This is a genomic window from Saccharicrinis sp. 156, assembly GCF_050589685.1.
GTDB lineage: Bacteria > Bacteroidota > Bacteroidia > Bacteroidales > Marinilabiliaceae > Saccharicrinis.
In genome coordinates this window covers 1-115,343 of sequence record NZ_JBNGOS010000005.1, presented here as the reverse complement: position 1 = coordinate 115,343, position 115,343 = coordinate 1, and the positions used below count along the sequence as shown (strand labels likewise).

Annotated in this window: 88 protein-coding genes and 1 tRNA gene (1 of these 89 running past the window's edge); 39 read left to right on the top strand and 50 right to left on the bottom strand. The window is 39.5% G+C overall.

All coding sequences use genetic code 11. The features are described from left to right. Positions 1 to 1,865 carry the 3' portion of a hypothetical protein gene (locus ACRD64_RS04180; protein WP_430931953.1) on the top strand. It extends 340 nt beyond the left edge of the window, so 1,865 of the gene's 2,205 nt are visible here — the last part of the coding sequence; its start codon lies off the left edge, out of view; its stop codon occupies positions 1,863 to 1,865. 59 nt (positions 1,866 to 1,924) lie between these two features. Here the strand turns inward: ACRD64_RS04180 and ACRD64_RS04175 are convergent, their stop codons facing one another. Continuing rightward, the gene (locus ACRD64_RS04175; protein WP_430931952.1) at positions 1,925 to 3,142 is read right to left on the bottom strand and encodes a uracil-xanthine permease family protein; all 1,218 of its coding nucleotides are present in this window, start codon (positions 3,140 to 3,142) and stop codon (positions 1,925 to 1,927) included. 384 nt (positions 3,143 to 3,526) lie between these two features. Between ACRD64_RS04175 and ACRD64_RS04170 the strand changes: the two genes are divergently transcribed. The 10 genes from ACRD64_RS04170 (at position 3,527) to ACRD64_RS04125 (ending at position 20,111) form a co-directional block, all read left to right on the top strand. Beyond that, positions 3,527 to 5,749 (top strand): amino acid permease, encoded by a 2,223-nt coding sequence (locus tag ACRD64_RS04170; protein ID WP_430931951.1) that lies wholly within the window; start codon positions 3,527 to 3,529, stop codon positions 5,747 to 5,749. Between the two features lie 20 nt (positions 5,750 to 5,769). Next, complete coding sequence (locus ACRD64_RS04165; RefSeq protein WP_430931950.1) at positions 5,770 to 7,449, top strand: hypothetical protein; 1,680 nt, start codon at positions 5,770 to 5,772, stop codon at positions 7,447 to 7,449. Then, positions 7,421 to 8,854 carry a glycosyltransferase gene (locus tag ACRD64_RS04160; RefSeq protein ID WP_430931949.1) on the top strand — a complete coding sequence of 478 codons (1,434 nt, stop codon included), beginning with the start codon at positions 7,421 to 7,423 and terminating at the stop codon, positions 8,852 to 8,854. The genes ACRD64_RS04165 and ACRD64_RS04160 overlap by 29 nt, the downstream gene beginning before the upstream one ends. 205 nt (positions 8,855 to 9,059) lie before the next feature. After that, positions 9,060 to 9,536, top strand: coding sequence for a pantetheine-phosphate adenylyltransferase (gene coaD / locus ACRD64_RS04155; RefSeq protein ID WP_430931948.1), 477 nt, complete (start codon positions 9,060 to 9,062; stop codon positions 9,534 to 9,536). A 3-nt stretch (positions 9,537 to 9,539) separates the two neighbouring features. Next, positions 9,540 to 10,997, top strand: coding sequence for a TlpA family protein disulfide reductase (locus tag ACRD64_RS04150; protein WP_430931947.1), 1,458 nt, complete (start codon positions 9,540 to 9,542; stop codon positions 10,995 to 10,997). 322 nt (positions 10,998 to 11,319) lie between these two features. Beyond that, on the top strand, positions 11,320 to 13,575 hold the full coding sequence (locus ACRD64_RS04145) for a gliding motility-associated C-terminal domain-containing protein (protein ID WP_430931946.1): 2,256 nt from the start codon (positions 11,320 to 11,322) through the stop codon (positions 13,573 to 13,575). A 21-nt stretch (positions 13,576 to 13,596) separates the two neighbouring features. After that, a complete protein-coding gene (locus tag ACRD64_RS04140) occupies positions 13,597 to 14,508 on the top strand; it encodes a PorP/SprF family type IX secretion system membrane protein (RefSeq protein ID WP_430931944.1) in 912 nt (303 codons plus the stop codon). 3 nt (positions 14,509 to 14,511) lie between these two features. Then, positions 14,512 to 15,924, top strand: a complete 1,413-nt coding sequence (locus ACRD64_RS04135; RefSeq protein WP_430931943.1) for a PKD domain-containing protein — start codon at positions 14,512 to 14,514, stop codon at positions 15,922 to 15,924. A 9-nt stretch (positions 15,925 to 15,933) separates the two neighbouring features. Beyond that, positions 15,934 to 16,911, top strand: a complete 978-nt coding sequence (locus ACRD64_RS04130) for a hypothetical protein (protein ID WP_430931942.1) — start codon at positions 15,934 to 15,936, stop codon at positions 16,909 to 16,911. Between the two features lie 5 nt (positions 16,912 to 16,916). After that, positions 16,917 to 20,111 carry a two-component regulator propeller domain-containing protein gene (locus tag ACRD64_RS04125; RefSeq protein ID WP_430931941.1) on the top strand — a complete coding sequence of 1,065 codons (3,195 nt, stop codon included), beginning with the start codon at positions 16,917 to 16,919 and terminating at the stop codon, positions 20,109 to 20,111. A gap of 364 nt (positions 20,112 to 20,475) precedes the next feature. Here ACRD64_RS04125 and ACRD64_RS04120 read toward each other — a convergent pair whose 3' ends face one another. From ACRD64_RS04120 to rsfS, 5 genes are all read right to left on the bottom strand, one after another. Then, positions 20,476 to 21,048, bottom strand: coding sequence for a hypothetical protein (locus ACRD64_RS04120; protein ID WP_430931940.1), 573 nt, complete (start codon positions 21,046 to 21,048; stop codon positions 20,476 to 20,478). A gap of 124 nt (positions 21,049 to 21,172) precedes the next feature. Further along, positions 21,173 to 21,985, bottom strand: a complete 813-nt coding sequence (locus ACRD64_RS04115; RefSeq protein ID WP_430931939.1) for a phosphatidate cytidylyltransferase — start codon at positions 21,983 to 21,985, stop codon at positions 21,173 to 21,175. A 47-nt stretch (positions 21,986 to 22,032) separates the two neighbouring features. Beyond that, positions 22,033 to 22,671 carry a LutC/YkgG family protein gene (locus ACRD64_RS04110; RefSeq protein ID WP_430931938.1) on the bottom strand — a complete coding sequence of 213 codons (639 nt, stop codon included), beginning with the start codon at positions 22,669 to 22,671 and terminating at the stop codon, positions 22,033 to 22,035. A 2-nt stretch (positions 22,672 to 22,673) separates the two neighbouring features. Further along, a complete protein-coding gene (gene ftsH, locus ACRD64_RS04105; RefSeq protein ID WP_430931937.1) occupies positions 22,674 to 24,719 on the bottom strand; it encodes an ATP-dependent zinc metalloprotease FtsH in 2,046 nt (681 codons plus the stop codon). A gap of 22 nt (positions 24,720 to 24,741) precedes the next feature. Further along, entirely contained in the window at positions 24,742 to 25,116 is a 375-nt protein-coding gene (gene rsfS, locus ACRD64_RS04100; protein ID WP_430931936.1) for a ribosome silencing factor, read from the bottom strand. 163 nt (positions 25,117 to 25,279) lie between these two features. On the opposite strand from rsfS, the gene ACRD64_RS04095 reads away from it, so the two are divergent. Continuing rightward, the gene (locus tag ACRD64_RS04095; RefSeq protein ID WP_430931935.1) at positions 25,280 to 26,029 is read left to right on the top strand and encodes a biotin--[acetyl-CoA-carboxylase] ligase; all 750 of its coding nucleotides are present in this window, start codon (positions 25,280 to 25,282) and stop codon (positions 26,027 to 26,029) included. A 137-nt stretch (positions 26,030 to 26,166) separates the two neighbouring features. On the opposite strand, the gene ACRD64_RS04090 is transcribed toward ACRD64_RS04095, so the two are convergent. Both ACRD64_RS04090 and pyrE read right to left on the bottom strand, forming a co-directional pair. Continuing rightward, positions 26,167 to 26,574 carry an SRPBCC family protein gene (locus ACRD64_RS04090; protein ID WP_430931934.1) on the bottom strand — a complete coding sequence of 136 codons (408 nt, stop codon included), beginning with the start codon at positions 26,572 to 26,574 and terminating at the stop codon, positions 26,167 to 26,169. 332 nt (positions 26,575 to 26,906) lie between these two features. After that, a complete protein-coding gene (gene pyrE, locus ACRD64_RS04085) occupies positions 26,907 to 27,539 on the bottom strand; it encodes an orotate phosphoribosyltransferase (protein WP_430931933.1) in 633 nt (210 codons plus the stop codon). A 7-nt stretch (positions 27,540 to 27,546) separates the two neighbouring features. On the opposite strand from pyrE, the gene ACRD64_RS04080 reads away from it, so the two are divergent. Beyond that, positions 27,547 to 28,158 carry an NUDIX hydrolase gene (locus tag ACRD64_RS04080; RefSeq protein WP_430931932.1) on the top strand — a complete coding sequence of 204 codons (612 nt, stop codon included), beginning with the start codon at positions 27,547 to 27,549 and terminating at the stop codon, positions 28,156 to 28,158. Positions 28,159 to 28,268: 110 nt separating this feature from the next. After that, on the top strand, positions 28,269 to 28,946 hold the full coding sequence (locus ACRD64_RS04075; protein ID WP_430931931.1) for a hypothetical protein: 678 nt from the start codon (positions 28,269 to 28,271) through the stop codon (positions 28,944 to 28,946). Positions 28,947 to 29,102: 156 nt separating this feature from the next. On the opposite strand, the gene ACRD64_RS04070 is transcribed toward ACRD64_RS04075, so the two are convergent. The 7 genes from ACRD64_RS04070 to ACRD64_RS04040 all read right to left on the bottom strand — a co-directional run bounded on the left by ACRD64_RS04070 (position 29,103) and on the right by ACRD64_RS04040 (position 38,394). After that, complete coding sequence (locus tag ACRD64_RS04070; protein ID WP_430931930.1) at positions 29,103 to 29,675, bottom strand: c-type cytochrome; 573 nt, start codon at positions 29,673 to 29,675, stop codon at positions 29,103 to 29,105. Further along, positions 29,659 to 30,834, bottom strand: coding sequence for a hypothetical protein (locus tag ACRD64_RS04065; RefSeq protein WP_430931929.1), 1,176 nt, complete (start codon positions 30,832 to 30,834; stop codon positions 29,659 to 29,661). The genes ACRD64_RS04070 and ACRD64_RS04065 overlap by 17 nt, the downstream gene beginning before the upstream one ends. Next, positions 30,824 to 31,363 (bottom strand): DUF3341 domain-containing protein, encoded by a 540-nt coding sequence (locus ACRD64_RS04060; RefSeq protein ID WP_430931927.1) that lies wholly within the window; start codon positions 31,361 to 31,363, stop codon positions 30,824 to 30,826. Before ACRD64_RS04060 ends, ACRD64_RS04065 begins: the two co-directional genes overlap by 11 nt. Beyond that, the gene (nrfD, locus tag ACRD64_RS04055) at positions 31,353 to 32,732 is read right to left on the bottom strand and encodes an NrfD/PsrC family molybdoenzyme membrane anchor subunit (protein WP_430931925.1); all 1,380 of its coding nucleotides are present in this window, start codon (positions 32,730 to 32,732) and stop codon (positions 31,353 to 31,355) included. The genes ACRD64_RS04060 and nrfD overlap by 11 nt, the downstream gene beginning before the upstream one ends. Before the next feature lie 103 nt (positions 32,733 to 32,835). Further along, a complete protein-coding gene (locus ACRD64_RS04050) occupies positions 32,836 to 35,823 on the bottom strand; it encodes a Fe-S-cluster-containing hydrogenase (RefSeq protein ID WP_430931923.1) in 2,988 nt (995 codons plus the stop codon). Positions 35,824 to 35,963: 140 nt separating this feature from the next. Next, on the bottom strand, positions 35,964 to 37,103 hold the full coding sequence (locus tag ACRD64_RS04045) for a cytochrome c3 family protein (RefSeq protein ID WP_430931921.1): 1,140 nt from the start codon (positions 37,101 to 37,103) through the stop codon (positions 35,964 to 35,966). A 172-nt stretch (positions 37,104 to 37,275) separates the two neighbouring features. Next, the gene (locus ACRD64_RS04040; RefSeq protein ID WP_430931919.1) at positions 37,276 to 38,394 is read right to left on the bottom strand and encodes an AI-2E family transporter; all 1,119 of its coding nucleotides are present in this window, start codon (positions 38,392 to 38,394) and stop codon (positions 37,276 to 37,278) included. Between the two features lie 616 nt (positions 38,395 to 39,010). Between ACRD64_RS04040 and ACRD64_RS04035 the strand changes: the two genes are divergently transcribed. Next, on the top strand, positions 39,011 to 39,817 hold the full coding sequence (locus tag ACRD64_RS04035; protein ID WP_430931917.1) for an ADP-ribosylglycohydrolase family protein: 807 nt from the start codon (positions 39,011 to 39,013) through the stop codon (positions 39,815 to 39,817). A gap of 168 nt (positions 39,818 to 39,985) precedes the next feature. On the opposite strand, the gene lon is transcribed toward ACRD64_RS04035, so the two are convergent. The 5 genes from lon to ACRD64_RS04010 form a co-directional block, all read right to left on the bottom strand. Beyond that, positions 39,986 to 42,409: an endopeptidase La gene (lon, locus tag ACRD64_RS04030; RefSeq protein WP_430931915.1), complete on the bottom strand. Its 2,424-nt coding sequence runs from the start codon at positions 42,407 to 42,409 to the stop codon at positions 39,986 to 39,988. A gap of 262 nt (positions 42,410 to 42,671) precedes the next feature. Then, on the bottom strand, positions 42,672 to 42,935 hold the full coding sequence (locus ACRD64_RS04025) for a type B 50S ribosomal protein L31 (RefSeq protein ID WP_430931913.1): 264 nt from the start codon (positions 42,933 to 42,935) through the stop codon (positions 42,672 to 42,674). A 131-nt stretch (positions 42,936 to 43,066) separates the two neighbouring features. Next, complete coding sequence (locus tag ACRD64_RS04020) at positions 43,067 to 44,266, bottom strand: GNAT family N-acetyltransferase (RefSeq protein ID WP_430931911.1); 1,200 nt, start codon at positions 44,264 to 44,266, stop codon at positions 43,067 to 43,069. Positions 44,267 to 44,464: 198 nt separating this feature from the next. Further along, positions 44,465 to 45,934, bottom strand: coding sequence for an aminotransferase class V-fold PLP-dependent enzyme (locus tag ACRD64_RS04015; RefSeq protein ID WP_430931909.1), 1,470 nt, complete (start codon positions 45,932 to 45,934; stop codon positions 44,465 to 44,467). A 93-nt stretch (positions 45,935 to 46,027) separates the two neighbouring features. Further along, positions 46,028 to 46,720, bottom strand: a complete 693-nt coding sequence (locus ACRD64_RS04010) for a DNA alkylation repair protein (RefSeq protein ID WP_430931907.1) — start codon at positions 46,718 to 46,720, stop codon at positions 46,028 to 46,030. A gap of 134 nt (positions 46,721 to 46,854) precedes the next feature. On the opposite strand from ACRD64_RS04010, the gene ACRD64_RS04005 reads away from it, so the two are divergent. The 4 genes from ACRD64_RS04005 (at position 46,855) to arsC (ending at position 50,458) form a co-directional block, all read left to right on the top strand. Then, a tRNA-His gene (locus tag ACRD64_RS04005) sits at positions 46,855 to 46,930 on the top strand. Positions 46,931 to 47,373: 443 nt separating this feature from the next. Next, positions 47,374 to 48,759 (top strand): tetratricopeptide repeat protein, encoded by a 1,386-nt coding sequence (locus ACRD64_RS04000; protein WP_430931905.1) that lies wholly within the window; start codon positions 47,374 to 47,376, stop codon positions 48,757 to 48,759. A gap of 54 nt (positions 48,760 to 48,813) precedes the next feature. After that, positions 48,814 to 49,912, top strand: a protein-coding gene (prfB, locus tag ACRD64_RS03995; RefSeq protein WP_430931903.1) for a peptide chain release factor 2 whose coding sequence is annotated in 2 segments (ribosomal slippage) — positions 48,814 to 48,876 and positions 48,878 to 49,912 — 1,098 coding nt in all. Because the reading frame shifts where the segments join, the coding sequence is not laid out codon by codon here. A gap of 204 nt (positions 49,913 to 50,116) precedes the next feature. Beyond that, positions 50,117 to 50,458: an arsenate reductase (glutaredoxin) gene (gene arsC / locus ACRD64_RS03990; protein ID WP_430931901.1), complete on the top strand. Its 342-nt coding sequence runs from the start codon at positions 50,117 to 50,119 to the stop codon at positions 50,456 to 50,458. Positions 50,459 to 50,800: 342 nt separating this feature from the next. On the opposite strand, the gene ACRD64_RS03985 is transcribed toward arsC, so the two are convergent. Together ACRD64_RS03985 and ACRD64_RS03980 are read right to left on the bottom strand one after the other, a co-directional pair. Continuing rightward, positions 50,801 to 51,814 carry a glycosyltransferase family protein gene (locus ACRD64_RS03985; RefSeq protein ID WP_430931899.1) on the bottom strand — a complete coding sequence of 338 codons (1,014 nt, stop codon included), beginning with the start codon at positions 51,812 to 51,814 and terminating at the stop codon, positions 50,801 to 50,803. A gap of 21 nt (positions 51,815 to 51,835) precedes the next feature. After that, the gene (locus tag ACRD64_RS03980) at positions 51,836 to 52,708 is read right to left on the bottom strand and encodes a UDP-2,3-diacylglucosamine diphosphatase (RefSeq protein ID WP_430931897.1); all 873 of its coding nucleotides are present in this window, start codon (positions 52,706 to 52,708) and stop codon (positions 51,836 to 51,838) included. A gap of 247 nt (positions 52,709 to 52,955) precedes the next feature. Between ACRD64_RS03980 and ACRD64_RS03975 the strand changes: the two genes are divergently transcribed. Beyond that, positions 52,956 to 53,399, top strand: a complete 444-nt coding sequence (locus ACRD64_RS03975) for a DMT family transporter (RefSeq protein WP_430931895.1) — start codon at positions 52,956 to 52,958, stop codon at positions 53,397 to 53,399. Between the two features lie 83 nt (positions 53,400 to 53,482). Here ACRD64_RS03975 and ACRD64_RS03970 read toward each other — a convergent pair whose 3' ends face one another. From ACRD64_RS03970 to ACRD64_RS03910, 13 genes are all read right to left on the bottom strand, one after another. After that, positions 53,483 to 54,199, bottom strand: a complete 717-nt coding sequence (locus tag ACRD64_RS03970) for a LytR/AlgR family response regulator transcription factor (protein WP_430931893.1) — start codon at positions 54,197 to 54,199, stop codon at positions 53,483 to 53,485. After that, on the bottom strand, positions 54,196 to 55,326 hold the full coding sequence (locus tag ACRD64_RS03965; protein WP_430931891.1) for a sensor histidine kinase: 1,131 nt from the start codon (positions 55,324 to 55,326) through the stop codon (positions 54,196 to 54,198). The genes ACRD64_RS03970 and ACRD64_RS03965 overlap by 4 nt, the downstream gene beginning before the upstream one ends. 61 nt (positions 55,327 to 55,387) lie before the next feature. Further along, positions 55,388 to 57,166 (bottom strand): FAD-binding protein, encoded by a 1,779-nt coding sequence (locus ACRD64_RS03960; protein WP_430931889.1) that lies wholly within the window; start codon positions 57,164 to 57,166, stop codon positions 55,388 to 55,390. After that, positions 57,159 to 57,884: a ferric reductase-like transmembrane domain-containing protein gene (locus ACRD64_RS03955; protein WP_430931887.1), complete on the bottom strand. Its 726-nt coding sequence runs from the start codon at positions 57,882 to 57,884 to the stop codon at positions 57,159 to 57,161. Before ACRD64_RS03955 ends, ACRD64_RS03960 begins: the two co-directional genes overlap by 8 nt. Beyond that, positions 57,806 to 58,021, bottom strand: coding sequence for a 4Fe-4S dicluster domain-containing protein (locus ACRD64_RS03950; protein ID WP_430931885.1), 216 nt, complete (start codon positions 58,019 to 58,021; stop codon positions 57,806 to 57,808). Before ACRD64_RS03950 ends, ACRD64_RS03955 begins: the two co-directional genes overlap by 79 nt. 495 nt (positions 58,022 to 58,516) lie before the next feature. Next, positions 58,517 to 60,304, bottom strand: a complete 1,788-nt coding sequence (locus ACRD64_RS03945; RefSeq protein WP_430931883.1) for a carbohydrate-binding domain-containing protein — start codon at positions 60,302 to 60,304, stop codon at positions 58,517 to 58,519. A 33-nt stretch (positions 60,305 to 60,337) separates the two neighbouring features. Next, on the bottom strand, positions 60,338 to 61,750 hold the full coding sequence (locus tag ACRD64_RS03940; protein ID WP_430931881.1) for a CotH kinase family protein: 1,413 nt from the start codon (positions 61,748 to 61,750) through the stop codon (positions 60,338 to 60,340). 53 nt (positions 61,751 to 61,803) lie between these two features. Next, positions 61,804 to 62,463, bottom strand: coding sequence for a DUF2490 domain-containing protein (locus ACRD64_RS03935; protein ID WP_430931879.1), 660 nt, complete (start codon positions 62,461 to 62,463; stop codon positions 61,804 to 61,806). A gap of 72 nt (positions 62,464 to 62,535) precedes the next feature. After that, positions 62,536 to 63,249: a DUF4956 domain-containing protein gene (locus ACRD64_RS03930; protein WP_430931877.1), complete on the bottom strand. Its 714-nt coding sequence runs from the start codon at positions 63,247 to 63,249 to the stop codon at positions 62,536 to 62,538. Positions 63,250 to 63,260: 11 nt separating this feature from the next. After that, positions 63,261 to 64,025, bottom strand: a complete 765-nt coding sequence (locus ACRD64_RS03925; RefSeq protein ID WP_430931875.1) for a polyphosphate polymerase domain-containing protein — start codon at positions 64,023 to 64,025, stop codon at positions 63,261 to 63,263. Between the two features lie 621 nt (positions 64,026 to 64,646). Beyond that, complete coding sequence (locus ACRD64_RS03920; RefSeq protein WP_430931874.1) at positions 64,647 to 64,988, bottom strand: hypothetical protein; 342 nt, start codon at positions 64,986 to 64,988, stop codon at positions 64,647 to 64,649. Between the two features lie 173 nt (positions 64,989 to 65,161). Continuing rightward, positions 65,162 to 65,530, bottom strand: coding sequence for a hypothetical protein (locus tag ACRD64_RS03915; protein ID WP_430931872.1), 369 nt, complete (start codon positions 65,528 to 65,530; stop codon positions 65,162 to 65,164). Positions 65,531 to 66,225: 695 nt separating this feature from the next. Further along, positions 66,226 to 66,627, bottom strand: a complete 402-nt coding sequence (locus tag ACRD64_RS03910) for a hypothetical protein (protein WP_430931870.1) — start codon at positions 66,625 to 66,627, stop codon at positions 66,226 to 66,228. 701 nt (positions 66,628 to 67,328) lie between these two features. Here ACRD64_RS03910 and mutA point away from each other — a divergent pair. The 3 genes from mutA (at position 67,329) to scpA (ending at position 71,837) form a co-directional block, all read left to right on the top strand. Then, positions 67,329 to 69,194, top strand: a complete 1,866-nt coding sequence (gene mutA, locus ACRD64_RS03905; RefSeq protein ID WP_430931868.1) for a methylmalonyl-CoA mutase small subunit — start codon at positions 67,329 to 67,331, stop codon at positions 69,192 to 69,194. A 46-nt stretch (positions 69,195 to 69,240) separates the two neighbouring features. Next, positions 69,241 to 69,543 carry a GxxExxY protein gene (locus tag ACRD64_RS03900; protein WP_430931866.1) on the top strand — a complete coding sequence of 101 codons (303 nt, stop codon included), beginning with the start codon at positions 69,241 to 69,243 and terminating at the stop codon, positions 69,541 to 69,543. 134 nt (positions 69,544 to 69,677) lie between these two features. Beyond that, positions 69,678 to 71,837 (top strand): methylmalonyl-CoA mutase, encoded by a 2,160-nt coding sequence (scpA, locus tag ACRD64_RS03895; RefSeq protein WP_430931864.1) that lies wholly within the window; start codon positions 69,678 to 69,680, stop codon positions 71,835 to 71,837. Positions 71,838 to 71,923: 86 nt separating this feature from the next. Here scpA and ACRD64_RS03890 read toward each other — a convergent pair whose 3' ends face one another. The 4 genes from ACRD64_RS03890 to ACRD64_RS03875 all read right to left on the bottom strand — a co-directional run bounded on the left by ACRD64_RS03890 (position 71,924) and on the right by ACRD64_RS03875 (position 80,557). Further along, positions 71,924 to 72,682 (bottom strand): hypothetical protein, encoded by a 759-nt coding sequence (locus ACRD64_RS03890; RefSeq protein WP_430931862.1) that lies wholly within the window; start codon positions 72,680 to 72,682, stop codon positions 71,924 to 71,926. Positions 72,683 to 72,890: 208 nt separating this feature from the next. Next, positions 72,891 to 76,364: an ABC transporter substrate binding protein gene (locus ACRD64_RS03885; protein WP_430931861.1), complete on the bottom strand. Its 3,474-nt coding sequence runs from the start codon at positions 76,362 to 76,364 to the stop codon at positions 72,891 to 72,893. Between the two features lie 6 nt (positions 76,365 to 76,370). Next, complete coding sequence (locus tag ACRD64_RS03880; RefSeq protein ID WP_430931859.1) at positions 76,371 to 77,540, bottom strand: hybrid sensor histidine kinase/response regulator; 1,170 nt, start codon at positions 77,538 to 77,540, stop codon at positions 76,371 to 76,373. Positions 77,541 to 77,578: 38 nt separating this feature from the next. After that, positions 77,579 to 80,557, bottom strand: a complete 2,979-nt coding sequence (locus ACRD64_RS03875) for a PAS domain-containing protein (RefSeq protein WP_430931857.1) — start codon at positions 80,555 to 80,557, stop codon at positions 77,579 to 77,581. A 439-nt stretch (positions 80,558 to 80,996) separates the two neighbouring features. Here ACRD64_RS03875 and ACRD64_RS03870 point away from each other — a divergent pair, with 439 nt between their 5' ends. The 9 genes from ACRD64_RS03870 (at position 80,997) to ACRD64_RS03830 (ending at position 91,366) form a co-directional block, all read left to right on the top strand. Then, positions 80,997 to 81,377 (top strand): hypothetical protein, encoded by a 381-nt coding sequence (locus ACRD64_RS03870; protein WP_430931855.1) that lies wholly within the window; start codon positions 80,997 to 80,999, stop codon positions 81,375 to 81,377. A gap of 143 nt (positions 81,378 to 81,520) precedes the next feature. Beyond that, positions 81,521 to 84,385: a prolyl oligopeptidase family serine peptidase gene (locus ACRD64_RS03865; RefSeq protein ID WP_430931853.1), complete on the top strand. Its 2,865-nt coding sequence runs from the start codon at positions 81,521 to 81,523 to the stop codon at positions 84,383 to 84,385. Positions 84,386 to 84,544: 159 nt separating this feature from the next. Then, the gene (locus ACRD64_RS03860) at positions 84,545 to 84,865 is read left to right on the top strand and encodes a hypothetical protein (protein ID WP_430931851.1); all 321 of its coding nucleotides are present in this window, start codon (positions 84,545 to 84,547) and stop codon (positions 84,863 to 84,865) included. 96 nt (positions 84,866 to 84,961) lie between these two features. Beyond that, complete coding sequence (gene mutL / locus ACRD64_RS03855) at positions 84,962 to 86,884, top strand: DNA mismatch repair endonuclease MutL (RefSeq protein ID WP_430931849.1); 1,923 nt, start codon at positions 84,962 to 84,964, stop codon at positions 86,882 to 86,884. Between the two features lie 303 nt (positions 86,885 to 87,187). Then, positions 87,188 to 87,952 (top strand): rhomboid family intramembrane serine protease, encoded by a 765-nt coding sequence (locus ACRD64_RS03850; protein ID WP_430931847.1) that lies wholly within the window; start codon positions 87,188 to 87,190, stop codon positions 87,950 to 87,952. 46 nt (positions 87,953 to 87,998) lie between these two features. Then, a complete protein-coding gene (locus tag ACRD64_RS03845) occupies positions 87,999 to 88,892 on the top strand; it encodes a rhomboid family intramembrane serine protease (RefSeq protein WP_430931845.1) in 894 nt (297 codons plus the stop codon). Continuing rightward, positions 88,892 to 90,007: an endonuclease/exonuclease/phosphatase family protein gene (locus ACRD64_RS03840; RefSeq protein WP_430931844.1), complete on the top strand. Its 1,116-nt coding sequence runs from the start codon at positions 88,892 to 88,894 to the stop codon at positions 90,005 to 90,007. The genes ACRD64_RS03845 and ACRD64_RS03840 overlap by 1 nt, the downstream gene beginning before the upstream one ends. Before the next feature lie 330 nt (positions 90,008 to 90,337). Then, positions 90,338 to 90,655, top strand: a complete 318-nt coding sequence (gene trxA / locus ACRD64_RS03835; RefSeq protein WP_430931843.1) for a thioredoxin — start codon at positions 90,338 to 90,340, stop codon at positions 90,653 to 90,655. Positions 90,656 to 90,775: 120 nt separating this feature from the next. Continuing rightward, the gene (locus ACRD64_RS03830; RefSeq protein WP_430931842.1) at positions 90,776 to 91,366 is read left to right on the top strand and encodes a DUF2179 domain-containing protein; all 591 of its coding nucleotides are present in this window, start codon (positions 90,776 to 90,778) and stop codon (positions 91,364 to 91,366) included. A 65-nt stretch (positions 91,367 to 91,431) separates the two neighbouring features. On the opposite strand, the gene ACRD64_RS03825 is transcribed toward ACRD64_RS03830, so the two are convergent. The 5 genes from ACRD64_RS03825 to ispG form a co-directional block, all read right to left on the bottom strand. Further along, positions 91,432 to 92,037, bottom strand: a complete 606-nt coding sequence (locus tag ACRD64_RS03825; RefSeq protein WP_430931841.1) for a PAP2 family protein — start codon at positions 92,035 to 92,037, stop codon at positions 91,432 to 91,434. Between the two features lie 20 nt (positions 92,038 to 92,057). After that, positions 92,058 to 93,506 (bottom strand): RNA polymerase factor sigma-54, encoded by a 1,449-nt coding sequence (gene rpoN, locus ACRD64_RS03820; protein WP_430931840.1) that lies wholly within the window; start codon positions 93,504 to 93,506, stop codon positions 92,058 to 92,060. Positions 93,507 to 93,748: 242 nt separating this feature from the next. Further along, complete coding sequence (asnS, locus tag ACRD64_RS03815) at positions 93,749 to 95,197, bottom strand: asparagine--tRNA ligase (protein ID WP_430931839.1); 1,449 nt, start codon at positions 95,195 to 95,197, stop codon at positions 93,749 to 93,751. Between the two features lie 138 nt (positions 95,198 to 95,335). Then, entirely contained in the window at positions 95,336 to 96,121 is a 786-nt protein-coding gene (locus ACRD64_RS03810) for a hypothetical protein (RefSeq protein WP_430931838.1), read from the bottom strand. Between the two features lie 168 nt (positions 96,122 to 96,289). Then, positions 96,290 to 98,131 carry a (E)-4-hydroxy-3-methylbut-2-enyl-diphosphate synthase gene (gene ispG, locus ACRD64_RS03805; protein ID WP_430931837.1) on the bottom strand — a complete coding sequence of 614 codons (1,842 nt, stop codon included), beginning with the start codon at positions 98,129 to 98,131 and terminating at the stop codon, positions 96,290 to 96,292. A 903-nt stretch (positions 98,132 to 99,034) separates the two neighbouring features. Between ispG and ACRD64_RS03800 the strand changes: the two genes are divergently transcribed. The 7 genes from ACRD64_RS03800 (at position 99,035) to gldA (ending at position 108,294) form a co-directional block, all read left to right on the top strand. Then, positions 99,035 to 100,015 carry an MBL fold metallo-hydrolase gene (locus tag ACRD64_RS03800; protein ID WP_430931836.1) on the top strand — a complete coding sequence of 327 codons (981 nt, stop codon included), beginning with the start codon at positions 99,035 to 99,037 and terminating at the stop codon, positions 100,013 to 100,015. A gap of 38 nt (positions 100,016 to 100,053) precedes the next feature. Next, positions 100,054 to 101,271 (top strand): DUF1566 domain-containing protein, encoded by a 1,218-nt coding sequence (locus tag ACRD64_RS03795; RefSeq protein ID WP_430931835.1) that lies wholly within the window; start codon positions 100,054 to 100,056, stop codon positions 101,269 to 101,271. 3 nt (positions 101,272 to 101,274) lie between these two features. Then, positions 101,275 to 102,324: a sensor histidine kinase gene (locus ACRD64_RS03790; protein WP_430931834.1), complete on the top strand. Its 1,050-nt coding sequence runs from the start codon at positions 101,275 to 101,277 to the stop codon at positions 102,322 to 102,324. Further along, entirely contained in the window at positions 102,317 to 103,030 is a 714-nt protein-coding gene (locus tag ACRD64_RS03785; RefSeq protein ID WP_430931833.1) for a LytR/AlgR family response regulator transcription factor, read from the top strand. Before ACRD64_RS03790 ends, ACRD64_RS03785 begins: the two co-directional genes overlap by 8 nt. Before the next feature lie 149 nt (positions 103,031 to 103,179). After that, positions 103,180 to 104,535 carry a hypothetical protein gene (locus ACRD64_RS03780; RefSeq protein WP_430931832.1) on the top strand — a complete coding sequence of 452 codons (1,356 nt, stop codon included), beginning with the start codon at positions 103,180 to 103,182 and terminating at the stop codon, positions 104,533 to 104,535. Between the two features lie 72 nt (positions 104,536 to 104,607). Beyond that, positions 104,608 to 107,322 (top strand): sulfatase-like hydrolase/transferase, encoded by a 2,715-nt coding sequence (locus ACRD64_RS03775; RefSeq protein WP_430931831.1) that lies wholly within the window; start codon positions 104,608 to 104,610, stop codon positions 107,320 to 107,322. Between the two features lie 60 nt (positions 107,323 to 107,382). Then, a complete protein-coding gene (gldA, locus tag ACRD64_RS03770) occupies positions 107,383 to 108,294 on the top strand; it encodes a gliding motility-associated ABC transporter ATP-binding subunit GldA (RefSeq protein ID WP_430931830.1) in 912 nt (303 codons plus the stop codon). A gap of 88 nt (positions 108,295 to 108,382) precedes the next feature. On the opposite strand, the gene pdxH is transcribed toward gldA, so the two are convergent. The 6 genes from pdxH to ACRD64_RS03740 form a co-directional block, all read right to left on the bottom strand. After that, a complete protein-coding gene (gene pdxH / locus ACRD64_RS03765; protein ID WP_430931829.1) occupies positions 108,383 to 109,015 on the bottom strand; it encodes a pyridoxamine 5'-phosphate oxidase in 633 nt (210 codons plus the stop codon). A 48-nt stretch (positions 109,016 to 109,063) separates the two neighbouring features. Continuing rightward, the gene (locus tag ACRD64_RS03760) at positions 109,064 to 111,337 is read right to left on the bottom strand and encodes a patatin-like phospholipase family protein (RefSeq protein WP_430931828.1); all 2,274 of its coding nucleotides are present in this window, start codon (positions 111,335 to 111,337) and stop codon (positions 109,064 to 109,066) included. A 10-nt stretch (positions 111,338 to 111,347) separates the two neighbouring features. Then, positions 111,348 to 112,085: a TylF/MycF/NovP-related O-methyltransferase gene (locus ACRD64_RS03755; RefSeq protein ID WP_430931827.1), complete on the bottom strand. Its 738-nt coding sequence runs from the start codon at positions 112,083 to 112,085 to the stop codon at positions 111,348 to 111,350. 232 nt (positions 112,086 to 112,317) lie between these two features. After that, a complete protein-coding gene (locus ACRD64_RS03750; protein ID WP_430931826.1) occupies positions 112,318 to 113,598 on the bottom strand; it encodes a hypothetical protein in 1,281 nt (426 codons plus the stop codon). After that, positions 113,582 to 114,148, bottom strand: coding sequence for an RNA polymerase sigma factor (locus ACRD64_RS03745; protein WP_430931825.1), 567 nt, complete (start codon positions 114,146 to 114,148; stop codon positions 113,582 to 113,584). Before ACRD64_RS03745 ends, ACRD64_RS03750 begins: the two co-directional genes overlap by 17 nt. Positions 114,149 to 114,168: 20 nt before the next feature. Next, positions 114,169 to 114,966: a hypothetical protein gene (locus ACRD64_RS03740; protein ID WP_430931824.1), complete on the bottom strand. Its 798-nt coding sequence runs from the start codon at positions 114,964 to 114,966 to the stop codon at positions 114,169 to 114,171. Positions 114,967 to 115,343 lie beyond the last annotated feature (377 nt).

Sequence of the window (115,343 nt, the reverse complement as noted above, 5' to 3'; positions counted from 1 at the left end):
GGCTTTCATTAGGAAAAGCATACCAGGTATTGCTAAAACCGTTACAAGCAGTTTCGATTTACGAAGAACTAATTGAAAACATCGACCCAAAAGACAGCGCTTTTATCGAAGAAGTAGAAAGAGAGATTCAAATATGTCATCACGCCGATTTCTTTATTAAAAATCCAATTCAGCTTACCGTTAAAAACATGGGCAGCAATGTAAACTCCATGTACGACGATCACAGTCCGCTAATAACGGTTAGCGAAAGCCTATTGTTTTTTACTTCCCGTAGAAACTGGATTAAGCAGAGCCTCCTTTCCGACGGCCAGTATGCCGAAAAAATTTACACCGTTCCACTGGCCTCTAACAACTGGGAATCAGCCCGTCTGCTCAAGACATTCTTTAAACAAAACGAACACGAAGCTGCGGCATCACTATCCCCGGATGGCAATCAGATGGTTTTATTCAGAAACGATCAACACGGAAAAAGCCTTTACATCAGTAACTACAATGGAAAAGACTGGTCGGTACCAGAGAAGCTGCCCTTCCCTATCAACAGTTATTCCGAAGAAACACACGGCTCCATTTCCGCGGATAAAAGCACTTTCTTTTTTACAAGCGACAGAGAAGGTGGCTTTGGTGGATTGGACATATATATGGTAAAAAAGCTACCAAATGGAAATTGGGGCACACCAAGAAATTTAGGCCCTGATATTAATACCGAGTTTGATGAGGAAACCCCGATGATTCACTACGATGGAAAAACCCTGTACTTTTCGTCCGAAGGACATAACACCATGGGCAGGTTAGATGTGTTTTACAGTCAGATGAATGAAGATTCGACCTGGGTATTACCTGTAAATATGGGCTATCCAATTAACACTCCTGACGACGACTTCTTTTTTGTTCCAACCATCAATAAAAGCCATGCGTATTACGCCTCTTCAAAATTTGCCGATAACTACGGAGGTTCAGACATTTACCGCGTTGAATTCGATGCCGCTTCGGACGCTGAACTTGCTGTCATCGAAGGCGAGGTCGATAGCATATTGGGGAAAGAATATTCGAGAATGCGCGTATTGGTGACCAGAACAACAGATAATCAACTGGTGGGGGATTACAGACCGGGCCCCGGCAATGGCAAATATATGATGTTCCTTGAGAATGGCCATGAATATCAGGTAAAGCAACTAAACATAGAAGACAAGGAAAAAGTTTCCTATATAAATGTAACCAGCAACATGAACTATGTGAAAACAAAAATGCCTGTCAGTTTTACGGATATTGCCATGGACGCCCCACTGATTAAGACCATAAAAACAGTTCTTGACAATGCACGAAACGCTATAGATCAAAAACTAGAAAAAGATAGCGAATTAACAGCTTCAAACAGCAATGTACCTGCCAGTACCAACGCCACAATTACCGGGCAAGAAACAGGGCCAAAGCCTGTTAAGAAAACCGCTTTGGCAACAACCGACAAAGTTGATAAACAAAGCCCTAACAAAAAAGGTGTATCTTCTCACCCCGAAAACATTAAAGCCGATAAAGAACATGTTTACGGCAACGCAAACCATGCTAAAAATTCAATCCGGATTAAACGCTATACCCTGCAGCTCATGGCGCTTAAAAGAGGACCTCTCCCCGATCTTAACTATTTTAAGAAAAGAAGTATTGAAAACGTGAAAGTATATTATTGCAATGATGGATTTACCAGATACACATTTGGTGAATTCAACAGCTACAAGGCCTGTCTGGAGTTGAAAAACGAGATGTTAAAATATAATCAAATTGATGATATTTGGATAAGGCCAACCAAGGATTTTGAAACACTAACAGATAAAAACAACCCCCTCTTTACTACACAAAAGAAGGGGCTATAGGCTATAATATTAATCCAAGCGTGATTATCTGGAAAGGCAGACTTCTACCATTATATCATTTAGTTTTCCTCTCCCTGCAAATGAACCCCTCTGGATTTTCCCGGCAATATCAAATTAAGCAACACCCCCACAACCGATGCCAATCCAATACCGGCCAGCGAAAACCCGCCAAAATCAATGGTTGCACCACCAATTCCTACTGTAAGTATTACCGAAACAATTACCATATTACGCGTCTTATGGAAATCCGCTTTTGATTCGATCAAGGTTTTAACACCTACACTCGCGATCATACCAAACAACAACAGCATAATACCACCCAACACCTCCGAGGGGATGGACTTTAAGATTCCACTCACCTTACCTACCAACGAAAACACGATGGCGGTTACAGCTGATATCCGCAGAACCCGCGGATCCGTGACTTTAGTAAGCTCAATCGCCCCTGTAACCTCTGAGTAAGTTGTATTTGGAACACTCCCGATTAAACCTGCAAAACCTGTAGCAATGCCATCACCTAACATAGTTCTATTTAGGCCCGGATCGTCCATAAAGTCTTTTTCCGCTACTGCCCCAATGGCATAGATATCGCCAACATGCTCAATTAAGGGGGCAATGGCAACAGGAATCATATACAAAACAGCTTCCCAACTGAAAGAAGGCAAGGTAAAATTAGGTAGCGAGAACCAAGCCGATTCCTGGATGGGCGTAAAATCTACTTTCCCCATCGCCAGTGACAACAAGTACCCAACAACAATTCCTATAAAAACCGGAATAAGCTTAATAATTCCTTTAAAATAAACTACTGCAATAATTGCCGACAACAGTGACACGCCCGCGATTATCCAGTTTCCCTTAGACATGTTGACACCCACCGGAGCTAACGACAGGCCGATAACCATAATAACCGGCCCTACCACAACCGACGGGAATATTTTTTTAATAAAATTAACCCCTCTAATTTTTACCAGAACGGAAACCACTGAATAAACAACACCTACCGCAACTATCCCAGATAGCGTACCTGCCCAACCAAATTTCTCGGTAGCAGCGGTAATTGGGGCTATAAAAGCAAAGCTACTTCCCAAAAACACAGGCACCTTGCCTTTCGTTATTAAATGAAAAATTAAAGTTCCCACACCAGCCGAAAAAAGAGCAATGGATGGATTTATTCCTACTAACAACGGAACCAAAACAGTTGCGCCAAAGGCAACAAAAAGAAATTGCACACCCAACAATATTTGCTTAGGTTGCGATAAGTGATTTTGTGAATGCATAAATTACAATTTGGAAATTTGTGCGAAAGTATAAAAAAATAATAAACGCTCGCGACCATGGAAAGTTAATAGTTTTATTTTTACCCCATTAAAAAAGCCGGAAAGACACCCCTGACTTTCCGGCTTCCTCAAAGATTTCTGTGTAATCTAAACCTATTTAGAGTGCCCCTAAGATAATAATTTTAAGGCTCGTTGTCAATTATAAAGACCGAAAAAAATATGACTTTTAACCATAATTTATTCTCAAATCAGTTACATTCAGACCAACAAAATCCAATACCCATAAATATTCAGCTCATCGCCACAACTAAATTTTAATTATTTTAGAATAACGGCTTCATTATATATTTTTTCCTATTTTTGAGAATATCAAACTAAACATATATGCAAAAAACTTTGACAAACCCCAATGCATCGTTTGGATCCATGCCTGTTTTTATGACAGCTATTTCAACTATACTTGGGGCCATCCTATTTTTACGTTTTGGTTGGGCCGTCGGCAACGTTGGTTTTCTTGGCGTAATTACCATAGTAATTGTTGGCCATCTGGTTACCATACCCACAGCACTGGCGGTGGCTGAAATTGCCACCAATCAAAAGGTACAGGGTGGAGGTGCCTATTATATCATATCCCGATCGTTCGGTCTTAATATTGGAGGAGCCATAGGCATCGCACTTTATTTGTCGCAGGCTATTAGCGTTGCTTTTTATATCATTGCTTTTGGCGAAGCATTTGACGCAGTTTTACCTTACATTTCCATCAACATGGCTCCGGAAGTGTTCAAAAAGATGGTGACGCTTCTTATGATGGCCATATTAAGTGTGGTGGTTTTGATTAGGGGTGCTAACATAGGCATGAAAGCCCTATATGTAGTTGTTGGCATGCTATTTCTTTCCATCATTTTCTTTTTCATGGGTTCACCCACCAACGAAAACCACACCTTCCTTATTAACACCACCGCAACCGATGCAAAACCGTTCTTTTACGTTTTCACAATTATTTTTCCGGCATTTACCGGTATTGCGGCAGGCTTGGGCTTATCCGGCGATCTTAAAGATCCCAAAACCTCTATCCCCAGAGGTACATTATGGGCTACTTTAATTGGAATGATCATCTACATCGCTATTGCTTACAAACTGACTATCTCTGCTACTCCTGAAGAGCTGGCTGCGGATCAACTTATTATGCAACGCATTGCCATCTGGGGACCGATTATCCCTATTGGATTAGCAGCTGCGACTTTATCATCGGCTATTGGCTCTATACTGGTCGCACCCCGCACGTTGCAGGCCATCGGTTTCGACGATATCCTGCCTTACCCACACCTAAACAAATGGTTGGCAAAAGGGAAGGAAAAAGACAATGACCCGGTAAACGGTACCATAGTCACCATCATTATTGCATTTTTCTTTGTTGGCATTGGCGATGTTAACTTCGTGGCACAAATTATCTCCATGTTTTTTATGGTAACCTATGGTGTTATTTGCCTCATCAGTTTTCTGGAACATTTTGCCGCAGACCCTTCCTATCGACCAACTTTTAAGCACAATAGATGGTATTATTCCCTGGCAGGTGCCCTATTTTCGTTTTGGTTAATGTTTCAGATGGAGTGGACGTATTCTTTATTCTCGCTTAGTATCATGGTCGTTATCTATTTGATAATAAGCAAATACCGCCCAGAACGACGTGGTTTGGAAAAATTATTCAAAGGGGTAGCCTTTCAATTAAGCCGGCAAATTCAAATCTTTGTTCAGCAGGCCAACAAAGATGAGCAGGAATATAATTGGAGGCCTTTCGCCGTATGTGTCAGTGCCGATTCTTTCGCAAGACAATCCGCTTTTGACCTCCTGGGTTGGATATCGCATAAATATGGTTTTGGAACGTATATTCATTACATCCAGGGATTGCTTAATTACCAGACTAACCTTGAATCGAAAAAAACCCTGGAACGACTTATCACGAGGGCTAAGGGCAGTAATACGAGAGTGTACATCGATACGATTATCAGTCCTTCCTATACCAGCGCCATTGCCCAGGTAATACAGCTTTCCGGCATTTCTGGCAAAGGAAGCAACCTCATTCTTTTCGAGTTCCCGAGCGACAACCCGGAACCGCTTAAAAACGCCCTGAACAATTACGCTTTGTTCAACTCCTGTAATATGGACGTTTGCTTTCTGAACACATCGTTAAAAGGATTTGGTTATAAAAAGGAAATACATGTATGGATAGGCAGGCACGACTTCTACAATGCCAACCTAATGATTCTACTGGCCTATATTATTCTCGGGCATCCAGAATGGAACAAAGGTTTTATTAAGATATATTCCCTGGCTCCATCCAAAGATTTCGATGGTGAAAAGAAAAAATGGCTCGACCTCATCAAATCAGGAAGGCTTCCTATAGCACCAGGCAACGTTCAGATGATACCTTTTAACGAAGGGGCAAACAAAGAGAACATCGTGCGAAAACAAAGTCACGATGCCGACCTTACCATCATAGGGTTCTCGCCGGAAGACATTCAAAATGGAACCGAGAGATTTACACAGTATGATGGTATGGGTAATATCTTATTTGTGAATGCTTATCGTAAAAGAGAATTAGAATAACCAGTCACTCTTTATTATCTATGCAAGAAAAACATAGCACATTCGCGCTTAAAACCGAGAACTGGCTGAGCAGCAAATCCAATCTCCTTTTTTATGTATTGTTGGGTGCGTATACTCTTTTCAGCTTATTGTACTTCAATGTCAAACCCAGCATTGCCGGAGATGACTCATCCTATATCATACGGGCCATCAACTTTATTGAAACAAATAAATTTCCGACCTACCAAGGCCCGGCCTACCCGCTGTTTCTATCCTTAATAATTTGGATAGCCGGCATGAACCTGATTATTCTAAAGCTAACATCAACAGCTTTTATGATCGGTTTCATTTTTATCTTTTACAGAAGTTTTAGAGGCAAGGTATCTTATATATCTTTGTTTTATACAATGGCCATTCTGAGCACAAGCCATCACTTCTTGTTTTTTGCGAGCCAGACCTATTCCGAAGCCTTCTTTATAGTGCTTCAGGCCATCCTTTTCTATTTTGTGTTTAAGGGAATGTCGAGCCGTCCCAATATCTGGATTCCTGACAAAATAGAAATAACTTTTTTGGTTTGCATCTCGCTACTCTGCGTAGCTTTATTTTTAACCAGAACCGTAGGGTTTGGGGCAATAGTTGCCATTGTTGTTTTTTATCTGCTTCAAAAACAATTTGCCAGAGTTTTGTATTTAAGTATTTTTTTTGCCGGGATACTCTTTCTTTTTTACAACGGCAGATACGCGGGTTGGGGTATCCCTGTGAAATCGGGTGAACAATCCTCGCAACTGCTGCAAAAAAACCCTTATGATAAAACGGAAGGCAGAGAAGATTTCAAAGGGTTTTTAACACGGTATAAGGACAACTCGAACTTATACCTCTCGAAGCATTTAATGCGTATTGCCGGGTTTAGATCCGAAGGCAATAGAAACATTTCGCCTATTCTTACCATAACCCTATATCTTATTTTTTTAATTGGCCTTGTCTATTTTGCCCGAAAAAATAAAGCATTGTTTTTCACATCCATTTACCTGGCTATTATGCTGGGGATTACATTTTTCTCTTTGCAAAAAACATGGGATCAATATCGATTGATAATCCCTTTTGTGCCCCTTGCATTGCTGGTTCTTTCTGAAAGTTTGATTTCACCCGGCAAAGACAAAAAACTGTTTTTTATCGACAATTTAGTTTTGGCGGCATTCCTTGTTTCGGCAGGGCTTACCTTTAACAACGGCACTAAAACAATTGATATTACAACGTTGTCTAAAAACTTAAATGGCGACAAGCTATATGGCTATACTCCTGACTGGGTCAATTATTTAAAGATGGCCGAATACTGCCACAATGAGCTTGATGAAAAAATGTTTGTGGCGTGCAGAAAGCCCAACATGGCCCGCATTTATGGCAAAGGAAAGAAGTTCCACGGCATTTACCGCATCCCTTCAAAAAATGCCGACGAACTGGTTCAATACCTTAAAGAACGAGACATTAGTCATGTGATGATGGCAAGCCTGAGGAAAAATCCGCAAAGATACACCGGGCAATCCATTAATACCATTCAGCGATTCTTGGCAGTCATCGTTAATCAATACCCTAATTCTCTAGAGGTCGTTAAGAAATTTGGCAGCCAAGAGCCTACCTATCTATTTAAAATAAATTATGCGGCCACCGAGCCCGACAAAACCATCATAAAAAATGACACCATACAGCAATCGGGAAATTAAAGAATATTGGGACAACTTTTCGGAAAAGTGGATCAAATACCGCCGAAGAAGGTCATATTACTGGAACTCCATTTCAAAATACTGTAGTTATTTCATTCATCCCGATTGTTCCATATTAGAGGTAGGGTGCGGCCAAGGCGATCTTTTGGATTCCATAAATGGGAAAGAAAAGACAGGCATCGATTTTTCGCCTAAAATGATTGAAATAGCTCGTAGGAGGTTTCCTCACATCCATTTTCATGAGATGGCTGCCGAGGACATTAAACTGCATAAAAAATACGACGTTATTATCCTTTCAAATATTATCGGGGTGCTGCCCGATGTAGAATCGGTATTTTTGCAACTGGCTAAAGTATCGCACGAAAAAACCCGAATAATCGTAACCTATTACAACCGGATGTGGGAACCATTTATCCGTTTTGCCGAAACCATTGGCGTTAAGCGAAAATCCCCGCGACAGAACTGGCTCTCTTCCTCTGATATACAAAACCTGCTTTACCTTTCGGGTTTTGAAACTTACAAAGAAAACAGGAGCATGTTTCTACCGTACCATATTCCTGTTCTGTCTCCTTTCTTCAACCGTTTTCTCAGTCGTTTGCCCTTACTCAACCGAATGGGTCTAAACCAATTCGTTTTTGCACGGCCAACTCCCCCATCAATCTCCCTTAATGAATTAGATAACAGATATAGTACAACAGTGGTTATTCCTGCCAGAAATGAAACACGGAACATTGAAGATGCCATCGTACGAATACCCATGTTCGGAAAGGAAGTTGAAATTATTTTTGTGGAGGGTAACTCCACCGACGACACATGGCACGCCATCCAAAAGGCGCATGAGAAATATAAATCATCCCACAACATCAAGATAATGCAGCAGGATGGGAAAGGTAAAGGGGATGCTGTTCGGAAAGGCTTTGCCGCTGCTACCGGAGATATCCTGATGATATTGGATGCCGACCTAACCGTACCACCTGAAGATTTGCCCAAGTTTTACAACGCTATCACCTCCGGTAAAGGAGAGTTTATTAATGGGGTCCGTCTGGTTTACCCCATGGAAAAAAATGCCATGCGCCCGTTAAACACCATCGGCAATCATTTCTTTAGCAAATTCTTTTCCTATATTTTGGAACGGCCTATTAAAGATACGCTGTGCGGGACTAAAGTAATGTTTAGGTCCGATTATGAAAAGCTGGCGGCCAACAGGAAATTTTTTGGGGAATTTGATCCCTTCGGAGATTTCGACCTTTTATTCGGAGCTTATAAACTGAATCTGAAAATAATAGATCTGCCCATAAGGTATCGCGAAAGAAAATACGGCGATACCAACATTAGCCGTTTTAAACACGGGGTTATCCTGTTGCGGATGGCTGCTTTTGCCACATTTAAAATTAAGTTTTGGTAATAGTTCTTTGTGGAGTAAAGGTATTTTTACAACTTTACGCTCGTTGAAAGATGGCATAGCTATTGAATTCCCTCGGTTAAAACGAGTAAAAGTAAACGAACCTATTGAACTCAAAGATCAACGGAACCGTTGTTTCTTTGCACTATACTGGTGAGTTACCCCAATGTTATAGAGGTAAGGAAATGGAATATTATAATTTATACCCATGAAACGCATAGCAATTTTCCCAGGTTCGTTTGATCCCTTTACAATTGGTCACGAAAATATTGTACAAAGGGCCGTTGACCTTTTTGATGAAATAATTATTGGCCTTGGCTATAACGCCCAAAAACGGGATTTTTATCCTGTGGATACCCGTATTGAGTGGGTGAAATACCTGTTTAACGACTTGCCTAATGTTAAAGTATCCAAGTATCAGGGACTTACCGTGGATTTTGCTAAAACCGTTAATGCCGGTTATATCCTTAGAGGGATACGTACCGCTGCCGACTTTGAATACGAAAGAGCGATTGCGCAAGTCAACAAAGCGATGACCGGAATAGAGTCCGTATTTTTATTAACAACACCGGAACACACACCGGTCAACTCATCTATCGTCAGGGACATTATAAGCCACAACGGGGATGCCAGCCAGTTTATTCCCGAGAAGATTAGACAAAAAATGGCCGAATACAACAGATAAACGATGCGAGGGATTTGGATAGTCATATTATTTGTCAGTTGGGGAATTACCAACGCGCAAAGCGACCAGGTCACTTTGCGAGGCAATGCACCCGGCTATTCCAATATGCGATTGACTATTGAACGACAAAGCAATTACATAACCCGCAGTTTTGAAGACTTAAAAACCTTTTCCGTTGATCCCCAAGGAAACTTTAGCACCACTTTTCCCGTTGACGAAATAACCAAGATATATATTAATTTAGGTGTATTAAGGAGCCACCTATATGTAGAACCTGGCAGAACATACGTCGTAACCCTACCCTTATACAGGCCAATAAAACCGGAAGACAAACTAAATCCTTTTTTCAATCCGGAATCTGTAGTTTTGGGGGTGCAAAATTCTTCACCCGACGAAATAAACCGCAGAACTGCTACATTTGAAGAAAAATACAACTCCCTGTTTAACAAAAACATCAAACGCATTGTTTTAACGGGAAATAAAAAAGAATTGTTTAAAATAAAAAACGAAACCGATGTTGAATTTCCTGCAGAAAATGGAAGTTGGTTTTATTATTACAAACATTTTAAATACCAAAACCTGTACGAATATGTTTATTCCAGTAAACCCCGAAGTGCCATTTATAAAGGATTTTCTACAATACCTGTTTTATATTATTTAGATACGTATTGGGCATCCTTTAACCGTCAGTTTAATAATTTTTTCCATTATTACCTTTCCTCGAAAGAAGGTCTAAGTTTTAAAAATACATGGAACAAATCCGAATCCTTTAAATTAATTACGCTATCGCTTTCCGAGGACACGCTTTTCAAAAACAGGGAACTGGCCGAATTGATCGTGCTAAAAAACTTATATACAGGTTACTATTCCAATGCCTATTCCAAACTTAAAATCACCAACATTGTGAAGAGTGCAAAAGACAGTTGTGCCAATGATCAAAACAACAAAATTGCATCCGATATATTAGACAAAATCACCAAATTAAATGTTGGCAAGGCTCCTCCCGAGTTTGAACTTCAAAATCTATCAGGATCAAAGACCATGGTGCTTCAGGACTACGAAGGGAAATTTGTCTACCTTAATTTTGCCAACACCAAAAACTATGCCTGCAAGAAAGATTTTCAGGTATTGGAGATGATGGCACAGACCTATAAGAAGGATATGGAAATAGTGACCATACTAACCGACGAAGATCCTGATGAGGCTATGGCCTATGTTAAGAATAACAAGTTCAGTTGGCAATTCCTTCATTTTGGACAAAACGCCAAGGTACTCCTGGATTATAATATCAAAGTGTTACCTACCTATTACTTAATAAATCCGGAAGGTAATATGGTGCTTTCTCCCGCCCCTGCTCCGGAAGAGAATTTTGCGCAAGTTTTTTCCGAAATCTACAATAACTTTCGCAGGAAACAGCTACGTAAAAACAAACCCCAAAAGAGGACTATCTACGACCTATAATTTGGTGTTAGGATAAATTCATAAGCACCCTCGCTGCTGTCCCACAGCCAGAATGGGTCGAAATTTTGACGAAAGCTCCATATCGATGGATTAACAAACCTATCCGTGAGAGAATCACTGTTATTCCCTCCAGAAAATTAACTATTTTTGTTTGCGTTGAAAACAAGCTATAAGCCCTTTATATACTACGTTTTGTCTTCTTAAGCACAATTCTTTAACAGAGTAATTTTGCAGATAAGTAAAACCATTTACCTAAAACCTTAGTATAAAGAAGTTATGAAACAAAATCAGACAAGTAACCATTGAATCCAACATTGAACAAATGAAGTATTTTCTAATCATATTTGTATTTACTATACTAACACTGCCTAACACCACCTTAGCACAAGAAAAGCCTACGGCAACTATTGTAAGTGAGGATTTATCTTTTTGCGAATCCGGGGATGTAATTCTCAAAGTGAAATTTACAGGAGAACCTCCTTTTTCCTTTCATTACAAACGAGGAAGTGCAACAAGCACTTCTCCTTCCACATCCGAATATGAATTTGATTTTCCATTTGCCGGCATCTCCAATAGCACGTCATTTGAACTGGTAAAAGTTTTTGACGCTAATTATCCACCTTCAGGTGAAGGTTCAACGCAAGTGTCTGGCGCAGTAAATGTAACCATTGATAACAGCCCCATTGTTGAAGCAGGTGTTGATGCTGCGGTGTGCGGGTATGAACACACGATGAATGGATCTATAACGGGTTCTACTACAAAAATATGGTGGAGCGACCCGGGTGCATCTACGACTTTTGAGGATGATGCCTCGCCCACTTCAAAGTTTACAGGCGATGTTGCGGACACTTATTCTCTAAGGTTGAATGCCGAAAACGGTGCCTGTAAAGACCTTTATGACGAAGTGGAAATTACCCTATACGGAAGGCCGAAAGGAACTATAAAAGACATCAGCGATTGGAAGTACTGTTCAACCGATGCACCAACACATACCATACCATTAGAATTAAATTTTGAGGGTAACAGTGATTTCAGTTATATCCTAAAAAATGATGCAGGCACAGCCAAAGGTTCATTTGTTGCCACTGAAGCTGACGAAGACATCTCCATTTCCATTCCGGTTTCCGATACCGAAACCATATCATTTCAATCCATCGAAGATGGTAACGGATGTACTGCCGAGTCTGCTGACATGATTGGACAAAGAACCGCTGTGGATGTTAAACCGGATGCAAGGGCCGGAGAAGATAGAATCGGAGAGAACCCTATCTGCGGAGCTGATTTTACTTTAGAGGCTGAAGCCAGCCCGGGTACAACAGGAAAATGGACAGCCTTGGTTACGGGAATCAATTTTTCAGACGATACACAAGCCAACGCCACAGCGACAGCTTCTTTTGCAGCTGACGAATATTACAGAACGGTGCCATTAAGATGGACCGAAACAACCACCGACGGATTGCAATGTGCCGATTTTGATGAGGTAGCCATTAAATTCATTAAGTCACCTACTCTTGCAATAACTTCCGTTACCGACGACGAAATATGCGAAGATAAATCGACCACTCTAGTGCTGGATCCAACAGGTAATGCCCCTTTTGAAATAGTTTATAATTTGGGCGGGTCTGCCATCACCGAATCCTTAAGCACTTCGGATCCGGAGCTGGATTTGATGTACCCCGAACTGGCCCTTGGAAATAATACCGTAAACATCACAAGGATAACAGATAGTCATGATTGTGTTTCAGACCTGAGTTTGTCGCAGGATATCTGGGTAGATGAGATGCCGGTAGCCAATGCCGGACCACCCATTGATACTTGTGGGGTAGAAGTTGATCTTTTGGCAGTGCAACAATACGATGACAGTGAATGGTTGCTAAGCGAAGGGCTTTTTGATGATGTGTACGACCCTACCAGCAAATTCACTGCCAACAACACAGGAACGTTAAATCTAGTGTGGAGGGAGACCAATGGACGATGCACGGACACAGATACAGTTATAGTTAGCTTTTATGACACACCGCGACCCGTTAAAGAAATTACCGACACTGTAATTTACGCGGCCAACTTCATCATACTGCCGGCAGATAGTTTAACCGTTGGTACGGGGCAATGGAGCATCATCGAGCCTACGGTAACCGGGGCTACATTTGAAGATGACACTTCGTTCAAATCAAAGTTCTCTAATTTTTCCGCCGATGAAACCTATCATTTGCAATGGAAAGCCACCTTGGCTTCGGCTCCCGAAACATGTCGCGAGAGAGTTCACAACGTATATATCGAAACCCATCCTCTGTTTGCCCCAACCGGCATATCGCCCAATAATGATGGCAACAATGATGTACTAAAAATTAAGGGAGCCGAAAACATCACCAACAATAAATTATCGGTCTTCGACAAACATGGCAAACAAGTTATTTCAATCAATAATTATGGAGAATGGGATCACCTAAAGGGAAAATACAAAAGGTGGCCTGATGAGGAATTCGGTTATGAAATTCCGGATCCGGGAATATATTTATATGTATTTGAGGGAGAAGGAATCTCCACGGTAAAAAATTACATAACAGTCAAATACTAGTATTACACACATCACAATATAATGAAACAGATTAGCCTTATAATAATTCTTCTCATTACGCTTTTGTCCCCTGCCCTGGGGCAACGAGAGCTTATTATGAGTCAGTATATGTATAACAGGTACACCGTTAATCCGGCGTTTGGTGGTTCTCACGAAACCTTATCGGCTTATGCATCCTATCGCAAGAAATATGCGAGTTTCGAAAATTCTCCTGCGGGAGCTTTCTTTTCCATCAACAGCCCTTTAAAAAATGAAAAAGTGGCTTTGGGAGCCCAGTTTTTTAACGATAAATTTGCCACGTCTCAAAACACCGGCTTTAATGTTTCTTACACGTACAGGCTGCAACTCAATCAGGAAACCAGACTGGCACTTGGTATCACAGCGGGTATGGTGAACTACAAATCCGATTGGGACGATGTTGTTTTGGCAGATGGTAACGATAGTGAGTTTATTGATGGAGAGCAAACCATGGCCCCATGGGTTGGTTTTGGAGCCGCTATTTATCACAACAGATATTTTGCCGGACTGTCGGTACCCTCTTTACTGTATCATGATAGATTTGGAACCGGAGAAAGCACCTTAGAGTTTACAAAAATAGATTACTTATTGACGGCAGGCTATCTCTATAAAATAAGCGATAATTTTTCGATACAACCATCTGCATTGGTCAGAGTTAATTTGGACGATGAAACATTTGCCGACCTAAGTGCAACAACATTTATAATGAATTCCGTAATTCTGGGAGCCTCTTATCGCACCACCAACCAAGTTATTGGTGTTGCCGGTTTTCAAATATCACCACAACTCCGTTTTACCTACAGTTACGACTACGACATTGACCCGATTGGCTCATATAACGGAGGTACGCATGAGGTAGCCTTACAGTTTGACTTTGGTTTTAAAATCGACTCACCGGATCCAAAATTCTTTTAAAAAATGATCACACATAACTTAAAACATATATTCACATTTATTTTGTTGGCCCTATTCAGCCTTTCGGTTTATGCCCAAGACATTAAAATTGTGAACCTGAAGACAAACAGTCCTTCTAAAAACGATTTTGCCCCATACGTGGTCGATTCTGTATTGTATTTCACCTCAAACAGAAAACATGAGCTGCTAAAATCGTACCTGAACCAGGACAACGAATGGGTGTACCGTTTGTACAAGTCAAGCATTTTACCAAACGACGGTATGGGTAAAGAAACGGCCCTTCAAAACCCGCAGCTTTCTAAATTAAACACTGCATCCATCTGCTGGTCCGCCGACACTTCTACCATTGTAATTACCCAAAATCAGTACAGTACCATAAAACGAAGCAAAGGTAGAAAGAACCTATTGGGTATATTTTTCATTCCCAATATAAACGGTAAATGGGGCAGACCTTCAGCATTCAAGCACAACTCAAGAAGAGATTTCTCCAACGTTCACCCCACCATTACACCAGACGGACAAACTATTTATTTTGTCTCGGACAGACCCGATGGATTTGGCAAAGCCGATATATACGAATCTACTGTCGTAAATGGGGAATGGACAGAACCGGTAAATTTGGGTAAAACGGTCAACACAGAAGGAAATGAGGTTTTTCCATACTATCATCCTTCCGGTAAATTATACTTTTCGTCGGAAGGCCACAACAGCACCGGTAAACTGGATATATTCTACACCTCTAAAAACAATGGCCGGTGGAGCGCACCCGTAAAGATGGAATATCCTATCAATACCGAAAGCAACGACTTTTCGTGCTTTATTTACGATTCTCAAACAGAAGGGTATTTTGCATCCGACCGAACGGGGAGTGCCAATATTTTTAAATTCAATAACCCCCACCCTACCTTTCCGGATGCTAAACCGCAGGTTGATGATACTTTTTGCTTTACCTTGTTTGAAAACGGCCCTTATGTTTCAGATACCTTGCCCTATAAATACAAATGGTATTTTGGCGATGGGGAAACCGCTACCGGGCTAGAAGTGGATCATTGTTTTCCGGGGCCGGGAAACTATAAGGTGGAGCTAAATGTGGTTGATACCCTGGCTAACGAAGATTTATATACGGTGGCCAGTTACGATGTAAACCTCGAACTCACCCAACAAATTTATATTTCGGCTCCCGACACCGTTAAAGCGGGCACTTCCTTTAGCCTTTCTACGGAGAAATCAATACTAAGAGATTTCATACCAAAACAATATTTTTGGGATTTTGGAGACGGGAATAAAGCAAAAGGTGTAACCATTCATCATATTTTTCGAAAAAAGGGTATATACACAATTACGTGTGGGGCCATTTCAAAATTTGATCCTACCGATAAACTAAGTTCAACACGACAGATTGTTGTCACAGAATAATCAATACACATGCATAAAACAACGGTACTATTATTATTTATAGCAATTGCGTTTAGCGCTATTGCCCAGCCCGTTCCGGCCATAGACGAAAACATACCACATCTGGTAACATTCGGAAACAAAGGTGAAACGGCTTGGGGGGATGACGATTATTGTCAGGTCATATTTTACTCTGTGCCTAAAGATCATACAGAACCTATCTTTATCAGGGTTTATGATCCGGATACCGGCGGCGAGATAGACGAACAGAAAGGAGAATGGGAAACCCGCATGAAATATAGTATTTATGGAGGTAATGGTGCATGCTCTGACAAAGATGCCAAACATATAAATTTAAAAGGCAACTATAAAAGTGGGACTTTGCTTGGCACAAAGTCCTTTACCGCAAATCCCAGATACGATAAAAGTTGGTATACTTTTGGACCTATTAACCCTACTGAAGGCGAGTTTTTGCCCGATGAATATGGCGGATACGTTTTTAAAGTAGTTGTGGAAGGTATTTCGGGAGATGACGGCAACTTATATAACCTGTTTCTAAGTAGCAGGTCTACCGAAAACCAAGCCGTTGAAGGTGCGTTCGCATTTTATTATAAATATAAATTTAGGTTACACGATAACTCAAATGAAGTTTCGCACATTTATCCTTTTATCGACGAAAAAGTTCAATCGGTTAAACAAGCCAACTTCGACTGGGACAACGATGGCATCATCAGAATTATTTCGGTTGCCAAAAACGGGGAATTCATGAAAACATCAGGTGATGACAATTGGGGTAATAGTCAGCATATGGTTCATCCTACCGAAAAAAACAAGTCATACGATATTCAAATGATAAAAAAGAAAGGTGCCAATATCAAAAACAACAATGTAGTCATTTATCTCAAAAACCAATATGGTGAATTAATCGAGTTCTACAGTGTTCCGATTGGAGGTATTCCAAAATATAAATATAGCATTGGTATGAAACCGAAAATAATACGAAACTAGGGGGCATGACATATATTTATAAAAGATTAACACAACTGCTTTTTACCATCTTGCTATTTGCAACAACCTGTGAAGTTCCGGCTCAATCCTTTGATTTTAAAAATTTTGATTCGGACATGGGATTGCCACAAAACTTTGTATATTGCCTGGTTCAAGACCATAATGGTTACCTATGGATAGGAACCGGTGAAGGTTTGGTGCGCTACGATGGTATTCATTTCAGAACTTATACACAAAAAGATTCGTTGGCATCCGACTTTGTATATTCGCTTTTTGTGGATATTGATGGCATCCTGTGGGTTGGACATAACAATGGTGCGTTATCGTATTTTAAAAACGGATCTTTCCACAAAATAATTCCTGCCGAAAGGGCAACAAGCCCTATTAATGATATTTGTCAGGATAACATGGGTAATATTTGGGCAACCGTGCAAAACAATGGTTTACTAAAAATAAACAAACAAAAACAGATAACTGCCTATTTCCAACACGATATTTTTAAAGACAAGTTATATTATTCCATATCATCCGTAGACCCTTTCAATTTTTTGCTGGGAACTTCAGAAGGGCTTTTACATCTGAAACTGAACCAGGATGGCAATGCTGAAAGGGTAGAGGAGATAATGGACATTCCTCCCACAAAAATAAATACGATTGTAAAACGCAAAGCTATTGAAGGAGAATACTGGATAGCGACAGAAGATGAAGGCTTTTACATGTTCCAGTACGATGAAAACACCGCAAAGCACTATGCCAATAACAAATTATGTGTCAAGTTTAATATCGAATATGAAAACATACTGGATATTTACGAGGAAAAAGATGGCAATCTGTTACTTGCCACCTGGGGTAATGGGGTGATTAAATTGTTTCTGGATGCAGCCACTCAAACTTTTATAGAATCTTTTAAATTCGATACAGAAAACGGTTTGAACCATGATTTTATCAGAGCGATTTTAGGTGACCGCGAAGATAATTATTGGTTCGCAACCTATGGTGGCGGTGTTTCGGTGTTGCTGAATGACTATTTTATCCATTACGACCTGGATAATATCGGTTTTAAACAACACAAGGCCAAGTCGGTAATAGCCACCCATTCCAACCTATGGATAGGGTTGGACAACGGAATATTACGTACCGACCCATTTTGTTTTTCCGACCATGAGTACTACGATACAGCACAGGGTATTCCCAACGATGAAATTACAGGTTTTGAATATGATGCCGACAGTACTTTTTGGGTGGCATCATTCGAATCGGGCTTGTATTTCAGAGAAAACGGGAATTTAGGTTTTAAAAAATTCAATTACACAAAAGGAGTAAGCGAGCCGAAGATTAATGACCTGGCCATTGTGGATGACCAGATTTACCTGGCGACCACATCCGGTTTCTACCTCGTGAACCGGAAAACCAAGGCAACAAGGTTATTAACAACGGAAAATCAATTGCCCCACAACAACATTCGCTTTGTGTTTATTGACGATCGTAATCAAGTGTGGATCGGACCTAAATCTAGCGGGATATGTTTGCTTGACAGCACTAGTATTGAGGTTCACAGGCTTTCCAAGTCACCACTCGATGTTTCCGGAATGACGATAGACTCCAAGGGGAACTATTGGTTATCCACTATTGGTAAAGGGGTATTAAAATACAACCAGGATACTTTGGTTGCCATAGATATTTCTGACGGTCTCACCAAAAACTACTGTTACGATATTGTCTGCGACAAAAACGACAGACTTTGGGTTGCCCATCAACCTGGCATTAGTACCATTGATTTAAGGAATTCACAAATCAGAACCTTCGGTTTCAAAGAACAAATGGGCGGTGATTTTTACGATATCTGGGAAGATCAGGAAGAAAATATATGGTTTGCATCGAGCCATGGCATTATTAAGTATTTCCCGGATAGAGATAAAAAAAACTTGGTTCCGCCTAAAATCAACTTAAACAGGATAGATATTTCCGGAACTAGCTATCCTCTGAATAAAGCGATTAAACTTCCATATCCTTATAACAGGAAATACGCTAAGTTTAGATTTGACTTTACCGGTATTAGCTTCAAAGATCCACTTGGCGTAACCTATCAATATAAACTTTTACGAAACGGGGATAAAGAACAAGAATGGATAGACCTGGGAGCTACCAACTTTAGAGAATACGAATTTTTGCCCGACGGTAAATACGATTTAAAAATCCGGGCATTCAATGCGGATGGTATCCCAAACAATAATCCGTTATCAATCCGTATTGAAATTGCGGAACCCGTTTGGAAGAAATGGTGGTTCTATCTCGTGTTAACCGCTTTACTTGGCCTATCATTCTATTGGATTATTAAAATCAGGGAGCGAAATTTAAGGATGCAGAAAGAGGCGCTTCAGAGAGAAGTGGACTCACAAACCGTAGTTCTGCGGGCACAAAAAAATGAGATAGAACGCAAAAACATGGATATTACAGCCAGCATTAATTATGCCAAGCGTATCCAAAGCTCTATTTTGCCGCCCGTTAACGACCTGAAAAACGCCTTCTCGGAATCGTTTATATTCTTTGCTCCTCGAGACATAGTAAGTGGTGACTTCTATTGGTTTACCAAAAATAAGGATACATTTTTATTATGTTGTGCCGACTGCACAGGCCATGGTGTCCCTGGAGCTTTTATGTCAATGATTGGAACAACGTTGCTCAACGATATATACAAAACTGAAAAGGTTCATTCTCCAGCCGATATCCTTGAAAAGCTGGACACCAACATTCGGGTATTGCTTCAAAAAGAAAATAGCGAGAATGCCAAAGACGGAATGGACATCTCAGTCATCGAAATTGATATGAATTCAAATAAAGTAAGAATAGCATCCGCTAAACGTCCTGTTTTCGTGTATATCAACAACGAGTTATCCATATACAACGGAACCAGAAGAAGTATCGGTGATGATGTGCTGGCTTTAAATTCCAAATTTTTAAATTACGAATACAACTGTTCCAAGGGAGATTCCGTGTACGTTTTCTCCGATGGATATACCGACCAGTTTGGTGGCCCCAGAGGCAAGAAAATTATGAAAGTAGGTGTCAAAAACTTGCTTGAGGAAATTCGCGAAAAACCGATGGCGAAACAGGGCAGCCTGATAAAAGATTACTTTGAGAACTGGAAGGGCGACCTGGATCAAATTGACGATGTATTGTTTATGGGTATCAAACTATAAAACCACAGGATGCATTAGAAATCCTGTTACGCGAGTAAACTGCCTCAAAACAAGGCGTTTCACTGAGTTACTTCAACTCACCAGAGCTGTGCTATGCCTCGTTCTGGTGAGTTGAAGTAATGCAACGAAGTGTCTTGTTTTAAAGTAATTTCAATGTGTAATATAATTTCTAATGCATATTGCGGGTTTAATCCCGAATTAACACCTATATGTTTATCATCCATAAACAGCCATTGCGAAGCCATTCCTAATTCGTGAAGATTCTCGAAACTCGGGTTCAGAAACCGCTTTCACAGCAAGCCATACAGGTGCTTACCACACGTGGATAATGAAAGTCAGGAAATCATACCATGAATTTTCGGGATTAGTTCCATAAATGATAGAATGCAAAAACACAAAGCACCGAAAAAACAAAAGGCTTTAATATTGAGAACAAACTAAACCTGTTTAAGTAGTTTGAATGGTTTTCTCCCAAAATTGAGCTTATTGTATAAGACAAAGCCAATACAAGAGCAAAAATCAATTGAAAGGCCGTAATAAAATAGTAAAGTGTAAAGTACAGAACATCGTCTACCGTCAAGGTTTTCAACACACCTCCTCCAATAAACAAACCTTCGTTATACTTTACCCACCAAATATTAAGCTGATTAAAAACCACTCCTAACAATAAAATAGAGAGTATGGCAAATACAGGTTTAATCCAGTGCCTTTGGCTTTTACATGCCACATAAGCCAGGCCAAGTGATAAAACTGCCAGAATAAGATTAATTATCCCTTGTGTTAGTCCAAAGAATCCTGTTGACATAGCAAATCCAACACCGCCTAATATTTTGTAATATAGAAACAATGCAGCGAGACCACCAAAAAAAACAAAAGCAAAAAAATTAAAGACTTTTATTTTACTGTTTAATACCTGAGAAACTGAGGAACTGTTCATCGATTGATAAGTTAAGAGAATATCTTCGATAAATTCGAAAAAATATTGGACAATTGCAACATTCCTTGGCTAAAATCCTATATTCCTTGTATTGTTTATATGGTAAAGGGTTAAATTCGAATGTTTACCTAACAAACATTTCAATATAAAATACTGCCATGGGTATGGCAAATATCACAGCATCAAAACGGTCAAGTACGCCCCCATGTCCCGGAAAAATATTGCCCGAATCCTTAATGCCGATACTTCTTTTAAACAGCGACTCTATTAAATCGCCTAAAACAGCCATAATAGAAATAATACTGCTAAAAATAATCCATTCTAGCACACTTAGATCTTTCCAGAAGATAGATATTACATAACCAGCAACCAGTGTAAGCACAAAACCGCCCACCGTTCCCTCCCATGTTTTTTTGGGAGATATCCTTTCAAAAAACTTATGCCTCCCCAATGTTACCCCAGACAGGTAAGCACCTGTATCGTTTATCCAAACCAAAATAAATACAGAAAGGGGTAACTTGAAATTATAAACCCCATCCAAAAAAGCAAGCGAGTTTAACATGGCAAATGGAACCCCAATATATATGGCACAAACTAAACTTGTGCCTATACCTTCAAATGGCTTGTTTTGAACATCAAACAATTCTTGAATAAAAAGTAACGAAACAATGGGTATCAACAGATAATAAATTGAGTTTTCCGATACTCCAGACTTCACAAGAAAAGCCGCTACGTAAGAAAAAACGCCGATTGCCAAAGCGAATAAGAAATTAGTCTTTATTTTAGCCAAAACCAATAAACCGTTAAGCTCGTAAATACCGGCCAATACAACCAAAAAGAAAACAGCAAAAAAGGAAAAGGGGTGATAAAATATTCCACCTGCGACTACAATAACAAAAAGGATACCTGTAAGAACCCGTTGCCAAAAATTATTCATTTGTAAAGGATTGATGCGGCTACAAAATTAAGCAGTTAAACCAATTTTCATTCATTTTTGTCAATAAAAACAAATAATTCTTTTGGTCCATGTGCCCCCATCACCAATGTTTTTTCTATATCTGCGGTTCTGCTTGCTCCGGTAATAAAAGAAATCAGCGAGGGAAAGTCATCGCTATATCTCTTTTCCAATAGTTCTAAAGCATCTTCGGCAAAGGCAACTAACTGGGATGCTTTGGCCAATACGATATGCATCGGAGGGAACACGTTCATCTTTCTGCCGGAAGCGTGGGCACTGCTAACCACAACCGTACCCGTTCGGGCAATCAGGAATTCACACGATGTAACCCCAACCTGCATTGCTTTGAAATCCTCCCCACCACTCTTTACATCAAATGCTGCCGTTGCCAATTGTCTTTGTATGGCGGTATCCAAACAATAAACTTGGTTTGTACCGTAATCTTCACAAATCTGTTCTATGTGGGCCACAAGTTCCTTGTGATTATCATGACTGATAACATGACCTCCAATCGCAGTTAATTCTTCGCTAAACGTGGATAATAAGTTTTTCGGGACGGGAAAAACCGGGGTATTTATATCATGAGGAGGGACAGGGTAACCCCTTCCCTCCTCCAATGATTTTTTTAATTTGGACAATATAGCCTCTCTTGACTTGCCACTATCCATGTTTATTTTTTGCTTTCTGACGCTGAAGGCTTTTGCTTACTTTCAACAATTTTTATATCGTTCACCGCTTGGGTATCATTACCCGAATCATCCAACTGAACAATATGCTTGCTGACTTTTCTTTTTCCGAAAATAGCTTCTAAATCCTCACTAAAAATAACCTCACGTTCCAGCAGTAGGTTTGCCAGTTGGGTATGTTTATCTTTATGCTCTCTTAAAATATCTTTGGCTCGCTCATACTGCTCTTCAATAATCTTAGACACCTCTTTATCAATGGCCTGAGCCGTGTTTTCACTGTATGGCTTTGTAAATCCGTATTCGTTCTGACCGCTGGAATCAAAATAACTCACATTACCCAATCCCTTACCCATACCATAATAAGTAATCATGGCATACGCTTGTTTGGTCACTTTTTCGAGGTCGTTTAAAGCCCCCGTGGATATTTTACCGAATTCCAGTTCTTCCGCTGCCCTCCCGGCTAATGCAGAACATATCTCGTCAAGCATTTGCTCCGTAGTGGTTAACTGACGCTCTTCGGGCAAATACCAGGCGGCGCCCAACGCCTTTCCCCTGGGCACAATGGTGACTTTTACCAATGGATGCGCATATTCCAACAGCCAACTCGTGGCCGCATGACCTGCTTCGTGATAGGCAATCGCTTTTTTCTCATCTTTGGAGATGATCTTATTTTTTTTCTCAAGACCGCCAACAATCCTGTCTACGGCACTTAAAAAGTCTTCTTTCTCCACAATCTTCTTGTCTCCCCGAGCTGCGATCAAAGCTGCTTCGTTACAAACGTTGGCTATATCCGCTCCGGAGAAACCCGGAGTCTGTTTAGCCAAAAACTCAGACTTAACCTCCTCGCTTAATTTTAGCGGGCGCAAGTGCACGTCGAAGATTTGCTGGCGTTCTTTAATATCCGGCAGTTCCACATGTATCTGACGGTCGAACCTCCCAGCTCTCATCAAAGCCCTGTCGAGAATATCGGCACGGTTAGTCGCGGCAAGAATAATAACCCCGGAATTGGTGCCGAAACCATCCATCTCGGTCAACAATTGGTTCAATGTATTCTCGCGCTCATCATTTGCTCCCATACTGGGACTTTTACCACGAGCCCTACCTATGGCGTCAATCTCATCGATAAACACTATACAAGGCGCCTTTTCCTTGGCTTTCTTAAACAAGTCTCTTACACGTGATGCGCCCACGCCCACAAACATCTCCACAAAATCAGATCCTGACATGCTAAAAAACGGAACATTTGCTTCGCCCGCAACCGCCTTCGCCAATAATGTTTTTCCTGTTCCCGGAGGGCCTACCAACAGCGCACCCTTAGGTATTTTACCGCCAAGGTTAGTATATTTCTCGGGTCTTTTCAAAAACTCGACAATTTCCTCCAATTCCTGTTTGGCTTCGGCCAATCCAGCAACATCCAGAAAATTTACATTAATATTGGATTCCTTATCAAAAACCTTCGCCCTTGATTTTCCAACATTAAAGATATTTCCTGCTCCTCCTCCGCCGCCTTGAGCGCCCATTCTTCGGAAGATAAATATCCAAATAACCAGTAATAACAAAAGTGGCCAGAGAAAACTCAACACCTCATTAAAATAGTTTGATCGTTGCTCGTAACGGTTCGGGATGGTTATTTGCTTACTTTGCTCAACACGACGCAAATCTTCCACAAAGCTATCCACGGAAGGAACCTTCACCACAAAATGAGGCCCCCCTTCCATTAAGGTTGAGAAGCTGTCTCCAAATTCGTCTTTATAATTTTCGAGCCTATCCTTTTTAATGATAACCTCCAATGCGTTTTCATTGGTAATTACCGTTAACATTTCAATATCACCTGAAGGTAAAACCTGTTCGGTAAATTTACTATAGGGCAATTTTTTCACTACCTCCTCCTGCTTTACCATAAAAAAGGAAATCAGTAGCAATAAAATTATACCATATATCCAATACCCGTTAAACTTAGGAAACTTAGGATTTGAATTGTTCCCGCCCTGATTAACAGGTTCGTTCTTTTGTTTTTGCTCTTCGCTCATCCGCTAAATAATAAATAACTGACTAAAATAAGTTTTCTATGTCGGTACGTTTGGCATCTGCCCACAGCTCCTCCAGATTGTAAAAACTGCGTATAGGACGCTGAAAAACATGAACAACCACATCCACATAATCTACCAAAACCCACTCCGCATTTTCTTTTCCCTCGATATGATATGGTTTTTCATCCAGTTTCTCTCTCACCAAATCTTCAACTGAATCTCCGATGGCACCAACATGAGTGTTACTGTCCCCATCACAAATAATAAAAAACTGACAGATACTTCCGTCAATTTCCCGCATGTCCAAAATAGCAATATTTGTGCCTTTTTTTTCCTGAATACCTTCAACAACGGCGTCTACCAATTGTTCAGTTGAGTTATTCTCTTTATTTGTCATTAAATCTTTCCGTTTTTTTTTAATTACGCCTACCTTTGAAGCTGCTAAATTACTAGAAAAACACAAAGATACTACTTTTTTATATTCGGTTTTACTAACTACTTTTGTTCCTGGAATTATAAACACCTGCCATGATGACAATTTGGCGGAATTATTTTTTAGTATGTCAGTAAAATATCCTTTTAACATAGTAAGGTTTGAGCGCTTGCCTTCGACCAACAACCAACTTAAATCCCTACGCAAAGATCAAGCAATACCGGAATTTACGGTAGTAATTACCTGTGCACAAACAGCGGGAAAAGGACAAGCCGGTAATTCGTGGGAAAGTGAACCGGGCAAAAACCTCACATTTAGCTTGTTGTTGAAGCCTACCTTTATCGAGATTCAGAACCAGTTTGTTATTTCCAAAGCTGTTGCCCTGGGTATTATAGATGTTTTTATGAACTTTTCGCAGGATTTTTCTATCAAATGGCCCAATGATATCTATTATAGAAATCAAAAAATAGGCGGGATCCTGATCGAGAATGCCATTTCAAGGAATATTATTACCGAATCCATTGTTGGGATTGGCCTGAACATCAATCAAGAAGTATTTACCAGTGACGCACCAAATCCGGTTTCATTAAAAAATATAACAGGAACTGATATTGAATTGAATAATTTGCTGGAACAAGTTGTCAACGCCATATTAAAATACCTGGAAAAAATTAAAACCTTAAATTCGGATTCATTAAACCGTCAATACCTCAATAACCTGTATCGAAAAGAAGGGTTTCATCCCTACAAAGATGCAAATGGAGAATTCATGGCACGAATAACCGGAATTAACGAGTACGGGCACCTGGAATTAGAAACCAGCCATGGAGATAAAAGAAGTTACGCTTTTAAGGAGGTGGAGTTTGTGATTAGTTAATAGCCATTGGTCACTGGTCATTAGCCACCGGTTATGTTACCAACAACTATTGACAACCTACTAATGAACAATCCACTAACGACTAATGACCGTTAACTATTGACCGATGACTAGCGACCACTGACAAATATAATACGTTAATTATAATGATAATTGGCAATCGCGTCTCCCAGCATATTCAGGAACTTGTCGACCTGTTTGCCCACCATCATCTTCATCATCGGGTTTAAATCCGCTTTCAACGTCAGTTTTATTCGCGTATCATTAACGTCCACCTGCTTTAGCTGTACCCATAAAAAGAAGTTAAACGGCACTTTTCCGTCGGTGGAATATTTTACTGTTTTTACAGGTTCTTTATCCACAATTTTAAGTCCGGCCTCACCTATTCCATCCACCTTAAACCTGCAGGTATCCTCGGTGCTTTGCCAATCCTTGATTTTGTCCTGGGGAATCAGATCTTCAAAATTATTGAAGTTTGAAATAAAAGTAAAAATCTTCTCCTCGCCATGTAAAGCTTTTTTAATCTCGCTTTCGAACTTTGTCATATCTCCTTTTAGTTCTTAAAGTTTAAAGTGAAAAGTTTGTAAACTTTGTTTTTGTGAGCTTTCTTCAAAAAATAAAACAAACATATACCCATGTTACAAAAACAACGGTATGTGTTAACTAGTTCAAAACTCTTAAAATTGAGTTATTAGTATCTTCTTGCAATACTGCGCGACAAGTCATCTATAATCTAACTCTCTGCTATAAGACTCAATGATTTCCGTAATGAATTTCAAAGTAAAAAAATAATTGCAAGTGATTGTATTCAGGTTAGAAATAACAATTTCACATTCAAACTTTATACTGTTGAACTCTGCGAACTATGCACCAAGCTTTACTTACCCCAATGAGCGGGATCATTTCTCCAGCTTGATAACGTTTTAACATCATCGGTCGATACGTAGCCGGTTTGTGCAGCAACCTCTATTAAGGTTTGGTAATCGCTTAGCGTATTCAGTTTCACCTCTTTTACGGTGAAATTATCTACCGCGGTTTGAAAACCGTAGGTAAAAATAGCTGCCATACCCAACACCTCGCAACCTGCTTTACGCAAAGCCTCAACCGCTTTTAAGCTACTTCCTCCTGTCGAAATCAGGTCTTCGATAACCACGACTTTTTTACCCGGCGCAATATCCCCTTCAATCAGGTTTTCCATACCGTGCCCCTTTGGCGAAGAACGCACATAAACAAATGGTTTTTTCAACGCATCGGCCACCAAAGCACCCTGGGCAATCGCACCTGTAGCTACACCTGCAATTGCATCCGCTTCAGGATATAACTCATTCACTAAAGCTACAAACTCCGACTTAATATAGTCCCGCACTTCCGGGAAAGATAATGTTTTCCTGTTATCGCAATAAATAGGAGAATTCCATCCCGAAGCCCATGTAAACGGGTTTGTCGGTTGCAATTTAATTGCCTTAATTTGCAGCAATTGTTTTGCTATAGTTTCTGACACTTTTTCCATGCTGCAAATGTATAAAGTTTTTTTTAAGGATAGAATTGTTTTTTTAACAGACAATATTGAACGGGACCTAAGCTCCGATTTTGGCGCAATATTTAAATACTCTAATATTAAGGAGTTACAGGACTTTATTTTAAATTTCGAAAGAAAACAGGAAATCAAGAAGGCTTATATATACCATCACGATATGGACGAGCTAATGGAATTGTTTTCTTCTTGCTTTAAAAGAATAGATGCAGCCGGCGGGGTAGTCTTTAATAAAAAAAATGAAATATTATTTATCCACCGATTGGGCGTTTGGGATTTACCCAAAGGAAAGGCTGAAAAAGGCGAATCTATCCAGGCAACGGCAGTGAGGGAAGTGGAAGAGGAATGCGCTATTTCGCCCCTAAAAATCATTAAAGCCTTAAATCCCACCTGGCATACCTACACTTTAAAGAGAAAGTTAATACTGAAAAAAACGTATTGGTACAAGATGAAGTATGAGGGGTTTGACAACCCCAAACCACAAGCAGAGGAGCATATAACAGCGGCCGAGTGGATTCCCCATAACGAAATATATAAAGCGATGCAAAATACCTATCCAAGCATAAAAGAAGTTTTGGAAGAGGTGGATTTTTGACCAATACATCTTTTTTGACACAAAATGTAGGTTTTATAGGGATAGCTGCACCAATACGGTATTTTTTTTTATATTTTTATCCTTATTTTTAAAGTTCAATCACAACACACATGACAGCGCAGGAACTAGAATTCGAGAGCAAAAAGGACAAACTACGGTTAGAAGCGGTTGATAAAGAATTACAACGCCTTAGAAAGATTAGCAGGAAACAGTCGGGAAAAATCACAAATCTTCGTAAATCCTTATATTTTCAGGCTTTCTTTTTTGTATCCTTATTTGGGGTTTTACTCTTAAGGGGAATGATTGATTTCTCGGGTAATTCATCGTCCAATAAACAAATAGATTCTTTGGTTGAAAAACATAACGAGCTTTCAAAAAGACAAAGTGCCCTTTCAACCACATTGGTATTGTACAGGGACAGCTTAAATAAAATGGTAGACCAGAACAAAATAGATCGCAACGAAACGGGTTATAAATACCGTGTTCAGATAGGTGCCTTTAAGGAAATTAACCTAAACGACTATTCGGCAAACCTGGTTACCATCAATCAGGAGACTTACGACAGTATTTACCAATATACTTTAGGTATGTTTGATGAATACGAAAAGGCTTTGGGATTTTGGAACAACATAAAGAAAATGGGGTTCAACGACTCGTTTATTATCGCCACAAAAGATGGCAGAAGAATTCCTTTGGAACAATTACCGCCTGAAATTAAAAAAGAAAATGATTCTATTTCCATTAATTACCAAAATTCCGCTCCAACTACTTACGCCGCTAAGTTTTGAGAAGTTCTGGGAAAAAGGGCTTAGGCCCATGGGATTAAAGAGGAGATAGAGGGAAGCAGTTGGCGTTTACTTTACCCTCCCCTTTCATTATTGTATCCTTCTGGCTTTTCTATAAATCGTCCTTGCCTATTGCTTTATCTTCTCCATTTTCATTGTTCACTCCCCATTAATCAACACCTCCCTCACATAAGTAGCAATTTTCCACCTATCATCCGGTAATATTTGTCCCTGGTGCGCTCCCATTACTCCAAAGCCCACTGAAATTACGTGAAAGATTTCGCCATCGGGATTAGCGGTTACTTTATCGGCCAACAGACTTGCCGGAGGATAGGCATATTTGCCACTGGTGTATAAAAAGCCCTTGCCATCCCCTTTATCGCCGTGGCAATGCCAGCAGTAAATATTATATAATCGCTTACCTTCAGCTAACAGCTCCTGGCTGCCTGATTCCCCTGCATAAGGGTTTTGTAATTTCTGACCGGCCAGCTTGCGGTTTTCATCGGTCTTCTCGAATTCATAGGGAATCATTCCGCGAGGAATCGTATTTTCAACGGGCATCAGATTGGTTACCCCACCTTCCAAAACCGGGTTTTCGCTATAGGTTTCGTAACTTCTCGACTGCTCCATATCAGGAAAATAACTATATCCGGGTTTATTCCTGTCGTTATCGCAAGAAATCAAAACCGCAACAATTATAATGACAACACTAAGTTTACTTAATATTTTCATAGTCAAAACTTTCTTTAAAGTATGGATGATTTTCAGGAACCAGATTTCCTTTAGTTAAGGCTTTAAAAACAAACCAAGCAAAGATGGAAACATATAATACCGATAGTCCAATTTCGAACAGACCAATATGGGCGTGTTCTGCTCCAACTGCTCCAGGCATAATGGCCAGAAATAAATCAATCCAGTGCCCAACAAATACAACAATAGCCGTATAAAGCAACCAATCCGTTTTACGTTTGTTTCCCCTCGACATCAGCGCAAAAAACGGAACTACAAAACAAATTATCAGATTTACATAAAACAAAGCCTCAAAGCCTTTGATGCGCGTTACATAATAGGTGGTTTCTTCAGGTATATTACTGTACCAAATTAACAGGTACTGCGAAATCCATAGGTAGGCCCAAAATATGCTGAACCCGAACAGGTACTTACCTAAATCGTGCAGATGTTCATCGTTGACGTGATCCATATAACCCATCTTTTTCATCACCACTAAAAAGATGATAATAACCGCTATGGAATTGGCAAACATACCGATGAAAGTATACCAGCCATACAGCGTGCTAAACCAATGCGCATCGATACTCATCAGCCAATCCCAGGCAGATGTAGAGCTGGTAATAGCAAAAAACACAATAAACAAACCGGAAAATGTACGAAGGCGATTAAACAGTTTTAAGTCGGGATTGGTATCACTCAATAAGGAAACCTTGCGGATATTGTGAAATAAGAATATCCATCCACCCAAATAAACAAACATGCGAATAATGAAAAACGGCATATTCAAATAACCTTGCTTCATTTGCAACACACGATCCAAATGTTCGGTATGCGACCAGTGGTACAATGAATGTGCTCCAAAAATAATAGGAATAATCATTACAGCGCCCAACCATATTTTACTCCCCATGGCTTCGGCAATACGCTGAATAGATGTTTGCCAACCCGATTCTGCAATCAGGTGAACAGCAACAAAAAATCCAGCTCCCAGACACAAACCGATAATCATAAATCCGTTGAGCAAAACATTGGCCCAAAAACGATGACCATCAATCCCCCCTGCAAAATACCCCACTAAGCTCAGCACCAACCCAACTATTGCAGTTACAGTCAGTGTTGTTGTCAGTTTTTTTGAAACGATAAATTGCTTACCCATCATTTTGCGTTTTAGTAGGTTCAACTTGCTTTACTTCCTGTGCTCCGACACTATTTAAAACCTCCGTAATCCGATCGGATTGATTGTTCTCATCTTCCAGAATTACCACCAGAAAAGCATCATCGGATGTTCTCTCATCGAAAATAACCGTAGGGGCACCAGGCCCTAATCCTGAACGAATCAAGAAACCGAACACCAACGAAATGGCTGCAAATAAAACGGCCAACTCAAACGTCACGGGCACAAAGGAGGGTACCGACAAGTATGGTTTACCTCCGAAATTGATGGGCCAACTTTCGGTGAACACCCACATCTGAAACCCAAAAGCGACAATAGCTCCCAATGCTCCGGCAACAAACCCTAACCGAGGCAAACGTGATCTTTTTAGCTCTAATACATCATCCAATCCATGAACCGGGAAAGGCGTTCGCACATCAAAAATAGAAATGCCCTTGGCCTGAATTTCTTTTATTCCATTCATGAGATCTTTATCATCCCAGAATATTCCGGTTACAAACTTATTATTTCGCATCCTGACCTCCTTTCCTGATAAAATTTTCACCCGAGCTCTTCAACACACTTTTTACTTCGGCAATAGCTACTACCGGGAAGAACCTGATAAACAAAAAGAACATGGTAAAAAACAACCCAAAAGTTCCTATATACACCCCGACTTCGACCCAGGTGGGTGAATACATAGCCCAACTCGATGGCAGAAAGTCCCGGTGAAGAGACGTAACAATAATCACGAAACGTTCGAACCACATGCCAATATTTACAAAAATGGAGATGATAAAAGTGGCGGCTAGATTTCGCCGGATCTTTTTAAACCAGAAGAGTTGGGGCGTGATAACATTACACGTCATCATAATCCAATAGGCCCACCAGTACGGCCCAAAAGCCCGGTTAACAAAAGCATACTGCTCGTAGACGACGCCCGAATACCAAGCCATAAAGAGCTCGGTAAGATAGGCGATTCCGACGATAGAACCCGTAGCAATGATTACTTTATTCATGGATTCCACATGACCAACCGTGATATAGTTTTCCAGGTTTAATGCTTTGCGCGTAATTATCATCAAAGTAAGCACCATGGCAAAGCCCGAGAACACCGCTCCTGCCACAAAATAGGGCGGAAAGATGGTGGTGTGCCATCCGGGAATAACCGATGTGGCAAAGTCCATACTAACTATGGAGTGTACTGAAAGTACCAATGGGGCAGCCAATCCAGCCAATATCAGACTCATGCTTTCGTGGCGGGACCAATGACGCGCCGAACCGGTCCACCCAAAACTTAGTACAGTATATACTTGTTTTCTTATCCCTTCTTTTAGTCTGTCACGAATAGAGGCAATATCCGGGATCAAGCCCATGTACCAGAACAATAAAGAAACGGTGAAGTAGGTTGAGATGGCAAACACATCCCATAATAATGGCGAGTTAAAATTCACCCATAAATCACGTGTGTTTGGATATGGGAAAACAAAAAAGCCAAGCGGCAAACGCCCCATATGCAACAGCGGAAACAGCCCGGCACACATGACGGCAAAGATAGTCATAGCCTCTGCACTCCGGTTAATACTGGTACGCCACTTTTGCCTGAACAGCAATAAAATAGCAGAGATAAAAGTACCGGCATGGCCAATACCTACCCACCACACAAAGTTGGTGATACCCCAGCCCCAACCAATGGTTCGGTTTAATCCCCATGTACCGATCCCGTCCCAAACGGTGATATAAATAGCAAAACCACCAAAGCCCAAGGCCAGTAAGGCCAAACCCAAACCAGCATACCAAAGCGGCCCCGGTTTTCCTTCCATCGGCTTTGTAATGTCGTCGGTTACCTGTTTATAACTTTTGGACCCGGTAACCAAAGGCTCCCTTATTGGCGATACATACATTAGCTATGCGTTTTATACCTTTATATAATAATAAAATACTCTTGCATGCCGATATATAAAAGATGAGCGGTAATGATCAAAATTCAATTAACGTTCAATTCATTTAATGATCGGTATTATGTTCAGGTTCTGATTTTACTGTTTCCTCAATATTTCTCACTTTAGTCAGATAAGCAACACTAGGCAAGGTATGCAGTTCTTCTAACAAGTGATACCTTCTCGGGTCTTTCATCATTTTGCTCACCGCACTATTTTTGTCGTTCATATCGCCAAAGGTGATGGCTTTGGCCGGACACCCCTGTTGACATGCTGTCTGAATTGCTCCATCCTGCAGTGGCTCTCCTTCTTTTTTAGCTTCCAGCTTCTTCTCTTGAATCCTTTGGATACAGAATGAACATTTTTCGATGACTCCTTTGGCACGAACGGTTACATCCGGATTGAGCACCAACCTTTTTAAGTCCGTTGACATTCCGGTAACATCCACCCTGTTATAAGGAATGGCATCTGCCCCCGTATAATCGTACCAATTGAAACGACGCACCTTGTACGGACAGTTGTTGTTACAATAACGCGTTCCGATACAACGGTTATATGCCATTTGATTAATTCCCTCCGAACTATGGTTGGTTGCAGCAACAGGGCAAACATTTTCGCAGGGTGCATTATCGCAATGCTGGCACATAACCGGCTGGCGCACCACTCTTAAACTGGCCGGATCATCAGGTGCTTGCGTATAATACCGGTCAATACGCAACCAGTGCATTTCGTGCGAACGACGGACTTCATCCCGGCCAACAACAGGCACGTTGTTTTCCACGGAACAAGCCACCACACAAGCATTACATCCCGTACATGAGTTTAGGTCGATAAACATGGCCCAGTGGTGCCCTTTGTATTCATGCTTCTTATATAAGGAGGTGTGAAGTTTCTCTATTTCGGCATGCATCTCATTGCCTGAAGCAGGATCTTTCAGGTACTCACTCAGCGATGTCTCACGAACCAACGCTCTTCCTTCCATCGAATGATGGGTTTGCGTTGTTGCCAACTCATACGTTCCACCGGTACTTTTAACATCACTGATGGGCGTATAATATGTTACCTCTCCCTCTTTATTTTGTAGCAAAGACTTAATATCTTTTCCTATCACTTCCGGATTCGGGCCTTCCATGGTTCGCCCATAACCTAATGCCACACTGATAACCTTATCATGATTACCGGGTTGAACGAATACTGGCAGCTCCATTCCGGCCACAGAAATAACATCCCCCTGGCTCCATCCTTCTTCCTCTGCTAGTTTTGGCGAAACAGAAAAGTAATTATCCCAACAAACCCGCGAAACCGGGTCGGGCAATTCCTGCAACCAGGGATTATTAGCCATCCTGCCATCTCCGACCGGCACGGATTGGTACCCCATTAATTCTAATCCGGCTTCAGTTTTTTCGGCAAGTGCTATTGAGGCAGGGGAACTTAGATCAGGTACCTGGAGCTTTCTGGTTCTATTTAAGGTTTCCATATCCCATATTCCTGCACTTAATGTTTTTTTCCAGGTTGAGATAAACGGGTTATCCTCTTCAGATTTAGCAATAATATTCTCGTTCCAATACTGATGAAGATATTCGTACGAGCTGGCTTCCTCTCCCAGCCAGCTTAAGAATATCTCATTCATGCTTTTTGTATTGTAGATAGGCCGTATTACAGGCTGTGTTAAACTGAACACTCCAGATACCGGTTCCGCATCATTCCACGATTCGAGAAAATGACTTGCGGGAAGCACATATTGGCATAGTTCGTTGGTTTCGTCTTTTTGCGAGGTAACATTAACCGTGAAACCAACGTTCTTGACAGCTTCTTTAAAAGATACGGCATCAGGCATATTATAAGCCGGATTCGATTCCAGACAAACCAAAGCGCCCACTTTACCCTCTTTACAACCCTTCACTAATTCGGACAATGCAACATCATTTCCTTGATAAAGATTGATCTCCTTATTAACATCGATGGTCGATTCGAAACTTCCGAGCATGGCATTAATGCCAGCTATTAAAAGCTGTATATTTTTATCGTTTGAACCTGAAACCACTAATGAGGATGACATGGCATGTACCAATTGTTGCGCTACCTTACTTACCTCGTTTTCGAACCCACCCTTATTCAAAGCAGGTAGATGTAATGATTTAGCTATTTCGTTGTATAGCGATAGTACATATCTGCCTTCCTCCGATGGCTTAATCACATATCTGTCATCTGCATTGGAGCCGGTTAAGGACATAAAACCTTCAAAGTGAATATGCTTGGATATCTTTTTCTGACCGTTTTCCAGTTTTCTGTTTTTGACATATTGATTGGTAAAAGCTGTTGGCATTAGCCAGGTTCCCAGAAAGTCGGCAGCAAACGAGACCACAACTTCAGCCTTATTAAAATGGAACATCGGTATTATGGCTTCCCCAACCACTTCTTTGTATGCTTCCCTAATTCCTGAATAAGAATAAGGATCCAAAGTAACCTGTTTGCTATTAGGGTATATAGCCAGAAGTTTTGAAAACAGTGATTGCTGCGAAGGACTAATCACCGTTTGGGTTAAGAAGATGATGTCTTGATCAGCACTTATATTTTTTAATTGGGCTGTAATATCGCTGTTGGCTTTTTGCCAACTCGTCTCCTCACCATTAAAAGTTGGATTTCTGGGCCTTGACTCATCATATAAATTCAACAACGAAGCCTGCACCTGAGCAGAGGTTCCACCTTCGGTCATCATGCATAAATCGTTGCCTTCAATTTTAATGGGACGCCCATCACGTACTTTCACTAAAATAGGGACGGCCTCACCTCCATTGTAGAAAGTAGACGCATAAAAACTAGCTACACCCGGACGTACCTCTTCAGGCTGGATCAATAAAGGAATAGCTTTTTTAACGGGGCGCTCGCAACTGGCCAATACGGCAGCAGAAGCAACACTAAATCCAAAATACTTTAAAAAATCCCGGCGTGAAGCTTTTAATGCTTCACTGGCTTGGATTTTATTGGGCAAGTGGGCATTATCATCCTTGGCTCCTTGTTTATATTCTTCTATGCTTTTCCAGTATTTCTTCATTCGAAACGATTTGTATAATAATTATTTCAGTTCGGGATTAATTCATAATCCACTGGTTACTTAGCATTACTTAACACCTGTTTAATGTTCCGGCTCTCATTATGCGGAACCCGCTACTTGTCTCTCATCACTCCATACTATCAATAGTGACACTTCATACAATCATTGGCACCAATATCTACGGCCTTGATGGAGTCCCTAACCCCTTGGGAAAGCTCATTGTGGTACTTGTCGTATATTGAATAATAATCGTTGGCGAACTGAACGTTGGTTTTCTTGTGGCAGTCCAGGCACCATCCCATCGAAAGGTCGTTTTCTTGCTTAAGAATATGCATCTCTTCAACCGCTCCATGACACTCGGCACAATCGAGCTTACCCGCATTTACATGTTGTGCATGACTAAAGAAAACATGGTCGGGCAGGTTGTGAATGCGAACCCATTCAATATCCGTTCCTTCTTCGAAGTGTTTTACCAACTTGGCAATTTCGGATTTTCCCGAACGGCTCCCTTCGCGAACAATCACATGGCAATTCATACACAAACCGGGCCCCGGAATACCGGCTGATTTACCGTTCTCCGCGTTATAATGACAGTACATACAATCAATTTTATTGTCTCCGGCATGAACCTGGTGAGAGAATTTAATAGGCTGGTCGGGCATATAATCCTGACTTCTGCCCAGTTCGGCAGCCTCGACATAAGCCATTTTTAAATGAACCGAAATTCCTCCTAATATAATAAGGATGTGAATTACTTTGTAACGGATTTTCTTTGTGAAAATTAAATCTACAATTGCTAATGCCATCAACAATCCCATAAAAAGGAACCAAAGTAACTGCGGGTAGCTTTCCGGTTTTTCGCCCACGCCTTCGGCACCCAGTTTTTTCAGGTACAGGCGTATTTGCGCTAACTGTTCATCGCTTAAATTATAACCTTTATGTACCTTGGCAATAAATCCATCCATTGGGCTATTAACCGCACTCTTAAACTGCTCTGCAGAAAGAGAATCGGCAGCCATAACAATTTCCATGGCTGAGGGATTCCAATTGATCTCCTCTCCGGTAAATTTGGCATGGCAAGAAATACAGGAAGGATTATCACCCTCGGTTGATATCAATCCATGATAAAGGCGTTCGCCCATCATTAAATTATATTCCTCCGATTGGTTGAAAGGAGTGTGTTCTAGGGAAGAAAATGCCAGGGGTACAAAAGAAAACAATAGGTAAGCTATTACAATAAACTTGGTATTAACAGGTTTAAACGAGGATAATATATTCATGTTAAATCAAGGTTTTACAGTTACTCCACCCCGCCCATCCGTTCTCCACTTACAATTTACAAACAATATTCAACCTAACAAATATTTGTTGCTAACATAAATAAGGAACGAGCTGGCATAATGTTCACGTTTCTTTAACATTTTTTAATTTTTCATTATTCCACTGGATACGTCAATCTAATTTGCCCGTTAATTTCTGTACCAAATTATATTTTGAAAAAAATTCTTTGGCAATAACCCTAATTATTGTATAAACCGGTATGGCCATAAACATACCGGCCATACCCGCCATATAACCGGCCATGATGATCACCAGAAATATTTCGAGCGGATGGGCCTTGACACTTGACGAAAATATTACCGGCTGAAAAATAATATTGTCTGTCAGCTGCACCAAAATGTACAACATGATGATGCCACCGAAAAAAAGAAAGAACACGGGAGGACTTGCCATTTGCAGATAAACCACCATGGAAACCAATATTCCGAATAACCCCCCAATTAACGGGCCCAGATATGGAATGATATTAATAAACCCTGAGAAGAGTCCTATTATCAAAGCGTGCCTAAATTCCAATCCAATTATTAAAAGTCCTACCGTCACCATGAAGGAAATAAGCGTTATCTGAACCATAATGCCAATAAAGTATCTTCTTAACAGTCTGTTTATCGACCACAACATATGGTCAACGCCCACATAATAAACTTCGGGTACAAAAAGCTTGATGCTTTCCATTAATAACCATTCATCTTTTAAAAGGAAGAAAGTAATAAACGAAATTGAAAACAACGCTATAAACACACTTCCAACAAAGTCGGCCACCGAAGCGAGCATTTCCTGTAATTTTCCGATATTGAATATGGACACCAAGAAATCGTTTATCTGTTCCTTTATCATTGGAAAACCAATGTTCCCAACGAATGAATCCTGTATGGGTGTCAAAACGGGACTGGTTGTACCCTCCAACCTTTCCAATATTAAATAAAAATCAACTTTTGACAAGAACTGTACCTCGTCGACAATAAAAGGCACCACGTAACCTACAAAACCCAAAATCAACATCCACATAAACAATACCGTGGCCAATGCACTCCATGCTTTTGACAATGCAAACCTCCGTCTTGCTTTTCCCCGAACATTGCCTTGGAAAAAATCGAAAAGCGGACGGGTGACAAGCGATAATATGGCAGAAACGAAAATAAAAAATACGATTGCTTTGAAGTACCAGAGCAAATATATTCCTAAAATAGCAGCAAGAATACCTAAAATATACTTTAAATTCTCTTTCATATGTTCATTTTTTCTTTAGTTCACGGAAGTCTCTATTTTAAAGATGTTCAAGATTTCACGTTGGTCAATCTATTGGTCATATAGCCTTCCGAAATACTATGAAACAAGCAGCCCCGAAATTGTTTTCGTCAGCTCGCCCTCTGCATTGCGGGGAAATTCCATATTAAATTAATTCCCGAATCAATTACGGGACAAGCTATTCCCATTTGTGTCATTAAAATGATTGAATTTGCACGTTCGTATCACAGCCAGACTTCATCGTGCGTTCGTCTTACAAGAACGTTTATTCATCAAAATATTCAACTATTTAACGGAAATAATCTTTCTTAAAATGCATTTGATGCCATTTTTTACCAAAGCTACAAGTTATTCCCCTTATTAAATATATCAAAAAACATTTTCAACAGCAACCCTTAAAAACAAAAACACCACCGTATCTATTAGTATATTAAATATTTATAAAACGACACACGGTCGAAGACTTTAACGAAAGCGTCTAAGAAAGGAATAATCGAGTATTATTTAATATTTTTTAACATTTGTATTGATTATCAAGATAAAAAAGTAATTTTACTGCAATCAAAGCAACATAATTATTAACCAAAATCCCAAAAGAATGAAAGGAGCTATAATCGGAGACATTATTGGTTCGGCATTTGTAAACAACAACAAAACGTCGACTGATTTCCAATTGTTTAAACCCATTTCCTCATTTACCCACGACACCATTTTAACCATGGCTACAGCTGATGCCGTTTCAAACGGGTTAGACTTTGAAGACTGCCTAAAAAGCTGGGTTAAAAAATACCCGTACGCCGGTTACCGGAGCAATTTTAAAGAATGGGTAGATTCCAACTCGCCAAAACCATATTTTAGCAATGGTGATGGAGCGGCAAGAAGAATCAGCCCTATTGGTTTGGCAGCCGAAACCCTGGAAGAAGCTTTAAAAAATGCCGAAAAAGCCACTATTTTAACACACAACCAACCAGAAAAAATAATAGCCTCCAAAGCGGTCACCGCAGCTATTTTCCTGGCAAAAACCGGAAAAAACAAAACTTTTATTAAGGAGTATATCGAAAACACATTCAAATACGATTTAGGAAAAAACTTAAAGGAACTTCACAAAGAAGTGACACAAGCAAATCTACCTTCACCGGCACCTGTCGCGATTACCGTTTTTTTATTATCTGATAATTATGAAAATGCCATACGAAAAGCAATATCCATTGGCGGGCCTAGTAATACTATTGCGGGAATTACCGGAGCCATTGCCCATGCCTATTACAAACACATTCCCCGAAGCATAATCAGAAGGGCGTTAAACAGGTTAACCCCGGAAATGGAACGTTTAATTAATTCATTTGAGGAAAAACACATGCAAAACACCAACGAACAGAAGGAGATTTTGATTAACCTACATTAGAATTCAATCTTCTATTTACTCGAGTAAAAAAACTACGACAAACGTAAAAACAGAAAACCCGAAACAATTTAATGCTTCGGGTTTTTATTTCGGAATAACCCTGATAAAACCTGTGGCTATAGACCATATGCAAGATTTACCCTGAATAAGGCGGGTTACGTTTCAGATTTAGATGATTGCCACATCTAACACCTCTTTGATATTATTGACATAATGAAACTCTAATCCATCGATATAAATTTCCTTGATCTCAGAAACATCTTTTAAATTATTCTTGGATAGGACAATCTCTTTAATACCGGCTCGTTTAGCTGCCAATATTTTTTCTTTAATGCCACCCACGGGCAACACCTTACCACGTAATGTAATCTCTCCTGTCATAGCGATGCGTTTTTTTACTTTTCTGCCCGAAAAAGTAGACACAAGCGCTGTTGCCATAGTAATTCCGGCCGATGGACCATCTTTAGGGATTGCACCTTCCGGAACATGTACGTGGATATTATTCTCGTCAAATGTTTTGGCTTCAATCCCGAAATCCTTGCAATTAGATTTGATGTATTCCAAGGCCAACACTGCGGATTCCTTCATGACATCGCCGAGATTACCCGTTAAGGTCAGTTTACCGTTCCCTTTCGACAAGCTCGACTCGATATAAAGTATTTCGCCCCCTACAGCTGTCCAGGCCAAACCTGTTACTACTCCGGGAACATGCGTATCCTGCCATTTTTCCTTTGAAAAACGCTCCACGCCAAGATTTCCCTTTATATCATCTATAGAAATAGCTTTTTTAAACTCCTTGCCGGTGGCAATTTTAAGCGCATATTTACGGGCCAGCTTAGCCAAAGTTTTGTTTAACTCTCTAACGCCTGACTCCCTCGTGTAATTCTCCACTATAAAGCTCATTACTTTTTTCGAAAGCGAGACTTTTCCTTTGGGTATTCCGTGGTTTTCAAGTTGCTTGGGCCATAGGTGTCGTTTGGCGATTTCTGTTTTTTCGTCGAGAACATAGCCGCTCACCTCAATCAACTCCATTCTGTCCAGCAGGGGTTGCGATATTGTGCTCAACGTATTGGCTGTAGCAATAAAAATTACTTTTGACAGATCAAAATCGACCTCCAAAAAGTTATCGTGGAACTTCTCGTTTTGCTCCGGATCCAACACCTCCAGCAGCGCTGCCGCCGGATCTCCATGGGCACTGCTTCCAATTTTATCTATCTCATCGAGTATAAATACGGGATTGGCACTTCCTGCTTTTTTAATGTTATGAATGATTCGCCCCGGCATAGCACCGATATAGGTTTTTCTGTGCCCCCGAATCTCCGACTCGTCATGGACACCACCCAGTGACATTCTGGCATACTTACGGCCTAAGGCATCTGCAACTGATTTCCCTAAAGATGTTTTTCCCACCCCAGGAGGCCCATACAAACAGATGATTGGGGATTTCAGGTCCCCTCTTAGCTTGAGTACTGCCAAGTGCTCAAGTATTCTTTCCTTAACGCCATCTAAACCAAAATGATCCCTATTCAGTATGTTCTCGGCAGAATCCATATTGAACTTATCCTTGGTATACTCGTTCCAAGGAATATCCAATAAGGTTTGCAGGTAATTATATTGTACTGAATACTCCCCTGTTGCAGGGTTTAATCGTTCTAACTTATCCACTTCCTTAAAGAACAATTCGGAAACCTCCTTACCCCATTTCTTTTTCTTGGCATTTTCCTTCAGCTCACGAACTTCCTGTTCGATAGGACTGGAACCCAGCTCATCCTGAATGGTCTTCATCTGCTGATGAAGCATGTACTCACGCTGCTGCTGGTCAATGTCCAGCTTAACCTTACTTTGAATATCGTTTTTAAGCTCCAATAATTGCACCTCGCGCGTAAGATGCTCCAACAACTTCATTCCCCGTGCACGCAAATCGTCAATACCTAACAGTCCTTGCTTTTCTTTAACAGATATGTCGGTATTGGAACAAATAAAGTTGATCAGAAATGAAGAGTTCTCAATATTTTTTACCGCAAAAGATGCTTCCGGAGGAATATTGGACGAGTATTTGATAATCCTCAACGAGAGATCTTTCAATGAACTCACAAGCGCTTCATAATCGCGGGTTTTATCATCTTCGGGTGTTACATCCTGCAATTGAAACACTTTGGCCTTGAAATAAGGTTCCGACTCGACCAAAGCCTCGATCTGACACCGGACCTTACCCTGGATTATCGCCGACGTAGAGCCATCAGGCATTTCCAACACCTTTATAACCTTGGCTACTGTACCCACCTTATACAAGTCCTCTTCCAGCGGATCTTCTACCTCAACCTCTTTTTGAGCAACCGCTCCAAAAACACCTCCATTACGCTGAACTTCCTTAACTAACTTAAGGGATTTGTCGCGCCCCAACGAAATGGGAACAATGACACCCGGGAACAACACCGTATTTCGCAACGGCAAAATTGGCAAAGTATCCGGCACCTCAAAATCAATTACATCCGCCTCATCCTCATCGGATACGATAGGAATAAATTCCGCATCCGAGTCATAATCATCATTTAAACCTAAATTGTCGATTGAGATTTTAATTTCATTCATAATATTGCAATATGTAAAAATAAGTGTCATCTTGTCACATTATACGCAACTTCGACACAGCCGACATTAATGGCAATAGGTATGCCAAAAATTAATTGCGACCAGCTATTATACTCATCATGCCACAAGAAGAACAGAACACCTGACCAGTAAAATGTTTGGCCAAATAAATGGCAGAATAATTCGGTTAGGACCCTAAGTTGAACCCAAAAAAAAAGCTCCGGTTATACCGAAGCTTTCATAAAGTCAAGCTATAACAAGCCTATTTTTTTTTGCTATCCATGTGCTTTTGATATCTGTTTTTAAACTTATCAACACGTCCTGCGGTATCAACAAGTTTCATCTTACCTGTATAAAAAGGGTGAGATGTATTAGAGATCTCAAGTTTCACCAATGGATACTCTACTCCGTCAATTTCAATTGTTTCTTTGGCGTTTGCTGTAGAACGAGTAATAAAAGTTTCCTCGTTTGACATATCTTTGAAAGCAACCAAGCGATAATTATCCGGATGAATTTCCTTTTTCATTTTCTTAACTCTTTAATATTCAAAAAACTTAACGGAGTGCAAAGGTAAATATTAAAATCTAACCTGCAAAAGAAAAAGTAAAAATTTATAATTGTGCTTTATACATCTAATTATTTTACTCTTGGAATCCATTATTCTGCTTTAGACCTTAGCACGCGCTCCTTTGAATCGCGCGGAATGGCAGACGCTCTTACTTTATTCCTTTTCGACGGATCAAATATCAACCGATAGGTGATATGTTTTTTCGAAAACTCCGCACCCATAGAATCTTGCAGTGCCCTCATCTTCGGGTTGAAATCCCCCACCCACGAGAGCTCCATTTCACTGAACCAGGTTCGCGAAAAAACAGGTTTACGCAAATGGTAAAACAAGCCAGACTCCACACCCGATTTTTGGAATTTGGTTTTCACCCCTAAAATCACAACCCTTAATCTTGTCATTGTATTCTTGCGCTTCAACCACAGAAACCTTAGCTTGTTGACTAAATTAAGCTTGCCGTTGAAATGCTTAAAAATTTGGTTAACATCGGGATACATCAAAATAAAACCGACGGGCTCACCCTTATAGTAAGCAAACCACAACAATTCTTCCAAGGCAATAGGCTTGGCTTTATCGAACGAAGGCTCTACTTTTTCTTTGCTTAAAGGCGTAAAGTTTTCATGGAATTTCCAGGCATCGTTATAAATTTCAACCATATCCCGGATGAACTTATCTTTTTTATCCCAAGTTAGATGCTTAAACTCGTAATCCGGTTTATTGCCTATCCATTCAGCTATCTTCCAGAATCGTTCGGGGAACGGCTTTTTTAAATCGAGCTTATTGGTTACCTGTTCAAAGTAATTCTCGAATCCATAGGTTTCATAGAACTTTTTATAGTAAGGAGGGTTGTACTGCATCCCATAAGTTGGGTCGGTAAACCCCTCCACCAACAAGCCCCAAAAATTATCGTTCTCGCCAAAATTAATGGGGCCATCAGCCGCTTCCATCCCTTTTGACTTTAGCCATTCCACACCAGCCTCAAACAATTTAAACGCAGCCTCCTGATTATTTATACATTCAAAAAAACCAAGTCCTCCGGTGGGCTGTTCATATCCATAGGCTTTTTTCTCGTTTACAAAAGCTGCAATTCGGCCAATCACTTCTCCTTTGTCTTCCAAAACAAAACGGACTGCTGAGCCCTGCTTAAAAAAAACATTTACTTTAGGATTGAAGATGTTTTCTACGTCTGAATCCAACGGCCTAATATAATGTTCGTCTCCTTCGTATATTTTTTCAACCACCCTCAAGAACTTTGCCCGCGTGGCTCTATTATCAACAACTATAATCTGCATATTGAAACTGAAATTAGATTCTACAATCAAAGCTTAATACCTAAAATAGCCTACATAAAAACAAATGTAGTATATCAAAATACTTCCATTAGTAGTTCCCTTTTAAAATTTGTTTTTAGTAAGATCGGCAGGCATTAATGCATGAGACCATAAAGCTATAAAAATTATAGCGCCAACAAAAAATGTTATGACTGAAACTTACAAATTATACCATGAATCGTAATATGACGGTTCTTTTACGCTTGTTCCTTTATGAAAATATTCATTTTTTGCACAAACATATTCATAGTCCTTTTCCCATTCGCGGGCATTTTCCGCCACTTGTTTTACTGCTTCAATAATATAGTCTATTTCTTCTTCCGAGGTGGTAGGGTGCACCGACAAGCGAACCCAACCTGGTTTTTCTGACAGATCGCCCTTGTTGATTTTACTGGTTATTTTGTTTGAAGTATAATAATTCACGTGAAGTAAATAGTGTCCGTAGGTACCTGCGCAAGAGCAACCTCCGCGTACCTGAATGCCAAAAAAGTCGTTTAGGAGACGTACCACAAGGTTAAAATGCAAACCATCCAGATAAAAGGATATGGCGGCGATACGATCATCCATGTTGTTGGCCAGGATATTCATCCCGGGAATCTTCCTGAAAGCCTTTAATATTTTAGCTACCTGATCCTCTTCCCGTTCCCGCATCTTTTGGCAGTTCATTTCTTCTTTCAGCCTTACACATAGTGCGGCCTTTATCGATTGCAAAAAACCCGGTGTCCCGCCGTCTTCACGGGCTTCAATATCGTCGACGTACCTGTATTTCCCCCAGCGATTTGTCCAGTCCACCGTACCGCCTCCGGAATTATCGGGCGCTTGGTTATGATAAATGGATCGATTGAACACCAATACTCCGGAGCTACCCGGGCCACCCAAAAACTTATGCGGTGAAAAAAAAATGGCGTCAAGGCCCATCAAAGGATCCTCAGGATGCATATTTATATTTATATAAGGGGCAGAAGCCGCAAAATCCACAAAACAAAACCCTCCATTTTGATGCATTATTTTGGCCAACTCAAAATAGGGCACCTCAATACCGGTTACATTGGAACAAGCTGAGAAAGAACCAATTTTCAGGGTCCTGTTTTCGTATTTAACAATTTCTTTTTTTAGAGATTCAGGGTCCACCAATAATTCATCGTTGGGCTCCAACACCACCACATCAGCAGTAGACTCCAACCATGAAGTATGATTTGAATGATGCTCCATATGGGTAATGAATACGACCGGACGATGCTCCGGAGGAATATTATAGTATTGCTTAGCCTGCTCGGGAACTCTCATTCCCATAATTCGCTGCAGCTTATTCACAACGGATGTCATGCCCGAACCGGCGGTTATGATAATATCATCATCGCCGGCATTCACATGCTTCTTGATAATCTGATGGGATTGCTTATAAATATTGGTCATAATCATACCGGTATCGCTCGATTCGGAATGGGTATTGGCGACCATCGGGCCTATCTTCTCTTTTAGCACATCCTCAATAGGACCATAAAGTCGTCCGCTTGCAATCCAATCCGCATACAAAAGAGGTTTCAACCCCAAAGGCGTTTCAATTTGGGCATTAAAACCGATGGTGTTTTCTCTGAATTTTTTAAAATGCGATTCGTACCTTAACATGTCATATATGATTTGCCTCTAAAGATATACATGCATACGCTATAAAAAACTGACTTTTGTTACCTGGCATGTACGCCAAATGGTTATGCCAAATTATAGGCTGCTGTCTTTTAAAAATTTTATTTCCGTTTGAACATCTTCTATCAGCCAGGCGCAGTTTGGGTGTTTTTTCACGTGATCCACGAACTGATCAACGCTATTCATGAAAGCATTTGATTTCCTGCACAATTGCCTTAAGAATCGCCCCTGAACCCTTAATGTGAATTTATCGGTGGCCATAAAGCTTTGTTCCATCAGATCAAGATATTTGTTCATCTCCGATTCATCCATTTCACCCCCCCGTTGCAGAAAAACAGCCAAGCCCGTCCAAACTGAATCTTTCAGGTGTTTGTTATTCCCCTTCAGCCAACTTTCAGCCGTATTCTTAATTTCGGGCATTCGCCACAACAAATTGGCTCCCAACTGTTCGGCAATTTCGTTTTGCTGCAATAATAACGCCCAATCTTCAATCCTCTTTTTGTTATCGGATATATTGTCTGCGATCAACGTGGCCAGAATCATCGTTTCCCTAATTTCGCGATGCCATAGGCGATCCGCCAACTCATTGTCGCCACTATATTGTTTTGCCATATTTCGAAGCCATAAAACACTGGCACCATAATTAACGCGATATTCCAGTCCATGCTCCTTCATTTGGATCGAAACATCTCCGTCCATCAGTTTATTTAAACGTCGAATTATATCATCTACTTTACCGGAAGTATCGTCTTGCAAATAAAACTTCATTTTTTATTATATTATAATCGGCTAAAATTCAACCACAAATCGTACGGGGGTACAATTTTATTCATTTTTTTTAAAGAAAACGTTTGCAAATCTAGTTTTTTTAATGTTATCTTTGCATCGCTTTTAGCGAAAATGGTGATTGTAGCTCAGTTGGTTAGAGCGCTGGATTGTGGTTCCAGAGGTCGCCGGTTCGAGACCGGTCTTTCACCCAAAACAAAAAACGCAGCTTTCAAATTGAAAGCTGCGTTTTTTGTTTAACAGGGATTTTATCCGGGCATACAAGCCAACACTTACAAAGGGAAAGTCCTTAATTTAAATTCAATTTAACAACTCCTTACAATCGTCCGACATTGATTTAAATAATACGGTCTATTGACTTCCTCAAAAAACCGTCATACATTTGAATACTTGACGAGTAAGATTCGGCATTGATTGCACAACCAACCCAATGACAAAGAACAAGGTAGCTTTTTAAGCTACCTTGTTGCATTTAAACAAAGCGCTATATCCAATTGAACAAATGGTATAATATCTCTTTTTTATTATATTGCCCTCCCTAAAATTCAAAGTGCAATATGAGACCTATCCAATATCATATGACAATGTGTTTATTGATATTACTTTTGAGCACCCATACTGTTGCTCAAAATGTTATGGATAAAATATCGAAACTTGAAAAAGCGGTATTTACCATATCTTCGTTCGATAAAAACGAAAACGAAATTAGATCCCGAACGGGATTTTTTATCAGCAACGATGGTATTGCACTAGCACCTTCCAACATCTTTTTAGATTCCGACTCTGTTTCGCTTACATTGAGAAATGGCAGAAAGTACAAAATCGCCAGAATTATATCATCCCATAAGATGGCCAACCTCACCATGTTCAAAGCGTTTGACCATAGAGAAAAAGGTTTTGATTATATTATCCCGTCTCAAAGCACCGAAAATGAAAATAGCGAAGTTCTTATATTTAGCGACCCAAAGGAGGCGCAAGGGGGGATAAGCCTGGGAGTGGTTACCCAGGTATTTCAGGCACCCTACCTCGACAGGCTCGTAGGGATAAACTCCGATTTCGGCGAACGATCGACAGGGGCTCCGGTTATCAATGACGCAGGTGAACTGATTGGGGTAGCCAAGTTTTTAAAAAAAGGCAGAAAACGCTTGTTTGCAAGCACGCATATTTTAAATGATTCGCTTTGGATAAATCATTTGGCAACAGAAACCTGGAAGACGCGTAACGAACAGAACAATATTGAGCTGCACCCATATATGTTTGATGGTATTGCTTACTTTATACATTCTGATTGGGTGGAGGCAGCAAGAAATTTCACTTCCTATTTAAAGAACGACACTACTAATATTGCGGCATATATACTCCGGGGAGAGGCCCGAAGGCAATATGAAAATTATATTGGAATGCGCCTGGATTACAATCACGCTAAACGTTTAAATCCGAAGCACTTTCTGATTCATTACTACCAAGCTATGGAATATATCAGAAAAAAGGATGAAAAAAATGCCTTTATAAGCCTGATAGCCAGCATAGAAAACCACGATTATTTTTCGCCTGCACTTATTGAATTTGGATTGCTGGCAGTAAAACTAAGAAACGATTTTGAAACAGCGAAAAAATGTTACGACCAGGCCATAAAGTCAACACCCCTTTATGCAAATGGTTTTTACGAAAGAAGCCGACTTAAAATACAATATTTTAATGACAAGGAAACGGCTATGTATGATATTAGCCAAGCAATCAAACTTAACCATCGCTTGCCCGGGGCTTATTCCATAAGGGGAACCCTGCAAATCCAAACCGAAAATTATATGGAAGCCATAACGGACTTGGATAAAGCTGTTGATATTGACTCTGCCGACACTCATGCACTTTTTAACAGGGGTCTTGCTTATTATAATTTGGGAATGAAGCAAAAATGTTGTAAAGACTGGGACACAGCCGGACAAATGGGACACTATAAGTCCATTAAATACCTGTCGAGATATTGTAACAAAACCCCTTTAAGAAGAGATGATAGATAACATTTACATGTCAGCTAATTAAAAAAAGACTAAATTTGCCGCAAAATTAATATCATGACAACAATTGAACAGCTAAAAGATTTAGCGGGACGCCAGCTGGCGTTAAGGAGGTATCTTTGACATCGATCGGAAGAAGATTGAAATAGAGGAAGAGGAAATGCGCTCGCAAGCGCCCGATTTTTGGGATGATGCAAAGGCCGCTGAAGTGCACATGAAAATGCTACGTGAGCTGAAGTCATGGGTTAAAGACTATGAAGAGATTGAAACCCAAATGGAGGACATCAACGTTCTGTTCGACTTTTTAAAGGAAGGCGAAGCTCAACAGGAAGAGATCGATGAGTTATTTGCCGACACCCTGAAAAAAACCGAAGCCTTAGAGCTTAAAAACATGCTTCGCAGAAAAGAGGACCAGCTAGGAGCCGTACTTAAAATCAATGCAGGCGCAGGAGGTACTGAAAGCCAGGACTGGGCAGAAATGCTCATGAGAATGTATATTCGCTGGGGCGAGAAACACAAATACAAGGTAAAGGAAGTAAATTACCAACCGGGTGATGACGCGGGTATCAAAACCGTAACGCTCCAGTTTGAGGGAGATTTTGCCTATGGCTATTTAAAAAGTGAGAATGGGGTACACCGGTTGGTTCGTCTGTCCCCATTTAATGCGGCCAACAAAAGGATGACGTCATTTTCATCCGTATTTATCACTCCACTGATTGACGATTCCATTGAAATTGAGATAAACCCTTCGGAGATTACCTGGGAGACTTTCCGTTCGGGTGGTGCCGGTGGCCAGAATGTGAACAAAGTAGAAACCGGTGTTAGATTGCGTCATGCACCAACGGGCATTATCATTGAAAACACAGAGTCGCGTTCGCAGCTCGGCAACAAGGAAAATGCAATGCGCCTTTTAAAATCGCAATTGTATGAGATGGAGTTGCGCAAACGTATGGAAGAGCAGAATAAGATTGAGAGCAACAAGTTGAAGATTGAGTGGGGCTCACAGATACGTTCATATGTTTTCCAGCCGTACAAAATGGTTAAAGATTTACGCACCAACGTGGAAACTTCCAATGTTCAGGCCGTCATGGATGGCGATATTGATATGTTTACCAAAGCCTATTTAATGGAATTTAGCGGAAAAAAGGAAGAGTAACTAAAGATAATTGCCATGCAATATTTTTTTGATCATCCACAGATTAATCAGATTAGAGGGACTTAAATTATGAAACTAAAACCTGAGTGAATTCTTGTAATACCGAGTGCTCATTCTCCCTGTGTAAAAATATCAAACAGGGTAAATATTCAAAGTAGTATAATCCCAAGACAACAGAAGTAAAAAACCAAAATAGATATATTTATGATTACCATGCTTCACAACCCAAGGTGCTCAAAAAGCCGCTTGGGGCTGGAATACCTAAAAGAAAAGGGAATTACTCCTATTATTGTAAAATATTTGGATACGCCGTTGAATTACGAAGAGCTTAAGCAAATATTGCAAAAGCTAGACATGAAACCAATGGATTTAATCCGAACTAACGAAGCCTATTTCAAAAAAGAAATCAAAGGAAAGGATTTCTCGGATGAGGAATTGATTCATGCCATGGTTGAAAACCCAAAATTGATTGAGCGCCCTATCGTTATCAATGGCCCCAAAGCTATTGTGGGAAGACCGGCCGAAAAAATTGACGAAATATTATAACTGTGCCCATTTGATGGGGAACGAATAACCCGTGCGACGGTAGCGTATAATTGATTTGCGGCTAGCTTTAAAAGATAATAAGGGTATGGTTTCAGTCGTACCCTTTGGTTTATTTAATAGTTGAATTGAGTGCAGTTCCAATCCAGTAGCTTTGCTATTTACGTTATACCACAAATAAACCTATCCTTTTTTACTTATCGCCCTTGTTACCTGCCAAAATTGAGCCAGCATCGGTCTTCACCTTAGATTCAGGATTTTTTTTCGTTTAACTATCTGATTCTAACAATAACAATCCTAAAAACCAAATGACTGATTTGAAGACAATTAAAGACCCCATCATACTTAAGCAAAAACCGGTTCTTCAAGTTTAATTACGTGGGCTTTAACAATAGACGATATTATCCAATGCGTATCATCGGCGTAATTTACATCAACAATCTCGTTGCTCTTTAGCCAAGTCCTAAACGATTGTTCATCTACCTGATTTAATGTACCGTAAACCGGTACTCCCATTGATTTCAACATAGCGGCGTTACATTGTTGCTCGTATTGTCCTGTCATCGGCAAAACACAAAGCTTCTTTTTCAGGAACAAAGCCTCAGCAGGCGTTTCGAAACCTGCATTGCACAACACCCCCTTGGACGAAACCATGCTATTTACAAACCCCTTTTTATCAACAGGTTGTACACTTACATTCATACGAGTGAACGGAGATTTATTATGCTTGGAATAAACTTGCCAGTTGACCTCATCGTATTTTAAAAGAAAATCGACTATGGCTTCGTCGGAATAGGCGGGCAAATAAACTGTAAAATGATTGTTCTCACTTGGCACAACAGCCCTAATATCTTTTCGAATAACCGGAGTAAAAAAACCATCCCCCAAACTTTTAAAATGAAATCCGTAATTAAGGTGGGTTGGTGCATAATATTTCAGTATAGACCTGCCCACCAAGCTCCTTACCATAGGTTTTGGAGCTAACTTGTGCAATACCGCCGCTTGGTGCGAAACCCCGATACAGTGTTTAGTCTTTAATTTACAGGCCCAGGCAACAACGGGTTCAAAATCATTGATCACCAAGTCGTAATCGTGTACCGGGACCTTTAAAATCTCCATTATTAGGTTAGGGATACTAATATTCCTGCATGTCTTTAAAAAGTCGACCCCTCCTTTTTTTCCAAAAATAAAGCTGGCGCCATGAAATCGATACTTAATTTCCCACGGAAGCTGGATATCACTTTGGTTTCCACTTAAGGCAATATCGACTTTACCATATTTTTTTAAGATAGGAAATACCTCAAGCGCACGAGCTACATGTCCATTACCTGTTCCTTGTATGGCATATAAAATCTTCATATCAAAAGTTCTTTGGTTGTGTTAATCGCTAAGAACGTCTCTAAACATCGACTTGAATAATATTTTATCTGAACCCAACAAATAATCTGCGTTCACCTTTCCCGTTTCTTCTTCGGCTACAGCAGCATCCTCATCATTATAATACACCAGTTCCCATTCTTTATTGAAGTACTCAAGTGCCGTCAGGTTCTCTACCCAGTCGCCCGAATTCAGATACATGACAGACCCATGCTCATTTGAAATAACCTTTTTGGCCGGCCAGTGTATATGGCCACATATGGCATATTGATAGTTTTTTTTGATGGCCAGGTCACTCACCGTCTTCTCGAAACGAGTGGTCACCTCAGTTTTTTTGGAGGTTTTGACCATCCTTTTGATATCCCTTGACAACGAAATGCGGCGTTGACCAAACAAAGCTAATAATTCGTTTACCATTTTATTGATAGCAGTAAGAATTGCATATCCAGTAGCTCCCAACTTAGCCAACCACTTGGAGTGATGCATAACCACATCAAAAGCATCTCCATGAAAAATCCAGCTTTTCTTGCCGTCCATATTTAACAACACCTTATTTACAATGGACAAATTTCCAATATCAACACCCACAAAGCGACGCAAGGACTCATCGTGATTACCGATAATGTAATACACTTTAGTGCCCTGTTCCATCATCTTAATAATTTGACGGACAACTTTTAACTGTGGCTTTGGAAAATAAGATTTTGAAAATTGCCAGATATCGATGACATCTCCGTTTAACAATAAAGTCTTCGGCTGAACCGATTTCAGATAGCCTAATAACTCTCTCGATTTGCAGCTACGCGTACCTAGGTGTGTATCGGAAATCACAACAGCCTCAATCTTCCTGGGATTCTTCTTTTGATTTGATCTCATTATTTTATCCAACAATTATTTCAACAAAAATAATTGCCGTACAAAAAGCGACCGTAAACTGAACGCAAAGAAATTGTAAATTAACACCTCCGTGTTAATTTAATGTAACCCCTTACAAATAGGTCAAAACCGATACTTTTTATACATTTATTCAACAGGGAATGGTGCGCACTTTGTCATGCTAAAATGTGTTGGCAGGCTTACCTCAAATATCTATCTTCGTGTTTACAATCTAAAATTACATATTGTGAAATACATATACACGCTTATCGTTTTGTTTATAGGATGTTTTTTGGCCGTTCAAGGAAGTATAAATACGCAATTGACCACCTATTTGAAGCATCCGTTACAGGGTGCGCTGGTCAACTTTTTGGTAGGAACGATTGCCTTGGTGGGGCTTAACTTAGTGTTTAAAACACAGGTACCGGACTGGGGACATATAAAAACTGCTCCCATCTACCTGTTTCTTGGAGGATGCCTGGGTGCCATCTTTGTTTCTTCCGTCATCTTTTTTATTCCTAAGATTGGGGTGACCACAGTTTTGGCAGCGTCCATCGCAGGGCAGTTAATAGCTGCCTCTATCATCGACCACTTTGGTTTCTTTGGCATATCGGTGCAACAGATCACTGCCGGAAAAATTATTGGGATAGTGCTTTTGCTAGGAGGAATTTTTCTAATTCAGAAATATTAGCGGGCCTTGCGCGGAAACAGATTATTAAGTAACCCGGTGACTATTTTCATTATCGCAATAGTCACCCAGTTAATTATAGAGATCTACTTTAAAAAATTATTGTCCAGAAAATCCTGGAATTGTTCTTTGTACTGATCGCTGATGGGGATATAGACTTTGCCATCAAAAACAATGCGGTTACGCTCGATAGTGGAAATTTTTTTCAGATTCACGATAAACGAGCGATGTACCCTCATAAAATCCTGCCCGGGCAAATGCTCCTGCATTTTCTTTATGCTCATCAAAGCCATCACAGGCTTTTGGTTGTCGAGATGAATACGGACGTAATCCCGCATGCCCTCTACATATAATATATCGTTATAATTTATCCTGATAATTTTATACTCCGACTTGATGAACAGAAACTGTTCGTTATTTTGAACCGTTTCCGCCGTTTTTTTATCTGCGAAAAACCGTTGTCTGGTTTTATCTGCCGATTTCAGAAAATCGGAATACCCTATTGGTTTTACCAGATAATCTGCGGCATCTACCTGAAATCCTTCAACGGCATATTCGCGGTAAGCTGTTGTAAATATCACTTTTGGCGGATTACTTAAAGCCTTCACAAAATCCATCCCCGACAGGTCTGGCATATTTATATCCACAAACATCAAGTCAACGGCGTTATCATTTATATACTCCATTGCCTTTATGGCATTCGTAAAACTACCCTGCAACTCCAGGTATGGAGTCATCTTTATATATCCTTCTATTTGCCTTAGCGCCAAAGGCTCGTCATCAATGGCTATGCATGTTATCATAACGGTACGTTTAAATTTACGGCAAACAGCTTATCGTCTGGAAGTTTGCCGATTTCCAGCTTGTAATTCTTACCATAAATTAGTTCTAACCTTTTCCTGGCATTTTCCACTCCGACCCCAGAATTGGCATCGGCCGTTTTTCTATCATACACTTTATTAATAATATCAAACGTCATCCTACCCTTTTCAAAGGAAAAAGAAATACGCACAAAGCTAGGTTCTGTATAACTGATGCCATGTTTAAATGCATTTTCGATATATGATATCGTCAGTAAGGGCGGGATCGAGACAGGCGGTAAGACTTCAGGGATAACCAGCTCCACTTCCACTTCATCGGTAAAACGAATTTTCATCAGCTCAATATAACTCGTGATAAATTCCATTTCCTTTTTCAATGGCACCTTGTCTGTTTTTGATTCATAGAGCATATAGCCCATCATTCGGGACAATTTGATGATGGCTTCTTTGGCTTCCTCGGTGCTAATATCCACCAATGCATGAATATTATTAAGTGTATTCATGAAAAAATGCGGACTGATTTGGTTCTGCAAAAAAGCCATCTTGTTTTCCACATTTTCTTTTTCCAATTTAATTTTGGTTTGCTCCGAATCCAACCACTTGGTTGAAAACTTCAATCCAGTATCGAAACCTAACAACAGTATTGTTAGCATGAATAAATTGGCATATGGGGGAATAAATTCCCTAGGCGGCCTCATTAATCGCTGTTCATCCATCGCCCTTGCTGACCCTGGCATATCTGGTCTTTCAACACCTCTGTGCGATCTTTCCATAGTTAGCGGATCTTCGTACTCAATCCTTTCCCGCTCATCGGATTGAAGATACACCTCGCGGACATACATAATGCATCCAAACACCAAAAAAATTGCCGCCAGGGAGATGAAATATTTAATACGTTTGTTTTTAAAATACAGGTGTGGCAACAATATCATTCTATTGATCAGGAATATCAAGAATACAATTCCGTACTCAATCCAAATTCGAATAATGTGATCCCAGTTAATTATTCCATCTCTATGTTCCCCAAACATAAGTGGGATGATAAATATCAATACCCATACAAAAATGGTTATGATTTGCTGAAATCTTCCTATTCTAAGTTTTATCATTTGGGGAATTTGTTTTTCTTCAGGCTCTATCTGATATTCAAATGTATTAAAAAATTTTATTTCACCCTTTAAAAGGTTGTTTTTCAAACTGCATAATTCCATCTTCTCCCTTATAAATGTTTATCCATGCCCGCCAATTTTCATTGTCAAGCTCAGGATAATCCAAACGATAATGACTGCATCTGCTTTCGGTACGCATTAACGATGCCTTTAATTTCATCTCGGCACTAACAACCATGTTTCTTGTTTCATGGGCCAAACGTAGCTCATGCAAATCAGAAGCTTTCAGCAATGGCAAGTGATGATCCCGCAATTCTTCGACATAAGCCAATGCTGCCCGCATTAAATTTTCTTTTTTAATATAGAGAATAAAATTAGGTATCATAATACCCTGTAAGGTCTGTGTGACCCATGCCGGACTATAACCCGATTTGCGCTCCAACGGTGCTTGAATTTCTTCCAAAATCTCCTTCTTCTTCTGATCGAAGATAGGTTCTGCCGCAACCTTCCCCACATATTCGGCTGCTGCCTCTCCTGCAATTGCTCCCTGCACAGCGGAACCCGCCAAAGACGAACCTATTTGCGTATAAATTGCCCCCGCCATATACGAACCCAGTGCGTCGCCCGCGGCATATAATCCCGGTATATTCGATTCACATTTATCGTTGATAGGTACAAGCCCTTCTGATTTGTGAATGGCCATTCCTGCAGAAGATCCCCCCACAGGGCTACCGCCCATCCCGGGAGGCGGGCCATCCCCTTCTTTACCTCTTCTTTTGTCACCCTCTGGTCCTTTACCCCTACCAGGACCTTTACCTCCACCAGACGGTCGCTCTTTATCATCAGGGCCATGTCCACCTCCAGGACCTTCTTGCGAAATTCCTTCGGGACGGTATGGGCCACCTACTACCTTTGAACTTCTATTAGCCCCCGGAGGGCCCATTACGGCACCACCTCCATTAACATAGGCCATATAATTCAGATCGACCCCCAGGTCGTGACGAATACCTATACTGGTGGTGCTTGGTTTTTGTTCGAACATATTTCCCCAGCCATCATAACATGCCGCAGCATTATCCGATCTCCCGGGATGACCATCGTTCCATTCTTTCCCGGTTACTTTAGCACCTATATTATATGCCATCACGGTTCCATCGTGGGTTAAATCACAAATCGGAAATCCGTTGGGTTTAAAACCGCCGGCTCCTGTACAAAGGATAACACTTTTGGCATTGATAAAATATGTTTTTGCCTCATCAATACTAAAACCGGCCGCTCCAACTATTTTCCCGTTTTGCTTAATCAGATGAGTAATCGTCACTCGTTCGATCACCGAAATGTTCCTTTCCTGTATCGGTTTGCTAAATGATTTGTGGTACAGTGGAGAATCAAAGAAACCCCAATCACGCAACTCTTGCACCCTGGCTTTGGAATGCTCCGCTACTTGTCGGGTATAAACGGGATTATTAGTTCCAATTGCTGAGTGTGAGACTGCTTCCACAAATTCATCGATACTATATTTTGATGTTTGGGCATCATATTCAAAAATACCCTTGGCAAAAGGAGTTTGACCTGAAGAACCCAACCTACCTTTTGATACCATTATCACTTTTGCTCCTGCATCGTGCGCTTTAACCGTTGCAAACAGACCGGCCATACCTCCACCAACTATCAGTACATCTGTGTCCAGCTCTTGCTCGAGCATTTCATCCACCTTAAATTCCGGTTTGTTCTCGGCCCATCCCTCTTGAGAAAAAATCATTGATCCCAAGGCTGCCGCTCCCAATGCACCTCCTGTAATTCCTAGAAATTTACGGCGCGATATATCTTTTTTACACATTACTTTGTCCTCCTTTGTTTGGTTTTGAGAAATATGTTTTTGCCAACAGGAGGATTCCTCCTGTTGCTATAATCACAATAAATGCGGTCATCCAATCACTGGAATGACGCCCTAATTCTATTACATGCCAGGCAGCCAGAACCACAAAAAGGATGGACAGAACCCCATGCAACACCCTCCAACTACTGTAAGTCATTGGTAAACTATTTCTAAATACAGAAGTAAGACCGATAATGAACATCAGAACCCAGGCAATCATTCCAAGCACAACCCCGGTGTTGTTGAAAGACGTGATCAAAGTTAAAAAAGCATCTGAGGGATCAATCCCTGCTTCGAAATACCTTGGGACTACGATCAAAAATGGGTGAACCAGGAGTATCGGAACAAACACGTATCCAATAATCTTGTGTATATTAAGCACCTTACTCATCTTATGGATTTTCAGCATATTTTTATTGGTTCGCGCCAAATAAAACTGCATCAGCATCATTGAAAACGAAACAATAGTTACCACCGAGATAGTTTCCTTTAAAACCCCTCGTTGAGAAGAACCTCCTAATGCCCAGATTAAAATGGGCAATGCTGCGAATATTACGATTGCAACAACTACGTTATATCTTTTTAATAGCTTTTCCATCATCAACCCCATGAAACGATTACTGGTATAGATTTTTCCGGCGATATCGTTATCGCATCTACCGGACAATACATACGACACAAATGACAAATCTGACAGTCGGCCGGATACATGATCACGGCTTTACCCGAACGCTTATCCATTCGAATTACATCGGTAGGACATGTTTTTACACATGTTTCGCAGCCGATACAGCCCTTTATTGTTTTTATTGACATGATATTAGATATTAGATTATTAGTTGAACACGGGGACACAAAGACGCTGCGTTCTTCTCACTTTAATTGCTGTTTATATCTATTTCTACAAACAAACTTAATAATAACCTGTTAACTACTTAAAAGGCAATCGACAGAAGCTGGTATTTTGTCGACCGAACAAAAAAGAACCATTCCAAAGTATCATTAACTCCTGAACGGTTCTTTGTTTGTTTTGATGGTTGTTCAAACAGATTGTGTTGGAAATTCTACTGGCGAAGGTTAAAATATCACTCATAAAGAAAGATGTATTAACCCGATTTATTCATGATTCCTCATGACTAAAACGGGTTAAACAGGTGATTTTTGAACCTATCTTTTAGGTGAGATTTTGGAAGATTACGGCCTATTAATTCAATCCCCCTGAATCTATATTTATCGCAACATCTATATGTACCGCCCCTTTTTCAAGGGGGAAGCACTAATTTTATCGAATTCACCACTTAATGTTCACTTCTAATTTATCGTGGTTACTGTGCTTGAGATAGCAAAGCTAGTATATAGTGAACCAGGGCTATAGGTACCATCGGTGTATAACCCGTCTTCTACCGTACCTGTTGAACTTCCGCCAGTATAAACCTTATAGGTAGTTCCCTTTTCAAGTTCGGCCGAGCATAACACTACGGACTGAAAGGTTTTAATCGTTTTATAGGTCAGCACGCTCTTTCCATCTTCATCTTCAATATGAACCAAAGTACCTGCTGACATTGATGAATTAAAATTTACCAACACAGAATATTGAGTAGATGAAGCCCCTGGAGCCTCGGCCATTTGGGATGATCCGATTGCCAATAAAAAACCTCCATTCATATAGCAGGCTCCATCATAATCCAAAGCACTATTTGAGTTAGCAGATGAACTATTTACCAACATGGTACCTCCATTTATATTCAATTCGTCGTTAGAGTCGAGACCGTCTCCATCACAATCGATATAAATATAACCTCCGTTGATATTTAAGGCATAATCACTGGATGTTACGGTAGCACTTTTACGTTGTCCGCCAGAAGATCCGCCTCCTGCAGCCACATTAATACCATCATCGCTTGCCTTTATGTAAATATTACCTCCATCAATGGTGATAGCTCCCAAAGCACTCTCCAAGCCTTCGTATGCATCCGTTATATTGATATCACCCGAAGCAATCAGAAGATCGTATTCTGCATGAATCGCATCATCCCCTGCGGCAATCTCGTAAAGTCCATCATAAATTATAAGCTCTCCATCAGAATGCAAAGCATCATCTGCAGCATCCACCGTTATCTCTCCATCATAAATAATTGTACTAACGATAGACTTAATTCCTTTGGCAGACGCATCGGAACTTAAATAGGCATCGCTACCTCCCCCCGAGTAAATTTCTATCTCCCCATCATATATTATCACATCCGTTTCGGCCTGGATGCCATCGCCTCCTGATGTAATATTAAGTACCCCACCTTCAACTGCGATGTATCCTTTGGCGGTGTTTTCGTCGTTATCCGATTTTAATCCGTCGTCTTCGGCATCAACCACAATATTGCCGCCTTTTATAATTAGATAGTCTTTTCCTCGGATCCCGTCATCGACTGCTTCCACACTTATGTTTCCGCTTGCTATAATCAGCCCATCTTTACCTGTGATTCCATCGTTGTGGTTTCCATCCACCGTAAGTTTTCCATCTCCATAGATAGTCAGGTCGTCTTTACTAAAAATGGGAGCATTGGCATCTTCCTCGCTGGAAACATAAGAACTTCCGTCCGATACCTTGTTTTCGGTCCCTTCAGATAATACAATCATGGTTTTCTCTGCCTGCTCCACATATATGGGTGCATTAGATGAACAATTGATATCTACTCCCTTTAAAATCAATCTCACAATAGATTCGTCTTCGGTATCAACAATAATTTGTCCATCCGATAAGGTTCCTGATATTTCGTAGTTCCCTGCCGAACTAATAGTTACAATACTGGCATCTGCCACCGCACCTTCACCGGAAACCACAATAGAACTGCCGTTCAATGTTATCGTTGAAATATCAGAACTATCCCAAACATAATCGGAATCTGCCTCATGGTCAACCACATTCCCGGAATCATCAATTACATCACTGCTGTCATCATCATCATCATCGCTGTCGTCGTCATCGTCGTTATCCGATTCAATTTCCGTATCGGTATCCAAATCGCTGTCGATATCTCTCTCGCATGCTACGGTTAGGCCGATCATCAATAAGCTTATCCAAATAAATTGTATTTTTTTCATTTTTACTGTTGGTTGATTTCTTTATATTATGTTTTAATCCAGATAACTATTCACCGCATCGTTTCTGGTTTGAACGTGTGATTTTAATGTGGATACGGCACTGTCGAAATATGCATCACTATAAATATAAGTGTACCCAGATTCCTCGGCGTATGCATAATCTTTTATCAGATCATAATAGGTTGAATAGGTATTAATCATATCAGCTGGAACAAATACCTCATCGATAAATTGCTGTAGGTAACCCTCATACGTTTGTTTGTAATCGTCCTGATTGATTAAATAACGGATTAACGGCCAACTACTGCTCACCTCCGACATAGAAAAGCTCAGTGTCCCACTTCGCTTTCCGTTTTGAAACGCTTCGTTGTTATCCCATGGAATCCAAGTCAAAAGATTGTTTTCAGGATTATTATACAGGTAGTAATTATGAGTCATGTTACCGTAGGTATCCCAGTTTTGAATAACTGTGTTGGCAGCCAACCATTTTAGAAAGTTATCTACATCTAAAACACTTTCCAGATTAGTTTTCCAGGTTTCCACATCACTTGTTCGGGTGGCGCTATTGATCACATCATATAAAGCCCTCACATCAGAATAATCTGCTGTTTCCTCATTGGTCTTCAGTTCCATTTCGTCGGTATCATAAGTTCCGCTGGCAAATGAAGCTGCATCACCATCGGGCTTATACAGGTTCCCGGAACCATCGGCAAATTGTGTATCGATCACCGTGTCGTCCACCTCTTCCACCAACGCATACACCCCATAATATTGCGAACCAGAGCCTTTGTTGATATACACTGCACAAAAGGCTGTTTGAGAAGCTGCCAATCCAAACTGACGAAACAAGTCGGCTCCTACTTTCTCTCGCATGAGCGATGCATCGTCGTAATTGTTATTCAGATTAAGTTGTTTAAAACCGTAAAACCGTTGGTTTTTCAGTGCCGGATAATCATCTTCGAACTCATCAAAATCGAGCTTGAAGGATAATTTTTTGTTTCCCGATTGATAGGCAGACTGAAGACTGGAATTACCCTTGTAGCGTATTCCCACATTATACCATTCAATGTCATTAAATTTAAAAGAACACTTATACCAATCTGGGTCGTCAAACGAAGTACTCATACCCGGACGACTACCTCCAGAACTCAATATAGATGACAAGTTGGATTGCATGGATGACCAATCTGAGCTGCTTATTTCGATGTCGAAACGGAGTACCTCGGTCTGATTAAAAACGATAGAGTAATCTGGTTCAACATCGTTACCGTGAGTTATATCTGTCCAATCGGAATAATCCGTTCTATCAACGTCTTCTTCATCTTCTTCTTCTTCTTCTTCTTCGGTTTCTGTTTCTGTTTCTGTTTCTGTTACCATATCATCATCCCGACAGGCAGAAAAGGTTATAACCGTAAAGGCAAATAGAATTAAAATATGTTTTTTCATGGGACTGATTTTATTAATTAATAAAACTAAATCTGTGTAATTTGTGGACTAACTTAAAACTTGATTTTATATCCGACACTAAGTATATGCTTGTTGCGATATTCGTTGTTATAATAATCGAACTTGTAGCTCAAGCCCACATAGTTCTTTTTAAACAATTTGTAATCTGCCCCAACGGAATATCTCATTTTATATAAAGATGATCCGGAGAGGTCCTGAAACAGTTCGGCAGACGCGGAGGGGGTTAGTTTACACTTTGGGATATTATACTTAAGTCCAACTTTATACCTCAGAAAATCCAAGGCATCATCGTCCTCCTCATCTGCATAGTTGCTATATCTTAACCTAAATGACCCTTCAAACCGATTAAAATCCTTTTCGGCAGTAGCGCTGTACGAAAAACGACTTAAATACTCAGTGTCCTTGTTTTCCCTTTGGTTCGCAATATATCGGTAAGCTGCCCCAAGGGTTAAAAACTTGAATGCCTTGTATTCAAGCTCGGCTTCTATCAGGCTCTTGTCCAGCGTAAAATTTTCATCGAAACGTAATTCAGGTATAATATTGAATTTTACCTTTTTCAAAGGTTTAAAGCTCATTTTAACCGACGTACGGGTTTGAAACTCATTTTCGACTTCTTGTGCTTTGGCGATACTACTTACCATCAACAGGGCAATAAGCAAGTATCCTGGTTTTATATACTTCGTTGGTTTCATAATTTAATTTTCAGAATTATAGTAAAGGATAGCATCTTATTTACAGCTTACACCTAAAGATGCCATCCCTTATCAATTAATGGCTTTTTTTTCCTTTCCGTTTACATTGAAATAGAGGATGATTTCGGCGACGTCTTTCAGGAAATCTATTTTTTGAATTTCATAGCGTTTGATGTTTATTCCTGTTCGTTCTTTTAAGTCTTGTAGAAGGACATCGCTGTTTAAAGCATGGATATTTTCTATTTTCTCGTAGATAAGTCTGACGGATCCTTCCTGCTTTAGCATCAGTCGCTTTTCGAGTACCCAAAGACCAAATACAATTACAAAGTTTGTAATAATCAATTCAGAATAACTTACCTTTTTATTGGCCAACGCATTAATTACAGATATTCCGATAACGATGAACAGATAGGTCATTTCCTTTATGGGGATGGCATCGGTTCTATACCGTATAATTCCAAAAATAGCGAACAGCCCAAGTGCAAATCCTAATTCGAGTTTTACGCTATTGAGCAAAAAGCTTAATAAGAAGACGATAACACCAATGGATAGGTAACTAAAATAAAAGTCTTTCCGTCTGCTGTTTTTGGCATACATAAAATGCACCACCATAAAGATGAGTAGCGTGTTAAAAGCAAAACGAACAATTAGTTCTGTAAAATCGACTACGTTTATTATTTTGATATCCAAAAACCTGAAACCGTCTTCCCACAGCTCAAGTTTTGTTGGAGGATTCGCAATAACATTGCTTTGTATTTTGTCGGCAATGAATTCTAAATTAATCATAGATTTTGTGTTTAATAATATAATTTGTTTTCCGTCTGTAATAGCTTTTCAATACTCCTTATTTTTCCCTTAAAAGCATTTCGCTTTAAACCCGTGTCCGTAACCGTCCGGCCTACACAATACTTGCTAAACCCGGCGGGCTTAATACGCTGGTCTCTTAAGGTCGTAAGCAATGGTGATGCTGAAGAACGGCCATCAGATTTAACCTCAACTATTACCAAATCGTCAAGAGAAACTGTTTTGTCCCCCTGATGGAATTGGAGGTTGAGATCGATGGTACAACGCTCCTTAAAGTTTTTATTAACCAGGGTTAACCTTGAGAAATTATTGATTAACGACGGCCTTAATTCGTCATGACAGAAAGGTGTAACTTCATTTATAAAATCCACTTCCTGATCTGTAAAATCAGACACCTCAAAATCAGACGGGATGCGCTTTTTTATGGTTCTGCCTTTGTTGTTTTTAAACTTGACTTCGAAAAAACTAATGCCAGATGAAACATAGCTTCGGCGCCTGATTTTATACCGGTTGAGTTTACCATTGTGATGGGCAGCAAACATCCGGCTTTCGAACGTATCGAAATACACCGTAGAATACTGCAACAAGTTCTGTCCGTTAATATGAAGCAAAAAATAGTCTTGACTAATCATATCCAGGAGTGCAGGAAGTTGATTCGTATGGAACCAGAACTTTTTATCAACTCGGTTCATCAACTTAACCTGTTCCATCTCACTTAATTGAATAGAATCAAATTTTTTAGTTTTCAAGGATCTCATGACAGTTTTAATTTTACGATTTCGTTGCCGTATTGTTAATTTCATGTTAAATGTACTGCCCGGTAAGGGCTCTATGAAAAGCAATCTACAAATCATGAGTTTTTATAGACAGTTCATAGTATTCGTTAAACAAGAGATTTTCACCATTTTATATTTTAGATGGCCACCACATGTTTTATCCTTGAAAATCACGATAGTGTTAGTTAGTGTGGGCAGTGCCAAACCTGCTTAGACAATGCAGAACGGCGCAATAATCATATCAAAATTTTGCCAAACAATCTGGACTAGACAAAACCCGATTGATATTGGCTCGACCAAGTTGGGATGATTAAACCCGGATTATGTATTGGAGGTTCGTCATGAGCATGGCAAGTACAATAAAACAAGGCATTACTGAAACGAGGCATCACTTTTCCCGATTACTTTCGGGAGCATCGTTCTGGTGAGTTGAAGTGAGGCAACGAAGTGTCTTGTTTTAAAGTAATTTCAATGGGTAATAGAATTTCTAATGCATATTGCGGTTTAAAATACCACAAAATAAAAAACCACCTATAAGCCGTTGCTCCATAGGTGGTATTACACAAATATTAACTTAAACCTAAGCTTATTATTTTTAGTATTTCAAGATGTTCTGATATTGGCAGGCTGATAATCTCCAAAAAAGTAGGCAACTTCTATATTGAATTGACTCTTTTGTTTTTTTATTTCTCCCATGTCAGGACAACCAGACTTTAATACCTCTCTTATTCTATTAAAATGGGTAAGGAATAACTCCGTGATTTGAACTTTCTGTAGAGTGTCTAATCCTGTTTTTTTAGTCGTAAGAATTACCATTTCTCTAATCTCCTCAGAATTTGGCAACAAAGCCTCATCCTGAAACTCTTGGTTCTCCCGTACGCAATAATTTGTTGTGAAAAATGTTGTTAACGCATCGAACAACATACTTACTCTTTGTAATTTCATGTTCGTGTTGTTTTTAATTGATTAAACTATAAATATTACACTAAGCAAATGATATAATTATGCAATACTAAAAGTAATCGACCAACCTTATTATTTTATCCATGAATGTTCAGCCGAACCTTCCTTTTTCTGATATTCATAATTTATGTTCATTTAACCCAATTTTAAAAGAATCATCTATTGTCCATATCTTTTAAATTTTGAGCTGGTTTAATATTGATATGCTGCCCTTCCCCAAAAAAGTAGGCCATTTCTTTTTCAAAACCATGCCTGATCCTTATAATTTCATTTTCATCAGCCATTCCAAACTCAACTCTCTGGATCACTTGATTAAAATATTTAAGGAACAACTCAGTTATTTCCTGCTCCTGTTGTACATCTAACCCAGTGGTTTTTGTGGTCATTAGTACCATTTGTTTGATTTCCTCTGAACTCGGCAATAGACTCCTCCCTCTAAAAATATCGTTCGTATATTTATAATAGTTGCTAATATAAAATGAAGATAGGGCGTCAAATAACATATTTACTCTTCGTATTTCCATGGTTGTATTGTTTATGTTGGATTAAACTGAATAGATAATCTAAGGGAATGATATATTTACGCAATAAAAAAAGTAATCGACCAACCTTATTCTTTTTTCAACAAATTAAAAGAATAACAATAGCTGCATCCATAAAATCACAACTAAAATTCCTGTCAGTACCAAACAAATCTCAATATACCTGTTGTATGTTTTATACCTATCCTTCATTTTGTTTTGATTTTGATTAACCCATCTTAGTAATTACGTAATATTATATTGTGACTTGTTGCTATTGTCACAGCGTCTCCGAATCAATTTTCGGTGGTAGGAATTTGCCTAATTTGAGAATCCTCCGTGAACCCAGGACTCAGTGCTCAAATTCGAATGGTATGGTTATTAGCTTTGGCCACACGCTTTAATAAGTCATTTGCAATTGATACTCTTTGGTCTTCAACGCTCCGACTTTACACTTAACAAGGAAATGATATTAATTGGGAAATAATAAAACAATCGACAATTAGCATTTTTTCATCTACGAAACAGTCTCTTACATCAAGATTTCGATATATTTACATACGAGTTCCAGGCCTTATATGCCAAATACTGCTTATGTTGTTATTGTATATACACAGGAACAGCCTGGCTTTCCAAAAAACCAGGCTGTTCTGTAAATATATAATTATGCTAAACTAAGTTCTTTTGTTTCAAATACATTATCCTCGGGAAGGTCTCTGAGAAGCCTGCTTTTTTAAGTAGGCTGCAAATTTAGATTGTTGCTCTTTGGTCAGTAGCTCCTTTACTTTTGTTTCAAATGTAGCCTTCATTTTCTCCATCTCCGTTCTGCTTGGTCTTGAGCTCGATGACATTTTACTTTTCACCTCTTTAAAGTGACTTTGGTATACTGCCAACACTTTGGTTTCCTGATCATCCGTTATATCCAACTCATCAGCCAAATCGCTTACCATAGCTTTAATTTCTTTTGTTGATGGGATTGGAGGAGGACCTTGCTGTCCGCCTCGCTCACCACCTTGTGGCTGTCCCGAAACCATACCGCATGATAAAACCACCACCATCACCATGAGTGCTTTTAAACTTTTGCCTACTGAATTTTTCATTTTCATCATTTTTAAATTAATATTAAACTTTAAATAATAGTTTTGTTAACTTTTACATTAAAAAATTTTTTTTCTTACTTGATTGATTTTAATTGAAAACAACCGAATTGTTCCTGTTTGTATTTCAAAGAAAGAAACAAAAAACAAGCATGGAAATTGTAATCGACGGAACGTCCTTTTTTATCTGCGGAATTGAACCTAACACGTTTTATATCAATATACTCTTAAGATATTAGAGCTTTTTTTATATAAAAAAACAGGATGCACCCGTTGGCACATCCTGTTTCTACTCTTAATTTATAAAACACGATTCTATATCTCCCACCAAAGGGAAATAGCTGTGCTAACGCTTCTCCTCTTCGGTTTCATTTTTCAGTTTTATTTTGTTTGAAGATGCTAACATAATTAATAAAGAACTGAACCCGAAATAAAATCGACGGATCGTGGATTTATGTCGATAAAACTGAAAGATTGACTTCAGCTAATTTTATCATCCGAAATAATTTAAGACCAAAAACTCCGATATCTTTCTATCAATCATACAATTACACCCCTATATTAAAGAAATAATTCTTCAAAAAAACTTACCATACTGATAATCATGCTACATAACAGGTATAAAACAAGTGATTTTGTTCTTTAATTTATTGAAAAGGCTTAATTTTGCGGTCTCAAAAAACAAACAGTTATACAGTTATATTATGGCAGATAAAACTAAAAAACCGTTATTAAGTGATTTTCCGGCCATTACCACAGAGCAGTGGATGGACAAAATTACGGCGGATTTAAAAGGCGCTGACTTCGAGAAAAAGCTGGTTTGGAGAACCAATGAAGGCTTTAACGTTCGTCCTTTTTATCGTTCGGAAGATTTAAACGAGGTAAAATACCTTGACAGTCTTCCTGGTGAGTTCCCATATGTACGCGGAACAAAAAAAGACAACAACTGGTACGTTCGCCAAGACATTAAGGTGGTTAATGCTGTTGCTTCAAACAAAAAGGCTTTGGAAGTTTTAACCAAAGGCATTACTTCGTTAGGATTTTGCTATTGCAATGAGGTAGAGGATTTTAATACTGAAATTGCAACCGTATTGAAAAACATTATTTCTGATGATGTTGAAATCAACTTTTCAACCAGCCACGGCAGCAAAAAACTAATGGATGCTGTTGTTGCTTATCTTAAAAAGACCAACCGTGACTTAACGAAAGTTAAAGGTTCGGTAAACTTTGACACCTTAGGTTGCTTAACTACCTCGGGCAAAACTTGCAAAGGTTTCGACGAGATGTTCGACCATGCTAAAGAAATGGTTGAAGCTGGAGCCAACGTTCCTAACTTCAGAACTATCTGTGTAAACGGTCGTCTTTTCAACAACGCAGGTTCATCTATCGTTCAGGAATTAGCCTTTGCCCTTTCAATGGGTAACGAGTATCTAGCTCAACTAACTGAAAGAGGAGTAACCGTAAACGACGCTGCTTCAGCTATGAAGTTTAACTTTGGGGTGGGTGGCAACTACTTTATGGAGATTGCTAAGTTACGCGCTGCACGAATGCTATGGGCTACCATCGTTAAATCATATGGTCCTGCTGGATTAGAGCCTACTAAAATGGCTGTTCACTGTGAAACTTCTCAGTGGAACAAAACGGTTTACGACCCTTATGTTAACATGCTGCGTACGCAAACAGAAGCCATGTCCGCTACTTTAGGTGGAGCTGACTCGTTAACTGTTCAACCTTTTGATACTGTATATAAAGAGTCGGATGTTTTCTCTGAAAGAATTGCCCGCAACCAACAATTATTGCTAAAAGAAGAATCTCACTTCGATAAAATCACTGACCCTTCAGCCGGTTCTTACTATATCGAAAACCTTACCAACAGCATCGCACAACAAGCCTGGGCTTTATTTGTCGAAGTTGAAGAAAAAGGTGGGTACTTAACTGCATTAAAAGAAGGTTTTGTTCAGGCTAAAGTTAAGGAAACTGCTGACAAGCGTAAGAAAGCCATCGCTACCCGTCGCGAAAACCTGTTAGGTACCAACCAGTTCCCTAACTTTACAGAGAAAGTTGCTGATGCTTTAACCAACGGAAAAAAATGTGGTACAAAATGTTGCGAAGGAGACACCGTTATTGAACCAATCGAGAAATTCCGCGGTGCTGAAGAATTCGAAACCCTTCGATTAGCAACCGAAAAATCCGGAAAGACGCCTAAAGTGTTTATGCTTACCTATGGTAACCTGAATATGCGTCTTGCTCGATCTCAATTCTCTTCTAACTTCTTTGCATGTGCGGGTTACGAAACAATTGACAACAACGGGTTCGACACTGTTGAAGCCGGTGTTGAAGCGGCCAAAGCAGCTAAAGCCGACATTATCGTTCTTTGTTCATCCGATGACGAGTATGTTGATGCTGCCCCAGCTGCTTTTAAAGCCATTAACGGCGAAGCCATCTTTGTGGTTGCCGGTGCACCGAAATGCGCTGATGACCTAAAAGCACAAGGCATCACTAACTTTGTCAACGTTCGTTCTAACGTATTAGAGACATTGCAAGGCTTTAGCAAAGAACTTGGTTTATAATACGAACACAGAGACACAAAGACACAGAGTTTTCTTTTGAGAGATTATGAGTTTAGCGCTTTACAATAAAATATCTGGCGAAATTATAGCTGCTGCAATTGAGGTCCACAAACAAATGGGGCCAGGTATGCTGGAGTATGCATATGAACAATGCTTAATATTTGAATTAGAAAGCAGAAACTTAAAAGTAGAATCTCAAGTAAAGCAAGCTCTTGTATATAAAGGCACAGAATTAAATAAACATTTCTTTCTGAATTTATTGGTTGAAGATTTAGTTGCCATCGAATTGAAGTGTGCAGAAGATATACTTCCTGTACATGAAGTACAGTTGGTTACTTACTTAAATTAGCCAATAAGAAGCTAGGACTATTAATTAATTTTAATGAACCCATTTTAAAACGAGGTATCAGACGTCGGGTTAATGGAGAAATATAATTCTCTGTGTCCCTGTGCCTCAGTGTTCATCTAATAATCTAAAATAAAATGGCAAGACCAGATTTTAAAAATATAGATTTCAAAAAAAGTTCTCCTTGTGGCGGTGTTAACGCCAAAGAGTGGGAGAAGAAACATGGGATTAAGAAGGACTGGATAACCCCGGAACGCATCCCTGTTAAGAGTGTTTACTCAAAAGACGATTTAGAAGGGATGGAGCACCTGAACTATGCGGCAGGTTTACCTCCATACCTACGTGGACCATACTCTGGTATGTATGCCATGCGTCCCTGGACTGTTCGTCAGTATGCCGGTTTCTCTACGGCAGAGGAATCAAATGCATTTTACAAAAGGAACCTTGCTGCTGGTCAGAAAGGTCTTTCTGTAGCGTTTGACCTGGCGACGCACCGTGGCTACGATTCTGACCATGAGCGCGTAGAGGGTGATGTAGGTAAAGCAGGTGTGGCTATCGACTCTATCAAAGATATGCGTATTCTTTTTGATGGTATTCCATTGGATAAGATGTCGGTATCGATGACTATGAACGGTGCCGTACTCCCGGTATTGGCCTTTTACATTGTTGCAGGTTTAGAGCAAGGTGCTAAATTAGAAGAGCTTTCCGGTACTATTCAGAACGATATATTGAAAGAGTTTATGGTGCGTAACACTTACATCTACCCACCTAAATTCTCGATGAAAGTGATCGCTGATATCTTCGAGTACACTTCTAAAAACATGCCTAAGTTTAACTCTATTTCTATCTCTGGTTACCACATGCAAGAAGCTGGTGCAACCGCGGATATTGAGTTGGCTTATACTTTAGCAGATGGTTTGGAATACCTACGTGCCGGTGTTAATGCCGGTATGGACATCGATTCGTTTGCTCCGCGTTTGTCGTTCTTCTGGGCTATCGGAATGAACCACTTTATGGAGATTGCAAAAATGCGCGCCGGTCGTATGCTTTGGGCTAAGATTGTAAAGAAATTCAATCCTAAGAACCCGAAATCGTTGGCATTGCGTACCCACTCGCAAACTTCAGGTTGGTCGTTAACTGAGCAAGATCCATTTAACAACGTTGGTCGTACTTGTATTGAGGCGATGGCTTCCGCACTTGGCCACACGCAGTCGTTACACACCAACGCATTGGATGAGGCCATTGCCTTACCAACTGATTTCTCTGCTCGTATCGCACGTAACACGCAGATTTATATCCAGGACGAAACTCAAATTTGTAAAGCCGTTGACCCTTGGGCTGGCTCATACTATGTGGAATCTTTGACTAACGAGTTGGTTGAAAAGGCCTGGGCATTAATCGAAGAAGTTGAAGAATTGGGCGGTATGGCCAAGGCTATCGAGAGTGGTGTACCTAAAATGCGTATCGAAGAAGCTGCGGCGCGTACGCAGGCTAAAATTGATGCCGGAACGCAAACTATCGTTGGAACCAACAAATATCGTTTGGAGAAAGAAGATCCAATCGACATTTTAGATATCGACAACTCAGCTGTACGTCTTTCGCAGATCGAGCGCTTAAAAAAGCTTAGAGACGAGCGTAACGAAGACGATTGTCAGGCTGCTCTTGCTGCTATCACCAAGGCTGTTGAAACAGAAAATGGCAACCTGCTTGAACTAGCTGTTGATGCGGCTCAAAAAGGGGCTTCTCTTGGTGAGATTTCTGACGCATGTGAAAAAATTGTAGGAAGATATAAAGCTGTGATTCGTTCAATTAGTGGTGTGTATTCTAGCGAAGCTGGAAAAGATGATGATTTTGAGAAAGCTTGTAGCTTAGCGAAACAATTTGCTGAGAAAGAAGGCCGTCAACCTCGTATTATGATTGCGAAAATGGGACAGGACGGTCACGACCGTGGTGCCAAAGTAGTTGCAACGGGATATGCCGATATTGGTTTCGACGTGGATATGGGGCCATTGTTCCAGACACCTGCCGAGTCGGCTAAGCAAGCAGTTGAAAACGACGTTCACGTAGTGGGTGTTTCTTCATTGGCTGCTGGCCACAAGACATTGGTTCCGCAGATTATTGCTGAATTAAAGAAACTAGGTCGTGAGGATATCATGGTTATCTGCGGTGGGGTAATCCCGGCGCAAGACTACGAATACTTATATGAAGCTGGTGCCGTAGCTATCTTTGGTCCCGGAACATCCGTTTCAAAAGCTGCTACCGACATCTTGAACTTATTGCTTCAAGCTGCCGAGTAATTTTTCGGAGCAGTCTAAAATTCAGATATAAAAAAGCCATCTCGTTAATTCGGGATGGCTTTTAGTTTGTATTACCGGACTAGGGTTTATCGCTTTATAAAATATATTCGCTCACCTACTTCCTTAATATCATAATCATTGCAAACATCTTTACCAAATTCAAGTTGAATACGTTTCACTGCATATCTCGATTTCCATATACCATGGATCTTTTTTGAATTTTCAACCATCTGTTCCATATAAACTCCATCAGGCATTTTCTTAGTAATTGTATCTAACTTAATGTCATGATGAATGATAAACTGGTTGGTTTTCCTTAATTCAATTCTGGGAAATGAACGATTAACCCTTGTTGATGAAAAAACCAAGGTATCCTTTTTTGAAACAGCTTTATCTACATCATTATCTAAAAAATAGAACACATCTCTTTTTTTAGTTGAAGTAAATTCCTTCTTTTCTAATCGCAAATTATTAGCGTTAGCTGTCAAAATTCCATAAGTCTGAATACCTTTTAACAATTTAACAGATAATATACTGTTTGATTCATCAACACTCCATTTGTCAATACCTCCACCTGATGCAATAACTAAATGTGTTTGCTCTTTCTTATAGTAATCTTTAATCTCGCATTTAGATATCCTCAAAGAATCTTTCCCCAGAAAATTCCATTGAAGATAGACGCTATCATTATTTTGCCTTGTAAAGTTTAATACTTTATCATTTTTGTTAATGCTAGAGGAATACCAGTAACCTTTAAATGTTTCTCCATTTTGTTGTGCAAAATTTTCTTGAAAAGAAAATGCAAGTACGAAAAGTAATAAAATGAGGAACCGAAATGTTTTCATATTGATTAGTTTAGAGTTATGATCACCGAATCATTCAGCAATATTTGATAATTATCAAATGCTAAGCCACAATTTAGAAGCGCCAACTAGTGCACCCCTATACCACTATGATTATGTACATTACAGTATACAAAAAATATTCTTAATACATAATACACCATCCATTATCGCCCTGTAGGGCGATAATGCGCTGCAACTGTATCTAATTTTACCCTTTGTGATCCTGCAACCTTTGTTTCTCCACCAATATCCAGGCCGTATCGAGCAACAACATTAATTGCTCAGCGTGAAACTTTGAGTACAAGCTGTTTTTTGTTGCCAACCAAAATAATGAAACTACCTTATCGTCAAATAAAACCGGAATAGTGATTGACTTCAGCATACCTCCGTCAAGCATTGATGTTTTTTGAAACGGATAGTTGACTTCAGGATTATTGATGATGACAGCTTCCTTTAACTTCACTGCTTTATTTAAGCAATCCATGTTTTCAATACTCTCATCTCCATTGGTATATGGATGCGTTAAATTTACCTCTTCGGACCAATTGTTTAAGTAAAATATACCCTTTTCTTGATCGTAATGGTATACAGCACCTACATCACTACCTGTAAAATCCATACTTTGTTTTAGTGTAAAATCGAGCAGGTCGTTTATAGAGTTGGCCTTATAATGAATAATATTTTCCAGCCCCATAAAACGTTTATTCACCTGCTGAATCTGCAGTTCAGCCTCAGCCGATTTTGTCGTATCCAGAATTATGGAGTGCAATAACTGATGATCGTTAACGGAGACCGGACTTGAGAAAACATCAACGTCTCGTATGTCACCTGACTTAAGGATATGCTGAAATTTAAAGTGGTTTCTTTTCTCGCCCAGCGCATTATTCATTTCAACTTCAATTTCTCTCGTGCTGAGTAAATTTATTTTACTCATTGGGAGGCCAATTAATTCGGTTTTCCCATATCCGTAAAAATCGACAGCGGTATCATTGGCATCCACTATTAAACTGTTTTCAGGATCGATAATAAGCATTACTGTTTTACTCTTATCAAAAATAGTTTTAAACCTATGTTCACTTTCCACCAGCGCGAGCTCAACTTCCTTTTTATCGGTAATGTCGATATGGGTTCCTGTCATTCGAATGGGTGATCCGTCACTGGCCCACTCAACAATACTTCCCCTTGAATGAATCCAGACCCAATGCCCGTTTTTGTGTTTAAACCTAAATTCTGCATCGTAATAATCAAGTTCTTTTTTAAATACCTTATTGAGGGTTTCATTAACATGTGACACATCTTCCGGGTTCATCAGAAGCAGGGCCAAATCACCGTTGATTGGATCCAGTTCGTCTTTTGCATAACCTGCTATTTCGGCCCATCTATCATTTATAATTAATTCGGATGTTTTAAGGTTCCAATCCCAGGTGCCCGCATTGGTTCCTTTTAGTATATCCTCATTTCTGCTTTTTTCCATCATTAAAGCATTCTTTGCTTGAACGCTTTCTGTAATATCATCAAATATAACCGCAAAAAAGTTAAGCTGTGGCGAAAAAACATGGAACTCAAAATACTTATCGAGCTCAGGCAGATAATCGACAAACCTGTTAGTTCCACCATTTACTGCTACGCCGCCAAAACCTTCGAGCCAATGATCAATCTTGTATGGGAACACCTCACTAGCCTTTCTATTCACCACTTCATCATATAATAGCTGGTGCAATTCCAGAAATTTAGGATTTACATCGTGGATAATATAATCTGTTGGCTTGTTCTTTTCGTCTAAAAGAATCTCATAGAACCCGAAGGCTTCCGACAAATGGTTAAATAATTGCTTGTATTTCTTTTCACTCTCTGCCAGTTGTACGTTTTTCTGATTTAGTTTGGCAATATAAATTCTAAGCTCCTCTTCAACCTCTAACAGGTGCCTGTTTTTCCCATTCAATTCCTCACTAATGGTCCTGTATTCCTCGTACAACGAAAGGTTTTCTTCTACCTGATCTCTTAAGCGCTGTTCGTACAGATAACGATCTGTTAAGTCCTGATGTGTTCCTATTATCCTATACACCTTACCTTGGCTGTTTTTCATGGCCAAGCCCCGGGACAAAACATGCACCAGCTTGCCCGATTTATGCTTCATCCTAAATTGTGCTTCATACACCTCTGATTTATCACTTACAAGGTCTTTTATCTTTGATAAAGCTTTATCTCTGTCCTCTTCAAACAACAAGTTCTCCCAGATGCCTAATTTATTGTCCAACTCTTCATCGGAATACCCTAACATTTCTTTCCATCGTGCCGACAAAAACAATTCATCGGTATCTACATTCCAGTCCCAGACTCCCTCATTGGTGCCGTTTATGGCTAATCTAAAACGTTCTTCGCTAAGTCTGAGTTCTTCACGTTTGCTTGCCAACTCTGCCATGTTAGCTTTCAGTTTTTTCTCCGCATTAATTAAATCTATATTGGAATCGCATAGCTCTTCAATGTTTTTTTGGTATTCTTGAGCAAGGCTTACATATTCACCGTTCAAAGTATGATATTCATCTACCTGACTTCTCAGGTCACCTTCTACTTTATTTCTCCTTTTAATGGAAACTAGCAAATAAAAAATAAGTACTGATTGAATTAAAACAAAGATAAGCCCCACAAAAAGTTCACCCTTATATGATTCTATAAAATCTTTCTGGGGGTTGTTTATAATCAAACTATTGGCTGGCAATAATGACGCATCTATGCCAAACCTATCCAGCTCGTTATAGTCGAATATATACTTGTTGGGGCTTTCGGTGGCAACCCTGATGCTGTCTGTATTTTTACCTTTCAATATTTCATACACGTATGATGCAGCCATTTCACCTTGATGTTTTTGAGAGATGACCCTGCCTCCAAATATTCCATTGTTAATACCGTGATGCCACAAATGAAACAAAGGACCTTTCAGGTTTTTTTTAATAAACATCAATGATTCATCAAAGCTCTTTATCTCATTGTTTTTATCCCTTAAGAAAGATAGCAGAAGAACGGGTGTTTTGTTACCAATTTTTTGAAGTTCCCTTTTAATTTCCTCAAATGAATAATCCGCCAGTGATAATTCAATTATTTTAATATTGTTTTTTGAGAAGGCTATTTTTCTAAAGTGCATCAAATCTGCCATTCCGGTATAGGAAGCATCCGCCAAAACACAGATTTGTTGATTATCGGGAAACAATTCCAGCATTAAATCGACAGTCTCTTTAATAGAAATAGCTTCCACTATACCAGTTATATTCGATTCAAAGTTTTGAAGCCTGGCCTTAACAACACTGTTAACCCCAAAGAATACGATCGGAATATCTTTAAAAAGGCTATCTTTTTGATTTAAAGCATAGTTAAACGCATTGTCGTCGGAAACCAATATGGCGTCATACTTTAACCCTTTGTCTATTTTATTTTTTAGCCACTGATGAAATAATCGCAAACTGCATTCCGTACTAAATCGTTTGCTATCCATGTTTTCGATATCAATTTCAACATGAACCGTGTCCAAAACAGATCTTATCCCCTCCACCTGATCAAAGTAAGTCGGAAAACTAGAGTTGTAGGAGCTGATATACAGCACCCTTTGAGGCACCTCAGCTAGTAATGCCTGAACTACACTCACTAACCACAAAAGCAGTAAAATATATACTTTCTTTATGCACATAAAATCCTAAAAAGTTTTTCGCGGCATATAAAATATGGTAGCGGCACCGCTGTTATCCTCCATATTTTCAAACTCAATCCTTCCTTTATGCAACAAAATAATCATCTTGGCTAAAAATAGTTCCATTGCGTTATTTCTTTCAAACCGGTAATTCTGACTGCTAACCGATTTGAAAAAATGATTTAGCTCCTGTCCTTCATACGAACTACCTGAGTCTACAATCTTAATTTTAATATGTTCATCTTCGTTTGACACAAGTACGTTAACAAATCCTTTTTTCGTGAAAATCAACGAACACTCAAGCAAAGCGGTTATAGCGTTTTGAATAAATTCCTGGTCAGCTTCAACCACAGCTTCTGGGCATTCGGTTATAAACTTTGTTTCTATTTCTTTGCACTTTGCCTTTTCGGAAAACCCGATTAGTACGGTTCTAATTACAGGCAGTAAATCAATTGGTTTCAAGTTGAGTTGAGACTCCCCTTTTAACTGAAGGTTTGATATTTGAAGGGCCGCATAAGAATATTTCTCCAAATTATTAACGGACGAGTCAAGCAATGAAACAATTTCTTGAATATACTCATCATGTGTCAGGGATTTCAGAAGGTTAATAGAACCTACAATCCCATTTAATGGGGTGCGAAGCTCATGACTTATCGAATTCAGGAAATCATTTTTAGCCACATCCAATATTTTCAGATTTTCGTTGGCTTCTGTAAGTTTATCGTTTGATTTTTTCAGCTCCAGCGTTTTCTTTTCCACCTCAGTGCTCAACCAACCGTTAACATCTATCAGTTTCTCCCGCGACTTCTTCAGTTCGATGTGTGTACTCAACCGTACTAATAATTCCTTTTGATTAAACGGTTTGGTAATAAAGTCAACCCCTCCTTTCTCAAAGCCCTCCGTTATACTCTCTATATCTTGTCTTGCGGTAAGAAAAATAATAGGGATATTAACATTATCCGGATTTTGTTTGATGATGTCGCAGGTTTCAAACCCGTTCATCTCGGGCATCATAATATCCAGCAATATAGCATCAAATGTTGCTCCATTCAACCATTTAATCGCACTTGCCCCATTCAGGGCAACTTCAACTGTATAGTTGTTCTCCGAAAGCAATGCAGCAATAATTTGCAAGTTTTTAGGATTGTCGTCAACAACAAGTACTCGATCGTTCATAAAAAGTTATAGTTAGCTAATTATATTTTTTTATTAAATCAGTTTAAATCTTCTAATAGGGGTTCAAATTGATAAATCAGTTTCTGAATTGTCTCAAAATCATATGACTTTATTGCAGTATCCAACTTTACGGTGTACCTTTCCAGTGCAGGCCATGTTATATTCTTTTTCAGCCCATTTAGTTCATACAACATCGCACTCAATTTTTCAGACGACAAGATCTCTTTTAAACTTTGCCATAGGGGGAGCACAGTATCATTAACCGTTGCCTTAATAAATTCTATGTCTTCCATGCTTAAATTAGCCGCTGCTTCATTGTTTTCCACGCTCTCATCAGCACCTTCTTCCTCATTGGGCAAAACAAATTTACATATCTCCTGAATGAGTTTGTGCTCAGGTATTGGTTTTGAAATAAAACCGTCAAAACCAGCTTTTCCGGCCAATTCGGCTTCGTGTATATTACTCGATGAAGAAACTGCAATGACAGGAATATGTTTGATATCTTCAGACCCCTTAATATCTTTTAGGCTTTTAAATTTATTATGTTTTGGCACGCGGAGATCCATAATAATAACCTCAGGTTTTTCAGTTAAAGCAAGCTCCAAGGCTCTTTTACCATGCGCACAGACTATACTTTTTAGGTTAAGGTTAGAACACATAGCGCTCAACACCTCAAGGTTAGTTTCAACATTATCAACTATCAGAACCTTTTCCTGATTGAATTTGATGTTTCCTTCTAATTCCCCTTCAATTTCAGAAAAGGGATCATCGGTTGCCTCAATATCGGGAATGACAATGGAGAAGGTGCTGCCTAAGCCCACCTCGCTTTCCAGTGAAATAAGGCCGCCCATCATTCTAACTAATTTTTGTACGATGGACAAACCCAGTCCGGTACCCTGATGTTCTTTTTCGTTAGGGTTTTTATCTTGGATAAATGGTTCAAAAATGCTATTCTGCTTATTCTGTGCTATACCAATCCCGGTATCACACACCTTTATGGACAGGGTTCCTTTTTTTTCATCCTCGTTAAATTTAAAGAAGCTTTGCACCTCCACTTCTCCCTTGCTCGTAAACTTAAGGGCGTTGTTTACCAGGTTAAGCAATATCTGCTTTATTTTAAGTGAATCGACATATATTAACTTTGGAAACTTGACCTGAGGCTTGATCAGAAGATCAATCTGTTTCTCGGCGAAATTCATGGAGAATGTTTGCTCAATCTCTCTTAGCAAGCTTACAAAATCGGTATTCTCCTTTCTGATGACCATCTTGCCTGCCTCAATCTTTTCCAAATCAAGCAAGTCGTTTATTAAGGCCAGCAGAACTTTACCGCTGGCTTTTATTGAATTCAGATACCCGTTTAACGGAGCTTTAACAATGTGTTTGCTTAACAACTCCGAAAAACCGATGATAGCGTTCATGGGAGTGCGGATTTCGTGCGACATGTTAGCCAAAAACATTGATTTTGCTTCACTAGCCTGTAAACTTTTGTTACGTTCAAGCATTAGGGCATTCATCAATTCTTTGGTGTCGGAGATATCAATTAATATTCCCGAAATTTCGCTGGCTCCCTGTTCGTCCATCAACAACTGACCTGTAAACCGTACCCATATATATTTATTATCTACCCTTAAAAAACGGAATTCAACGGTTAATTTCTTATCGTCCGAATTTAAGGCAAGGTCAAATACTTCAAGTATATAATCGTAATCCTTTTCGTGAATCCTGGATTTCATCCACACTAAATCCACTACTTCGTTGTTCAGGTTAAGCCCGGTAACATTTTCAAAAATAGAGTTAGTCCTAAGTACCTTTTCTTGAAGGTCATACTCCAGATAGGCAATATTGCCCGATTTCATGCCAAACTCTAACCTGTCCTTCAATTCTGCAATTCCGTTATCGTCTGAAACACGATTAGAAATATCTACACGAACCTCGGCTATGTGCCAAACATCAGGCTCAACCTCGTAAGGGCAAGCTATTACCTGAAAGTTTTTCCCTTTATCCCAGTATTGAAAAGTTGTTTTTGATTTTATATCCTTTCTGGTCGGACATTGATTGCACCTTTCATCTGCTCCGCGAAATTGCTGGTAACACCTTTTGTCAATCTTTGCTATATCCTCGTGACTATGAAAAATAATATCTCCTTCTTCACTGCTAATAGTAAGTACCGCATTGGTGGCGGTTAATACATTGCGCAGTTGATTGTTTAAAAATTCCAAACCTTGTTCTCTTTCTTTGGCCTGGCTGATGTTCACCATACATCCAACAAGTTCATTCACCTGATCATCTTGGTCAACATTTACCTTAACCACATCTTGAATCCAGATCACCGAGCCATCTTTTTTTATAAACCTATACTCAAGAATATGATCTTTACCGCCATCTTTTATCCGGGAGTAATATTCAATCGCTCTGCTTCGGTCATCAGGATGGATGGCCTCCTTCCAATCCTTTAAGCTATTCCAATCGTCCAGCGTATATCCAAGCAATTGTTCCGCCTGGCTTCCAATATATTTAAATTGTCCCGAGTTATAATCCAAACACCAAGGAACACCGCCCATAACCCCTAAAAGATAATTAACCGTAGAAATATCGAAATTACATTTTAGTTTGAAATCGCTTTGACTTTTGAGATAGGATAGCTCAACCTGGTCACTAATGGTTTTATTAAACGTAGAAACAGGCAGACTAAGTTGATTTGTTTTTGTTGGAGAATTATTTAGCAATACAACAATTGCGCCCCAAACATCATTGCTGGAAAGTATTATGGGTGAAGTAAAATAAGAATGAGTCTGGATGGAATCAATACAACGCTTTTTTTGAATAGCTATGTCAATCTGGAAAGTTTGTAGTTTAATTATCGCACCCACATTATATGCGCTTGCAGTTTCTTTTGATGAAGCAACAACTTTTACAGCGTTATCTATTATTTCAGCTAAAAAGACCACCGAAGCATCGGTTAGTTTCTTAAGCATTAACATTTGATCGTGCCAATTGGCATATAAGCTTTTATCCATTCTCTTGATAAAAAGTTTTCGATTCAACAAGTTTTACGATAGCTTCAATCAGAAACCTCAACTACCAGAACGTACTGTTTTTCTTTTCGTTACGTTAAATTATCGATGAACTGTCTATCAATTCAATATCATAGCAAAGTTAGAATCTAAATCATCAACATATTATATGTACGATAAACCCGTCCTTTTGTTTCCTTAAATTAAGCACCCCAATATTTATTTTTAATTATCCCTCCACGGTTACTTGAACTACCTTACGCATCAAATTCCCTAAAGATGATTGCAAATGTGGAATACTATCGGCCAAAGAATGTATTATCCCCGTCGAGATTATTGACTCTCAGTTAATTCATAATACATATACGCCCCGTAACCTTTTCGAAATTGATGCCGTATAATAAACCAATGCCATAGTTAATTGACGTTAGAAAACAGAATAATGCCCAAAGTGTCAGAATCGGAAAAATACAATGAATCTCCCAATATACAGGGAGCTATTGGCTATTGGATGTATAACGTGCAAGAGGATATCCTACAACTTTCCGATGGGATTAAGCATGTTTTAGGTTTGGATAAATGTACCAGTTGTGCTTTCAGTAGTTTTAAATCGCTAATAGTAGTAGCCGATTTACAGCGCTTTGTGCAAGGGTTTAACGAATGGATTAACGGCGACACCACTAAAATTATTCAGGTTAGGATTATTGACGATAGCGGCAACATTAGGTTGATTCAAATTAAAGGACATTTGCGTTCGGACATCCGCAATAACGAAATAGTGTTATATGGAGCCTACATCGACATCTCTTATTGGACAAATTAATCTTTGCTGCTTACGAGAAATACTTTTAAAATACTGATATTATGTTTCTGTTATAAATTAGGCATTCTTGTTAAAAATCACATGGGTTAATATATGAATTGATTATATTCGGCTCTTCTATTAAAAACTTATTCATCGTGACTATGACAAGGCTATCCCTTTTTCTATCACTTGTTCTAATAACAAGTCTTGGTAATTCCCAGCATAAAAAAACCCTCTCCTTCAAGGACTATGACCATTGGAAATCACTGTCTAATCAAAAAATATCGAACAATGGCAAATGGATCTCTTATGAAATAAATCCGCAAAAAGGGGACGGTTACCTTTATCTGTACAATGTTGACTCGCAACGACTTGACTCTGTACCTCGCGGCAAGCAGGCTACTTTTTCCCCTGAGAACGACTTTATTGCCTTTAAAGTTATCCCCCAAGCCGATACCATCAGGGCACTTCAGCTGAAAAAAACAAAAAGCGACAAAATGCCCAAAGACACCTTGTGCGTGTGGAACTTACTAAATGGAGAAAAGAAAACCTATCCAAGGATAAAAGCTTTTACCATACCGCAAAAACAGGGGAACTGGCTTGCAGCCCATTTTCATAAAAGTATGGCCCCAAAAAAAAGAGAGAAATCCGACACCACAGCGCAGGACACAACTGCTGCCACCTTGAAAAAAAAATTAAGCAAATCCACCGAAAACAAGCCCGATTCTGCAAGACATAGGAAGAAACCAGCAAAGAAATTCAAAACGGAAGGTACCCAATTGGTTTATTTAAACCCAACAATGGGCGACAGTATTTCTTTTGAAAATGTAAGCAAATACTTTGTGCCCGAGTTTGGTGATGCCCTGTTTATATCACAATCGGTAGGCGATAGCCTGGAAGAAACCAAGATAAAAAGGTTAAATACGAACAATTTAATTATCGATAGCCTATTTCACAAACAAGGAAAATTACATGCATTAACCGCAAATAACAAAGCTGAGCAGATTGGTTTTTTATTTAGTCCAGATACTGTAAAAACCAAGACATACCGATTGTATTACTGGCGCCAAAAGAAGAATGAGCTTACCACTGTGGTCGACACGGCACATAATGATCTTCCTGTTGGATGGTGTGCCCACACCAAAGGAAGATTGTGGTTCTCTGAAAATGGGGATAAGCTGTTTTTTGGCACAGGCAAAAGGCCAAAGGAAGAATCAAAAGATACCTTGTTAAAAGATGAAAAAGTATTTGTCGATGTATGGAACTGGAAAGATACCCGCTTGCAACCCATGCAGAAAAAAAATATTTCAAAAGAGAAGGACAGGGCATATGTTGCTGCATACCTTTGCAAGGAAGGCATCATCCGGCAACTTGAAACGGAACAATTAAAATCGGTTGACATACCCGATAAGGGAAATTGGGATTTTGCTATTGGTTACGACCGATCACCTTATGAAAAAGCATCTTCATGGAACGGTGTTTTTGCCCGGGATATTTATACAATTGATTTAAAGTCGGGAAAAAAAACATTGGTCCAGGAGAAGGTGACCAATAAATACAGCTTTTCGCCAGACGGGAAATATTTATGCTGGTTCAATCCAAAAGACAGTCTATGGCACCTGAATAATATTCGTAAAAAAACTCAAATCGCTTTAAATAAAAAGTTGGACGTTGCCTTTTACGACGAGCTGAACGACGTCCCTAATTCGCCACAAGCATATGGTGTAGCCGGATGGAGTCCCGAAAGCGCTCATGTATACATCTACGACCGTTATGATATCTGGAAGTTCGATACTAAAATGAAAACCGAACCTCTGAACCTGACCAGAGGCATGGGGCGTAAACACACCACCAGGTACCGATATAAAAATCTGGATAAGGATATCAAATATATTGATGAAACCCAAGGTATTTTGTTGAACACCTTTAACGAATCAAGCAAAAACCAGGGTTACGGCTGGCTAAAGAATGGCATCTGGAATAAAGGTTTAGATGAAGCCTCATATCTTGAAACTCCTGTCAAGGCGAAAAAATCGGATCAGTTAATATGGCGGAAAGGCACGTTTAATGTATATCCCGAATTATACCTTAGTGCCCTGGATTTCGCCAATGAAAAAGTACTTTCAAATACCAATCCTCAACAAAAGGACTACAATTGGGGTAATATTCAACTGGTTGATTACACTGCGCTGGATGGCAAAAAATATCAAGGCTTATTGGTTACGCCCGAAGATCTGGATACAAGTAAAAAATATCCCATGATTGTCTATTATTACGAGCGGAGTTCTGATAGGCTGAACTACCACCATTCACCTCGCCCGAGTCGATCGACAGTTAACTGGACAATGTATGCAAGTAACGGTTATGTTATCTTCATCCCGGACATAGCATACAGAACAGGAGATCCAGGCTTGTGCGCATACGAGGCAATTATGGGAGGCGTAATGGCCATGACTCAGAAATTTGATTTCATAGATGAAAAAAATATGGGGTTACAAGGGCAAAGTTGGGGAGGATACCAAACCGCTTATATGATTACCCGAACCAATATGTTTAAAGCTGCCATGGCAGGCGCACCAGTAAGCAATATGACCAGTGCCTATGGCGGAATACGCTGGGGAAGCGGTATGAGCCGAATGTTCCAATATGAGCATACCCAGTCCAGGATTGGGGGAACACTTTGGGATAAATTCTCGAAATACGTGGAAAACTCACCCGTTTTTTACGCCCCACAAATTGAAACCCCGCTATTAATGATGCATAACGACAATGATGGCGCTGTACCCTGGTATCAGGGCATAGAAATGTTTGTGGCCATGCGAAGATTGGATAAACCTGCCTGGATGCTTACATACAACAACGAGCAACACAACTTGACCCGTAGGGCTAACTCCATTGACCTAAGCATTCGTATGATGCAATTTTTCGACCATTACCTCAAAGGGAAACCTGCTCCCGTTTGGATGCAATATGGAATTCCCGCTGTTGAAAAAGGGAAGAATATGGGTTACGATTTAGTAGAGTAGTTGTCAACATTGGCTGCAAATAAAAATAATACTTGTATCTTTGTATATCGATAATAAAAAATTCGTAATGGAATAATATTTGAATGTAAATATAAGCTGAACAATTGCATTACACGGTTGACATTCAGTTGATTTACATTCATTCAACGAGATTTAACAATGAAATTTTCCTTTATCAAAACAGCTAGGCACCGTACGTTTCATCATACACCAATTTATTATGATGAAGCCAAGGAGGAACGTGAAGAAAGAGCCAGAAGAATTAAATCAGAACTTGGCGTTGAGGTTGAAGATGACGATAGAAGCGCTGAAGACAGGATACGGGGTAAAATGCGCCGGAAAATAAAGGGCAGCTTTGATATTGCCCGTAAGGAAAAGAGAAAATCAAATGTAAGGTTAGCGATCATACTCATTGGATTAATGATCGTATTTTACTATTTACTCATGTCGAGCTCGGAGTGGATTCTTAAATATATGTAATTCTTCGGTTTCACTCAAAATACGATTTTTCAATACCTATTTGATCATGAAAACATCTGTTTAGCAGGTGTTTTCTTTTATATACAAGGTTAGTTTATGTCAGATATTATTCAGTTATTGCCCGACTCTGTGGCCAACCAAATTGCAGCGGGCGAAGTTATTCAACGTCCAGGTTCCATGTTAAAGGAACTGGTTGAGAACGCCATTGATGCAGGCAGCACCGATATCAAAGTCATTATTAAAGATGCGGGGCGCACACTGGTACAAGTGATTGACAACGGTTGCGGCATGTCCGCCACCGATGCACGCCTTGCTTTTGAACGGCATGCCACTTCAAAAATAAAAGACGTAAACGATTTGTTTGCCATTCGTACCATGGGATTTAGAGGTGAGGCCTTGGCTTCTATCGCAGCCGTGGCACAAACAGAGCTAAAAACAAAAAAACATGGCGACGAGCTGGGAACCCATTTGGTTATTTCAGGCTCACAGGTCGAAAATCAGGAAGTTATCAATTGCCCTACAGGGAGTAACTTTATCGTCCGCAACCTGTTTTACAACGTTCCAGCCCGACGCAAGTTCTTAAAGAAAGACAGTACCGAACTCCGACATCTCATCAACGAATTCCAGCGAATCGTATTGGCCAATCCCGACATCAGTTTTAGCTTGGAGCATAACAAAATGCCCCTGTTTCAGCTCCCAGTATCAAATTTACGACAGCGGATTATCAATATGGTGGGCAAGGGAATGAACAGCCAGTTGGTTCCTGTAGAAACCGACACTACATTAGTCAAGATTCACGGTTATGTTGGCAAGCCCGAGGCAGCGCGCAAATCATCGGGCGACCAGTTCTTTTTTGTGAACCAACGTTATATGCGCCATCCATATTTGCACAAGGCCATTACCGAGGCCTATGCCAACCTGATATCGCCTAATACAATTCCTGCCTACTTTTTATATTTTGAAGTGGATCCTAAAATTATCGACATCAACATTCATCCCACCAAAACAGAAATCAAGTTTGAGGATGAGCGGGCCATCTGGCACATATTAAATGCCACAATCAAAGAGAGTCTGGGAAAGCACAATATGATTCCAACGATCGATTTTGACACCGCTGATATGGTGGATATTCCGGTTAGTGACAAAGACGCTGAAAAAGAAAACCCGGAGATAGAAGTCAACCCTTTTTTCAATCCTTTTGACACACCCATCCCTGATCCTTCCGGTTTTGGGGCAGGCAGTTCTTCTGCAACAAACAGTGGAGGCGGAACACGCACTTCTTCACCATCACCCAAAGGATGGGAACAGTTGTACAATGACTTTGAAGCGGAAAAAGGCAACATGCCATTTGACATACCACAACCGAGCCAAACCGTAACTACATCAAATTGGGAAACGGCACCCGAACCTCAACAACAAACCTTTCTTTCGGGCAATACCGATATAGAAGCTGCTTCTGGTGCTTCGTGTTTCCAGTTTAAGAGCAAGTACATTCTTACCTCCGGTAAATCAGGTTTAATGATGGTGGATCAAAAACGAGCCCACGAAAGGATTTTGTTTGAACGCTTGATGTTATCCATCACCAATAAGCAGAGTATGACTCAACAAAGCCTGTTCCCGGAACAACTGGAGTTTAATGCCGAGGATGCCTTGGTAGTGAAAGAATTACTGCCAGACCTTCAGTTGTTTGGTCTTGATATGGCCGAACACAGTGACCATACCTTTGAAGTAAGGGGAATGCCTGTTAACATGGAAAAAATGAATCCTAAATTGCTGCTCGATGAAATTATACACGATTACAAGTTGGGCGAGGTTAACCTGGAGGCTGATTTAAAAGAAAGGATTGCGCGTTCCATGGCCAAACAATCAGCCATTAAATCGGGCCAGTTTCTCAGTAATCAGGAAATGGACGAATTGATTGGCCAACTTTTTGCCTGTCAGGTACCCAACTATTCTCCCGATGGCAAACCTGTGATTTCCATCCTGTCGAATGATGAAATAGAAATGCGATTTAAATGATATTATTTTAATAAACTAACACCATATGTATAATGCTGATAGATTTTTCAGGACGGATTACAAACGGAATAAGGTATTGCGGCATTTTAGAATCACACCGGTATGACAAAGTGGCACTAATCACTAATTTGATGAACCACAAATCAATTTGGCTTAATGCTTGTTATACCATTTATTGAATAAGATTAGCACATAGAGTATAATGCCGACGATTAATGATAGCGTTAAATACGAAGTAAATTTAACGCTTATTTCATTAACGAATCGCTATTAGATATCTATAACAATTTTGAAACTACTTTTATGTATCAACAACAAGGCTTTTTTAGTAACATACCACCGGTCGTCAAAAACCTACTGATCATTAATGTGTTAATATTCTTTGCTACATATATTTTTGTACAAGGTGTTAATATTCCGGGGATCGGTTATACAAGAATTGATTTCAACGAAATATTTGGCTTATACACTCCGGGAAGCCAGCAGTTCAGCTTTTACCAGTATTTGTCGTATATGTTTATGCATAGCAGCAGGGATTTTACGCACGTATTCTTTAATATGTTTGCCGTATTCATGTTCGGACGAATACTGGAGCGCACCTGGGGACCCCAAAAATTCTTGTTTTATTATTTAGTCACGGGTCTAGGTGCAGGAGTATTATATGTATTGGTTGCTTTTATCAGGGCAAAAATGATGGCCGCCAGCTTACCCCCAGAAATAGTTTCTGAAATATATGCACAAGGCCATTCGATATTATCAAGTGGAAAGAACTATGTGAACGAAACAGCGGCTTCCCTCAACCACCTGGTTAACGTGCCCATGGTTGGGGCTTCGGGAGCGGTATTTGGTTTGTTATTGGCATTTGGTATGATGTTTCCTAACGAGCAGATATACCTTTATATGATTATTCCAATGAAGGCAAAATATTTTGTAATGGGATATGGCGGACTTGAGATATTTCTTTTAATGCAGAACAATCCGGGCGATAACGTGGCTCACCTGGCTCACCTGGGCGGAATGCTCTTCGGATTTATTTTGATAAGATTTTGGCGAAAGAAACAATTTTAATCGTTTTTTATTTATTTACATCAACAAAATAGCTATTTTTAAAAATATGGCAATTGCAGACGAAATTAGGGAATCTTTTAGACGAGGCGGCGTTGTGACCAGACTTATCTATGTTAATATAGGTGTATTTTTGGCATTTTTAATTTTAGATGTTTTCTTTTCGTTGGCCCAACAAGGCCATCTGGTCGATATGATAAAAAGTTGGTTTTCTGTACCAGCCGATCCGGGAGCATTGCTGTTTAAGCCCTGGAGTATTTTCACCTACATGTTCCTGCATTTCGATTTTATGCATATCCTTTTCAATATGCTTTATTTGTTTTGGTTTGGCAGAATCTTTTTACAATACTTTAATTCTCGACAACTTTTAGGGGTGTATTTTATGGGTGGGTTGGCTGGAGCCTTATTGTATATTCTTTCGTACAACATTTTTCCCGCACTAAACAGTTTTACCGAATCACCCATTATGATGGGGGCTTCGGCTTCGGTGATGGCCATTATTTTTGGCGCTGCCAGTTATGCGCCAAACTATAAAGTTCACTTAATATTAATTGGCCCTGTTAAACTGATGTATTTGGCCATTGGATTGTTGGTTTTGGATTTAATTGCCATTCCATCCTTCTCAAATACAGGAGGACATCTGGCGCATATCGGAGGGGCTTTGTTAGGCATGTATTTCGCATCAAGGGCTGTTAAAAACAAAGATATCACGAGACGTTTTAATCATTTCATGGATAATCTGGCTTCCATGTTTTCGCGCAAACCCAAAATGACGGTCACACACTCACGCTCAAAACGCCCCGTGAGCGATTTGGATTACAACGCCAACAAAAAAAAGAAACAAGGTGATATTGATAGGATATTGGACAAAATAAAAACCAGCGGTTACGATAGCTTGACCAAACAAGAAAAAGATGATTTGTTTAACGCAAGCAATAATTAATGCCTAAGATCTTTCACAAAATAACCCGTTCCTTTATTACGCTTATCAACACGATAGCACTTGTTCTGATTGGACTCGCCTATCTGGGAGCTTATGTTAGCCCAGCACATATCAGTTTTCTGTCGTTTGTAGGGTTTGCCTTTCCTTTGCTTTGGTTAACCAACTTGTTTTTTGTGGTTTACTGGGCTTTAAAGAAAAGAAAACGCTTGGTGTTCTCATTGCTGGCCCTCATCATAACATGGACACAATGGCATGCCGTCTTTACCATTAACACAGGTAAAAAGGTGGATAAAACGGAGCTGCAAAAGCCGGTTAGCATAATGTCGTACAATGTGCGGATGTTTGATAAATATGTTTGGACGGGTGACCTGGCTACACCACAGAAAATTTATCAGTTTATAAAAGATCAGAATCCTGATGTGCTTTGCATTCAGGAATTCTATATCAATAACGATAACCAGCAATATTCCGAAAACTATATACTGTCAAAGTTTAAGCAATTCAAATACAAACACCTGGAATACAATATCGAAACAGAATCCGGCAAAAAGTATGGCCTGGCCACGTTTTCCAAATACCCTATCATAGATAAAAAACCATTGATGTTCGAAAACACGACCAATTTCAGTTCGCAAACCGACATCAACATAAACGGGCAAAAAATTAGGATATTCAACAATCATTTAGAATCTATTCGCCTGAAGCGAGAAAATTATAATTTTATCGACAGCCTGGAATTTAAGAGCGACAAAGAAAGAAGGAAAGGGGCCTACGAAATTTTTACGAAAATAAACACCGCATTTGCACACCGCGCTACTCAAGCAGAAACTATAGGCCGCCATATTCAAAATTCGCCATACCCTGCTATTGTGTGCGGCGATTTTAATGACACTCCAGTATCTTATGTTTATCGAAAGGTACGGGGAGAATTAAAGGATGCTTTTATTGAATCGGGAAATGGTCTCGGAGGGACATATAATGGTAACCTGCCATCCTTCAGGATAGATTTTATTTTTCACGACCCGGCGTTCAAAGGATATAATTACAAAAGAAAAAAGGTTTACCACAGCGACCATTATCCCATCTCGACGCTGCTTGAGCTAAACCCCAAATAGCATAGTAAAAAGGTATGGTCAACTATTTTATCCGGGTGATTGGTGATTCATATTTAATTAGTATATTCATACTGCAATAGATAAACCCAAAATAAATAATATATACATACAGGGAATTATATATGTTTATGTTTGGACATTATACCGTTTTGACTAAATATTAAGCCCTTGACCTTATGCCGATGATGAATGAAAGCGTTAAATATGAAGTGATTTTAAAGCTAATATCATTAACATATCGGTATTATTTTGCCAAAGGACAAACTTATTTACTATTTTTGTATTAGAACAATTGGAAAATTAAAGTATAAATTTTTATAATATCAAGTTATGGCTATTGAAGTAACAGACGCAAATTTTGAAGAAGTAGTTTTAAACTCGGACAAACCTGTATTGGTTGACTTTTGGGCAGAATGGTGCGGCCCTTGTAGAATGGTAGCTCCTGTAGTAAAAGAGTTGGCCGACGAGTATGGTGACAAAGCAGTGATCACTAAAATGGACGTAGACAGTAACCCTGGCACATCGGTTAAATTTGGTATCAGAAACATTCCAACCATCCTTTTCTTTAAGGGCGGAGAGGTTGTTGACAAGCAAGTAGGTGCTGTTCCAAAAACCATTTTGGCTTCAAAGCTTGACGCTCTTATGTAGTAATCCAATAATTGGTATTGGAGTAAAAAATAAACTGATTTAGGCTGCCATTTTTGGTGGCCTTTATCGTTCCGCAAGTTTGCAAGCGGCCACAAATCAATTCCACAACAACCGGCAAATATGGATGCAGCATTTTACGATTCGTTTTTATTTATATACATCCTCGTTCCTTTGATGATTTTTTTTGCTAGAATTCTGGATGTAAGTATGGATACCATACGTATCATTTTTGTTTCGAGAGGGAATAAAGTGGTCGCACCGATTTTGGGATTTTTTGAAATACTTATTTGGTTGATTGCCATCACGCGTATCTTTGAAAACCTGGACAACTGGACCTGTTATGTGGCTTATGCAGCAGGATTTGCGACAGGCAACTATGTGGGTTTGAGAATTGAGGAGCGGATGGCTATTGGTATTCAAATGATTCGCATTGTGACGTCGCGCGATGCCAGCACGTTAATTGAAACGCTACGCGGAGGTGGTTTTGGGGTTACCTCTATAGATGCAAAAGGCAAAGATGGCGCTGTGCATGTGATCTATTCCATTGTTTCGCGCAATAAAATAAAACAAGTGATTGGGCTAATACAAAAGTTTAATCCTAGAGCATTCTATTCGATCGAGGATGTTAGGACGGTTAACGCGAATAGTTATGCATTTGGACAACGTACCCCGAACGGAATTGCGCCGCGCTGGATGCGAAAAAGCAGGTAAAATCGGTATAGTAAGGCCACTACTTTCAATACAAAAATCCTTTTACTGCAACCGGAGGTCTCCTTTTATATAAGTACAATTGTACAAATAACCATTAACCCCAACACAAAACCTGAATATACCTGGCTTGGACTATGTGCGCCCAAAATTAACCTGCTACTACCTAGCATCCCTGCTACCAAAATAACAGCTAACATCCAAAGATGGGTGTTTACCCCATATTTTAAGGACATGGAAACCAAGGCACCCAATAAACCGCCTATGCCCACCATGTGAATACTTATCTTCCAAAAAAATGAAATGCTCATGGAAAGCAGTACAGCTACCAGCGTACCTAAAAAGAACAAAGGAATAAAGGCGGGCAACTGAAATTTTTTAAGGAAGAAATACCCCAAAAGAAAAAAACCTGAAGTGGTCAACAAAGGAACAATGCGTTCTTTGGCCGTTTCCATTTGTATAGACTTAACCATACCGGTTTGCAAATACAAGGGCATTATGCTCAACGGTAAAATGCAGGTACTTACTAACACTATAATTGAAACCATCCTTCGATATTCAAAAGGAATAAATGTAACATGGCTTTGCGTACTAAAAATGACCAACAAACCAATGGTGGGCATTAAAAGTGGATGTAGCAACAAAGAAAGAATGGAAGCAATTTTTTTGACCATTTAAAATAATTCTTTACCCATTATAACTCTTTGCGCAACCTGGCAACTGGAATGTTCAACTGCTCGCGATATTTGGCAACCGTTCTTCTGGCAATGTTATACGACTTTTCCTTTAATATCTGCGATAGTTTATCGTCGGTTAAAGGTTTTCTCTTATCCTCAGCTTCGATACATTCCGAGAGTATTTTTTTGATCTCGCGTGTAGATACTTCCTCACCCGAATCCGTTTGCATACCTTCGGAAAAGAAAAACTTTAATGGGAAAATCCCAAAGTGTGTTTGGATATATTTACTGTTGGAAACCCTTGAAATTGTGGAAATATCCAACTCTGTTATTTCGGCTATATCCTTTAATATCATAGGCCTCAACTTTGTTTCGTCCCCTTCTAAAAAATATTCTTTCTGGTATTGAAGAATAGCATTCATAGTTACCAACAAGGTATTCTGCCGTTGTTTGATGGCATCGATAAACCATTTGGCGGAATCGAGCTTCTGTTTCACAAACATAACAGCCTCTTTTTTATCCTTGGATCGGTTTTTTTTGTTACCGGAATAATCTTGCAACATATCTGAATACGTTTGGCTGATCCTAAGTTCTGGAATATTACGGATATTTAACGAAATCTCCGGCTTACCATCTTTAATCTCTAAAATAAAATCGGGGATGATATGCTGAACCATTTTGTGCATGGGGTTACTATATGAGCTTCCCGGCTTAGGGTTGAGCTTGAGTATTTCCTCTATCGCGTCTTTCACATCTGCTTCTTCCAGATGCAGGCGTTTGGTTATTTTATCGTAATGCTTTTTGGTGAACTCCTCAAAATGGTACTTAATGATATTGTAAGCATCCTCAACAGCAGGAAAACTTCTGTCTTTTTTTTCTAATTGAAGTAACAAACACTCCTGCAAATCCCGGGCACCAACACCTACAGGTTCGAAGTCCTGAACTATTTCGAGCACATCCAACGCCTCACGCTCTTCCAATTCCACATTTTGGCTAAAGGCTATATCGTCGATAATTTCATCTATCTCCCTGCGGAGGTATCCGTCTTCATCAATATTACCGACTATGTGCTCGGCCATCAGGCGCTGCCGCTCATCTAAAATACGCAGCCCCAATTGATCTGTCAAAAATTCATGAAAAGTAGTGCCATCCGAAAATGGAATATCTTCATGCTTATCGTCCTTGGAAAAATTTCGGGATTGAAGCTTGTAAGCTGGAATATCCTCATTTTGAATATAATCGTCAATAGAAAGCTCATCCTTTTCAACTTCCTGCTCTTTTACCTCGGGCTCGTCAGAATCGTTATCTTTACCCTCGCCATCAAGTTCTAAAACCGGATTTTCTTCAATTTCTTTCTTGATGCGTTGCTCAAGTTGTGCCGCAGGAATCTCCAACAGTTTAATCACCTGAATTTGCAAAGGTGATAATTTCTGAAGCAACTTTTGTTGTAAACTCTGTTTTAACATATTTTCCTTTCTTCAAGCAGTTGAAAGATGCAACATATTCAACAATAAATTGCACGTGTAAATAAATGACACACGCACAGCATCACAACAAAATTAAGATAATTCGCTTACATATGTAATAATTTGAGCCTATTTTTGTATCTACATTAAGAATAAAAATAAATTGGCCTAATTTTTGAAAGAAAAAAGCAGCTTACGTTTCCGCAAGCTGCTTTCCTCTAATTTTTTACGTTTATTATTTCCTAAAACTCAGCGTTTTTTGGTGTACGTGGAAATGGTATTACGTCCCTAATATTGGTCATCCCGGTAACAAACAACATCAATCGCTCAAATCCCAATCCGAATCCACTATGGGGAACCGATCCAAAACGTCGGGTATCCAGGTACCAGTACATTTCCTTTTCAGGCAAATCAAGCACTCTCATGCGCTCCACTAACTTTTCGTAGCTTTCCTCCCGTTGCGATCCTCCAATGATTTCGCCTATTTGCGGGAAAAGAACATCCATGGCTCTTACCGTTTTACCATCCTCGCTTTGCTTCATATAAAAAGCTTTGATCGACATTGGATAATCCGTTAAGATAACCGGTTTTTTAAAATGTTTCTCCACCAAAAAACGTTCGTGTTCTGCTTGCAGGTCGCTTCCGAATCCGTTAACCGGATACTGGAATTTACCTTTTTTCTGCGGTTTAGAGTTCATTAAAATCTCAATCGCCTCGGAATATGTCAGTCGGATATAATCGTTCTCAACCACAAAGCGTAATTTTTCAATCAATTCCATCGAACGCTCTTCCACTTTCTTTCCTTTTTCTTCTTCCTGAAGACGCTTGCTCAAGAACTCCAAATCTTCCATGCAGTTTTCAAGTGCATAATTGATTAGGTACTTGGTGAATTCTTCCGCCAGGTCCATATTATCGTTCAAATCATAAAACGCCATCTCCGGCTCAATCATCCAAAACTCTGCTAGGTGTCGCGTCGTATTGGAGTTCTCGGCCCTAAATGTAGGCCCAAAAGTATAGATCTCGCTCATCGCCAAAGCCGCCAATTCTCCTTCCAGCTGACCTGAAACAGTAAGGTTGGTCGATTTCCCAAAGAAATCCTGGCTAAAATCAATGTCTCCCTCTTCCGTTTTGGGAATATTGTTCACATCAAGTGTAGTCACCCTAAACATTTCGCCCGCTCCCTCGGCATCCGAGGCGGTGATAATGGGAGTATGGATATTATAGAATCCTTTTTGCGAGAAAAAATTGTGCACGGCAAAAATCATGGCATGACGCACGCGCGTAATAGCACCAAAAGTATTCGTTCTGAAACGCAGATGCGCAATCTCCCTTAAAAACTCCAATGAATGTTTTTTAGGTTGTAATGGATACTCGTCGGCATTACAATCGCCCACTACCTCAATCGATGTGGCCTGTATTTCCACCTTTTGCCCACTACCCGAAGATTCACTCAAGATTCCGTTCACCGAAATAGCAGAACCTGTCGTAATCCTTTTTACCAGCTCTTCGTCAAACTTTGGAACATCGGCAACAATTTGCAAATTATGAATAGACGACCCGTCGTTAAGTGCAATAAAATTTACGAATTTATTACCCCTTCGGGTTCTTACCCATCCTTTTACATTTACTTCTTTTCCGAATTCCGTTTCTTTTAGGACATCGGCTATTTTTGTTCTGCGTATTTGTTCCATTTGTAATTACTTATTTTTTAAAGGCCGTAAAATTAATGAATTGTTTGCTAAAGTTGGGGTTACGTTCCCAATTATTGGATATTTTTAACAAAAAAAGCCGGATAAAAATCCGGCCCTGATATCACTTTAGAGTGATATTTATTTTTTACTAAACATGGCTAATTTATTATCCATATTTAAATAATACTTTCCTTTTTTCAATCCGGAAACCTTAACGGTTTGTCCGTACCCTTTAAATATGATTCCTCCGTACTCATCATAGATTTCGTACAAAGTTGGTGCAGAAAAATGAAGTACGTCATCCACTTTGTTCGGCGAAAAACTCACCTCTGGTTTGTTTGAATTATATGTAACTTCCTTTGAATATTTTGGCTTACCCCTATAATCGGTCTGCTTAATCCTGAATTTATTTTCCCCTGAATGGAAACGTACCTTCGCTTCGTACGAACTCTCCTCCGCTGCCCCATTGCCATTTACTTTACCGACTTCAATCCATTTGTTCCATCTGAACTGCTCTACCACAAAAGGTATACTGCCTGCTTCCTTAACAGCCGACCACTTTACCTTATCTCCATCCACAGCAAGTTTAGTGACTTCAAAGGTAGCACGGGCATTTAAAACTTCCGGGTTTAAAACAATGGGCTGGCATCCTTCTTTAAACTTGATACCCACTGTAAGGGGCTGTCCCTGTTTAAAACCATAAACCGATAAATCCACTTCGAATGCACTCGAGTTGATTTCATCGGTTGAGGTAAGACCATTTACAGTAACCTCATAAACACAGAAACCAACACCACTTGGCGCAAAAGGATTTTTCACAAATAAGTTATCTCCTTGAAAAGTACCAGATAATACAATTTCCTCCGACTTTGCCGAAGAAAACACAAGGGTAAAGAGCACAATAGTGTATAACAGTCGTTTCATTGATTTCAATAATGGGGTTTATCTTGAGTTTTGCAATTTAGAAAAACATAATCAACCGTGCAAAAAAAGATACAACACTATTTGTTAAAATACACTATTTTCGTTTAACACATGATGAATTATACACTTTTTACTATCAACAAACATAAAACGCTTAACTCAGTAGCTCTAAACGGGCTCCGTCCAGTCTCCATTTTGTTTAATAAGTTGTATTAGTTCGTCGACTGCTTCTGTTTCTTCTACATTTTTTTTAACCACCTCACGCTGATGGTATAAAGTAATTTTACCGGGACCCGATCCCACATAGCCGTAATCCGCATCTGCCATTTCGCCCGGACCATTGACAATGCACCCCATAACGGCTATTTTCAACCCTTTTAAATGTGCCGTTTGGGATTTCACCTTGGCAGTAGTCTCCTGCAAGCCAAACAAAGTTCTTCCGCATCCCGGACATGAAATATAATCAGGTTTTTCAAAGCGTACCCTCGCCGCCTGCAATATAGAATATGCTGTTTTATTCACCATTCCGGGTTCTGCTTCTTCGTTGTAATCAATCCAAATACCATCTCCAAAGCCGTCCAACAACAAGGGACCAAAATCGCAGGAGGCCATAAGCTGGCTATGATTATTAAACAACTCCCGGTATTTTTTATAGATAACAACGGGACACTTTATTTCATGCGCCGTTAACATCAAAAATGCAGCTCTTTGCTCAGCGATACTATTATTATTGTTCGTTTTTAAAACAAGCACAACGTTTTGGTAAGATTTTAACTCACTTAATAATTCAGGGTTAAAATCCGAATAAACAACAGTTACAAATACCAGCTCTGTTTTTATCTCTTTTAAACTACTTATTTGATGAACATCTAAAAGAGGAAAACAACTTATCTTATCGTTTAATTTTTTCCACCTTTCTAATTCAACAATATTGGCTTTTGAATTACTACCATTTGCCGAAAAAATATAATCCGGGCAGTCTGTCAATGTTTTTTCTTTACCAACAACAACGGGAACATGGTTACCTCCAATATTTTTAACCGCATTTGATTCCCTTTTTACATATTTAAAAGGAAAATACTGCGCATCCAATACAGGCGTTATCAAATCGTGATTTGATTTTTCATGAGTATAGGCAATCAGGTCATTGGCCACCGGAATTTCATTTTCAGGGTCTTCGGTAAGCGAGACCCGGATGGTATCCCCAATCCCATCAGCCAGCAAAGTGCCTATTCCTACCGCGGAACGAATTCTTCCATCCTCACCTTCACCCGCTTCGGTAACACCCAAATGCAATGGATAATTCATCCCTTCTTCATGCATTTTCTGAACCAATAGCCTAACCGTGTGAACCATGATTCGGGCATTACTAGCCTTAATACTTAAAACAATATGATGAAAATCCTCACTTTGACAGATCCGCAAGAACTCCAAACATGATTCCACCATTCCCATGGGCGTATCGCCATACCTGCTCATAATCCTATCGGACAAAGAACCATGGTTTGTTCCAATTCGAATAGCTGTATTTTTTTGCTTGCAGATATTCAACAGTGGGATGAGCTTCTTTTTCACCAGTTCCAATTCTTCGTAATACGTTTCGTTGGTGTAATCAATGGATTCAAACTTTTTGGCACCATCCACAAAGTTTCCCGGATTGATCCTCACCTTTTCGATATGCTGTGCCGCAATATTGGCGGCATTTGGGTTAAAATGAATATCAGCCACCAAGGGGCCATTATAACCTTGCTGCTTTAATTCCTTATTGATAAACTCAAGATTATTCGCTTCGCGCTGTCCTTGTGTTGTCATGCGAACCATCTGCCCCCCGGCATCAAATATTTTTTTTATCTGCTTAACCGTGGCTTCGGTATCGTTGGTATTGGTTGTAGTCATGGATTGAACTACAATAGGGTTGTCTCCTCCCAAACGTAAATTACCTATCTGTACTTCAGAAGTTTTATATCTCGAGTAATTAAATATGTCGATGCAATAATCGGAACTGCTCATTATTATGCAATTTTAGAACTTCACAAAAGTAAGGTTTTCGATTGATAAATTTAAATGTACTCCTGCAACCAACTATGATACCACCCTACTCCACATTGCAAGGTCGCTACTCGTCAATATGATGTTGCTACCTAGGTATGGGACTTTGCTACTGAATGATATATCTGTGCTACGGATAAATATGCCCTTGCTACAAGCAAATGAAGGTGTGCTACTCACGCAAATACAGTGCTACTACCACTTTTTTAAGGGGGTGCTAATTTTCATTAAAATACCCCTTGGGCGAAACCCCACAAACTTTTTTAAACCCGGATTATGCATTGGAACTTCGTCGTGAACTTTGAAAGTGCAATAAAACAAGGCTTTACTGAAACGAGGCATCGCATCGTTATGGTGAGTTGAAGTGAAGCAGCGGAGTGTCTTGTTTTGAAACAATTTCAATGTGTAATAGATTTTCTAATGCATATTGCGGGTTAAAACATCCTTCAAAAATGATAGGCCGACAAATAGTAAGAAAGAGAGTCTGTACAATCCGGCAAAAAATCCAGCCGTTTTATAAGTACCATTCTAGCTTCACGCCAAATTACAAGCTGTCTCAAAATACCCGTACTTATATAAACCACTGGCAGGTATGTATTGTTATAAAAATTGAATTGATGAAAGTGAAAGAATACCATTTTGATACTCGTTAACAATTCTTCAGCAAGAGATCTTCGTTATATGCCCCTAAACAACAGGAAATGTTTACCTCACGAGAATAATAATCCCACGAAGTTTTAATTATTAAAATCCATTGCAAATCCCTGTTTGTTGATAAAATCCCCTCAAACGTCAATTACACTTTTTATTTGTTCACAAAAGTACGTTGTTTGTTTAAGAAACAGGAAACTTAAAAATAAAACGATGAAGTACTTTATAACTTTCATGTTGGCCATTTTAATGATATTTCATTTGAATGCCCAAAATACAACAAACTCCAAAACGAAAGCAGCGAATACCGCACCCCATTCGATTTATCCAAAGGGAGCAATAGATAATATCGAATTGAGCGTTACGATTATTGGCTCAGGTAATCCTCAATATAATATCGATCGTTCCGGACCATCGGCCTTAGTGCAGCATAACGGAGTGAAATTTCTTGTGGACATGGGAAATGGGACCAGAGCACAATTGGAGCAGCTGGGATTCACCAGAAGAAACAGTCCGGATGCGCTTTTGATAACCCATCATCATTTAGATCATAACGAGGAGTTTATACCAATGGTTCATCAGAAATACATGTCTCCCGGAGAATTTTTAGTAGCCGGCCCTGCTCCCATAAAAGAGATGACAGATTATGTGACGAAGTTTTACAAAGAAGACCTTGAATATCGAAGAAGCAATAAAGGACAGACTTTTGATACAAACAACACCAAGGCAACAGTAAAAGAGCTGGCAGGCGAAAATACATTCAGCTTTAAGGATGTAACAATCTCTACCATCCAGGTTCCACATTCTATTTATACACTCGCTTATCGTTTTGATGCCAACGGAAAATCAATTGTCATTTCAGGAGATCTTTCATACACCCCAAACCTGGCAAAGTTGGCCTTGGATGCCGATATACTGGTGCTCGACTGTCAAATTATTCGGGAAGGAGCAAGCCAAAACAGGCGAGCAAGAAATAAAAAAGGAAATAGCGCCCATGCCAGCATAGAAGAAGGCGCCAAGATGGCAGCGGAGGCCGGAGTAAAGACCCTTGTGATTACACATCTTTCGGGTGCGGCCATTGACGAAGAAGCTACCAAAGCAAAGATTGCCGAACAATTTAAAGGTAAAATAATTATTGCAGAAGACTTTTTAACCGTTTCAAGCGATGGAGAAGTTTTTACGCTTCAACAGTAAACAATGAAAACCGTAAATTATATAAAGGGGGATAAAAAATGAGAAGAAAAATATTCACACTAATCATGGTGCTTACTTCCGGTTTTTTGCAGATAAATGCACAAACTACATCGGCAGTTGGCCAATATAAAATAGTCGATACTCAACAACAAAAGTGCTATAACAACGAGGCGGAGATTAGTTCCCCGGCAAAAGGAAATGCATTTTACGGACAGGATGCACAGTTTGATGGTAATCAAGCCTCTTATACCGATAATGGTGATGGAACAATTACTGACAACGTCACCGGTTTAATGTGGCAAAAAGGTTTCGAGGCCATGAGTTATGACGAAGCCATAGAGAAAGTGAAAGCGTTTAACCTGGCAAATCACACCGATTGGCGTATTCCGAGTATTAAAGAAGCTTATTCGTTAATGCTTTTTAGCGGCGTTGATGCCAGTAGTCGTCAAATGTATGAAGTGCCTAAAAGTGCAAAACCATTTGTGGATACCCATTATTTCGATTTTGAATATGGGGCAAACGGCGACCGGATTATCGATACACAAATGATGTCATCAACCGTATATAAAGGAAAAACCATGGGAGGTAATTCAACGGTTTTTGGCGTTAACCTGGCTGATGGAAGAATAAAAGGTTATCCTATTTCCACTCCTCGCGGAGATAAGAAACATACCGTTCGTTTTGTAAGGGGTAATGTTAATTATGGACTCAATAATTTCAAGGATAATAACGATGGTACAGTATCCGATTTGGCTACCAGCTTGATGTGGCAGAAAAATGATAGTGAAAAGGGTATGAATTGGGAAGAAGCATTGGCTTGGGTAGAACAAAAGAACGCGGAAAATTATCTGGGGCACGACGATTGGCGATTACCAAATGCCAAGGAGTTGCATAGTTTGTTAGATTATACAAATGCGCCTCAGTTCAATCATCAAGCTGCTATTAATTCTATATTTGCAATCAGTGAAATAAAGGATGAAGCCAATTCAAGTAATTATCCATTTTTCTGGTCATCGACAACACTCGTTGGACAACGAGGAGGACAACAGGCTATTTACATGTGTTTTGGTGAAGCTTTGGGTTTCATGAAAAACCGTCGTACAAATGAAACTACTTTAATGGATGTGCACGGTGCAGGTGCCCAACGAAGTGACCCAAAAGTTGGAGATCCCAATGACTATCCACAAGGGCACGGTCCTCAGGGCGATGTGATACGAATTAATAATTATGTACGAATGGTGCGTGATTTTAAATAAGATATGCTTAAGAACAAGAGAGAAAATATAGCCTATTTAATTATCTGGTCCATTGTAATTGCGCTTCCCGTATATACCTTGCAAGGAGGACGGGAATTTAGCCAGATGAGAGTTTATATGGAATGGATTCGTCTAATCCCTTTTCTCTTGATTTTTGTGATCAACAATAGCATTCTTGTTCCTCAATTATTGCATAAAAAACGGACACTATACTATTTGATTTTAGTTACCTTGCTTGTTACGTGTGTCACTTTAGCAAGTCCCTTGTTAAAGTTTCTACAAAACGTAGTGTTTGATTCGTTTGAACAAGTGCAGAGAACTGCTCCCCGCAGGGCATTGGCCAGGTCTTCTGAATACAAAATGGCCACCAATATATTAATTTCCTTTCTGGTCATTGGGTTTAATAATGCCATTAAACTTTTAATCCAAAGGGAAGAAGAAGAAAAGCTTCGAGAGCAAAAGGACAAAATTCATTTGCAAACAGAACTATCCTTTTTGAGGAATCAAATTAGTCCTCATTTCTTTATGAATACCTTGAATAATATTCATGCTTTAATAAGTTTCGATACAGGTCAGGCTCAGAAATCAGTGATCCAATTATCCACCTTGATGAGGCACCTGCTCAATGACTCTCAAACGGGGACATCAACCATTAAAGAGGAGTTTGAATTTATTAAGTCATACATCAACTTGATGCGAATTCGTTTTTACGACAATGTAAAAATCACCCTTCATCTTGATGTAGAACAAAATAACAGGACTATTCCTTCTCTGCTTTTTACTTCATTGGTAGAAAATGCCTTTAAATATGGCATCGACGACACCAAAGAATCCTTTGTAACTGTAACGGCTAATATCAAAAACGACGAACTATTTTTTGAGATATCCAATAGCAAAGCGGAGGTGCAGCATGAAGAAGAAACAACTGGATTAGGGCTTATTAATTTAGAAAAACAGTTAGCATTGCTCTATGGTGATCATTACAATTTAGACATTATTGAAACTGAAAAGACATACTGTGTTAACCTGAAAATACCTTTGAACAATGATTAAATGCATAGCAATTGATGACGAACCCTTAGCCATGAGGCAAATCGAAGCATATATCAAAGAAACGTTATTCCTGGATTTGGTGGGGACTTTTAGAAATGCCATGGATGCTTTAAATTTTTTAAACAGTCATCCCGTTGATTTAATGTTTGTTGATATTCAAATGCCTAAGTTAAACGGATTAGATCTTGTTAAATCGTTGACACATCAACCTCAGATAATTTTCATAACAGCCTATAGTCAATATGCTATTGATGGTTTTAAATTAGATGCTTTAGATTATTTGTTAAAACCATTAGACTATCCTTCGTTTTTAAAAGCAGCTAATAAAGCATTGACTCATTTCAAATTACTTGAGAATAAAGAGGAGCATCTAAGTTCAGGACCAAATCATATTTTTATTAAATCAGAATACAAAGTAGTTCGAATAGAGTTAGATAATATTATTTATATAGAAGGAAACAGAGGATACTTGCGCTTTTTTATGGAGCATGGAAAACCCGTAATGACTTTATTAAGCATGAAAAAAATCGAAGAGAAATTGCCCCCTTCCAGGTTTATCAGAGTTCATCGCTCCTACATTGTAAATCTCGAAAAAATAACGATGCTTGAACGTTCTCAAATTATTTTTGAAGATGTTCGTATACCTGTAAGTGAGCAATATAAAGAAAAATTGCAAGGGTATATTGATGATAATTTTGTGCTCTAGCTGTATCATTTTGAAAAACTAAAAATGATACTGGCATAAACAACCTTTATATTCAAGTTAACCTTTTTAATCGATTAATAATTTAAATATGAGATACATATTTACAACCATTCCAGTGCTTTCTTTTATTAATCAATAAAAAATATATCATGAAGAATCTAATATTTCTTATAATTTTCAGTTCGATAGCAGTATGTACTCTAGCTCAAAAGCAACATACAAAAGCAGTTACTACTAATTCTTATTTAAATGTCCCTGCCGAAGGCGTTCTGAGCAGCGGACTAATCCCCGATATGAATGCCTTTACAGCAGAAGGAGCACCCATTAAAGTTAGAGAATTGTGTAAGGGGAAATATACCGTTCTTGCTGCGGGATGTTTATCTTGTCCACTTTTTCACCAAAACTACCCTCAAATAGAAGCAGCCTTTGCCGATTACAAGGATAAAGGCGTTCAGTTTTTTTACTTCTACAAATCCTTAAGGCATCCCGAACTTGATGGTTATGTGCAAGCCCAAAATATATCAGAGCGTTTACTTCAGTTGGCAGAAGCACGGAAGAAATTGGGAACCAAAGCGCCATGGATTGCTGACACTATGGAAGACGATATCCGTATTGGATTACGCTCAGGCTCCTGGTCTGTTTACCTTATTTCGCCCGAAGGAGCGGTTGTGTACGCTTCAGGCAGAATTGACGGACAGGCCCTGCGTGACGCTTTGTCGAAAGCTGTAGGGCCCGTCGCGACACCAACCAAGACAATCGACCTTAATCTACCAGTAATCTCCAGACCTGGAAAGTTAGTCAATGAAGACTCAGAATGGGGCGTAGCTCGTCCTGAGGGTTTATCAATACTAAGCATAGTTCCCGCCTCCCCTGAAGAAACCTACTATGTAAAGTTGCGTGCCGAAGCAGACGATGCCCTCCTGACTACCGGAACAGGAAGGCTTTTTCTGGGATTTTACCCCGATCCCATTCACGATGCGCACTGGAACAACCTCACTCCACCAATGAAATATAAACTTACGTTGACAGAAGGGGTGACTGCTACTCCTGCAGAAGCTTCAGCCAAAAAAGGCAAAGGAGATAGTGATACGAAACCACGCCAGTTTTGGGTGGATATTACTTCCGAAAAACCATTTGAGGAGATTAAGTTAGAGTTAGATTATTTTGGATGTACATCAGAAATGTGTTTGCCTTTAACTCACGAGTACACCATACGAATGGAAGATGAGAACCGTGGTTCCAGAACCTATGGAATGAATAAAGGTAACAGGAATAATAAAAGGAAACCACAAGGAGGAAATGACCGTATGAAACGTTTGGATACCAATCAGGATGGTTTAGTTTCCTTCGAAGAATTGTATACTCAAATGAAGAAACGACAAGGTGATAGGCTCACCAAAGAAAGAGCCAAACAGAATTTTGATAAAATGGATTCAGATAACAATGGTTTTATTTCTTCGAGTGAACTTACAAATGCATCTCAAAAGTTCAACAATAAAAGATAAGTCATAGTAAGAATAACCCATTAAACTATTGTAGTTTATGGTAGTATATCTCATTTATTTTAATCTAAAACTATGCATAAATTATTCATCACCATAATTATTTTGTTCACGCTATTGGTTAGTAAAATATGCCAGGCAAATGAGCGGCCTAATATACTTTTAATCATTGCTGATGACATGGGTGTTGATGCCCTCAATGGTTATGATATTGGCACAATTTTGCCCAATACGCCTCATATAGATGAATTACGCAATGCAGGAGTAACCTTCACCAATGCATGGGCTTGTCCAGCATGTGCACCAACCAGAGCCTCCATGCTAACAGGTAAATATGGTGCAAATAGTGGGATTAATACAGTACCCGGAATTTTAGGAACGGATCAAAAATCTATTTTTAAGGAAATTAACGAGCTTACGGATAAAGCCTACGAAACATGTGTCATCGGAAAATGGCACAATGCTCGTCCTAAAGACATTGATCATCCCTATTTGCATGGCGCTGATGATTTTATGGGGGTAAATGGTGCAGGTGTTGATGATTATTTTAATTGGACAAAAGTTGAAAATAAAGATACATCAGCTTGTACGGATTACGCCACATCATATTTTACGGATTATGCTGCGCAATGGATTAAAGAACAGACAAAACCCTGGTTTATGTGGTTTGCACATGTTGCTCCCCATACGCCTTTTCATGTGCCGCCAAGTGACTTGTATACTTCCGAAGATGTGAATTCAAACCTGCAGAAATTTATAGCCATGATAGAAGCTATGGATCACGAAATTGGACGTCTATTAGATTCTATCCCTCAAACAGAACTAGACAACACCGTCATTATGTTTGTAGGTGATAATGGCACAGCTGGCAATATCTTGCAAGGCTACCCATCTCCCAAAGGGAAAAATACCGTTTATCAAGGAGGTATTCATGTGCCATTGATTGTTTCGGGGAATGGCGTAAGTCGACAAAACGAAACAGAGGATGCGATGATTAACGTAAGCGACTTTTATGCAACCATTGCGCAAATAGCAGAACCCGATGCATATCCTACAAATCAAGTAAACGACAGTTATAGTTTTAAGCACCTTTTAAGCAATAGTTCAGAACCAAAACGAACTTATAATTACATGGAACTGGGTGCTAACCAAACCGTTTCAACGGATGTATATACAATAAGGAATGCGCAATACAAAATTATTTATGATGTAAAAGGAAATAAAGAATTTTTCGATTTAAGCGCTGACCCGTATGAAACGAACAACTTATTATTAAGTGAATTAACTACGGATCAACTGAGTGCGAAATTGGATTTAGAGCAACAAATGTTAGCCATAAATGGGATATCATTTGAGGATGAAGATTCGGATGATGGCACGAGTATTCCAACAAATAAATATAACATAGTAGATACGGGAGTAAGCGATTTTTACGATAATAATTCTATTATTTCAACCCCGGTTAGTGGTGAGCCATTTTGCCGTCAGGATGCACATTATAGTGGCAATCAACCCTCTTACACCAACAATGGAGATGGTACGATTACGGATAATGTAACCGGATTGATGTGGGAACAGGACATGGGAGAAAAGATATCCTATGCGGATGCATTTGTGAAAGCAAAAAATTCAACCCTGGGCGGTTATAGTGACTGGCGGGTACCTACCATCAAAGAATTGTATTCATTGGCTCAGTTTACGGGTCGATGTTTTGGTGATAATGCAGTAGATTTATTTATTGATACCGATTATTTCAATCATCCCATTGGGGATACGTCTATTGGCGAACGTGAAATTGATGCCCAAACATGGTCGAGTACGCAGTATACTGGTTTAATTATGAGAGGTGACACGGCTGTATTTGGTTATAATTTTGTGGATGGACGTTTAAAAGGTTATCCAAAATATGTGAAGTCTACAGGAGAGGCAAATACCATGTATTTTAGAATGGTAAGGGGTAATGAGGATTATGGTATTAATAATTTTGTGGATAATGGAGATGGCACCATAACGGATTTAGCAACAGGCTTAATGTGGCAGCAAGGAGATGATGGAACTGCTCGAAACTGGGAAGATGCCCTACAATATTGCGAAGACTTAACACATGGTGGACATTCGGATTGGCGATTACCCAATGCCAAAGAACTGCATAGTATTTTGGATTACACACGTTGTCCTGATGTGACCAATTCGCCAGCTATAGATCCTCTGTTTTCTTGTTCATCATTTAATAATCCGGATGGAGATGCCAACTATGGGTACTATTGGACCAGCTCACCCTTGATGGATGGCCCTACGCCATATACAGATGCTGTTTATATGTGTTTTGGAGAAGCGCAAGGTCAAATGTCGTTCCCCCCCACCAATGTAGCGGCTATATACGATACCCATGGAGCAGGAGCCTCAAGAAACGATCCCAAAGAAATGGGAAGTGACACTTATCCAGACTACTTTGGACCTCAGGGTGACATTCGCTATGTAAATAATTACGTGAGAGCAGTAAGGAATACTGATGAAAAGGATGATGATAGTTCAGTAGGTGATGAAGCATCGATTGATTTTAGTGCTTACCCAAATCCTACAGAAGGATGTTTTAACATAGAGTTAGAACGAAATTATGCTTTGCTAAAAGTGGAGATTATAAATATAGCGGGTAAAACGCTAAGCAATTATACATTTAATAACCAAAATCATTTGAGTATTAATATGGTTGGACCCAAAGGAATCTACTTTGTTCGAATACAAGCTTCTAACGGTGATACAGTTGTAATTAAAGTCATTAAAGAATAAGGATATTTTGAATTGTAATCGGTATTCCATTAACTTTACCCGTCCAATTAAAATACAAGCATGTCTATATCAGTATCGCAAGTAACAAGGGAGTTTGGAACTCAAAAAGCCCTAAATAACGTATCGTTTGAAATTGCCTCGGGTGAGGTGGTAGGATTTTTAGGACCTAATGGAGCCGGCAAATCTACCATGATGAAGATTATTACTGGATACCTTCCACAAACAACAGGCAAGGTAATGGTTTGCGGACTGGATGTTACTGATAACACATTGGAGTATAGGACCAAGATTGGATACCTACCCGAACACAACCCGCTTTACTTAGATATGTATGTGAAGGAGTATTTGACGCACATTGCAGGTATTTATAAGCTTGGCAAGAACACCAAAAAACGGGTAGAAGAAATTATAGATATGACGGGTCTCTCCCCTGAAAGAACCAAAAGAATTTCAGCTTTATCGAAAGGTTATCGCCAAAGGGTAGGATTGGCCCAGGCACTTTTACCTGATCCTGAAGTTCTTATCCTGGACGAACCGACTACTGGACTAGATCCCAATCAAATTATAGAAGTTAGGGATCTGATAAAGAAAGTGGGCCAACAAAAAACAGTCATGTTGTCCACCCATATCATGCAAGAGGTTCAGGCCATATGCGAAAGGGTAATCATCATTAACAAAGGAAATATTGTTGCCAACGAAAAAGCCAGCGACCTGACCAATACTTCATTAAAAAACAACTTTGAGTTTACCTGTGAATTCTTAAACCCTGTTGAAAAAAGCATTTTCGATAACATCGAAGGTTTAATTGAGATTAAAAACCTGACCGTCAATAAATATCATATCTCCGCATCCTCAGATATCAGGCCGGAAATTTTTGACTGCGCAGTAGCCAATAACCAAAAAATTATCACACTCACACAAGACCAAAAAAGTATGGAAGATGTGTTTAGGGAGTTGACGAAGGTAAAGTAACATCGCACATTGGTCAACATTGCTTTGCCATTACAAATGGGAGCGAGGCATTTACAGCTTACAAACAGTCGCACCCCTAACCCGTTAATTAGGGTGCCAACCTTTCTCTGACCCACTCGTCCTTTATCAATCGATACCTGATTCTATCGTGCAAGCGCCCCGGCCGTCCCTGCCAAAATTCAATTTCGGCAGGTAACAAAGCATATCCGCCCCAATTCACAGGCCTTTTTATTTCCTGGGCTTTGGCTTCCTTAAACCAATGCTCCAACTGTTCTCTACTTTCCACCACCCGGCTCTGAGGAGAGGCGATTGCACTCACCTGGCTATCAAAAGGGCGTGAGTTGAAGTAAGCTTCACTTTCAACTTCAGATATTTTTTCAACCACGCCAGTTACTCTAATTTGACGTTCGAGCCCCGGCCAAAAAAAGTTGACCGCGGCATTGTTGTTTTCTTTTAAATCGCTTCCTTTTTTACTGTTGTAATTGGTAAAAAACCACAGACCTCCATTTGTATCTATATTTTTAAGAAGCACCATACGCGAAGAAGGCATACCACTTCCCGAAACAGTTGATAAAGTCATAGCCGTAGGCTCGAGCTCTCGTTTACCGATAGCTTCACTTAGCCATGCTTTAATCTGGTTAATTGGGTCAACGTCTAACTGATTGGCTAATAATTTTTTCCTGGTATAATCACTCCTTATATGTGATAGATCTCTTTTCATGACTATTTGTTAGATAAGCGTTAAACAAGATATCCCCTTAAAAGTTTATCAGAACGGGAACCCTACGGTAAAATGATATCGGCTTTTGTTGTGCAAACTCGACCTGCCATAGCCAAACTCAATGGGCCCAATGATGGAATTATAAGCAAAAATTAAATTTACCCCAAAAACCACGCCTTCCGAAACAAGGCTTTGAACAGGGATAAAACTCAGGTTTTCAAATTCGTTTCTGTAATCCATGGCTCCGCCTGATAGCTTGGCGTAAAAATTATTAAAAGCCTGGTATTGAAGATTGATGTATCCCATTACAAATTGCCGGGCCGAAACTTCTTTCGAAATCATTCCCGGAAAAGGGATATCTCCACTGCGCGAAGTCGATTCTAATCCCCCTAAATAAAAACTTTGAGCGCTGCCTAATCGCTCTGTAGCCCCACCTGCAGCCAATGAATATGCAATGTTAAACCTGGAATTTACAGGTATAATATGTTCAAAGGTTACCTTAGCTTTCAGATAGCTTTCTTTCGGAATATCCAAAAGATCATCGAAAGTAACATATGAACTATCGGAGCCCTTGTATATGGTACCAAACCCCAGTGGATGTGCCAACCGGATATCCAGCTTACTCCCTTTAGTGGCAAAAAACTGGTCGTTAAAAGAATTCCTGTTGTAATTCAAGGTCAACCCCCACCAATTATTACCTAACTTATCCACATCATCCGTGAACAGGTCTAAAAGACCTTTCCCGGAATTACTCAACTGCCTTCTGAAATAAACACCTCCCCTGACAATACTCTTGGTATTGGGTGCATAAAAAAAACCGCCTTCCACATTCAGGTAATTTTGTTTTATTCTGCCAACTTCATCACCATCATCGGCAAAGAAAGGCACAGAATTAAATTCCCACCTGGTTTTAAGATAATTACCCATCTTCTGTCTCTGGCCTCTGTAATCCAAAAACTCGGCATTAAATATGGGATACTCCGAAAAGTTAAGGCTCATGGCAAATTTAGATCCCTTTATTAACTTATTTCGGAACGCCACATTAAAAATGGCACCGGCCTTATAAATATTATCATATTGGACCGAGAAATTATATTTGCTTCTATAGGCTTCTTTAGGCAGGAGGGTAAGCACATAGCCGGTTTTTCCTTGCGCGAGGGTATAGTTAATGTTTTGCACATATCGGGTTCCCATAAGTTGATGCAGGCCACTGTTAATTTCATCCTTTGTATACCACTTGCCTTTTTCAAGTCCGGATTTCCCCAGAACAAAGGTCTTATCCAAATATTTAAGCTCTCCTACCTTAATGTCCTCAATATAAATCTTATCCAGCAATTCTGGCTTCGACACCGGTTTCTTCGGGTACAGACTCAGAAAGTCTGCAAGCGAAGCCAGTTCGTCATACCGCTCTCTGGCAGCAATTTCCCCCAACTCAATAATGGCTTCACCATCAAAAAAACTGGCCGAACTGTAACCCGTCAAATCGGGTGCAATAAGAATATCAGTTTCTTTCAATGAATTTATTGCTTCATAATTGCTTCTAATCATGGCAGAGCCCATCAGGATATCTCCTATCGACTTAAAATCATCGAAACTCGGTTTTTCCCGGAAACCAACGTTGACCGTGATAATAATATCGGCTCCCATTTCGCGACAGGTAACCACCGGGATATTATCCAAAACACCTCCATCAACCAATAACATGGTATCTAATCGCACCGGCGAAAAAACTGATGGTATGGCCATACTGGCGCGCATTGCTGTCACCAGGTTGCCCGACTCGAAAACATATGGTTCTCCTGATATTAAATCGGATGCCACGCAGCGGAAAGGAATTTCGAAATCGTCAAAATCTTCGACTCCGGCTACATGCCAGGTCAGATAGTTCATTTGCTCGGAAATACCTTGCCCCTCAACAACGGCACTAGGTAATTTCGGCCCTTTGGGGGTAAGGTCAAACTGAAATAGAAATCGATTGTAATCATGCTTTTCCTCGGGTACGACTTCCGATAAGGGGATCCTATCGCTCAGCATGGTGTTCCAGTCCATCAAACGAATGATTGAATCCAGTTCGTGCGCGGAATAACCTATCGCATATAACCCCCCCATGATACTTCCCATGCTGGTTCCCGCAATATAGTCTGGTCTGATATTCAGTTCCTCCAAAACCTTTAACACACCAATATGCGCCATCCCTTTTGCTCCGCCACCACTCAGGACAAGGCCTATCTTCGGCCTATCATCCTCCGTAAAAACCTCCTGGGCAAATGCGGCAACAGCTGTAAAAACGATAATGGTAATGAGGCTAACTGATTTAAGCATGGTTATCGTTTTATGATTTGTTTTTGGTCAGCAAAACAGATCCATACATATCATATAGCTCCACAAATTGTTCGGGCACCGTTAGTTCAAAATCGTCAACAGCCTTTCTAACTCCCTCCCAGTTATGGTTATAATCGTGTATCAAAATAGAACCCCCTGGAGATAACCTTGGATAAAAAAACTGCAATCCGTCCAGTGTCGATTGATATAAATCAGCATCCAAGTGCACAAAGGAAAACACATTGTTTTCCAAACCCTTGGCCGTGTCAGGAAAAATCCCCTCCCTTATATCTATCTGATGATTTCCCTTGATATATTTCTCGACTTCATCTTTACTGGTTTGTTCAAAATTTACCGTCTGTGGCCGCACTGTTCCATCGCAATCTTCTCTGATTACCTGGGTAGGCAAACCGGAAAAACTATCAAACAAATACAACCTTCTATCCGGCATTAAATGGTGAATAATTTTTGCCGTTTCTCCTTTAAAAACACCTACTTCAGCTATGTCTCCATCAATTTTCTTGTTTTTTAATCCCTCCAAAACAAACCAAAAACTATAAAAACGGTTTCGGTCCTTAAACTTACGCTCCGTTTGTACGATGACTTTAGGTACTTTTTTCTTTTTTACCAACTCTAACCACTGGTAAGGTTTAAAAAGTTTAAAATTCCAGAAACTCCAGAAATAGCTAATCGCTAGCCATGCCACAATATTAATTATTAACAGGTTAAGATATAATATGAAATTCATTTAACTATAATATTTTATACTGAGTACAAAATATCAAAAATTGGCGTGCAAATACATGATAACCTTAAAATAATACGAATAAAATTAAAGTTCCCTCAATTTTTTGCGGTAAATAACCATTTAGAATATAGTAACTTCTTCGATAACCCGACAAAACAAATAGAATTATTTACAACAATTCATTCCTATGCCGTCTGAACCAAAAAATAGCACCTGGTATAAAGCCGATCGGTTAATCCTTATTTTTATTCAGTTTGTACACCAGATTAACGTTTGCTCCCCATCCGGAATTTTTGACTTTGAGGTAACTGTACTTTTGCAGTGGCATTGAATAATAAGGATGAGCAGCAATACTCCACCTATCGTTCATGTGATAAGTATATTTAAATCCTAAGCGAAGTTTTGCAAACAAATGACTATTTTCACCTGCATCAATCTTCTTTTCTGTCTCCACATTGGGTTTATTGGTTATATCAAGAATATGAGTGTATTTCTCGCTCAGAAAAATACGCGACAGTGCAGATAATGAGACATCTAAACTATGATTATCATTTGATAGTACTTGATAGTTAATCCCTATTGGTATATCCAAATAATTCCATTTATGGCTATCTACAACCGTTGTATCAGAAACAAGTTGTAAATAGGATGTATCAGGTTTTTCTATGATTTGACTGTACCACAATGCTTCTTTCTTACTTCCTGAATTAAGACCGAAATTAATACCTCCGTGAATACTCATTTGCTGGCTAATCTTCCCTGACAAACCTATTCCTACTGATTTAGAGAGACCTTTAATTCCATTTATGTTACTTTCCGTTTCCAATGATGATGACATATAAATCCGGTCTGGTCCGGTAAATTTTTCGTAGGCATCCTGTTTAAAACTGATAGTAGGCCAATTGATATGAAAGGTTTTCTTGTGTTTAGTTTTCTTTCTCTCACTTAAAAAATCATCTTGATGAAGTGGCAGACTATCTTGTAACAGTATATATAGAATATTTGAATACGATGGAATAGATGGCAATTTTTGCAATAAATCACCTTCCTTTTCATACATACTTTTATTTCCACTTTCCTTATTTTGAGTGTCTATAAAAACATACCTCTTTGTAATCATTGGTTCATAAAAGCCACTTTCTTTTTTTGCATAAACCTCAGACATTCTTGATTCCATTGCTCTCCGGACACTCTGATGATAATGAATGGAATCATTTTCTTTTAATTGATGAATTTCATGCTTTAAACGCTCTAGCTCTTCTGTTACATAATTGTTATCGTTTGTATGTCTTATACCACCGTAATCCCTCCAAAAATAATAAACTACCACCATAAATATTATTCCCGAAGCAAAACCTAAAAACCAGGGTTTATAGATTAAAGGAACCGGTGTTACATGACTATTCAGTCTTGCATTCAGTTTGTTCCAGGCCTCAGGATTATAGGCCGGCTCATAACCATCAAGATTATGCTTGATCATATCTGTTAAACGATCTTCACCTGGCCTGCTCATAATAATAATCATTTATAAGTTCACGTAATTTTTGCTTAGCACGGGTAAGGTTAGAGCGTGATGTACTCGCTGTAATATTTAACTTTTCGGCAATTTCTTCATGATTAAATCCCTCAATAACATATAAGTTAAAAAACATTCTGTACATAGGAGTTAAACTTTGCATTAACGCAATAATTTCTTCGGCTTCAATGGCCTTAAAATCAAATTTAGCTTGATCAACAACTTCAATTTGTTCGAGCAATACAAGATGGTTTTGATTTACTTTGGAACGATAACTATCAATAGCAGTGTTAATAATAATCCTACGAAACCATGGTTTGAAGCTTTCGACATTGGAGCATTGTCCCTTTTTTGTGAACCATTTAAAAAATGCGTCATTACATATCTCTTCTGCCTCAATGCGTGATTTAGAATAGCGCAAAGCAATGCTCATCGCATACCCATAATAGATACGATAAAGATGCTCCTGGGCGTTTTTATTACCCTTGGAGCATCTTTTAAGTAGTTTTTTTAACTTTTTTATATCTGAGCTTTCGTATAAAGGCACCTTATAGTAAATGGATTTGTTTACTCTTTTATTTGTTCTATTTCCTTTATCTTAATGGCTATTACATTTTCATCGGTAATAAAATCACAAGTATGGCCTCCTCCAATGTCATCAATAGACAAATATTGCAACTTCACTTTTACCAAGTCATCAACTTTGGCTTCATAGGTTATTTCTTCATCAATTTCTACAGGTATAAAATACTGTATCGAATCGCTTGAAGCACTCTTTAACCATTTGTTATTCCATTTACCAATCTCACTACATTCTGCATCTACAACTTTAAGTTCGTAGTTATAATAGTGAATGTAAGTTTGTGGTTCCTCAAAAGGCACAACCACTTCTTCCTCATATCCTTTTACTACAAAGTGATTATCCGTATTGGTAGTATTTACTACATCAAAGTATAAGTTTTCATCAGTCAATAAATCCTCTGGTATATTTAAATCGTCCAGACTTATATATAATGAGTCTTCAACATTTCTCGTACCATCATCATCACTAGTTAAATGGTAAATATCCAATCTAATCATCTTATTTTCTTCTTCGGTTCCAACCTCACCATTCCATGTAACAGAAAATTCATGCGATTTATTACCTCCAACATATTCAATGTTGGAAAAAAGATAGTTGTCATATACTCCTACATTGGTTAAAGTAAAATCTACAGCATTTACATTTGCTGCAGTTGGTGGGGTAGTGGCAAACTTTAACTGCGAATCTATTTCAGGCTCCGGATTATTATTATCGTCATTATTGTTACATGCCAAAAGTCCAAATAACAAAATTAAGCCTACGTATGATATATTATTTTTCATAAGTCTAAAAATTAGTAAACCTTAAAAATCAGAACAAACTACTATTCCATGTCCAATTACAGCGGTTTGATGTGTTCATATTTTGTTGTTAGAAGAAAATGAAACTCGCCATATCCTTGCTGTCCCCTAGAAAAACAAACACTAATATGCTGAATTATCAACTCATGTTAAATTGATTGTACCCCCCAAGACGTAGTTATTAACTTAAATGCTGCGTGAGTTGGTAAAAAAAATGAAACAAAAACAACAAACACATATATCCAACTCGTTACCTGCGCCTTAAGAAGAACTCACTCCATTAAAAAACTTGAGACTTATTTTCAAACGTTTCAATTATAGCTCTATTTCTCCGCTTTCGTTTATTTTGTTTTACTTTG

Excerpts from the sequence above, each read along its gene's own strand:
- ACRD64_RS04060 (WP_430931927.1), bottom strand. The coding sequence starts at position 31,363 with ATGCGAAATAATAAGTTTGTAACCGGAATATTCTGGGATGATAAAGAT.
- ACRD64_RS03885 (WP_430931861.1), bottom strand. The coding sequence starts at position 76,364 with ATGTGCATAAAGAAAGTATATATTTTACTGCTTTTGTGGTTAGTGAGT.
- mutA (WP_430931868.1), top strand. The coding sequence starts at position 67,329 with ATGGCAGATAAAACTAAAAAACCGTTATTAAGTGATTTTCCGGCCATT.
- ACRD64_RS03790 (WP_430931834.1), top strand. The coding sequence starts at position 101,275 with ATGCTTAAGAACAAGAGAGAAAATATAGCCTATTTAATTATCTGGTCC.
- ACRD64_RS03960 (WP_430931889.1), bottom strand. The coding sequence starts at position 57,166 with ATGTGTAAAAAAGATATATCGCGCCGTAAATTTCTAGGAATTACAGGA.
- ACRD64_RS03780 (WP_430931832.1), top strand. The coding sequence starts at position 103,180 with ATGAAGAATCTAATATTTCTTATAATTTTCAGTTCGATAGCAGTATGT.
- ACRD64_RS03870 (WP_430931855.1), top strand. The coding sequence starts at position 80,997 with ATGCCCAAAGTGTCAGAATCGGAAAAATACAATGAATCTCCCAATATA.
- ACRD64_RS04000 (WP_430931905.1), top strand. The coding sequence starts at position 47,374 with ATGGATAAAATATCGAAACTTGAAAAAGCGGTATTTACCATATCTTCG.
- lon (WP_430931915.1), bottom strand. The coding sequence starts at position 42,409 with ATGAATGAAATTAAAATCTCAATCGACAATTTAGGTTTAAATGATGAT.
- ACRD64_RS03875 (WP_430931857.1), bottom strand. The coding sequence starts at position 80,557 with ATGGATAAAAGCTTATATGCCAATTGGCACGATCAAATGTTAATGCTT.
- pdxH (WP_430931829.1), bottom strand. The coding sequence starts at position 109,015 with ATGAAAAGAGATCTATCACATATAAGGAGTGATTATACCAGGAAAAAA.
- ACRD64_RS03830 (WP_430931842.1), top strand. The coding sequence starts at position 90,776 with ATGGATGCAGCATTTTACGATTCGTTTTTATTTATATACATCCTCGTT.
- ACRD64_RS03785 (WP_430931833.1), top strand. The coding sequence starts at position 102,317 with ATGATTAAATGCATAGCAATTGATGACGAACCCTTAGCCATGAGGCAA.
- ispG (WP_430931837.1), bottom strand. The coding sequence starts at position 98,131 with ATGAGCAGTTCCGATTATTGCATCGACATATTTAATTACTCGAGATAT.
- ACRD64_RS03750 (WP_430931826.1), bottom strand. The coding sequence starts at position 113,598 with ATGAGCAGGCCAGGTGAAGATCGTTTAACAGATATGATCAAGCATAAT.
- ACRD64_RS03840 (WP_430931844.1), top strand. The coding sequence starts at position 88,892 with ATGCCTAAGATCTTTCACAAAATAACCCGTTCCTTTATTACGCTTATC.
- ACRD64_RS04135 (WP_430931943.1), top strand. The coding sequence starts at position 14,512 with ATGATCACACATAACTTAAAACATATATTCACATTTATTTTGTTGGCC.
- ACRD64_RS04090 (WP_430931934.1), bottom strand. The coding sequence starts at position 26,574 with ATGACAAAGTTCGAAAGCGAGATTAAAAAAGCTTTACATGGCGAGGAG.
- ACRD64_RS03935 (WP_430931879.1), bottom strand. The coding sequence starts at position 62,463 with ATGAAACCAACGAAGTATATAAAACCAGGATACTTGCTTATTGCCCTG.
- rpoN (WP_430931840.1), bottom strand. The coding sequence starts at position 93,506 with ATGTTAAAACAGAGTTTACAACAAAAGTTGCTTCAGAAATTATCACCT.
- ACRD64_RS04065 (WP_430931929.1), bottom strand. The coding sequence starts at position 30,834 with ATGATGGGTAAGCAATTTATCGTTTCAAAAAAACTGACAACAACACTG.
- coaD (WP_430931948.1), top strand. The coding sequence starts at position 9,060 with ATGAAACGCATAGCAATTTTCCCAGGTTCGTTTGATCCCTTTACAATT.
- ACRD64_RS04130 (WP_430931942.1), top strand. The coding sequence starts at position 15,934 with ATGCATAAAACAACGGTACTATTATTATTTATAGCAATTGCGTTTAGC.
- ACRD64_RS04070 (WP_430931930.1), bottom strand. The coding sequence starts at position 29,675 with ATGAAAATATTAAGTAAACTTAGTGTTGTCATTATAATTGTTGCGGTT.
- ACRD64_RS03760 (WP_430931828.1), bottom strand. The coding sequence starts at position 111,337 with ATGCTTAAATCAGTTAGCCTCATTACCATTATCGTTTTTACAGCTGTT.
- ACRD64_RS03945 (WP_430931883.1), bottom strand. The coding sequence starts at position 60,304 with ATGAAAAAAATACAATTTATTTGGATAAGCTTATTGATGATCGGCCTA.
- ACRD64_RS04080 (WP_430931932.1), top strand. The coding sequence starts at position 27,547 with ATGTATAAAGTTTTTTTTAAGGATAGAATTGTTTTTTTAACAGACAAT.
- arsC (WP_430931901.1), top strand. The coding sequence starts at position 50,117 with ATGATTACCATGCTTCACAACCCAAGGTGCTCAAAAAGCCGCTTGGGG.
- ACRD64_RS03910 (WP_430931870.1), bottom strand. The coding sequence starts at position 66,627 with ATGAAAAATTCAGTAGGCAAAAGTTTAAAAGCACTCATGGTGATGGTG.
- ACRD64_RS04175 (WP_430931952.1), bottom strand. The coding sequence starts at position 3,142 with ATGCATTCACAAAATCACTTATCGCAACCTAAGCAAATATTGTTGGGT.
- ACRD64_RS04095 (WP_430931935.1), top strand. The coding sequence starts at position 25,280 with ATGTCAGTAAAATATCCTTTTAACATAGTAAGGTTTGAGCGCTTGCCT.
- ACRD64_RS04165 (WP_430931950.1), top strand. The coding sequence starts at position 5,770 with ATGCAAGAAAAACATAGCACATTCGCGCTTAAAACCGAGAACTGGCTG.
- ACRD64_RS04025 (WP_430931913.1), bottom strand. The coding sequence starts at position 42,935 with ATGAAAAAGGAAATTCATCCGGATAATTATCGCTTGGTTGCTTTCAAA.
- ACRD64_RS03850 (WP_430931847.1), top strand. The coding sequence starts at position 87,188 with ATGTATCAACAACAAGGCTTTTTTAGTAACATACCACCGGTCGTCAAA.
- ACRD64_RS04040 (WP_430931919.1), bottom strand. The coding sequence starts at position 38,394 with ATGAAAGAGAATTTAAAGTATATTTTAGGTATTCTTGCTGCTATTTTA.
- ACRD64_RS03915 (WP_430931872.1), bottom strand. The coding sequence starts at position 65,530 with ATGGAAATACGAAGAGTAAATATGTTATTTGACGCCCTATCTTCATTT.
- gldA (WP_430931830.1), top strand. The coding sequence starts at position 107,383 with ATGTCTATATCAGTATCGCAAGTAACAAGGGAGTTTGGAACTCAAAAA.
- ACRD64_RS04125 (WP_430931941.1), top strand. The coding sequence starts at position 16,917 with ATGACATATATTTATAAAAGATTAACACAACTGCTTTTTACCATCTTG.
- ACRD64_RS03890 (WP_430931862.1), bottom strand. The coding sequence starts at position 72,682 with ATGAAAACATTTCGGTTCCTCATTTTATTACTTTTCGTACTTGCATTT.
- ACRD64_RS03985 (WP_430931899.1), bottom strand. The coding sequence starts at position 51,814 with ATGAAGATTTTATATGCCATACAAGGAACAGGTAATGGACATGTAGCT.
- ACRD64_RS03740 (WP_430931824.1), bottom strand. The coding sequence starts at position 114,966 with ATGAAAAATAATATATCATACGTAGGCTTAATTTTGTTATTTGGACTT.
- rsfS (WP_430931936.1), bottom strand. The coding sequence starts at position 25,116 with ATGACAAATAAAGAGAATAACTCAACTGAACAATTGGTAGACGCCGTT.
- ACRD64_RS03860 (WP_430931851.1), top strand. The coding sequence starts at position 84,545 with ATGAAATTTTCCTTTATCAAAACAGCTAGGCACCGTACGTTTCATCAT.
- trxA (WP_430931843.1), top strand. The coding sequence starts at position 90,338 with ATGGCTATTGAAGTAACAGACGCAAATTTTGAAGAAGTAGTTTTAAAC.
- ACRD64_RS04110 (WP_430931938.1), bottom strand. The coding sequence starts at position 22,671 with ATGGATAGTGGCAAGTCAAGAGAGGCTATATTGTCCAAATTAAAAAAA.
- ACRD64_RS03825 (WP_430931841.1), bottom strand. The coding sequence starts at position 92,037 with ATGGTCAAAAAAATTGCTTCCATTCTTTCTTTGTTGCTACATCCACTT.
- ACRD64_RS04145 (WP_430931946.1), top strand. The coding sequence starts at position 11,320 with ATGAAGTATTTTCTAATCATATTTGTATTTACTATACTAACACTGCCT.
- ACRD64_RS03930 (WP_430931877.1), bottom strand. The coding sequence starts at position 63,249 with ATGATTAATTTAGAATTCATTGCCGACAAAATACAAAGCAATGTTATT.
- ACRD64_RS04160 (WP_430931949.1), top strand. The coding sequence starts at position 7,421 with ATGACACCATACAGCAATCGGGAAATTAAAGAATATTGGGACAACTTT.
- asnS (WP_430931839.1), bottom strand. The coding sequence starts at position 95,197 with ATGGAACAAATACGCAGAACAAAAATAGCCGATGTCCTAAAAGAAACG.
- ACRD64_RS04010 (WP_430931907.1), bottom strand. The coding sequence starts at position 46,720 with ATGAAGTTTTATTTGCAAGACGATACTTCCGGTAAAGTAGATGATATA.
- ACRD64_RS03775 (WP_430931831.1), top strand. The coding sequence starts at position 104,608 with ATGCATAAATTATTCATCACCATAATTATTTTGTTCACGCTATTGGTT.
- ACRD64_RS04150 (WP_430931947.1), top strand. The coding sequence starts at position 9,540 with ATGCGAGGGATTTGGATAGTCATATTATTTGTCAGTTGGGGAATTACC.
- ACRD64_RS04020 (WP_430931911.1), bottom strand. The coding sequence starts at position 44,266 with ATGCAGATTATAGTTGTTGATAATAGAGCCACGCGGGCAAAGTTCTTG.
- ACRD64_RS03970 (WP_430931893.1), bottom strand. The coding sequence starts at position 54,199 with ATGATAACATGCATAGCCATTGATGACGAGCCTTTGGCGCTAAGGCAA.
- ACRD64_RS03900 (WP_430931866.1), top strand. The coding sequence starts at position 69,241 with ATGAGTTTAGCGCTTTACAATAAAATATCTGGCGAAATTATAGCTGCT.
- ACRD64_RS03880 (WP_430931859.1), bottom strand. The coding sequence starts at position 77,540 with ATGAACGATCGAGTACTTGTTGTTGACGACAATCCTAAAAACTTGCAA.
- ACRD64_RS04035 (WP_430931917.1), top strand. The coding sequence starts at position 39,011 with ATGAAAGGAGCTATAATCGGAGACATTATTGGTTCGGCATTTGTAAAC.
- ACRD64_RS03810 (WP_430931838.1), bottom strand. The coding sequence starts at position 96,121 with ATGAAACGACTGTTATACACTATTGTGCTCTTTACCCTTGTGTTTTCT.
- mutL (WP_430931849.1), top strand. The coding sequence starts at position 84,962 with ATGTCAGATATTATTCAGTTATTGCCCGACTCTGTGGCCAACCAAATT.
- ACRD64_RS04050 (WP_430931923.1), bottom strand. The coding sequence starts at position 35,823 with ATGAAGAAATACTGGAAAAGCATAGAAGAATATAAACAAGGAGCCAAG.
- ACRD64_RS03795 (WP_430931835.1), top strand. The coding sequence starts at position 100,054 with ATGAGAAGAAAAATATTCACACTAATCATGGTGCTTACTTCCGGTTTT.
- ACRD64_RS03845 (WP_430931845.1), top strand. The coding sequence starts at position 87,999 with ATGGCAATTGCAGACGAAATTAGGGAATCTTTTAGACGAGGCGGCGTT.
- ACRD64_RS03800 (WP_430931836.1), top strand. The coding sequence starts at position 99,035 with ATGAAGTACTTTATAACTTTCATGTTGGCCATTTTAATGATATTTCAT.
- ACRD64_RS03980 (WP_430931897.1), bottom strand. The coding sequence starts at position 52,708 with ATGAGATCAAATCAAAAGAAGAATCCCAGGAAGATTGAGGCTGTTGTG.
- nrfD (WP_430931925.1), bottom strand. The coding sequence starts at position 32,732 with ATGTATGTATCGCCAATAAGGGAGCCTTTGGTTACCGGGTCCAAAAGT.
- ACRD64_RS03925 (WP_430931875.1), bottom strand. The coding sequence starts at position 64,025 with ATGAGATCCTTGAAAACTAAAAAATTTGATTCTATTCAATTAAGTGAG.
- ACRD64_RS04120 (WP_430931940.1), bottom strand. The coding sequence starts at position 21,048 with ATGAACAGTTCCTCAGTTTCTCAGGTATTAAACAGTAAAATAAAAGTC.
- ACRD64_RS03950 (WP_430931885.1), bottom strand. The coding sequence starts at position 58,021 with ATGTCAATAAAAACAATAAAGGGCTGTATCGGCTGCGAAACATGTGTA.
- ACRD64_RS03865 (WP_430931853.1), top strand. The coding sequence starts at position 81,521 with ATGACAAGGCTATCCCTTTTTCTATCACTTGTTCTAATAACAAGTCTT.
- ACRD64_RS03920 (WP_430931874.1), bottom strand. The coding sequence starts at position 64,988 with ATGAAATTACAAAGAGTAAGTATGTTGTTCGATGCGTTAACAACATTT.
- ftsH (WP_430931937.1), bottom strand. The coding sequence starts at position 24,719 with ATGAGCGAAGAGCAAAAACAAAAGAACGAACCTGTTAATCAGGGCGGG.
- scpA (WP_430931864.1), top strand. The coding sequence starts at position 69,678 with ATGGCAAGACCAGATTTTAAAAATATAGATTTCAAAAAAAGTTCTCCT.
- ACRD64_RS04170 (WP_430931951.1), top strand. The coding sequence starts at position 3,527 with ATGCAAAAAACTTTGACAAACCCCAATGCATCGTTTGGATCCATGCCT.
- ACRD64_RS03755 (WP_430931827.1), bottom strand. The coding sequence starts at position 112,085 with ATGAATTTCATATTATATCTTAACCTGTTAATAATTAATATTGTGGCA.
- ACRD64_RS03940 (WP_430931881.1), bottom strand. The coding sequence starts at position 61,750 with ATGAAAAAACATATTTTAATTCTATTTGCCTTTACGGTTATAACCTTT.
- ACRD64_RS04115 (WP_430931939.1), bottom strand. The coding sequence starts at position 21,985 with ATGAATAATTTTTGGCAACGGGTTCTTACAGGTATCCTTTTTGTTATT.
- ACRD64_RS04015 (WP_430931909.1), bottom strand. The coding sequence starts at position 45,934 with ATGTTAAGGTACGAATCGCATTTTAAAAAATTCAGAGAAAACACCATC.
- ACRD64_RS04140 (WP_430931944.1), top strand. The coding sequence starts at position 13,597 with ATGAAACAGATTAGCCTTATAATAATTCTTCTCATTACGCTTTTGTCC.
- ACRD64_RS04075 (WP_430931931.1), top strand. The coding sequence starts at position 28,269 with ATGACAGCGCAGGAACTAGAATTCGAGAGCAAAAAGGACAAACTACGG.
- pyrE (WP_430931933.1), bottom strand. The coding sequence starts at position 27,539 with ATGGAAAAAGTGTCAGAAACTATAGCAAAACAATTGCTGCAAATTAAG.
- ACRD64_RS03965 (WP_430931891.1), bottom strand. The coding sequence starts at position 55,326 with ATGATAAAACTTAGAATAGGAAGATTTCAGCAAATCATAACCATTTTT.
- ACRD64_RS04045 (WP_430931921.1), bottom strand. The coding sequence starts at position 37,103 with ATGAATATATTATCCTCGTTTAAACCTGTTAATACCAAGTTTATTGTA.